Source organism: Rhodococcus sp. NPDC055024, assembly GCF_053608585.1.
The window spans coordinates 1-88,587 of the sequence record NZ_JBSGVT010000021.1; the positions used below are offsets into that span (position 1 = coordinate 1).

Here is an 88,587-nt window from a genome sequence, read left to right on the forward strand (position 1 = left end):
CCCCTTGTCTAACAAGGGGAGCGATACGTTCACGCGGGTCAGGTGAGGCGGAATTCGGCGGTCACCCCGGAGAAGGGCGTGATCGCGCCGCTACCCCGAGCCTTCGACGCGCCGAAGTGTTGGACTCGATACGTACCCGCCGCAGTATCGGCCGGAACATCCCACGTGATGCGAACGACGGAACCGTTGCTCCCGACCCGGCGCCAGTGCAGTTTGGTGGACCAGTCATTGTCGTCGGCCACCCGCGTCCAGGATCCACCGGTATTGCGCTGGATCTCGTAGAAGGTCCCGTTTCGGTGAGTGTCGTTCTTGGGGTGACCCGTGACGAACTCGACCGCAACCTGTCCGCCTGGTGAGCTGTCGCCAGGCTGAACGGTGGCATCGCCGAATTGTGTTCCCGGCAAAGGTTCGTCGAAGTCGACGCCAGGGCCGAAGCTGGGTTGGAACCCGGACAGGTTGGCGGGCGCAGGGCCTCGAGGAGGTTCGTTGCCGTCGCGCATCGCGGCCGCGAGGGTGGCATACCCCTGCTGATAGGCGGGCAGCGTGTAACGGCCGAACATCGTCGAACCGCCCTCGTACTGCTGCGAATCGTATTCCTGGGGCGTGGTGCAGTAGCTGGAGTACGAGTTCGCGTATCCCTGGAAGATGACGTTCTCGAGGGGTATACCGAGTTCTTCGGCGACGGTTCTGCGCACTCGTAGGCCCGCGACAATGGTGAATTCCGCAGGGCCGCCGACGATGTGGAACTGGCCGATCCGCAGAATCTGGATCTTCAGTACGTTCGGCACCCATCCGCCCGGTGGCAAAAGGCCGACCGGAACGACTACGAGTTTGGGGGCCTGTGCATCCTGAAGCCATTGAGGCACAGGAGCATCCATGCCGCCCAAGGCGTCGATCATGGGGTTTCGGGTGCCCTCGGGGAAGATCGGAATTGCCGGCCCGTCCTCGACGCTTCCGGCACTCATTGCCGCACCGATCGCGGCCGGTGCGGTGCGGTGCTCGCGTCCGTCCGGGGTGAATCTTCCACTCACCACCTGATTTGCCATGTCCAGGTACATGATCCGACTGTCCACGCCACCTGCGACGGTTTCGGAGGCCGAGTCGAAGGCAGTTTGAGCAGCCGCTACCTGGCGGAGCCCGATGATGCGCGCATTCTCGAATTCGTCGTCGGTCGGTCCGCGGCCGGGCTCGAGGAAGAGGTTGGGTGACATGTCGCCGCTGTTGGTCTGCGGAAAAGCAGCAATGAAGCTGGTGTCGCCGTCGAGGTAGCGCACACCCTCGTCATCGTGCTCCCAGAAGTACGCCGCGGCGCCCTTGTTGTCCCCGGAGATGAGATGGTTCTCGTTCGTGAGCGAGGCGCAGTGGGTGGCGAACCAATTGATCGCGCCGATGTCCGTGCTGCCCCGGCTGATTCGCATGACGCGCATGTGGTGGTCGTTGCCGCCGGGGTAGTAGGCCTTGTCCTCTTCAGGATTGAGGTCGAACGCCACTCGCGATCGGTTGACGCTGGCATCGGTGAGATCGGACCGCCCGAAACGGACGGTGCCAGGCGCCAGGTTCTCGTGCGCAGCGCTGATCGCCTCGACCATGCCGTTGACCTCGGCTTCGAACACCTGCAATTCGAATCCGAGAACCGCGAGGTTGTACGCGTAGTTGTGCGAGGCCCCACCACACGCCGCGTGTGAATGGATGGCCGTCAACATGACGTTGCGCTCGGTGTAGATGTCACCGAACCTCCCGGCCAGTCGGCGCAGGACCTCGTCGTGAACGGACTGGAAGATCATGCAGTTGTCGACGCAGACATAGACGACCCGCGACGCGCCGGACTCGAAGATGAAGGCGCGTGCGCGCATTCGCTGGTGCAGGCCTTCGGCGCGTTGATCGAAGCTCGAGTAGCCCATCATGCCGACTTCGGCGACCGGTCCGGTCACATCGGAAATTCCGACGCCCACCTGCAGTGACGCCGACGACTTGTCGGTGCGTGCGGGTGAAACGGAGCGTGCCGGCGAAGCTGCGACGGCCTGGCTCGTCGACAGAGCGGCGAGCGCAGGTGCGGCGGCAGCGCCTGCCAGTACGGTGCGTCGGGTGATCTGCACGAGTGTCCTTTCGGGCGGTCTGACGCGAGTTGGTCAACCGTCCAGGAGTGTAGCCCGAGTCACACGCGACCGAAAGGGGTGCCGTCGGCCGACACTCAGATCGTTGTGGCCTCCCCGAACGTCATCGCCAGGTTTTTGATGGTCGTGGTCATCAGTGCCCGGCGGGGGAGTCCCAGTTTCCGAAGCTCTGCCGCCATCGGGTGGCTCCCCAGCTGAACCTCGGCTCCACCAGGGCGCGATTTGACGCCGGTCGGCGCCATGTCCCACGACGTGCACCTGGTGGCGCCGTCGAGATGCGAGTACGCGGCCAATGACATGTTGGCTCCACCGCCCGGCACGCTGACGCCGGACTTCACACTCAACTGCGTGATGAGTTTGCCGTCGCGCGAGACGGATCCGCGCTTGACCGAGCCGACGTGCTCGGTGTCGAACTCGGCGAGCACCTTCGGGAATCCCCAAATCTCCCGGCCGGCGGCCTTGGTGAACTCGCCGTCCACCGGCAATTCGTGGATGAGCGCCCCCGCAGTCCCGGCAGCGAGCGAACGTAGATCTCCCAGCACCGAAGTGTCCGGGGGCGCAGTGTGGCTGCGCACCATATACGTCACTCCGAATTCGTTGTACGGACCCAGGTCCCCGTCGATGTAGTCGACAAAAACCAGCCCGCAGAGCGCCCGGCCGGGGCGGTACTGGAGCACGGTCAAGCCGGTGTAGTCGATGATCGACTGCGCGGTTGCGCTGGGTACCGAGTACAACGCCATGAAGGCCGATGCGGTGCGAACTTCGACGGGCATCTCGACCTTCTTGCCCAGAATCGTGTAGCTCATGGCGCGACCACCCCGCGGAGTCCGTCGGAGCCGTAGACGGGTTCGAGCATCGAGCGGAAATCCGGTCCGCGGCGCAGCATTTGGCCTCCGTCGACGTTGATGATCTGCCCGGTGATCCAGGTGGACTGCGGTCCCAGGAGAAAGACAGCGAGTCCGGCGACGTCTTCGACCTCGCCGACGCGTTCGAGCGGAGTGTTTGCCAGGTAGTCGTCCAGGATGGGGCCACCGTCGGTGATGAGCGCGACCAGATCCGTTCGGGTCAGCCCTGGCCGGATCGCATTGACACGAATGTTGCTGGCGCCCAGTTCGTCTGCCGCCAACTGCACCAGGTGGTCCACGCCGGATTTCGAGACGCCGTACGCGCCGAACCAGCGATGCGTGTTGCTGCTGGCGATCGACGAGATCGCGACGATGGATCCGCCGCCTCCTGCCACCAGCGCCCGAGCGCCGTGCTTGATCGTCAGCATGGTCCCCGTGACGTTGAGGTCGACGGTGCGACGCCACGCGTCGACGTCGAGTTGCGTGACCGGTGCGATGGTTTCGTTCCCACCGGCGCAGGCCACGACTCCGTCGAGCTTTCCTGTGGCGGACACCGCCGCGGCGACAGCGGCGACGACGTCCGTCTCGATCGTGACGTCGGCAGGGGAGACGCTGACCGATCCTTCCGGACTCGACTGCCGGATCGATTCGGCGGCAGCATCAAGTTTCTCCTTGTTTCGTCCGCAGATCGTGACGTGAGCGCCGGACGCAACCAGCGAACGCGCGATGCCCAGACCGATGCCACTACCGCCGCCGGTCACCAGTATCGATGTGCCGGCGAAAGTGGGTATGCCCGCTGAGGCGGTGTCGTCGTCCATGCGTGTCTCCTGGTCGTTGCTCCGGCGGGCTCGCGTGCTGCTTCTGGAGGTTTTCCGGTTCGGCTTCGGTGAAAACGCCCCACGCTATATAGGAACAGGTTCTACTTATTGAGGCAAGGGTTGTGCGAGAGGCGGAGTGATGGCTACCAGACCGACCTTCGATTTGATCGACGGGCGCTTCTACAGCGGAGACCTCGGGAATGTGCGCGACGCGTACGCGTGGATGCGCGATCACGAGCCCGTGTATCGAGACGACGCCAACGGCATCACCGCGGCCGCAAGCTACGACGCCGTCGTTGCAGCCGAGCGGGATCCCGAACTGTTCTCCAACGCCGGTGGCATCCGCCCCGAAACCGGTCCGTTGCCGCAGATGATCGACATGGACGACCCGCAGCACCTCACACGTCGACGCTTGGTCAACGCGGGTTTCACACGTAAGAAGGTCGAAGCCAAGGCCGGCCGTATCCGGGAGATCAGCGATCAACTGATCGACGCCGTCTGTGAAAAGGGAGAAGCCGACTTCGTCGCAGACCTGGCAGGACCGCTACCCATGGCCGTCATCGGCGACATGTTGGGTGTTCGCCTCGAGGAACGCGCGATGTTTCTGCGGTGGTCGGACGATCTGGTGAAGGCATTGGGAAGCAACGCTTCCCAGGAGCAACTGCAGGCCATGATGGCTGCGTATGTCGATTTCACCGCGTACATGATGCGAACCATCGCCGAGCGGAGGAGCGACCCTGCCGACGATTTGGTGAGCACGTTGATTCACAGTGAGGTCGACGGCGAGGCCCTCTCCGATCAGGAAATCGTCAACGAATCCCTGCTGATCCTGATCGGCGGTGACGAGACCACACGGCACGTGCTCAGCGGCGGCATGGAACAGTTGCTGCGCCATCCGGACCAGCATCGAGCACTGGTCGACGATCCCGATGCCATTCCGTTGGCGATGGAGGAGATGCTGCGGTGGTCCTCGCCCATCAAGAACATGGCTCGAACCCTGACCCGTGACACCGATTTCTTCGGTGCGCAGCTGAAGGCCGGAGAGAAGATGCTGCTGCTCTTCGAATCGGCAAATTTCGACGAGTCTGTGTTCCTGAACGCCGAACAATTCGATATCGGCCGCACGCCGAACCCACACGTGGCCTTCGGCTTCGGAACTCACTTCTGTCTGGGCAATCAGCTGGCCAGGTTGGAGGGACGGATCATGTTCGAGCAACTGTTCGCCAGGCTGGCGGACATGGCACTTGCCACCGACGCACCGTTGCAGCGGCGCGCCGCAAACTTCGTGTCCGGACTCGAATCGATGCCGGTGCGGTTTACGGCTTCGGCGCCGTCAGCCGGGTAGTTGGCAGTTGGGAGGCGCAGCGTCTTCGGAGAGGGGGCTCCCCGCCGGATTGACGTAAATGACCTCGAGAACCAGTGGTGTTGTCTGAGAGTTGTTTCCGATGTGCACATGATCAGAACCGCTGGGTTCGATCAATGTATTTCCGGCGCTGTAGATCCCGTCGACGGAGCAATCGGATCGGTAGTGGCTCAGCGTGCCCTGCGCGATCAGTGCGTAGAGCGTCCCGTCGTGGAAGTGCCAACCGGTGGAACCGCCTGGGTCGATGGTGATCTGGCGCAGGATGTAATCCTTGCCGTCGAAAGTCACCTGCCCGAGGATTTCACCGTGCACCCCCGTGCTCGGTGTTGCCGACGCATTGATCGGCGTCAGAGACAGCCCGATCGCTGCGGACACTGCAAGCAGAACCTGATGACGTTTACGCATGAGCGGCCCTCCCAGACGGATGTGCTCCTGAGTGTCCTCCGTCGATGCCCGGTTTATCCCAGTTTTCGTGGATCCAGCACTGCGAAGGCAGAGGTATGCCCTGGAGAGGCGGTTACGCTCGTGCCATGCAGCAAGTCGCGACGAGGCGCCGGAGCCAGCCGCCGCCTGCGCGCTTCATGTTCGAGGCATTGATCGATCCGTACCGCCAGCCCGCCCGGCACTGGCTGGAACTTCTCGAGAGCGAGATCGCACCGGAGATCGTCAGGGCTGAAGAACCGGAGCTGGTGATCTGGTCGTCGATCTGGCCGGACCGACCCGACGCCGTCATCCGATTCGACATCGAGGCGGTCGGAAACAGCACGATGCTGCGTTGGACGCTTTTCCTCGAAGATCCGATACCGTCGGAGGCGGAGGTCGTGCGGATGCGAAAGCGGCTCAACACCTTGATAAATGCGAATCTCAGGTTCAACTTCGGCCAGTGAGTTGATCACTGCCGCATTACTTGGTGTCGACTCGGCCGATCGGGTCGGCGTTGTCGCTGAATGCGGCCCGGGCCGCTGGCCAGCTGGTCTCATCGACGCGCAACGCGGTCCGAAGGTAGGCAGTACTCATCCGTTGGATGGCGGCGACCCGCTCGGGGTTTTCGTCAGTGGTCTCGGCGACTTCGTATCCGACGATTCCGCCGAGTGCGTGCTCGGCACCGTAGAAGGTCAGGAGGTCGGTAGCTCCGGGGCTGTGCGTGTAGGCGTCGGTGAACCAGTCAGGTCCGCGGCTGGACATCTTGGACTGGTCGTGGTCGCCCGCGACGACGAGTGTCGGCGTCGTCAGTTCCTGGAACGAGGGGCGCATGAACGGGAAGTTCGCCTGCGCGAACGGATGCAGGTTCGCGCCGCCGAGACCGGTTGCTGCGAACAGGATTCCCGCGGTGACGCGACTGTCGGACATGTCCTGGCCGACCTGGCCGGCCTCGTCGAAGATCCGTGCTCCGAGGAGCGACTGAGCGGTTTGCCCACCCCAGGAGTGACCCGTGGCGGCAACTCGACTCCGGTCGATGCGGCCGGCAAGTCCGGGCACGGCAAATTCGATGGTGTCGAGCTGATCAAGGATGCGTGTGAGATCCGCGATCCTCTCGGTCCAGATCGTCGGGAACACCGGATGGTCGAACCCGAAACCGTTCCGGCGCGAGTCCAGATGTGTCGGCTGGATCACCATGAATCCGTGGGAGGCCCAGAATGCCGTGAGCGGCGAGTATCCATCGAGGTTCCACCCGTTGCCGTGGGAGAACACCACAACGGGGAGGTTCGTGCCTGCTGCCGGAGCAGACACACGTACTTCCAGCGGGACTGGTCGATCGGGGGCGAACAACTCGACGGGGGCAACGGAGACGACCGGGGTGCCGGCGCCGATGATGCCGTTCAGCATGTCGATCATTGATGAGGTCATGGCAAGTTCCTTGCTGAGGCTGCACCCTGCGATACTGGTTATCGGAGCGTCGCTCCGCAACATTACGGAGCGTTGTTCCGTAATGCAAACATATGTCGTGAGTCAGCGAGGAGTGCACATGGCTGATGCGCAGGACGAGCAGTCGCGCGTCGCGTCTCCCAAGCAAGTCGGTCGCCCACGTCGGAGCGAGCAGGCGCTGCTCGACGCGGCGGCAGCAGTGTTCGTAGAGTCCGGGGTCGACGCTCCGGTGCGGGAGATTGCGGCGAAGGCCGGCGTCGGCATGGGGACGATCTACCGCCACTTCCCGACGCGCCCCGAGTTGGTGGTCGCCGTATACCGACACCAAGTCGAGGCGTGTGCGGACGCGGGCCCACAGATGCTCGCGGAGAGTGCAACGCCCGAGGCGGCTTTGCGGGCATGGGTGGCTTTGTTCGTGGAGTTCCTGGTCACCAAGCATGGGCTCGCCGGCGCACTGCAAGGAGACAGCGCCGGGTCCGACGCTCTGCACACCTACTTCGTCGACCGCCTCGTCCCGGTATGTGACGCCCTCCTCGAGGCGGCGCTCGAGTCCGTTGGCACTGCTTCGCGGGTCGATGCGTACAACGTGCTCAAAGGCATCGGGAACCTTTGTATTGGTGCTGGGTCCGATGCCCGGTACAAGGCCGAGGTCCTTGTACAACTATTCATCTCGGGCGTACTCGCGCGAGAGATTCGCTCAGCTCAGTCAGATCAACTCCGGATTCTCGGCGTACACCTCCTCGAGGATTGACATGTCGAACAGTTGGTCCGCCGTAATCTCCAGCCCCGCTTTCGACAGTGCCGCGATGTTCTGCTCGATCAGTTGTGGTGTCATCGTGAACAACCCGTTGGCTTTGGTATCTGCCGACACCACCAGATCGTTCTGTGCGGTGGCTTCCTTGATTTGCTCTTCGAGTTCGAGGTTCTGGTCCTTGCCGTAGACCTCGACGGCAAGCCGTGCCGACTCTGCCGGATCAGCGACCGCGTCCTTCCATCCCTGGATCTCGGCCTTGAGAAATGCCTTGAGTTTGTCCCTCTCGTTGTCGATGGTGGACTGGAGAACCGTGAACGATTCGGCGACCAACGGCAGGTTGTAGTCCGCGAAGAGGAAGTGGGCGTTGGGGAAACCTTTGGCGGCCAGTGTGATCGGCTCGTTGGTCACGTAGGAGACCCAGCCGTCCACCTCGCCGTTCGCCAAGGGGCTCGGATCGAACTGCGCGGGCACGATCGTCATCTGGCTTTCGGTCAGGCCGTTTGCTGCCAGGAGAGCTCCGAAGACGAGCTGATTGGAATCCTGGACGCCGATCTTCTTGCCGATCATGTCCTGTGGTGAGTTGATCGGTGCCGCAGCGGAACTGACAATCGCAAACGGGTTCTTCTGGAATGTCGCCCCGACGATCTTTGCCTCCAGTCCGTCGAGTACGGCGGGGGCCGTGAGCTGCGGTGCGGACATTCCGATCCACACCTTGCCGGTGTCCAAGCCGGCTTCGACGCCCGTGCCGGCTGCGCCGCCTGCCACCAGGTCGACATTTCCGAAGCCTGCATCCTTGTAGTAGCCCTTGTCGAGAGCGAAGTACTCGCCCGCGAACTCGATGTTCTTGATCCAGGACAACTGCACTGCAACTGTTCCGAATTCGGAACCGTCGTCCGTGGTTCCGCCACTCGAACTGCTGGAGTCATTGCTGCACGCGAGCAATGATGCACTACCGGCGACTGCGATGCCGGTCAGCGCGGAGTAGCGGAAGAAGGCCCTGCGGTCCAGCTGTCGGACGGGCTTGAATGGCGTCATGAATCGGAACACTAGGGCCAGTCGGTTTCGTTCAGTTTGCTTGGGAGAGAGAGTTTGTTGAGGTCGTGTTAACAGATGTCACGACTTGCCCGCCGAGGGGCCGAAACGAGACAGAGCGATGCTTTCGAAGATCCCGACCACGGCGTAGAGGATGATCGACACCACGGTGATCACCACGATCGATGCCCACAGTTCGTTGTACTGATAGCGCGGAATGGCTTTGATCATGCTCGAACCTAAACCTTGGCCGCTACCGAGCCATTCGCCGATCAGCGCTCCGATCAAGGCGCCGGGTACGGACACCCTAGCGGCGGCGAACACCGCCGGAAGTGCGGACGGTACGGACACCATTCGCAGTGCCGTCCAACGACTCCCGCCGTACGCGGCAATGAGGTCTTGTGCCTGAGCCGGAGCGGCGCGCAGACCGACCATGATCATGACGAGGGCTGGAAAGAACACCACAATCGCAACCATGACCGTCACACCCACGATTCCGCGCCCGAATATCAGGACGATGATCGGGGTCATCGCAACGAGAGGAACAGATCGTAGAAGCATCGCAACGGGCATGAAAGTCTGTTCGACAGTACGCGAAACGACAAAAATGGATGCGACCACGAGCGCAGCAGTCATTCCGACGGCAAAGCCGACACCGGCGTCGCGCAGAGTGATGAACAGGTTGTCGACGATGCCCGAACGCGCATCGGCAGATTTCGGCCCGGAGAACAGATACTCCCAGACGTCGGCCGGCGTCTTTCCTACACGCGGCCCCACCTGGGGGAAGGCGTTGAGAAAGACCACCCAGATGACAAGCAACAGCGCCGAGGCAATGGCAATGGGAGCGAGGAATCTCAATGTTCCTCGTAGCGCGGTCATTTCTGTGCTCCCGGAGCGCTGGTCCATGGCGTGACGAGCCGGGCGATCGCTGCGACGACGGCGTACCCCAGACCGGCGAGCAAGGCGGCGGCGATAGCCATTCCCCACGTTCGCGGGACGTTGTACGACGTCTGAGCGGCCGTGAGTGCGACGCCGATCCCGCTGTCCACCCCGCCGAGATACTCACCGAGAATTGCACCCAGTACGGCCGAAGGTGCAGCAATCTTGAGGGCAGCAAAGGTGCTCGGAAGTGCGCTCACAAGTTGAACTTTGGTGAACTTTTGCCAACGCCCACCGCCGTAGGCGGCGACGAGATCGAGGCTCGTCTTGTCTGCCGATCTCAGGCCCGCAAGCGTGCCGACCATCGTGGTGAAGAAGCAGTACATCGCTGCGAGAAAGATCGTGGGGGTCCGGCCGCCGAAGACCACCAGGATGATCGGGCCGAGCGCCAACAACGGTGTGCAGTAGCTCAGGATTGCCAATTGCGTGGCCAACCCCTCGATGGGTGGAATGAGAACGACAAGCACGGCAAGCGTGATCGCCAGCAGGTTTCCCCAGAGAAAGCCCTGTAGCGCACCGGACGCCGTGACGGTGAAATTGGGTCCGTACAGCGACCAGCCGTCGTCGAACATTGTCGAGACAACCACCCACGGCGTCGGAATCGTGCCTCCCGCAACACCGGCGGCGGCGAGAATCCACCAGAGAGCGATCAGTCCGCAGATGCCGACTGCACCGCCGAACCATGTCGGACGCTTCAATCGGATCCGGCGCGGTGCTGATGGCTGCGCCGCTGCGGCCGCGACGTTCTCGATATCGGTGATGGTCATGCGACGCCTGCTTTTCCGAAGAGCAGTCCGGAGAGGTAGTCGTGGATCTCGTGGAACTCGGGTGTCCGCATCATCTCGGGCGTCCGCGGGCGCGGCAGGTCGATTGGAACAACTTCGAGGACGCGTCCGGGCCGCGGCGTCATTACAGCGACGACGTCCGAGAGGAACACAGCCTCGGCGATACCGTGCGTCACCATCAACGTGGTGGCCGGCTTCTCGGTCCAGATCCTGAGCAATTCGATGTTGAGCCGTTGTCTGGTCATGTCGTCGAGCGCGCCGAACGGCTCGTCGAGTAGTAGGACGCTCGGCTTGACGACGAGTGATCGTGCGATCGACACACGCTGACGCATACCGCCGGACAATTGAGCGGGCTTGGCCTTCTCGAATCCTTCCAGGCCGACGAGAGCGATCAGGTCGGCGATCTGGTCGGGGTCGGGATCGATGCCGGCAACCTGAAGCGGCAGTTTGATGTTGGAGGTCACCGTCCGCCACGGCAGCAAAGCCGAATCCTGGAACGCGATTCCGAGTTCGCGACGCTTGCGCAACTCGGCGGGGGACTGCCCGTTGACAAGGGCCGTTCCCGACGTCGGAGTATCGAGGCCCGCGAGAATGCGGAGAACGGTGGACTTCCCGCAACCGGACGGCCCGAGCAGAGACAGAAACGAGCCTTCGCTGGTTTGAAGGGACACGTCGGTCAGCGCGGTCACCGACCGACGACCCATCTCGAAGGTCTTGCCGAGGCCGGTGATGTCGAGACCGGTTCCAGCGGGGCGAGGTGTGGCGGTGGGACTGGTCATTCCCGCACAGTACGAACGTCCGGTTGCGGTCATGTTGCCTGCGCGTCACCGCTGCGTGAGGCTGGTTCGGCACGTCATGTCACAGCACCGTGGTGAGATGGACCTCTGGACGGAGTGACGGGAGCGAAGATTGCTGAAGTTGTACCGGGCCGAGCGTTCGGACACCTTGGTCTCGGCGTTGGCCACGCTCCTCCGTACCCCGCTGTCGGATCCATTCGCCCGGGAAACTGTGGCGGTGCCGGCCAAGGGCGTCGAGCGTTGGCTCAATCAGCGGCTGTCCTCCCAGCTAGGCACGTCCGGACCGTCAGCAGTGGACGGAATTTCTGCGAACATCGCGTTTCCTTCACCCGCGCGCCTGGTCGCGGAGTCCGTGGCCGCGGTCAGTGGAATCACGGCTGACGACGACCCATGGTCGCCGACGCGATTGGTGTGGACGGTTCTCGAAGTGATCGACGAGTCCCTTGGCGAGCCCTGGTGCGGAGTCCTGGCGAAACATCTCGAAGGCCATCGTGAAGGTCGACGGTTTGCCTCCGCCACACATGTCACCGAACTCTTCCGCAGTTATGCCGCGCAACGCCCGCAGATGCTGATCGACTGGGCCGCCGGGCGGTTGACCGACGGACACGGATTGGCGCTGTCGGAGGATTTCGAGTGGCAGGCACGTCTGTGGTGCATCGTCGCGGACAGGATCGACCTCCCGGGACCTGCAGAGCGATTGGGGCAGGTAAGCCGCGCTCTTGTCGAGGATCCGGCCTTGGTCGACCTACCGGAACGCCTGTCGGTCTTCGGGCCGACACGTCTGCCGGTCGATCAGCGAATGATCTTGAGCGCCCTGAGCGCGCATCGGGACGTGCACGTCTGGCTCCCGCATCCGAGCCCCGCCTTGTGGAACAAGATGAGCTCGCGCATGCAGCCTCGAAGTGAGAGTGCGATCCGTCGTGCGGAAGACGGGTCGGCCCTGATATCCGCCAATCCGTTGCTGTCGAGTCTTGCTCGCGACGTTCGTGAACTTCAGATCAGCCTCGGCGCCGCCGAGTTCGAGTCGGTGCATCTTCCCGAACCAGCCGGCCCGAAATCCCTCCTGGCGACGGTCCAAGCCGACGTCATCGCAGATCGTGCTCCTAGTGCTTCAGCGGAACCCGATGGGACAGTTCAGGTCCACGCTTGCCACGGGCCGGCACGGCAAGTCGAGGTGCTCCGCGAATGTCTGCTCCGATTGTTCGAGGACGACCCGACATTGCAGCCGCGCGACGTACTCGTGATGTGCCCGGACGTCGAAACTTACTCACCTTTGGTTCGTGCGGCATTCGGGCAGGGCGTCCATGGTCACCCCGGGCATCTTCTGCGAGTTCGTCTGGCAGACCGCGGATTACGTCAGACCAATCCGGTCCTTGCAGTTCTCGGCTCTCTGCTCGAATTGGCCGACGGCCGGGCCACCGCCAGTGAGATTCTCGACCTTGCTGCGACTCAGCCTGTCCGCACGCGTTTTTCGTGGGGTGACGACGAGTTGGAAAGATTGCGGGAGTGGACGACGGAAGCGGGTGCTCGCTGGGGAATCGGCAGTCGCCAGCGTGCCACGTTCGGTCTCGACGCGTTTCCGCAGAACACATTCAACACCGCCATGGACCGAATCTTGTTGGGGGTCAGCGCGGACGAGTCGGAAAACGCCTGGTTGGATCTCGCGCTGCCACTCGATGACGTGGACGGCACCGACATCGATCTGAGTGGACGTTTCGCAGAATTCGTCGATCGCCTGGCCGTCTCGCTTCGCGACCTTGCCGGCCCGCATTCGCCGGTCGAATGGCTTCGCGTGCTGATGCGGGCTCTGGATCTGCTGACCGACACAGTGCCCGCCGATTCCTGGCAGAGCGCGGGGGCTCACCGCGAGTTGGTAGCTGCTGTCGAATTCGGCGGAGAGACGGTGTTACGTCTGGCCGATGTTCGCGCGATGCTCTCGCGCAGCCTCGCGGGCAGACCTACGCGTGCCAATTTCCGAACCGGCGAACTGACGGTGTGCACGATGGTTCCGATGCGTTCGGTGCCGCATCGCGTCGTCGTGCTGATCGGGCTCGACGACGAGGTCTTCCCCCGAACCGGTGGAGTCGACGGTGACGACATCTTGTCCCGTGATCCCGTTGTGGGGGAGCGTGATCTGCGCAGTGAAGACAGGCAACTGCTTCTCGATGCCGTGATGTCTGCGGGTGAGCACCTGTTGCTGTTGTATACCGGTGCCGATCCGGTCACCGGTGTCGTCAGACCGCCGGCGATCCCCCTCAGTGGTCTCCTCGACGTACTCAGCGCGACGGTGGGCCCCGACGCGATGAACGGAGTGCTGACACGGCATCCGTTGCAGTCGTTCGACAATCGAAACTTCTCACCGGACAAGCCGTTCAGCTTTGATACGGCAGCCCTGGCCGGTGCGAGGGCTGCCGCCGGAACACCGATCGAATTGCCGACAGTCTTGTCGGCCGATCTACCCGAGGTGCATCCGAAGGAAGTGAACCTCGCCGACCTGGTGAACTTCCTCGTACACCCCGCCCGTGGTTTTCTGCGCCAACGCCTCGGCGTCCGGGTACCGGAACTCGACGACGACATCGCGGATTCGCTGGCAACCGAGCTCGATCCGCTGTCCACCTGGGCTCTGGGTGATCGAATGCTTCTCTCGCGCTTGGCTGGTCGCAGCTCCGCAGATTTCCGTGCAGCCGAGTGGCGCCGCGGTACTTTGCCTCCGTACAACCTGGGCGCCACGGTTCTGGGCAACGTCGAGTGGGTAGTAGACCAACTTGCCGGTCTTGCATTGCCGCACCTCGACGGCGACGCCGAGGCCGTCGACGTCGACATCGACCTCGGGGACGGGCGCCGACTCACCGGAACGGTGACCGGGGTGCACGGTAATTCCGTGGTTCGGGCGTCGTATTCCTCACTGGCGCCCAAACATCGGATGACGGCCTGGATCAACCTGCTCGCCCTGAAGGCTCACGGACGACCCGGTGTGCTTGATGCAGTGTCCATCGGAAGGGGTCGGGGAAAGATAGCAGCGGCGCGATCAGTGCTCGATGCGCCAGGTGACGCCGTCGAACTCCTGAAGCAGCTGGTGGACCTTCGCGAGCGGGGACTTCAGCGACCGTTGCCGATGTGGGCCGCCACGTCAGCCGAATACGCGCGCCGACGCTTCGGCGGCGAGTCGGTCGACGATGCGACAAACGGAGCGGACACCCAGTGGACCGGACAGTACGGCGAGATGATCGATCCAAGCAACGCTTACGTTTTCGGTGAAGCACGAACGCTTGCGGAGCTGGCGGCGGACCCGCCATCGGACGACGAGTTCGTCTGGGCCGAGGAACCGACTCGGTTCGGAGTTCTCGCCCGACGACTGTGGGATCCGTTGCTGACCAACGAAAGAGCGGAGTAACCCGTGGACTTCGATCTTTTGGGGCCACTGCCTACCGGTACCACGGTGTTGGAAGCGAGTGCCGGAACTGGCAAGACCTACGCGATCGTCGGACTCGCGACTCGTTGTGTTGCCGAAGGTCTCGCTGACATATCGCAAGTTCTGCTGGTGACATTCAGCAGGGCTGCCACTCAGGAACTTCGTGAGCGTGCCAGGGAGAGGTTTGCCGGAGTGTCCGCCGCTCTAGTCGACCCAGAGACGGCACGGCGGTCGGAAGATGATCTGGTGGCCTACCTCGCCACAGCTGACGACGAGGAGATCGGCGTTCGGCGTCGTCGACTCCTGCGTGCCCTCGCGGAGTTCGACGCCGGCACCATCACGACCACCCACAGTTTCTGCCAGCGGATGCTCGACGGTCTCGGCATCGCCGGGGAACGTGAGCCGGATACAACTTTTGTAGAGTCGGTCGACGACCTGATCAGTGAGGTCGTCTCGGATTTGTACCTCAGCCGCTACAGCCGGACGGACTCGTCTCCACCGTTCTCCACGAAGGATGCGCTCGCCATTGCGCGAAGCGCAGTCGGCGATGGTCAGGCAATTCTCGAACCCGATGGCGAGGAGGAGACCGCACCCGGCCAGCGCGTCCTGTTCGCGGCTGCTGCTCGTGTCGAGGTCGAACGACGTAAGCGGACCAAAGGAATTCGCGACTTCAACGATCTGCTGACGCTGTTGCACGGTGTATTGACGGATCCGGAATACGGCCCCGTCGCGTGCCGTCGGGTGCGCGAGAAGTTCAAGGTCGTGCTGATCGACGAGTTCCAGGACACCGATCCGTTGCAGTGGGACATTCTGCGGTTGGCCTTCCACGGACACACCACCCTGGTCCTGGTCGGTGATCCCAAACAAGCCATCTATGCGTTCCGCGGGGCAGAAGTCCTGAGTTATCTCGATGCGGTCGATCAGGCGGATGCGCACCAGGAGTTGACCACCAATTGGCGTAGCGACCCAGGGTTGTTGGCGGCACTCGAACACCTCTACGGCGGCGCCGCACTCGGTAACGAGGGCATCGTCGCGCATCCGGTGGAGGCTTCGCACAAGAAGTCTCGGTTGTCCGGGCCCGTGCCGATGCGTGTGCGCCATCTACCGCGAACCGGAGCCGGCCCGCTCAATCGTTCGGGATTTCCGGCAGTCGGCAGACTTCGCAGTCGTGTCGCAGACGACGTCGCAGCAGACGTGGTCGGTCTGCTGGGCAGCGATGCCCGATTGGCCGTCGACGGTGATCTACGCCCGGTCGAACCGGGAGACGTCGCGGTGTTGGTACGCACCCACAAGCACGTGGCGATGATTCGCGATGCGCTCGATGCCGTAGGTGTACCGTCCGTGCTGACCGGTGGGTCCAGTGTTTTCGCGACACCCAGTGCGACGCAGTGGCTGTGGCTGCTGCAGGCGATCGAGCAGCCCCATCGCTCCGATCGTGTCCGGTTGACGGCCCTCTCCCCGATTTTCGGGCGCACCTCCGAAGAACTGGACGCGGACGGCGACAACGTCGTCGCGGAACTCGCGGGTCAACTGCGCTCCTACTCCGGGTTGTTTGCGCGCGTCGGGTTCGCGGCTGTGTTCGAAAGGATCTCTGCCGAAACAAATCTGGAGAAGCGTGTACTCGCGGCCCCTTCTGGCGAACGAGATTTCACCGATCTGCGGCACGTCGCACAACTTCTCGGTCGCGTCGCCACCGAGGAAGCGTTCGGGTTGAGCGCACTGGTTCGCTGGCTTTCCGACCGGATCAAAGACCCGACGTCCGGGAGTGCCACCGACCGAAGCCGTCGCCTCGACAGTGACGCTGCCGCAGTGCAAATCGCGACGGTGCACGCCACCAAAGGGCTCGAGTTCCCGATCGTCTACGTCCCGTTCAGTTGGGAGAGCGTTGGCGGCTTCAACTCGCCGACGCAGCTGTTGCACGACCCGGAGGGACGCCGCATCCTCGACGTCGGTGGGCAGGAAGGCCCGGGATACAACGCCAGAAAGACTGTTGCGGAGGCCGAAGAAGCGGGCGAAGAACTGCGGCTGCTGTACGTGGCGCTGACCCGGGCGCAGTGCCAACTAGTGCTCTGGTGGGCGCCGAGCTACGGGACCTCGCGCTCGCCACTGCACCGGTTGATGCTCGGACGTACACCCGGCATCGCCGAACCTGCTCGGGTAGTGAAGGTGCTCGACGACGGTACAACCGCAGCACGTCTCGCAACCTGGCCGGCAGCAGCTTCCGACGTGATCTCGGTGGAACCTGTTGGTCCACATCCACCCTCGCCGGTCCAGTGGTCCAGAGCAGCCGCGGATGTGTCCGAACTGGCCGCGGCGAGTTTCGGTCGAGACCTGGACACTCTGTGGCGTCGTACGTCGTACTCGGCACTCACCGCCGGAGCTCACCACGCGGTCACGACCACCGACAGTGAAGTCGAGGATCCCGAAAAGGACGACGAGCCGGACGATTCCGTAGACATCGGGACTGTCGCCCCTTCCCCACTGGAGGCGTTGCCTTCACCAATGAACGGACTTCCTGCGGGCGCCGCATTCGGCACGCTGGTGCATGAAGTGCTCGAGGTGGTGGACACGGCTGCGGCAGATCTGAGGGCGGAACTCGGGAGGCGCTGCGCCGAGGCGGTCTCGATTCGGGCGGCCGAGGTGGACTCGGAGGCACTCGCGGATGCGCTGTATCTGGTGATGCAGACTCCCTTGGGATTCGGAACCTTGGCCACGATCGGGCCGAAAGATCGTCTTCCCGAACTCGATTTCGAACTCCCACTGGCCGGTGGCGACGATCCGGTGTCGATGAGTGTCACACTCCGCGGAGTGTCGGAACTGTTGAGGCGCCACCTTCCCGCCGAAGACATTCTGGCGTCGTACGCCGACTATCTGGACCGTGTCGAGACGTCCCCGATGCGCGGATTCCTGACGGGCAGTATCGACGCCGTATTGCGGATCCCGGGCCCGTCGTTCGTGATCGTCGATTACAAGACCAACCGGCTCGGCCGCGGTGATCTGACGGCTGCCAACTACACGCGCGAACTCATGGCGACGGAGATGATGCGCTCGCACTATCCGCTGCAAGCGCTGCTGTATTCGGTTGCATTGCATCGGTATCTGCGCTGGCGACTGCCCGACTACGATCCGCACCGTCATCTCGGCGGCGCTCAGTATCAATTCGTGCGCGGGATGCTCGGCCCGGACAGCCCGCCGGAATGCGGTGTCTTCGAATGGAAGCCGCCTGCTCAGTTGACGATCGAACTGTCGGATCTGTTGGCCGGTCTTGACGCGTCCCAGACAACAGGGGAGAAGATTCGATGACCGAGGCGCAATTGGCGCAGCGCGCCAAAGGGATCGTGCGGATCTTCAACGAAGCTGGGGTGCTGGTTGCCGCCGATGTTCATGTCGCGACGAGAGTGTGCAGCCTGGGCGGTGAAACGTCGGACGAGGTGATGCTGGCCGCAGCGTTGGCGGTCCGGGCCGTGCGATCAGGTTCGGTGTGCCTCGATCTGCGACGGATGCGTGATGTGAGCGTCGACAACGCGACGGAAGAAGAACTTACCTCGTTGCCGTGGCCCGAACCGTCGGAGATCGTTGCCGCCCTTCGGCTGAGCCCTCTGGTGATCGGCGGAAACGCCGGCCCGCTCAGGCCGCTCCGGTTGGTCGACACGGACGACGGTGAACTCCTCTACCTCGATCGATATTTTCTGCAGGAGCAGACGATTCGGCGAGTCCTCGGTGAGCGTGCGTCCACCTGGCCACCCGCCGACGTGAAAGCCGTCCGAGCGCGACTGGATTCGTTGTTCGCCGACGAGAACGGTCCGACCACCGCCCCTGATCGTCAACGGATAGCCGCTGCTCTCGCCGCGACACAGTGGACCACGGTCATCGCCGGTGGGCCCGGAACCGGCAAAACCCATACGGTCGCACGTATTCTCGCGCTTCTGTCGGCAGAGCTGGAATCGAACGCCCGCATCGGACTGGCCGCACCGACGGGTAAGGCCGCAGCACGGCTGCAGGAGTCCGTTCGTGAGCAGACGGCGAGCCTTGGCCTTCCCAAAGAACTCGCGGCCATGACGTTGCATCGGTTGCTCGGTTGGCAGCGGGGGAGTTCGAGTCGCTTCAAATACAATGCCACCAACAGTCTTCCCTACGACGTGGTCGTCGTCGACGAGACGTCGATGGTCTCCCTAACGTTGATGGCGCGCCTGCTCGAAGCCGTTCGCCCCGATGCCCGGCTACTGCTCGTCGGCGATCCCGATCAGTTGACCTCCGTCGACGCCGGCGCTGTTCTTGCTGACCTTGTCGCCCGCCCGGTAGAAGTCAGTAGAAATCCGGCGCTGACACAGTTGGTGGGTGACGATCTCACGGCCACTGGTTCCGAAGAGGCGCTGAGTGCGGATGAGCAGGATCGTCTGCGGGGCGGGATCATTCAACTCTCACGTGGGCGCCGCTTCGACGGAACCATTGCATCATTGGCCAGAGCAGTACGCGCTGGAGATTCCGCTGAGGTTCTGCGTATCCTGCGCAGCGGTGATCCCGCCGTGTCCTTCCATTCTCCCGAGGATGTTGACGCATTGCGCGCCGATATCGTTGCGGGTTCAGAGGTGGTGACGGCGTCGGCCGAGGAGGGTGATGCGATCGGCGCCCTGAAAGGCCTGGAATCGCACCGCCTTCTGTGCGCGCACCGTGACGGACCGTACGGAGTCGGGCGGTGGGCGCAGCAGGCGATGGAGTGGGTCGGCACGGCATCAGGGCAATTCCTGGACCCGACGAGGTGGTATCCGGGCCAACCCCTGTTGGTGACGGCCAACGACTACGAGGCCAAGATCTACAACGGGGACGCCGGGGTGATCGTGCAGCGTGAGGATGGCGTTCCCATTGCCGCCTTCCAGCGTGGTAGTGATGCGTTTCTGCTTCACCCGAGCCAACTCTCGTCGGTGCAGACCGTCTACGCGATGACGATTCACCGGAGCCAGGGCAGCCAGTACGACACGGTATCGGTGATGTTGCCGGCCGAGGCGTCGTCACTGCTGACCCGGGAGTTGCTGTACACGGCGATCACTCGCGCCAGAAACCATGTGAGAGTGATCGGCACCGAGGATTCCGTGAGGGCGGGAGTTCAGCGACAGGTGCTCAGGGCAAGTGGGCTGCGTCGTGAGATCCGTCCCTACGACGGGCCGTGAAAGTCGGATCTTGCTGATTCTCTTGGTCATACGTTGTATACGACGAACACCTTGCGCACGGTCTCGGTGACCGTCCACGTACCCTTCCATCCGATGGGGAAGATTGCACTCGTACCGGCAATGAGATGTACGGGATCGCCGTCGTCTTCCTCCACGGTCATGGCGCCGGAGACGATGGTGATGATCTCGCCGCGGGTGAGGAACTCCCACCGCGACTTTCCTGGTTCGCTCTCCCAGACTCCGGATTGAATGCGCCCGTCATCGCTGGTGAACTCGACGTCTGCACGGGTGATGATGTCTCCGCCGAGTGGCTCTGCACTGGGTTGGCCGAGCAGTGCTTGCTGAAAGATCCCGCTTCCGCTGTTCAGCTCTGCGGCTCGGAAGGTAACGGTCACAATTCGATCCTGACTTTCGAAACTCACGTGAATCATCGGACATGTCGATGATGTCGTGTGTCTGCTGAGCCGGGATACATTCACTTGTCGCATCTTTCGACAGTTCGCTCGTACAGATGTCGAAAGTGCGATCGACCACCATTCAACCGAGGTTCAAGGAACCATCTCGCGCCGAAACATGCCCGAGCCCATGGTGAAACGCCCCCGCGTCGGTGATCTCGAACGGGGTGATCGATTGTGTGTGAGGGGCTTACGTGGTGGACGCTGTCAACGAGGTGATGAAGCGCTCGGCTGCCGCGTCGACCTCGGCGTCGGGGGTGAGCAACCTCTGCAGCAACAGTCCTCGCAGGCATGCGGTTGCGATGATGCTCTGCTGCTGTGCATCCACCACTGTGAATCCTTCGCGAAGGGCTGCCGCTTCGAGGAGGTGCGCCAAATCGTCGAGGTCGGCGGCGAAATCTTGAAATGCTTTGTGCTCGTATACCGCAAGTCCGGCCAGGTGAAAAAAGGTGCGGCTTCGATCTTCGTGCTCGGCGTTCGAGTAGAAGCTCCAGATCGCCTTGCACAGGGCTGCGAACCCGAGATCTTTGCCCATCGCGGCGATGACGAGGTTGTCACGGCGGCGAGCTTCCGACAGCACGGCGCTGAGGAGGCCCGGTCGTGATCCGAAGTGATAGGTCAGCAGCGTGTGGTGCACTCCGAGGCGCTCCGCTACTTGGCGCATCGACAGCTTCGGACTTGGGCCGGTTTCACCGAACTCGTCGAACAGTGCCTGTAACAGTCGCTCGCGACCCTCCCCAACCGGCGATCTCACGCTACCTCCATTGACGGGTTCACCACTGTTGAGTACGGTACCGCATATCGAATTCACCAGTGTTTAGGAGAGTGGTTTCTAATGCTCGGGAGGTCCCTTTGACTGACGTTTGGTTTGCCGGCGGCATGGTCGCGGATGGATCGGGTACCGACCCGGTCGAAGTCGACGTGTGCGTGAGCGACGGCATTGTCACCGCGATCGGACAGGCGCCGTCGGGTTCGACCACAGTTGACTTGGACGGCATGCTTCTGACTCCGGGACTCATCGATGCCCATGTCCACCTAGGCATTTCGAGTCCGATCCGAAGGCAGTTCGGGTTCGAGCTCTCGGCAGCCGAACTGGCTGCTGGCATCTTCGCCACCGCGGGCCATGCCCTCGACGCGGGCTTTACCACGGTGCGAGACGTCGGTGGCATCGACGGCGGAGTAGTCGACGTTATTGCGAGCGGCAAGGTGCGTGGTCCGCGTGTCCTCTCGTGTGGTCCTGTGCAGTGCCAGACCGGTGGACACGGCTACTACGGGGCCGCGTGGGAGCCGACCGAGCTGTGGAACATGCACCACATTCCAGGGCTCTGCGCCCTGTCCTTGATGTCGGGTAATGCCGACGAACTACGACGCAATGTGCGCGAGTCGTTCTGCCGAGGCGCAACCTTCCTGAAACTGTGCGTCACCGGCGGTGTCGTCGGAGGCCATGACCACCTCACCGACACACAGTTCACCGTCGAGGAAATCTCCGTGGCAGTGGAAGAAGCAGCGTCGCGCGGCACCTACGTCACGGTGCACGCGCACAACAATGCGGGCATTCGCAACGCAGTGCGGGCCGGTGTCCGGTGCGTGGAACATGGCACCGACATCGACGAAGAGACTGCTCAGTTGATGCGCGAGCACGACGTGGCTCTGGTCCCCACCTTCGCCGTGGTCGAGCAGTTGACGGACACCGAGAGCATGGACCTGGACCCCGCAATACGAGACCGCGCCGCCGGAGTCCGTCAGCGCATGGCCTCGGCACTCGCGGTCTCTCGCGCAGCAGGCCTGAGGATCGGCCTGGGCTCGGACCTCATCGGGCCGCACCAGCAGCGCCGAGGCGAGGAGTTGCGCTTGCGGGCCGAGTTGGAGTCGCCGATGCATGCTCTCGTATCGGCCACCAGCGTCAACGCTGACATCCTCGGTATCGGGGAAACCGTCGGAACTATCCGCGTCGGAATGCAGGCGGACATGGTCGCCTGGCAGCAAGACCCGCTCCACGACGCCAAGGTGTTCGCCGATCCGGACATGGCTGTTCTCGTCGTGAAGTCCGGCCGCGTAGTGAAGGGAGAGGTTCGATGAGCGCAATGCTGCACGGATGTTTTGCAGACACGGAGTACTTCGAAATAACGGCGAAGTCGGGGCACAGCTACGGCGTCTGGGTGACAACACCTCCCGGCTACGCGGACTCCACGGATCCCTTACCGCTGATCTACGTGATGGACGGCAACTGGGCTGTAGGTCTTACCGCCCCGCTCATCGTCACGCAGGCAGACCCGTATCTGACGATCGCCCCGTACATCCAGGTCAGCGTCGGTTATGCCGGTGAGGAAGCCGCCAACTGGGCACGGCTACGCAACCGCGATCTCGTGCCGCCCGGGGAACCGGTAGGCGACGAAATGATGGCTACTCTTGCCGCTGCTCGCGACTCGGGTGCAATGACCCAGGAGTATGTGGACGCCTACCTCGAGGAGCTGGCAGACACCCACGCGGACGTCTTCCTCGACTTCCTGACCAACGAACTCCACCCTCGCCTGTACTCGTCGGAGCTACGTGTCAGCGAGTCCGGGCACGGACTCTTCGGGTATTCGTACGGAGGACTTTTCGCCCTCTATGCATGGCTGAGCGACGCGGCCCCCTTCGCGACCTTCGGTGCGGGTAGTCCCGGAGTTGTGAACGCTGACAGCCAGATCCACACAATGGTCGAGGCCCGGCCGGAGCGCGGCGTGGGCTCAGTTGTGCCGCAGCTGCACGTCACGCTGAACGAAGCCGAACTGACAGGGCCCATTCCGATCTATCGCGGACTGGCACGTAACGTTCTCGCTGTCGTGGAGCAGTTGCACGGCACGGGGTGGTCGCAGGATGTTTCGACCGCGTTGTTGCACGAGACGCATGTCACCGGGCTGCAGGCATCGTTCCTGAGCTACTTGAAAAAATGCCATGCACGGTAGCTGTTCGTCCCGGTGACGATGTGCACGCTGACACATTCGACGGGCGATTTTCCGTAGACGCCGTTGAAGGAGAAGTCGGCTGTGGGTGTCCACCAGGTGGTGGACACCCACAGCCGTGTCTATTCAGTTGTCGAGGCTATCGATTCTCCAAGCCTGACAACACTTCTAACCCATGACGGTCCCGGTCGACTCGGCATTGGGTGCCCGCAGGCGGGAGAAAGCGCCGAGGTCGATTTCGAGCCCGGTGTGCATCCCGACATAGGTCAGCGGATCAGCGTCGTGATCGTGTCCAGCTTCCACCTTGTCGATGATCCTGGACATGAGGCGCCCGGCGATGGGCGCATTCTTGAATTGGTTTCCGCTGGTGCCCATGGCGACGTAGAAACCTCGTTTATCTGTCTTGTCGTAGATCGGGGTCCAATCAGATGCTGCGTCGTACACGCCGGCAATACCTTTCGGTTGTGACGGGACTTCCAAGCTGGGGAAACGTCTGGCGGCGCGGAAAACTTGCGCTTCGAACCGGGCAACAGTGCGATTCGGGTTCGCGGTATCAGGATCGTCGATCCACTCGAGGGGATCGCAATCCGGTTCGGTCCCGCCGACAAGGAAACCGTTTCCAGGTTCGGCTCGCATGTAGGTTCCGAGATCCAAATCGGCGATCATCGGGCCGAGGACCTCGTCGTCGTTGTACCCAGTGGGTGCGGTGACGTGATGGACTTCCTGACGCAAGGGCCGAACCGAAACCTTGAAGTCGGACCCGACATTCGACAGCTTGTTGAACTCTCCCGACCAGGGGCCGGCAGCGTTGACGACAATCTTGGATTTCACACTTACCCCGTCGTGGAGCCCTAACTGCCAGATGCCGTCAGGCAACTGCTCGACTGCCACCACACGCGTGTTGTACGCGAAAACCGCACCGTGCGAACGTGCTGCCGCAGCAAGATTCGCGGCGGCCAGTTGCGGGTCGTCGACGAACCCCGCCTGAGGTGTGTACAGCGCTCCGAGCGTGGTTTCCGCATCTGCGAAGAAGGACTCCGAGTCGACTGGCTTGGGTGGATAGTATTTACCTGCGTCGATACCGGGAATCTTCTCGACGAGTGTCGTTGCGTCCCAGAGTTGGTAGTCGATTCCGATCTTCTCGAATAATCCAATCGTGCGCGCGTGGGGTGCGACGTCGACGTCGAGCAGTGCCATTCCGCATTGCCGAAACTTCGCAAGCGCGCCGTCGACCGTCGCGTTGAGATGCTCGTTCCAGTTTTGCCAGCAATGCAGCGACTCCCAAGCTGCAGCCATACCGTCGAATGTGGAGTAGTTGAACCGGATAACCGCACTGGATGCACTGGTCGAGCCGTAGCCCGGACCGCCAGACTTGTCGATGACCAGGACTTCGTAACCTCGGGCGGCCAGTTCGTAGGCGATGGAGCTGCCGATTACTCCAGCTCCGACGACAACTGCGTCGGTCTTGTTGTTAGGCACTTTCGGCCCCTCCTTCTTGTGGCTTCGCCAGATCGAAAGCGCATCTCTTCGACTGGTGAGCTTGGGTTCTTGGTAAGCCTGACGGCTTCGACCTCCTCTGGAGAGCCGCACCCCGACTTCTCGGAATGGGCTCTGCCTTGCCTGATTTCGCACCTGAAGGCCCAGAAGATCGTCATCCTCAACTCTCGCTCGGCGGCACGCGGAACGCTATCGACAGCTGCGCAAAAAATCGCAACCATGGCGCGCCCATTGTCAGAACTGTTTCGTCGAACTGCTCTGCGTGGCTGACCGGTCTTTCGTTTCCGGAATCCCTCGCCACAAAATGGGAAGCGCGATCAAAGCGATGGCGGTTGCGTAGAAGGCCGGGGACAGATTGCTTCCTGTGGCGTTGACCAACGATGCGCACACCAGAGGCGCAGTTCCTGCGAAGAGTGCATACGCGACGTTGTAAGGGATTGCCGTGCCGGTGAATCGCGCATGTGTCGGCATCATTTCGAGAATTACGAGCAAGGCGGAAGCAAGCAAGGAGAGCGCGACGACCAGAGCGGCCAGGGCAACGGCAATCGCGAAAGCATTCCCGGTGCCGATGAGCATGTAGCTGGGCACCGATACGAAAACTGACATCACCATACCGATTCTGACGAGTGGTCTCCGGCCGATTCGGTCGACTGTTGCGCCGAAGAAGATGAACAGCGGGACTGCGAGAACCAAAGCGCCGGTTGTCATCAGCAGTGCAACCGTGCTCGGAACATCGGCTGAGAGAACCAGAAATGTCGGCATGTAGCCGAGCAGCATATGAGTAACGACACCGAGCGAGGCGAAGTACACGAAGGACGTGAGCAGAGTCCGCCAGTGATTGCGGAACAGATCTGCCAGTGGGCGGGTTGGAAGGGAATCGTTTTCTTGCATTTCCTTGAACGCCGGAGTCTCCTCGACGGCAAGCCTCATGAACAGACCCACCATGGCGACAACGCCTCCGATGATGAACGGCCAACGCCATCCTCCGTCGGCGAAGTGCTCAGCGCCGACCGAGCTGAATGACAAGACTGTGACCGTGGCCAAGATGCTGCCGACGAACGACGAAGAACTGATTATCCCTGCGTACAAGCCTCGGCGGTGGGACGGCGCATGCTCGACGACGAAGGTGGCAGCTCCGGTGTATTCGCCCCCGGCCGAGAATCCTTGAACCAATCGGCACACCAGCAGCAACAGCGGTGCGGCAACACCGATCGAAGCGTACGTCGGTAGGAGACCGATAGCCGCCGTCGAGCAGCCCATGAGCGTAATTGCCAGGGACAATGATCTCCGTCGGCCGAGACGGTCACCCAGCCGTCCGAAGAAGATGCCGCCGGCTGGTCTGGCCAAGAATGCGACTCCGTAAAGAGCGAAGGTGGCAAGCAGTGCGCCACTGCCGAACTCCGGAGGGAAGAACACGGTCGCGAGAACTGCGGCAGTGAATCCGTAGATCGTGAAATCGAACCATTCGACGATGTTGCCTGTCGCGCCGGCAATCAGGGCCCTACGGCGCGCCGATCGACGTTCCGGTGAAGTCGCGGTCTCCTGCTCTACAGGAGCATTTGCTGTGCCGGTCATACTGATTCCTCTCGGGATATGCTGAATGGCAACGTTTTCGTGACGTCACAGTCGTCATTCGAGGTATTCGAAATTGAAAGAGGTCGGTGGGATCCGACATTGAACTGGTGAACGTAGGTCGTTGTCGATTTCGGGTCGGAGGCGACTTTGCCTGAGGGAGTTCGTGCCGGCGGGCCTCGGGCTCAACTTTGCAAATCACACGGCTGCAACAGATCTCGTCGCTGCTGAACGTCCGACCTCTCGATGCCACGTCTGCCGGGTCGCAGACCGAGTGAAGACGTTCCGGGTCTCGAGTGCTTCGGCATGAAGCGAGCTTATGGTGCGAAAGTTAGTTGCATCACTGGCATTTGTGCAAAATGCCGACGATAAATTTGGTCATTTGTTGCAAAAAGGAGAGCGCAACTCGTACAGTTCGACCATGGCCGGAGAACTACAGCATTTGGTGGACACCACCGGGCGCCGACTCGACCGTTCCGTTGCGATCGATGATGCACAGATCCGTCTACTCGCGTACAACTCCCATGACAGTGCCGTTGATCCCGTCAGAATGAATTCCGTTCTACAGCGGAATGTTTCACGTGAGATCGTAGACTTCATTTTCTCGAGCGGGGGCCGTGAAGCCCTTGATGTCTTCATTGTTCCCGTCAACGAGGAACTAGGACTGACCCTTGGCCGGGTCGGGATGCCGATCCGGTACCGCAATGCGCTGCTGGGCTTCGTCTGGCTGTTGACTTCGGAGGGCGACGTTGACGAGGATCAAGCCGAGGTCTTGAGGCGCACGGCTGACGCGGCAGCAACGATCCTTCACCGAGAACAGCTACTGGACGAGTTGTCTCGAAGTCGGGAGCGGGAACTTACTCGTGACGTACTTTCCGGCGAGCGGTCGCTGCGCGAGGACGCGGCAAACAGGTTGGCCGAGGAGGGCTTGTTGGCTGCGGGTCCAGCAGTCGTGGTCACTATGTTGCTCCGTCCTGTCGACCGGTCGACATTGACCGAAAGAGATCGTCTGAGTGTTGCCGTCGGCGTCGATCAGCTTCGGCGGAGGCTCCCGCGGAACAGTGCAATCCAACTCGACCGCCCCGACCACAGCCTGCTCATCGTATCGGTGGCCGAACGCTCGACGCATACCCATCTGGACTCGCTGATCGTTGCAGCCCAAAAGCGAATCTTGTCTGAAAGTGGGCGTCAGAACCTGGACTGTTGGGTTGGTATCGGTGAATCGCGAACCTCGGTTGCAGACGTGCGCGAATCCTACGAAGAGTCCAGGCGTTCCGCAGATGTGGCCCAGGTCGTCAAGGTGCTCGGAAATGTTGTGCGGTATCGGGATCTCGGTGTCTACGGCCTTCTGGCCGAACTGTCGGAGGATCGGCTCGAGAACAGTATTCATTCTGGGCTGCAGTCCTTGCTCAGCCATGAGGACACCAAGAGTGAGGCCCTACTCGCGACGCTGGAGAGCTTTTTGGACAATGCCGGTGACGTAAAGCGAACGTCCGAGGCGCTCTGTGTGCATCGGGGGAGCTTGTACTATCGGTTGCGGCGAATTCAGGAGATAACACGCGCAGACCTGGCAAACGGCGACGACCGGTTGGCCTTGCATTTGAGCCTGAAAGTCGCGCGACTGTTGGATCTCCGATGATCCTGATCCGAGAAGAGGGTTCTGCGGAATCATTCAGCGGCTCAACGTAGTTGGCGGATTTCGATCATCAAGCGGGATGGTTCAGGGGGTGGGAAAGGCAGCGCGTCGTTCATCGGCCGGGATGAGTCGGCTTGACCTGCTGAGATGTTCATACGTTTGATCGGGCATCTTGTATTTTCTTGTCGGCAGATGCGGCGGAGTGCAACTTTTTCGGGCATTGAAAGTGCAGAATCGTCGAGATGAGTGTCGAGCTGTGTGAAGAACGCGCGTTTTTGCAAACCGAAATGACGACGAATTTGGTCTGAGTCCGGTCCTCCAGTACGCAGATGTTTGCGCGCAATCTGGACTATTTTTTGCCGACTGCGAACAGAGGATTTCGCGTCCATTCCCGTTGGCTCCCTTTATGGTTGGAGTGGATCAGGCACCTTAGTCGGAGCGATGTGTACGCACCCCTTCACTGCAGGTCTGGTCTGATCCTTCCGAAGTTGGAGTCGCGGAGATATATGCAGTTGTCCGAGATCGTTCCCCCGATATTGAACAAATGCGCAAGATTGGATTGTGGACGTTGATTGCTGCACGTCTATCCACTTGCTTGTTGGTGAGTAGGCTGGTCAGTTACGACACGGTATCGGTGATGTTGCCGGCCTATCGCCAAACGGTGAAATGGTTCTGCCAGGAGAACGACACGTTTTTGCCGGCATTCGAGACGACAACTCCGCGCGGATCGACCTCTGGCGGAAGGGGAACCGACCACATCATCTTTCCGTCGCGAGCCCGGATTGCGTGCATACCGGTGTAGTCGCTGAAGACGAAGTGGTCGCCATCGGTCGCTCCGTTTCGAACCCAGTACGCGTCTTGCCAGGGTGTCTGCCACAGCTGTCGACCACTCTCGACGTCGAGACCCGAGATTGTGCGGGTCTCCGGTGAGGTGACCAGGATTGTCTTTCCTACCACTGCGGCAATGGCGCTTCCCGTCCCGGCCATCTCGGTATTGACGATTTGTGAACTGCGCCAAAGTTCGTCACCGGACTCCGGGTCGTAGGCGCCGTCGCCGAGAAACATCGGCACCGCTGTCGAGGGCTTACTCGGGTAGGACGAAGATGAGGAGGAGGGAATCGGTATCGCATGAATCGTGGATCCGTCGGAAGCCAAAAGGTTTTGGGTTCCTACATAGCCTGATCTGCCGCCGACACTGGTGAGGAACAATCCGTTCCCGGCAGGGACGAGCGAATCACCCTCGAATCTGAATCGTTCTGCGCCGGAATCCAGATCGTAGATTCGATAGCGGTACTGTGGGTCCCCGCCATCGCCCTGTTCCATCGCAATGACCGTGTTGGTGCTCGGGATCGTGTAGACCGATCCGAACCTTTCACTTGGTTCGAAGGTGCGAACGAAGTTGGCCGTCACATTGGTGGTGTTGCCACTGGCAAGAATTCGTGTGCGAACGGTTCCGTCCACTCTCTCGCCGGACGTGTACACAGTGTCTCCGGTGATGGCGGCACCACTGAGATCGAAGTCGGTTCCGAGGTCGGACAACAGAGTTCCGGTCGCGGTATCGACAAAGGTCATTCGTCGATCGCCCCAGCACGCGATGATCGTGGACTCGTTCTGTTGGCTGCACTGGCCGATGACTCCGCCGATTCGTGTTTTCCACAGCGGACTTCCGTCGTCGGGATTCACACCGACCAGTGAGACGTCACCGACTCCCTGGCCCGACGAAGACTCGTCGGTCTTGGGCAGGGGATAAGCCGTCGCGGCCACCAGCACGTCACCGACCTGGTACGTGTTTCCGTAGCCGTAGTAGCGATCGAGGCCGGAAGGCATCGACAACAACACGTCGCCGGAGTTATCCGTGAGCGTACGGACATCGAGTTCCCAGGCTTGTTGCGGAGGATCGGAGAGGTCCACGTCGACAACGCCCTGCTCGACGATCGGACCGCCTGACTTCTGCTTCGGCGAGGCCGCCTCACTGGAGTCGGAGAGTGCCGATACGACGATGAACGCGATCGCCACGATCAACGCCAGTCCGAGCGCGACCAGTTTCCAGTGTTCCTTCAACCGAAGCTGCATCGAAAGACCGTAACCGATCGAGCAAACTGAACGGTTCGTTTCGCTGCCCGCCGGGCTTGATCCTGGCCGCGAGATCGCTCCCACGGCCTACCTCGTGTCAGTGCCGGGTAGCGTCTGGTCTCCGACCCAAGAGACTGAGGACCGACTGCTGCGCATGGTGAAAGCTCGGGGGAAAGTGCGGATCGTGGGTCGTCATCGCTACCCGTTCCGCCACCCCGGGGACGCTACGGGCCGCACCGACCAAGTATCACCGTGACATCTTCGAACCCGCCCGGTGATCGCGCCACACCGGGCCCGGACCTGCACGGCCCGCGCGTGGCGGAGGTCTTCGCTCAGCTCTTCGACGCCCATGCCGCAGATCTTCGCCGGTACGTGTGCGCTCGAGCCGGCGAACATCACGCCGACGACCTCGTCGCTGAGGCTTTTGCCGTCGCAATCGATCGTCGATTCACCTACGACGCTGGTCGGGCTCCCGTTCGAGCTTGGTTGTTCGGCATTACCCACACCCTGCTCCGGGCGCACTTTCGTTCCCAGCATCGCGCCGAACGCGCATTCGCGCGGGTACATGGCGAACGCGTCGTGTCCGAGACTGCGCCGGAAGACCTTGTCACGGCTCGGGTGGACGCGTCCCGTCGCCTCGAGGTGATCGCGTCGGCCCTCGCCGAGCTGACCGAGGACGAACGCGACGTGCTCCTCCTCTCATCCTGGGCCCATCTCGAACCGGCAGAGATCGCGGAGATCCTGTCCGTGCCGGCCAGCACTGTCCGGTCCAGGCTGCACCGCACGCGTACTCGCCTGCGGACTTTGCTGCTCGACTCCGAAAACCTCCAACAAGCCTCGGGAGAGAACTGATGGCGAATCCTCGGACCGATCCCCTGGACGACACGTTGCTCGAACTCCGCGATGCGCTCGACAAGCCGGACGTCGACGCGTTGGCAGCGATCCGGAATCGGGTCCTCGCCGACGCGGAAGCGGCGGAAAGTTCTCCGCCGGTACCCAGTCGCAGGTTTGCTCTGCGACGCGTGCCCGCTTCGGTCTACGCCGGTGCCGCGGTGCTCATGGCCGTCTGCCTGGCTGCGGTGCTGGTGCAGTTCACACCTGCAGAGCAGACAGGCACTACGGGTGGTGTGTCGTTGCCGGTGCCTTCCATCGAACTCGCCTCCGCCGAACACGTACTACAACAAGCCGCGCGGTCGCTCGAATCGATCGAGATGATCTCCGCTCGACAGGGACCGTTTCGACTCGTCGAGGAGCACGCGTGGGTCCAACAGGGGATGGAGTACGGATCTCCCTACGAAGCAGGTCCCGACGCTCCACGCAACGGCTACACCTACCTGCTCGAAACCCGTTCGCAGCTATGGATTCCGGCAGACGAAACACAAGAATGGCTCGAGCGGCGGTCAACTGGCCAGTCGCGGTGGCTCGGCGGCACGACGCCGGAGAGTGAATCAGCTCTGTACATCGACGAAACCCGAAACGGGGAATGGCGTGCCCGCTGCGGCAGATTCTTCGACGACAATCGCGACAACATCAACTGCGTTCCGGACGACTGGGACGACCCCAACTTCTATCGGTCGCTGCCCGCTGACCCCGAGGGGTTGCTTCGATGGCTGCGCGACTACACGGCGCCGCGCGGTTCGACACCGGAAGCGATGTTCCACATCGCGATTGAAATACTGAGAGCCGGCATGATGTCGCCAGATGTCAAAGCGCAGTGGTATCGCGCGATCGCCGGAATCGATGGTGTGGAGACCGTGGAACAGACCACGCTCGACGGTCGGGTCGGAATCGCACTCGGGCTCAACGGCGTTCACGAGCGTCGCGACTTGATCATCGATCCGGGTACCGGCGAGTTCATCGGCGAACGACGGGTCGCGGGCGCGGCTCCGGAAGATCCTTGGATAGCCCCCGGCACCGTGTTGGGGACAAGTTCGATCACTGTCCGGTCCGTCGACGAACTGGGATACGAATAGAGAACGTGCTCGGTGTGACGAAGTGTGGTGGCCTCGTACACACGAGACCACCACACCGGCGGCGTCAGACGTAGGGCGAGTACGCCGGGAGATCCAACTGACCGTTGCCCGAAAGGCCGATAACGATCACCTCGGGTTCGGTGACGGCACGAGCGTGAGCGATGGCGCCGGCAACCGCGTGGGTTGATTCCGGAGCCGGGATGATTCCTTCGGCGCGGGCGAAGATCAGACCGGCCTGGAGTGCGTCGTCCTGATCGACGGCAATCGCATCCATGAGGCCGAGGTTGACCGCATGCGAGACCATCGGCGACATGCCGTGGTAGCGAAGGCCACCGGCGTGGATGGCCGGCGGAACGAAGTCCTTACCGAGAGTGTGCATCTTGAGCAGCGGCGTCAGACCGGCGACGTCACCGAAGTCGTAGCGGTACTCGCCCTGGGTGAGGGACGGGCATGCCGAAGGCTCGCAGGCGACCAGACGAGTCTTGGTGCCTTCGCGAAGGTTTCGTCCCAGGAACGGGAAGGTGAGTCCGGCGAGGTTGGAACCGCCACCGGCGCAACCGAACACGGTGTCGGGGATGGCGTCGCCGGCTTCTTCGAGCTGGACCATTGCTTCCTGACCGATCACGGTCTGGTGCAGCATGACGTGGTTCAGCACGCTGCCGAGTGAGTAGTGCGTGTTCGGATCCTGCGCAGCGACCTCGACGGCCTCACTGATGGCCATGCCAAGTGAGCCGGTGGTGTCTGGATGCGACTTCAGCAGTGCGCGTCCGGCTTCCGTGAGATCGGAAGGCGACGGGTGACAGATTCCGCCGTACGCCTCCATCTGGATGCGGCGGTACGGCTTCGAATCGAAGGACGAGCGAACCTGCCATACCTCGACCTCGAGTCCGAGCAGCGCGCCCGCGAACGACAGCGACGCACCCCACTGGCCCGCACCGGTTTCGGTGGTGAGCTTGGTGGTTCCCTCGATTGCGTTGTAGTAAGCCTGCGCGACAGCAGTATTCGGCTTGTGTGAACCGACCGGGCTCACGCCTTCGTACTTGTAGTAGATGCGGGCGGGTGTGCCCAGAGCGCGCTCGAGTCGGTGTGCACGGAACAGGGGAGAGGGCCTCCACATGCCGTAGATCTCGCGAACTGTCTCCGGGATCTCGATGTAGCGCTCGGTTGCGACTTCCTGCGCGATGAGGTTCATCGGGAACAGCGGCGCCAAGTCCTCGGGGCCGAGCGGCTCACGCGTGCCCGGATGCAGGTGCGGGGGAACAGGCTCGGGGAGGTCAGCCGCCAGGTTGTACCAGTGCGTCGGCACTTTCGACGGGATGGAGACGCCCAAAGGCTCGAGCGAACGGTTGAGTGGGGTGGTGGTCAACTAACTCTCCTTCGTGGATTCGGTACCTGATCTTGGCGGTCGTAGCGACGACGCGTACGGCATTTGCCGGATCGGGGATCCTGAGAGGAGCCTGCTGGACCACCCGATATCGGTCCGGGCAGCACGCAGTTGCGGCTGACCGTCAGCGGTCGGGCCACCAGAGGTGCGCAGTGAGCAGGGTCACGAGCCGATCGTACATCGGCACTCGCGCCCTGCTCACGTCGGGCTTAGCGAAAGATCATGCACGTCGTGGTTCCATGCGCCACCAACTTGCCGTCCTTGTCGAGTACCTTGCCCTCTGCCGTCGCGGTACGCCCACCCACGTGAATGACACTGCCGTGTGCGGTCAGTTCATCGCCGTCGAGAGGCACGGTGCGGATGTAGTTGAGCTTGAGTTCGAGGGTCGTATATCCGACGCCGGCCGGAAGCATGGTGTGCACAGCGCAGCCCATGACCGAGTCGAGCAGCGTTGCGCAGATGCCGCCGTGGACCGTGCCGAGGGGATTGCTGAAATCAGCGCGCGGCGTCAGAGCGAAGCTCACGGATCCTTCGTTGACCTCGCGCATCTCCATTCCGAGGAGGCGCCCGATGCTCGGGCGATCGCTGACCTGTGTCCCCATCCAGCGGAGAAGCTCGAGGCCTGTCATCTGCGCCGGATCGACGGTCGCTGTTGTCTCGTCACTCATTGTTTCATCCCATCACTATGTAGGTCGTCATACATAACGTAGCGTATGAGTCGACAGGTGTACCGACGGCCGAAGGATCTGTGACATGGCAGAGCTGAGCTCACGTGATCGCATGATTCGCAGTGCGGTTGAACTGATCAGCCGCAACGGTGTCGACGCGACGTCCTTCAGCGACGTCATCAAGCACAGCGGCGCACCCCGTGGGTCGATCTACCACCACTTTCCTGGCGGTAAGACCGAGTTGATGGTCGAAGCCGTGCGCGCGGCCGGTGCGATCATCACCAGACGGATCAGCTCGGCTGCGGCTAACGGTTCCACTGCCGACGTGATCGAAGCGGTCGGAGACATCTGGCGACTCAATCTCACGCGCTCGGACTTCGCGATCGGCTGCCCGGTGATTGCCGGCGGGTTGGCGCGTGCCAGTGAGCCAGAAGTCGCGGAAGTGTCGGCTGAGGTCATGCTGGGATGGCAGAAGTTGATCGAATCGCAACTTGAAACTGCGGGTTATCCTGCAGTGCAAGCAAAATCGATGGCAAATTTGACGATCACGTCGGTCGAAGGTGCCGTGGCTGTATGCCAGACGACTCGAAGTATCGAACCGCTCGAACAGGTCATCGCTTCGCTGCAGGGGCTTTCGCGTTCGCAAGCGTGGTCGAGCTGAGCGCTCGGGGGTTGACTTCGGTCGTCGAGTATCCGTAACTTCATGTAACGGCTAATTGGGCAGGAGCGGGCGATGACACATTGGTTCGACCTCGAACCGGTCGGTGTCGATTTCTTCGACACGGCACCGCATATCTTCACGTACTCGATCGATCTCGCCGCCGAACCGGATGACGTCTGGGCCGGTCTGACTGCGGATGAACCGTTGTCGTGGTGCCGGCTGCTCACGAAAGTTCACTACACCTCGCCTCGCCCGTACGGTGTCGGCACACGGCGAATCGCGGAGGTGGGCGGTGGTGCGATGCAGATGCGCGAAAAGTTCATCACCTGGGACGACGAAACACGTCGGCACTCGTTCTACGTCGAGCAGTCGAATGTTCCACTGTTCCAATCCTTTGCCGAGGACTACCGCGTCGACGAACTTGCAGTGGGCTCGAGACTGCAGTGGACCTTTGCATTCTCGCCGCGTCCGAAGCTGTCGCTCGCGGTACGCGGCGGTCTGCCGGTCAACTCACTGATCTTCTCGAGCTTCGTGCGCGATACCAAGCGGCACTTCGGTTCTGCGCCCCACCGTTGACCTTCTTCCCCCATTCACGCGAGAGGTATTCATGACCACGCTCGGAGAATCGCTGACTTTGCCCTGTGGGCAGATACTGCGAAATCGGACCATGAAAGCTGCGCTCAGCGAGGCTCTGGGGGACCGGACACATGGACCGTCCGCCCGACTGGAAACTCTGTACGGTCGTTGGGGCAGCGGCGGGTTCGGGTTGCTGATCACCGGCAATGTCATGGTCGATCGATCTCAGATCGCCGAACCGGGCAACGTCGTGGTCGACGACGATCGAGACGCCGAAGCACTGACGGCTTGGGCCAAGACTGCCAAGAACGGCGGCGCCGAGATCTGGATGCAGCTGAACCACCCAGGGCGACAATCCAACCCGATTGCCAGCAGGGGCCGCCCGGTCGGCCCGAGTCCGATCGCGCTGAAGATCCCGGGAATGGCTGCGCCGCGAGAACTCTCGACCGCCGAGATCGAAGACATCATCAACAGGTTCGCGGAAACCGCTCGCGTCGCCGAGTCCTCGGGATTCGGAGGCGTACAGATCCACGCAGCGCACGGTTATCTTGTTGCGCAGTTCCTTTCGCCGTTGTCCAATCAGCGCACGGACGAGTGGGGTGGAGATCCCGAGCGTCGCCGACGCTTTCTGATCGAGATCGTTCGGCGCATACGTTCGGCGGTCGCGCCCGGATTCGCGGTCTCGGTCAAACTCAACTCGGCTGATTTTCAGCGCGGTGGGTTCTCCGAAGACGAGTCGCGAGAAGTAGTGCGCGCGTTGACCGAAGAGTCGGTGGATCTCATCGAGATCAGCGGTGGCAGCTACGAGTCGCCGGCCATGATGGGTAAAGCGCAGAAGCAGAGCACTCGTGACCGAGAAGCATATTTTCTCGAATATGCCGAGACTGTCCGGGCGATCGCCGGCGACATTCCGTTGGCAGTCACGGGCGGCTTCCGCTCGCGATCGGCGATGGTCGAGGCACTCGCTTCCGGCGCGTGCGACGTGATCGGCCTCGGCCGGCCGACGATCACCATTCCCGACGCGGCAACCGTTCTTCTGGAATCGAATCGGGAACGATTGAACGTCCCGACTGTCGAGTTCGGAGCGCGGAAATTGTTGGGGAAGGTTGCCGACATCTCGATGCTCGACGGTGCACTCGACTTGCAGTGGCACACCGATCAGTTGCACAGAATGGGTGACGGCAACGAGCCGGATCCAGCTCGTCCGTGGTGGAAGACCCTCGGAACCATGGTGAGGCGAAACGGAATCGATGCGCTTCGCCCCACCAAACGAGCGGCTTGATCAGCTCGGCGCACCGATGTTGAGTTCATCGGGATGCGCGCCGACGCGCGTGCCGTCGTCGAGAGTGTCGATTTCGCTCAGATCGAGATCAGTGAGTTCGAAGTCGAATACGTCGATGTTCTGAGCGATCCGAGCGTCGTGCACTGATTTCGGGATGACGATCAGGCCGTTCTGAAGGTGCCAGCGGATGAGGACCTGTGCGGCAGTCTTGCTGTGGCGGTCACCGATTCGAGTGATGATCGGATCGGTGAGCAGCGTGTTGGGCTTCGAAGCCTTACCCCAACCTGCGTTGCTGGTGCCGCCGAGTGGGCTCCACGATTCGACCTTGATCCCGTGCTCGGCTGCCTTGTCCCGGATCGCGTGCTGCGTGAGGTGCGGATGCAGTTCCACCTGATCGACGGCGGGCAGCATTCCGCCGCGATCGACAAGAAGCTGCAGATGGTGCGGCTCGAAGTTGCACACCCCGATTGCCTTGGCACGGCCCGATTCCGCGATCTTTTCGAGCGCCTCCCAAGTGCGGAGAAGGCGGTCGTTGTCCTGCAGCGGCCAGTGGATCAGGTAGAGATCGACGTAGTCGACGCCAAGCTTGTCGATACTGGTGTCGAAAGCCTTCAACGCCGGCTCGTAGCCCTGGTCCGCGTTCCACAGCTTCGTGGTGAGGAAGATGTCCTCTCGCGCGACGGACGAGTTGGCGATACCTCGTCCGACGCCCTCTTCGTTTCCGTACGCGGCTGCAGTGTCGATGTGCCGGTAGCCGGCCTCGTCGAGTGCGAACCGCACTGCATGCTCGGTTTCGTCGTTGATGGCCTGCCAGACTCCGAGGCCGAGTTGCGGGATCGTGGTTCCGGAATTCAGCGTGATGTCAGGATTGCTCATGGATCAAGGCTAGCGATCTCCAGCCTTCCTCGCCGGGGTCAGGGCGTGGCAGCCGAGTACCCATGTGCTGCTGCAACACTGTCCGACAAGAGCAGACCGTCGTGTGTACTCAGTCCCGATTCCAGACCGGGAACTGTCGCGACGGCGTCCTTCCACCCCTTGTCGGCCAAGGCGACGACGTACGGAAGTGTCGCGTTGGTGAGCGCGTAAGTCGATGTGCGGGGAACGGCGCCGGGCATGTTCGCAACGCAGTAGAAGACCGAACCGTGAACCTGGTACGTCGGATCGGCGTGGGTGGTCGCTCGCGAGTCCTCGAAGCAGCCGCCCTGGTCGATGGCGATGTCGACCAGTACCGAACCCGGCTTCATGCGCGCGACCAGGCTGTTGGACACGAGAGTGGGAGCCTTCGCCCCTGGGACCAGCACTGCGCCGATGACGAGATCGGCGTCGAGAACTGCCTGTTCCAGTTCGAGGCTGTTGGACGTGATGGTCTTGACCTGGCCGTGGTACAGCTCGTCGATTTCCCTCAGACGCGCGATCGACAGATCGAGAACGGTGACGTCGGCCTGCATGCCGTAGGCCACGGCGATGGCGTTCTTGCCGGAGACTCCCGCACCGATCACCACGACCTTGGCAGGACGTACTCCCGGCACGCCGCCCATCAGCACTCCGCGTCCGCCGCCGTGACGCATCAAGTGGTAGGCGCCGGCCTGCGGTGCAAGGCGTCCGGCTACTTCGCTCATCGGGGCGAGTAGGGGCAGTGAACCGTCGGAACCGACAACGGTTTCGTAGGCGATGGAGGTGGTCTTCGACGCCAGGAGTGCGTCGGTGCATTCCTTCGACGCCGCCAGGTGAAGGTAGGTGAAGAGCACCTGATCCTTACGGAGCCGCGAATACTCCTCTGCAATAGGTTCTTTGACCTTGAGGAGCAGATCTGCGTCCGCCCAGACCTGATCCGCGGACCCGAGGATCTGTGCGCCCGCAGCCTTGAAATCCTCGTCACTGAACGAGGAGCCGACGCCTGCACCCGTTTCGATGACGACCTCGTGCCCTCGGCCGACCAGTTCGTGCACGCCTGCTGGGCTGATGGCCACGCGGTACTCGTGGTTTTTGATTTCGCGGGGGATTCCGACCTTCATGACACGGCTCCGAACTGAGTCTGTTGTTTCTTCGAATGGCAGGTGCCAAGCATGAAGTTTCGTCACCAGATAGTGAAGAGAAGTGAAGATAATTCTCTATGCTGTATTCATGGTGCGCGAAAGTTCAAAAATCGGTATCCAGACGGCTGCCTCGCCGAAGCATGTTCGGGCAGCTATGAAGTTGGACGAGGTCGACCGGGTTCTGCTCGAAGAGCTGGCGAAAGACGCGAGGATTCCGAACAACGCGCTGGCCGCGATCGCAGGAATTGCGCCGTCGACGTGCCTCGGCCGTGTGCGTGCCTTGGTGGACAACGGCGTGATCAGGGGATTCCACGCGGACATCGACCCCGCCGCTCTCGGAATGGATCTGCAGGCGATGATCGCAGTTCGACTGCAGGCCAACGCGAGGTCGCACCTCAACCGACTCGGTGACGACTTCGCCAAGCTGGACTCCGTGCTCAACGTGTATTTCGTTGCCGGTGTCGACGACTACATGTTGCACGTCGCAACGACGGATTCGGCGCAGTTGCGGGACTTCGTCGTCAACAATCTCTCGGCGCATCCGGCGGTTGCTGCGACCGAGACGATTCTGATCTTCGAACATGTCAGGCCGCGAGGCGGTACTGCCTGATTCGTTCTCACCTGATGGCGGGGCGACGCCCGGACCAGGCGTTCTCGAGGAGTTCGCTCAGGCCCGGCGCGGTGATCTCACGCGGATTCGGATAGGCGGCGGAGGTCGCGAGTTCGACTGCCCGGCCGATCTGATCGTGACTCATTCCCACCTCTCGCAGAGAGGTCGGTCCGCCGCTCGCGGTGACGAGGCCGAATACGCCGCTGGCGGCATCGGATACACCCAGAGCGGTTGCTATTCGCGACATCACTTCCGGGACGGCAGGCGCGTTGAACGCCATTGCATGGGGGAGGACAACGGTGTGGGTGGGGGCGTGCGGCAAACCGAAGCTGCCGCCGAGGGTGTGGCACAACTTGTGATGAAGTCCCATGCCGACTGTGCCCAAGCAGGTTCCGGCCAACCAGGCAGATTGCAGCAGGTCGGCCCGGCCTTCCACATTTCTCCGATCATCGACGACGATCGGCAAAGCACGGGCGATCCCGGAGAGTGCCTCGATTGCCATCGAGTCGGTGATCGGATTGGATTCGGCGGAATACAACGCTTCAACCGCGTGAGCCATCGCGTTGACGGCGCTGGTGACGGTGGTGTCCAGCGGCAGATCGAGAGTGAGGTCGACGTCGTAGATGACGGTTTCGGGTCTGATGTGAGGTGACGAGCGAGTTGTCTTGCGTCCGTTCTCGGTTTCACCCAACACCGGAGTGACTTCTGATCCCGCATACGTCGTCGGAACGATGATCTGATCGAACCCCGCTCGCAGTGCGAGTGCTTTGGACAACCCGGTTGCCGAGCCGCCGCCGATCGCGACGACGGTGTCGACGTGATGGTGCTGGGCAAGTTTCAGCGCGGCTGTCGTGACTTCGATCGGAGTGTGCATCACTGCGCCGTCGAAGCGCACGACGGCCATGTCGCCGAGAGATTCGGTGACGTCGGCGGCTAGCGCGTTCAGTCGACGGCTTGCCAGCACCATCACTCGGCTACGGCCGAGCCGTCTCACTTCTTCGGTGATCGAGCCGATCGTCCCTTGGCCGAAGACAATTCGAGCCTGTGAAGCGTCGTACGAGAAGGACTTCATGTCATCCCTGCGAAACGGTGGCGTGCATTTCCCAGACGATGACCTCGGCGCCGGAATCGGAACTGACCTGCTGGCCTCCGCCGCCGGACACTCGTACCGCGTCACCTTGTTCGAGCACTCCGACGCCTTCCATGGCCGCCTGACCGTCGGCGACAAAAACATGCAGGAACGGTGCGTCCGGCAGGGTCACGGGCTGTCCGGGTTGCAGACGCGCGACGTGCATCGCGGCGTACTTGTTCTTGATCCGGATTGCCGAGTGATCGGCGTACGCGTCCATTCCCGAGGCGACGGGAACCAGTCCACCGGCAAGCAATTCGGCGTCGATCTCCAACTGCTCGTAGCCGGGGGTGATTCCGGCTTCGTCGGGGATGACCCACATCTGGATGAAGTGAACCGGGTCGCTGTGCTTGTCGGAGTGGCTGCCGGCCACGTCACCGAGTCGCCACGAGTCGTTCTTCTCGGAATGCAGGATGCCAGTTCCGGCGCTCATCCGCTGGGCGAGTCCGGGGTAGATGACCCCCGAATGACCCATCGAATCCTGATGTACGAGAGAACCTCTCAGTACCCAGGTGACGATCTCCATGTCCTGGTGCGGGTGGGTGTCGAATCCCATTCCCGGCGTGACGATGTCGTCGTTGTTGACCAGGAGAAGGCCGTGGTGAGTGTTCTTCGGGTCGTAGTGATTGCTGAACGAGAAGGAGTGCTTCGAGTCCAGCCAGCCCGCATTGGACTTGAAGCGATCGCCCGATCGGCGGACGTCGAAGTTCGGTAGCGACAAGGTGGAGGTCATGGGGTGCCTTCCGAATGGTGTGGGGGAGAGCAAGTTTTCAGAGGACGTGATTGCCGTACATCTCGCCGAGGGGATCTGCGATCAGTTCGAGTCGAGCGCCGTCGGGATCGCGGAAGTACAACGAAACCTCGCTGTGCTCGATCAATTCGACGCCCGCCTCGGTCAGTCTGGTGCGCAACTTCGCCCACTTGGCCGGCTCGACGCTGATCGCGATGTGGTGGAGGCCGCCGAGTACCTCTTGGTACGGGCCCACATCGAGGCCCGGGAAGTCGAAGAAGGCCAGGAGGTTGCCGTTGCCGATGTCGAAGAAGAAGTGCGAAGAACCGGGATAGTCACGGTTCTCGATCAGTTCGGTGAGAGGGAAGCCGAGGAGATCCTGATAGAACTTCACGGTTCGGTCGACGTCACTGCTGATCAGGGCCGTATGGTGCAGACCGCGTGCCATCGACGACGGTCGTTTGTCGGCAGGGATCAGATGCCGATCCCTTATCTCGGCACGGCGTTCCTCGAACTGCACTGCGTTGTCGGCCTGCATTGCTTTGTCGACCTGCACTGCGTTGTCGTCGCTCATGGCGCCCGCCTCTCGGTTGAATCTTCTCTTCGAACAAGTAGTTGACTGATCAACTACATTGAGAATAGCTCATTTGATTTCGTTGTCAACTACTTCGGATATGCTGGCGTGATGGAATCAACGCGATGGTTGACCGACTCGGAGCAAACGGCCTGGCGGGCGTACCTGGATTCGACCCGCCTGCTTCAGCGCGTCCTCGATCAACAGTTGGTGCACGACTCCGATATTTCCTTCACGGATTTCGAACTGCTGGTCGCGCTGGCCGAGGCGCCCGGGCGACAATTGCGCATGAGTGAGCTCGCTGACGCCGTGATGGCGACCCGCAGTGGCGTGACCAGGGCGGTCAATCGACTGGTCGGCGTCGGTTGGGTGCGCAGGGTCGAGTGTGTCGACGACAAGCGTGGCGCCAATGCGGAGCTGACCGACCAGGGCGCCGAGAAATTGGCGTCGGCAAGCCCGGCACACGTCGCCGCAGTACGGGAGAACATGTTCGATCTGCTGAGCCCGCGAGATGTCGAGCGTCTCGGTGTGGTGTTCGGTGAGATGCGCCGCCACCTGCTCGAGGGCCAGTCAGGTAATTGACAGAGCAACGGCCAATGCCATGTAGTTGGTGAGGACTGCGAACGGACTGCCATCATGGTCTGGTGACCCGCATTCGTATGTTCGCGACCGACCTCGACGGCACCCTGCTGCGCTCCGACCGAACGATTTCGACGCGCACCGCGCAAGCCATGGAGAACGCGCGGCTGGCGGGTATCGAAGTTGTGTGGGCGACGGCCCGCGCTCGACATTCGGTACATACGTTGGCGAGCTCGTGCGGATTTCGCGGTAAAGCTGTGTGTGCCAACGGAGCTGTCATCCTCGACCTCGCTGATGGTACTCCGGAGATCGTCAACACCGTTTCGATCGAAATGTCCTTGGCGGCAACGGCTATGGAGCAAGTTCGCGCACTGGTCCCAGGCGTCGTGTTCGCGAACGTCGGACCCACTCAGTTCTTTGCCGAGCCGGAGTATGCCGCTCTGTGTGAGTTCGCGGACCATCACCGGCACCTGCACGAGATGGTGCTGGCCGACACCTTGCCGCTCGATGTCGAGCCGATGGTCAAGATCGTGGCTCGGCATGCGGAAGTTCCCAGCGCCGACCTGTACCGAACTGCGGTCGCTGCGGGCATCGAGGGTGTGGAGTTGACCCACTCCGGCGCTCCGTACATGGAAATGGCTGCGGCGGGCGTCTCGAAGGCCAGCGCTCTCGCGCAGTTGTGCGCAATCGACGGCATCGACGCGTCGGAAGTTGTGGCAGCAGGTGACGCGTTCAACGACGTTGCCATGCTGACCTGGGCCGGAACGGCTCTGGCGCCGGCCAACGCCCGAGCTGAGGTCATCGAACTTGCCGACCGAATTCTGCCCACGAACGACGAGGACGGAGTGGCAAGCTACCTCGAAGAGTTGGTTGCGGGGAGTTAGTTCAGCTGCTGACGGCCTTGGGCCCGGTGCCGATACCGACGCCGCAGTCCGTCATGAATTCGGAGAAGACACGGTCGAAGCGATCCGGGTAGTCCAGGTGGGGGAAGTGTCCGGCGCGCTTGAAGATCTCGACCCGCCCGAGCGGTAGCTCGGCGCGAGCGTTCTCGGTGTGGGCGTTGGGGATGATGGTGTCTTCCTCGCCCCACACCAATAGTGCCTGCAAGTTCTTGAAGTTGGCGAAATGCGGAGTGGCATTGACGGTTTGGCCGTTGTAGTTGATGACCGATCGCGCGGTCGCCAGAAATGCCTGACGTGTCGACGCGTCCGATACCGAAGCAAAGCTCTTACGAGCCTCACTCGCGCTGGCGCCGAGCTTGAACAGGCCGATCTTGTTGAAAAGTCCGAGCGCTTTGTCGGTCACGTCGGTCAGCGTCCGGGACGCGAGGACGGGAAGCACCAGTTCGCTGCCGGGCAGAGTCGCCGCACGCAGGAGAGGGCTGACCTCGGGGCCGAGCCCGCCGCTGGCCACCAGGCACAGCCGTTCCACGCGGTCGGGGAACAGATACAGCGTCTGCATCGCGATCCCGCCACCGAGTGAGTGACCGACCAGGGTGGCTGACGGAATGTCGAGGGCTTCGAGAAGATCGCGCACAGTGGCTGCGTGAGCGCTGAGTGAGTAGTCGCCGGCAGGCTTATCCGACGCACCGTGTCCGAAGAGATCAGGAGCGATGACGCGGTAGTGGCGTGAGAGCGTCTCGATCTGCGGCTCCCAGTTGGAGTGCGCGCCCAGCAGGCCGTGAATGAGCACCACAACGGGGCCACTGCCTTGGTCGACGTATTTGAGCTGGTCGCCGTGCAATACAACCGTCTGTAATTGGTCGGTTGCCATGATTGAACCTTTCGGAGCCGCCAGTGTCTGTGGCTGCTCGCGTGTTGTCGGACCGCACCCGCCCCGACGCGGATCCACGGGTATTTGTGACCGGGAGTAACCCCAGTTCCCTCAGTATGCCCACCGAGGGGCCCGATGTCGTCGCCATTGGGCGTGTTGTGACGAACCGTGAGCCGTCGGTTGAGGGGAGACGTACAACTCACCGCCGCTTGTCGGGGCGGTTGATCAGGCGAAATCAACCAGTTTGCCGAAGGTGAGGTTGATGTCCCACGGTGTGACGCCCCAGGTCTCGATAGCTGATACTGCGAAGATTCCGGCGGCCTCGATGGTGTCTTGCGAGGCTGGCGCCGAGACCGAAACACCGGTTTGGCCGTTCGGAACCTCCGGCCAGACGCCTGTGCCCACGGGTGCGGGGGTGGCCTCCATGACTGCATTGGCCAGGCCCGATTCGTCGACGGTCGTGAAGAGGCAATTCGGCTCGTGGGGAGAATCCCACCCGCCGAGTTCCGCGAGCCAGAATTCGCCGCGTCCAGCAGCGGAGATCGCGATCGAGGCGAGTGTCGACTCGAGATCTTCCCAAGCGTCGGCGGTCGGGGCCGACGCCTCGGTGAGCTTGAACGGTGCGGCGAGGGCAGTGCTGTCCGGGGAAGCGAAGCGCGGCTGCACAGTGAGGGTCTGCGTCTGGTCGTCGAAAAATACAACTTCTCGGAACTTGTTGTCCGGCAGAGCAGTACGGGAAACAGCTCCGCGTCCAAGCAGCGCGCCGAGCGCCTCGGGTTCGTCGACACTCCACAAGCGGGTCTCGTCCTCGGACCACGTGCGAATCATTCCGCCGACGACGGGACTGATCAGCACGGGCTCGAGGTTCGTACTGCCTGTTGACTCGCTCACCGCTGGCTCCCACCGCACGTCGTACCGCCGGACCGGTTCCGAGCGACCAGACAAGTATGCCGCCTCGCTGCTGTGCGCCTTTATTAACCGCGGGCGGTTAATAAAGGCGCACAGCAAGTAGTCACATATGCGTGCCGCCGTCGATGCGGATTTCCGTTCCGGTGACAAAGGAGCCGTCCTCGGAAGCGAGCATCGCGATCACGCCGGCGACCGCAGACGGGGGAGCGAAACCCTCCCCGATCGCCGGGGCCAACTTGCCGAGCAGCGTGAAGTCGATATCGGCTGGGAATCCGGGATCGGACGTCATGCCCGAAGCGATGCTGCCGGGTGCGACGGCCACGGCGCGGAGGCCCTGCTTGCTGTACTCGAGAGCGAGTGCGTGCGTGAAGGATTGGATTCCACCCTTCGACGCTGCGTACGCCGTCATGTAGGGGTGGGCGAATGTCGCCGAAGTGGAACTGAAGTTGACCACAACGCCTGCTCCACTTTCGAGCAGCGCCGGCAGGGACTCCCTCGTCATGAGGAACGTTCCGGTGAGGTTGACCCCGATGACGGTGTTCCAGAAATCGAGTGTCATCTCGTGGGTGTGCGCGGAGCGCAGAATGCCCGCCGCGTTGACCAACACGTCGAGACCGCCCAGAGCCTTGATCGCAGCGCCGACCTGTTCGCGAACGGACTTTTCGCTGGAGATGTCGACCTTCACCGTGGTCAGGCGATCGGAATGGCCTGCGTCCTTCGCTGCGTTCAGCGTTTGTTCGAGGCCGGTCTCGGAAATGTCGGCGGCGACGACGGTGCCACCTTCTGCCAGGATGCGGGCAACGGTGGCCTGGCCGATTCCGGATCCTGCGCCGCTGATGAGGACGCGCTTGTCGTCGAATCGATTCACGAGAAAACTCCGGTCTGTGGGATGGACAGCTGTCTGGTTTCGATTCTGCGTGATCCAGAGCTATTAATCTGCCGGGCATTCCACTGACTGGGCAGCGTCAGTGCTTGTTCGCTCGCAATCCCGAGCGAACTAGCACCGACGTGTCCTACAAACCCGCTGCCTGCGCGAGGCTCGGCAGGTAGGTGCTCGGCTGGCCGAAGAGCTGAGCGCTGCCGTGTGCACGCTTGAAGTACAGCTGAGCGTCGTGCTCCCAGGTGATCGCGATTCCGCCGTGCAACTGAACCGCTTCGGAGGTGATCTGCTGCAACGCTTCCGAGCAGTAGACCTTCGCCACCGCCGCGTCGTCGGCCGACTGCGTCGCCACGGCGGCGTACGTCATCGACCGCGCCGTCTCGACCAACGTGTACATGTCGGCCATCCGGTGCTTGAGTGCCTGGAAAGAACCGATCGCGCGACCGAACTGCTTGCGCGACTTGGTGTATTCGACGGTCTGTTCGACGATCGCTGCGGCTGCGCCGACCTGCTCTGCAGACAACGCGATCAGGACGACGGTTCGGATTCGATCGACCAGATCTTCGGACCACTGCAGTGGTCGACCGCGAACACCGGAGAACGTGACCTCTGCCAGCGTTCGCGTCGGATCCATGGTGGGGACGCGTCGGCGGGAGACGCCCTCGGCCGCGGGATCCACTTCGTAGAACCCGTCGGCAGTCAGAACTAGCAGGGTGTCTGCGACGTGCCCGTCGAGGACGTACGACGCCGTGCCGGTCAACGCATCCTCGGTTGCCTCGACGCCGAAGGTGCTCCAACCAGCGGCACCCGCCCAGCACAGGGCGAGCGTGCTCTCACCGGCCGCGACACCGGGCAGCAGTCGCGAGCATGCGTCGTTGTCACCGGAAAGCAGCAGTGCCTGTGCGGCAAGAATTGCGGAACCCAACATCGGTGAGGGTGTCAGCGTGCGGCCCAGTTCCTCCTGGACCACGTGTACCTCGCCCAAACCTGCTCCGACGCCGTCGAACTCCTCGGGAATCGCCAGCGCGGCGACGCCGATCTGCTCGCACAGCTTGCTCCACAACGCGGCGTCGTAGCCGATCTCGGTGGTGATGGCGGCGCGGACGGCAGCGGAGTCGGAATGCTTGCTCAGGAGATCGCGTACCGACGCGCGCAATGCTGCCTGGTCTTCGGTGTCGATGCTCATGATGCAACCAGTGCTTCGACGACGCGCGCACGATGCTCGGACGGTGTGCCCCAAGCGGTGAGTAGCGCCCGCACCTTGGTGAGCCACAGGGAGAGATCATGTTCCATCGTGTAGCCGATGGCGCCGTGAACCTGGAGTCCGACGCGGGCGGCCTTGTAGGCGGCATCGCCACACGCGACCTTGGCGGCTGAAATGTCACGCGAGGCGTCGGCCGACTGATCGCGAACCGACAGTGCGGCACCGTGCAGCAGGGGGTGAGCCATCTCAAGGGAGACGGCAACCTCGGCCAGGTGGTGCTTCATGGCCTGGAACTGTCCGATGACCTTGCCGAACTGCTTGCGTTGCTTAGCGTATTCGGTGGTGACCTCGAGTAGTGTCTGGCCGAGACCCTGCAACTGCGCAGCAGTGGCAAGAGCGCCCATGTCGAAGGCTGCCGAGAAGTCGGCAGAGCCCAGCGATTCGCCGGCGGAAACCTCGTAGAGCTTGCGGGAGAGATCCACCGACGCCTTGGCCTCGCCGGGGATGCCCACGGAGACCGCGCCGTCCTGTGCAAGTAGCACCAGGTCCACTGCATCGGCGTCGAGCGCAAACGGTGTGTGCGGGGGAGCGGCGACGGTTGCGAGCGCACCCTCAGCGAGAGCAGAGAGACGTTCCGGTGCAACGGAAGCCAAGAGCGTCGGCGCCACGGCGATCGTTTCGACGACCGGTCCGGGTACTGCGTGGCGACCGAGCTGTTCGAGCGCAACGACCAGATCGACAGCGTCGGCGCCGAGCCCGTCGTGCTCTTCGGAGATGACGAGGCCGTTGACGCCGGTCTCGGCAAGGCGCTGCCAGAGCTTCTTGCCCGGCTCGGTGTCACCGTCGTTCCACGAACGGATGACGGCGGGCATGTCGGACTTGGTCAGCAGCGCATCGATGCTTGCAGCGAAGTCCTGGTGGGAGGAGTCGAGCGCGAATCTCATCGGTCCGCCTTCGGTAGGCCGAGCAGACGCTCAGCGATGACGTTTTTCTGAATCTCGTTGGTGCCTGCATAGATCGGGCCGGACAGGGAGAACAGGTATCCGTCCATCCAGTTGTCGGCCAGCTCGGCTTCAGGGCCCTGAAGTTCGAGAGCAGTCTCGTGGGTGGCGATGTCCCACTCGGACCAGAAGACCTTGTTGATCGAGGACTCGGCGCCGAGCTGTCCACCGTCGGCCAGACGGGTGACGGTGCCGAATGTGTTGAGTTGGTAAGCGCGAGCGCCGATCCAGGCGTCGGCGACCTGGTTGCGCAGAGCGCTGTCGTCAGTGCGTCCGCTGGACTTGTACAGCTCGAGCAGGCGGTCGACTGTCGCGAGGAAGCGGCCGGGGCTGCGCAGCGAGAGACCACGCTCGTTGCTTGCGGTGCTCATCGCGACGCGCCAACCTTCGTTGACGTTTCCGATCACACCCGACTCGCCGGGGTTGGACGGGTCGTCCGGAACGAAGACGTCCTCGAGGAAGATCTCGGCGAAGCCGGGCTCACCGTCGAGCTGATCGATCGGGCGAACGGTGACACCCTTCGAGCGGAGGTCGAACATGAAATACGTGATGCCCTTGTGGCGCTGCGCATCCGGATCGGAGCGGAACAAGCCGAAGCCCCAGTCTGCGTAGCTGGCGCGCGAACTCCACGTCTTCTGGCCGTTGAGCAGCCAGCCGCCGTCGACCTTCTTGGCGCTCGAACGCAGGCTCGCGAGGTCGGAACCGGACTCGGGCTCGGACCAAGCCTGCGCCCAGATGTCGTCGGCACGAGCCATACGCGGCATGATGCGAGCCAACTGCTCGGCATTTGCATGCTCGAACAGTGTGGGAGCCAACAGGAAGATGCCGTTCTGGCTCACGCGACCGGGCGCACCCGAGCGGTAGTACTCCTCCTCGAAGACGACCCATTCGAGCAGGGACGCGTCGCGGCCACCGAGTTCCTTGGGCCAGGAGACGACGGCGTAACCGGCGTCGGCGAGGGTGTGTTCCCACTGCCGGTGTTCTTCGAAGCCCTCGGCGGTGTCCATGGACTTGAGCGGAGTGGCGGGGACGTTCGCCTCCAGGAACGAGCGGACCTCGTCACGGAATGCGGTTGTGGCGTCGTCGAATACGAGATCCACTAGTTTGTTCCTTCCTGCGGTGTGCGAGCACTGGCAGCCATAGCTTTGGCGTCGAGACCACCAAGCGAGTCTTTGCCTACCTCGGCGTTGTGAGCGTGAGCGAAGTGATGCAGACCGAAGACGGAATCGATGCCGTTGCGCATCCCCATCTGGTCCTCGCACTGATTGACGGCTTTCTTGGTCAAAGCCAGTCCGAAGCGCGGCATCTCGGCGATACGTCCGGCGAGCTCGAACGTCTCCTTCTCGAGGTGCTTGCGGGCGACGACGCGGTTCACCATGCCGATTTCGTAGGCACGTTGCGCGGTGAACCGATCGCCGGTGAAGAGCATTTCCTTGGCGAATCGTGAACCGACCATCCACGGATGCGCGAAGTATTCGACGCCGGGGATACCCATGCGGACAACGGGATCGGAGAAGAAGGCGTCGTCGGACGCGACGATCATGTCGCAGACCCAGGCGAGCATGAGTCCGCCGGCAATGCAGGCGCCTTGCACCATCGCGATGGTGGGTTTGGGGATCTCCCGCCAGCGACGGCACATGCCCAGGTAGACCTCCATCTCGCGGGCGAAACGCTGGTCACCGCCTGGCTTGTCGACGTGATCCCACCACATGGTGGCCTTGTTCTCGTACTCGACGTGATGGTCGCGTCCCGGGGTCCCCAGGTCGTGACCGGCACTGAAGTGAGGTCCGTTGCCTGCCAGGACGATCACCTTCACGTCGTCGTCTTCGACGGCGCGCTGGAATGCCGCGTCGAGGGCATACGTCACGACCGAGTTCTGGGCGTTGCGGTAATCGGGACGATTCAAGGTCACGACGGCGACCGAGTCGCGAACCTCGTAGATCACGACGTCGGCTTCGAAAGGAACGGTCATGACTGTTCCTCGCGCAGAACTGTTTTGAGGACCTTGCCCGAGGGATTTCGGGGCAGGTGATCGACGAAGCGCACCTCGCGGGGCACCTTGAAGCCGGCGATCTTCTCCTTGAGGAAGGCGATCACCGATTCTTCGGTGAGGCCGGCGCCGTCGAGTTGGGCGATGTAGACGCGGCCCACCTCGCCCATCCGGTGATCGGGGATGCCGATGGCAGCCGATTCGTGGACACCGGGCAGGCGAGCCAACATGCCCTCGATCTCGGCGGGGTAGACGTTGAATCCGCCGCTGACGTACATGTCCTTGAGACGGTCGGTGATGTCGAGATATCCACGCTCGTCGAGGGTTCCGATGTCTCCGGTGTGCAGCCAGCCGTCGGCGTCGATTGCCTTGGTGGTGGATTCCGGGTCGTCGAGGTACCCGAGCATGACGTTCGGTCCACGAAGCAGGATCTCGCCCTGGTCGCCGATCTTGACCTCGAAATCGGCTGTCGCGCGGCCGGAACTGGTGGAGACGGTGACCGGATCGTCGTCGGTGCGGCACATCGTCGCAACGACCGCCTCGGTCAGGCCGTATGCCGTGAGGACGGCGTCGAAAAGCTCTGCCTGCATGCGCTCGACGAGAGCAACCGGTACGGGTGCGGCGCCGGTGATCGCGATGCGCAGCGAGGACAGGTCGTACTCGCTGCGGCGGGGGTGGTCGAGGATGGTCTGGTAGATCGTCGGGGCGCCAGGCAGGATGCTGATCTTCTCGCTGTTGACCAGCGCGAGGGTGTCGTCGATGTTGAAGACGGACACCGGCACGATCGTCGCACCGTTCAACAGACAGACCAGGATTCCGGCCTTGTACCCGAAGGTGTGGAAGAACGGGCTGATGATGAGGAAGTTGTCGTCAGCGGTGACCTCGGCGCATTCGCCCCACGACTTGGCAACGGCGATGGACTGACGATGCGCGGTGATCGCGCCCTTGCTGCGTCCGGTGGTGCCGGAGGTGAAGAGGATGTCGCTGACGTCGTCGGGCTGCACCTTCGCAGCGCGGGCGTCGGCCTCGGTGCGGGCGGCGTCGGTGGCGAGCGCGAGGAAGTCCTCGAACTCGATGACGCCGTCACGGTCGTCGTTTCCGTCGATCGGTACCTGGATGACGGTGGGGATCGACAGGCTCGGGTTGGCGTCGAGCAACTGCTGGTACCGATCGGCCTTGAGGAACGTGCCGACGATGACCAGAGCCGCGGCGTCGACGCGCTCGATGATGTCGAGAGCTTCGGTGCCGGTGTATCGAGTGTTGATCGGAATGATGGCTGCGCCGGCGTACTGAGCGCCGAGCAGGGCGATCACCCAGTGGTACGTGTTGGGCGCCCAGATGACGACGCGGTCGCCTGCCTTCACCCCACGGTTGATCAGAGCGCCGGCGAAATCGCGGACACGCTGGTGTAGCTGTGCGAAGGTCAGTCGGGTGTCGCCATCGGCGATAGCCGTGCGCTCACCGAACTCCTCGGCGGCCCGGATGAGGGCTGATGGGATGGTTCTCGGTTGTTCGGTCACTGGACTCCTACCTGACACGCTACCTAGCAAGTGCTTGGTAGGTTATCTTACATATGTGGACCAGAGCGAGAGCCCGGACGGGCAGATGACGGACGACGAGTTTGCGACCACGGTCGCGCAGTGGTTGGCCGAGAACTTGACGGGCAAATTCGCCCAGCTCAAGGGTAAGGGTGGCCCCGGCAGCGAGCACGAGTTCTTCGAGCAACGACTCGAGTGGGACAAGCACCTCGCAGCCGCAGGATGGACGTGCCTCGGGTGGCCGAAGGAATTCGGCGGACGGGGAGCAAGCATCGCTCAGCAGGTCATCTTCCATCAGGAGTACGCAAAGGCGGGTGCGCCCGCTCGCGTCAGCCACATCGGTGAAGAGCTGCTCGGCCCGACGCTGATCGCGTACGGCACCGATGAGCAGAAGCGTCGATTCCTTCCGGGCATCAACACGGTCAGTGAACTGTGGTCGCAGGGCTACTCCGAGCCCGGCGCAGGTTCCGACCTCGCGAACGTCTCCACCACCGCACGCCTCGAAAACGGCAAGTGGATCATCAACGGCCAGAAGGTGTGGACCTCGCTGGCCCACGTCGCGCAATGGTGCTTCGTGGTCTGCCGCACCGAAGTGGGCTCCAAGCGTCATCAGGGCTTGAGCTTCCTGCTGGTCCCGTTGGATCAACCCGGTGTGACAGTTCGGCCCATCCAGCAGCTCACCGGTACGTCGGAGTTCAACGAGGTTTTCTTCGACGACGCCGTGACCGACGCCGACCTGGTGGTCGGCGAACCTGGCGAGGGCTGGAAGATCGCGATGGGGCTGCTCACCTTCGAGCGCGGTGTATCCACGCTCGGACAGCAGATCGGATTTGCCCGCGAGCTCCAAGGCGTCGTCGACCTGGCGAAAGCCAATGGCAGTGACCAGGATCCGCACATCCGCGAAAAGATCGCGCGCGCCTGGGTCGGTCTGCGCGTGATGCGCGCCCACGCGATGCGTACTCTCGACGCGGTCGACGCCGGAACCGGTGGCGGAGAAGCGTCCGTCGCAAAACTGTTGTGGGCCAACTGGCATCGTGATCTGGGACAGCTGGCGATGGACGTGCAAGGTGCGTCGTCGTTGGTTGCGCCTTGGGCGGATTCCGAGGGCAATGCCTCGGACATCACCGACCCCGAACATCTCGAGCTCGACGAGTGGCAACGCCTCTTCCTCTTCACCCGCGCCGACACGATTTACGGCGGCTCCAACGAAATTCAGCGCAACATCATTTCCGAGCGCGTGCTCGGTCTTCCCCGAGAGGCTCGTTAATGTCTGACACCAAAGCCGCGTCCCCGCTTTCCGTTGCGCCCGAGGAAACGCCGGGTCACGGACTGCTCGCGGGCAAGAAGGCAATCATCACTGCCGCGGCCGGAACCGGCATCGGTTTCTCTACTGCGCGCCGCGTGCTTCTCGAAGGCGGCGACGTTCTCGTCTCCGACTTCCACGAGCGTCGTCTTGGTGAGACGGTGGAGAAGCTGAAGGCCGAATTCCCCGGTCAGCAGGTCGAATCGATCATCTGCGACGTGTCGAGCACTGAGCAGGTCGACGCGCTGTTCGTCGGCGCCGCCGAGAAGTTGGGGCGCATCGACATCGTCGTCAACAACGCAGGCCTGGGCGGCGAGACTCCCGTCGTCGACATGACGGACGATCAGTGGGATCGCGTTCTCGACATCACCCTCAACAGCACCTTCCGTTCGACGCGCGCCGCGCTGCGGTACTTCAAGAGCGTTCCCCACGGCGGTGTACTGGTGAACAACGCGTCCGTTCTCGGTTGGCGGGCGCAGCATTCCCAGGCGCACTACGCCGCAGCCAAGGCCGGCGTCATGGCGCTGACTCGGTGCAGCGCAATCGAAGCAGCGGAGTACGGAGTCCGTATCAACGCGGTCTCGCCCTCCATTGCGCGTCACGCGTTCCTGGCGAAGGTCACCAGTGAGGAACTGCTCGACCAGTTGGCTTCCGGCGAGGCCTACGGCCGCGCCGCGGAGGTCTGGGAGATCGCAACGGTCATCGCGATGCTTGCCAGCGATTACTCCACCTACATGACCGGTGAGATCGTCTCCGTTTCTTCACAGAGGGCTTGACCCCCGTGCGCGGTTGAGGAGTCCCTGGACTCGCTGACCGCGCACAGGGGAGGGCCCTGGATAGGATTGAATACATGACGCCACCTCGAAATTCCGACGAATCCAACGGCAAGTCCGGGCGCCGCGACGAGCTGCTCGAGATCGCGGCGGGGCTGTTCGCCGATCGAGGAGTACGCGCGACGACCGTCCGCGACATCGCCGACGCCGCCGGGATCCTCTCCGGGAGTCTGTATCACCATTTCGATTCCAAGGAGTCGATGGTCGACGAGATCCTGCACCAGTTCCTCGACGAACTCTTCGGGAAATACCGCGAGATCGTTGCGGCGGGGTTGGACAGTCGCGCGACGCTCGAAGCGCTGGTCGTGACGTCGTACGAGGCCATCGACGCCTCGCACTCGGCCGTTGCGATCTACCAGGACGAGGTCAAGCACCTCGTCGGGAACGAGCGCTTCGCGTACCTGGCCGAGCGCAACACCGAGTTTCGGGACCTGTGGGTCGGCGTCCTCGAAGCCGGCGTCGCGGACGGTACCTTTCGTTCCGACATCGACGTCGAATTGGTCTTCCGATTCATGCGCGACACCGTGTGGGTCGCGGTTCGCTGGTACCGCCCGGGTGGATCCCTCTCGGCTCACGCCGTCGCGGCTCAATATCTCGCGATCGTGCTCGACGGGCTCTCCGATCCGGCAACTGTTGAAAAAACTTCAAGAATTATTGCTGCACAACGAAACTAGGAGCTAACGCTATGTCCGAGGTTTACATCGTCGACGCCATTCGCACACCGATCGGCAAGAGAGGCGGCGCGCTGTCCGGCGTGCACCCCATCGATCTCGGTGCGCACGTCGTCAAGGCACTGGTCGAGCGCACCGGTATCGACCCCAGTGACGTCGACGACGTGATCTTCGGTTGCGTCGACGCCATCGGCGGCCAGGCCGGAAACATCGCCCGTATGTCCTGGCTTGCAGCGGGATTCCCCGAGCACGTTCCCGGTGTGACCGTTGACCGTCAGTGCGGTTCGAGTCAGCAGGCAGTGCACTTCGGCGCTCAGGCCATCCTGTCGGGCACCGCGGATCTGATCGTTGCCGGCGGCGTTCAGAACATGAGCCAGATTCCGATCTCGGCAGCGATGATCGTCGGCCAGCAGTACGGATTCGACACGCCGACTTCGGGTTCGGTCGGTTGGACCGAGCGTTACGGTGACCAGGAAGTCTCCCAGTTCAAGGGCGCCGAGATGATCGCCGAGAAGTGGGACATCAGCCGCGAAGAGCTCGAGAAGTGGGCACTGCAGAGCCATGAGCGCGCCAAGGCTGCGATCGCCGCCGGTCGTTTCGACAACGAGATCGTCGCCATGGGTGACGCGACCGTCGACGAAGGACCCCGCGAGACCAGCCTCGAAAAGATGGCAACGCTCAAGGTTCTCGTCGAAGACGGCCGCATGACCGCAGCAGTGGCAAGCCAGATCTCCGACGGCGCGAGTGCGCTGCTGCTGGCGTCGGCGGAAGCGGTGGAGAAGTACAACCTCAAGCCCCGCGCCCGGATTCATCACCTCAGCGCACGCGGCGACGACCCGATCTTCATGCTCAGCGCGCCGATCCCTGCCACGAAGCATGCTCTCGCGAAGGCCGGTCTGAGCATCGAGGACATCGACATCGTCGAGATCAACGAAGCTTTCGCCCCGGTGGTCCTGGCCTGGATCAAGGAAATCGGTGCAGATCCGGCCAAGGTCAACGTCAACGGCGGCGCGATCGCACTCGGCCACCCGCTCGGCGCCACCGGCACCAAGTTGATGGCAACCCTGCTCAACGAACTCGAGCGCACTGGCGGCCGTTACGGCCTGCTGACCATCTGTGAAGGTGGCGGCACCGCAAACGCGACGATTATCGAGCGTCTCTGACTCCTTGCTGTGCGCCTTTATTAACCGCCGGCGGTTAATAAAGGCGCACAGCAGTTAGTTGTTCGGCACATCCGCAACCTTGATGTCGAAGTTGGCGCTTTCACCGTCAACGCTGGTCACGGTAGCAGTGACGTCGTATTCGGTGCCCTGCTCGGTCAGGATGCACGTGATCGATGCGCCGACTTCGGCGTCGAGGTTCTCCGGACACGTCACGTCGTCGGGTGGCTCGCCGATCTTCTCCGCGAGTTGAGTGGAGATCTGACTCGCGATTTCGGACTTGTCCACTTGCGGCGTCCCGACGCTCGCCGAGCACGCTCCCGTGGCCAATGCCACCGAGAGTAAGACGATTCCCACTGCAGGCCTCTTTGTCATGTGAACTCCCAGGGTGCGCCGGTGCTCGCTGCTGCCAGCTCTGGGATTACCGCATTTGGGACTGTTCAACCGACTTACTCGACGAGTTTTTCGAGGTCACCGTCGGCGGACCGTCAAGTTGAAGCCTTCGGGCATGAGGGTGAGCCGTTCGGCCACCTTCAGTTCGTAATCCGGATCGGCCTCGATCGTGTATTTCTGCAAGATGGTGCCCAACACGAGGACCGCTTCGTGAATGGCGAATTGTCTTCCGATGCAGGCGCGTTCACCCGTTCCGAACGGCTTGTACACGTGCGCCGGCCTGGCTTTGATGTTGGCAGGCAGGAAGCGATCCGGATCGAAAGCCTCGGGATCGTTGCCCCACACCGGATCACGATGAAGTGAGGGGATGAGCACGAGCATCCAATCGCCCTTCTTCATCGGATACTTGCCGACGAGCGTCGTGTCTTCGAGCGCCGCGCGGCCGTAGGCGGGAGCCGTCGGCCACAGACGCAATGATTCGTCGAGGACGCGTCGTACGTATCGAAGTTTCGCGATCTTCTCGAAGGCGGGCTCCTCGCCTTCCCACACCTTGTCGACCTCGGCTTGCGCTTTGGCCAGTACGTCAGGGTTTTGCGAGAGGTAATACAGTGCGAACGACAAAGCGCCGGAGGTTGTTTCGTGCCCGGCGACGAGGAACGTCACGACCTGATGGCGGATGTTCAGTTCGTCGATACGGTTGGGATCGTTTTCGCGAGCCGCCCGCAGCATCAGTTCGAGGAGATCTTCGGGCCCCGGTTCGGTACTTGTGCGCCGGGCACGGATCACCTCGTCCACAACCTCGGCCATGAACGCCTTGCGGACCTCGTCACGTTGATCGGCGCGACGTGCGAGCACTCGCCCGAGGGCGGTCGACTTCAGGAATGTCGTGCGCTGTGAATGGGAGAGCGCTCCGACCATTGCCTTGACGAACGGATGCTGCTCTTCACGTTCGAAAGAGTCGAACGAGTAGCTGAATCCAGTGCGTCCGATGGTCTCCAGCGTCAGCTTGGTCATGTCTGCGGAGACGTCGATGGGGGAGTCACTTTCACGACTGTCCCAATGGTCGACCAACTCGCCGGCCACGTCGAGCATGGTGCGGTGGTACGAGCGCATCGCAGTCTGGCTGAACGCCGGTGCCAGGAGATTGTGTGCCTTGCCCCAGTTGGGCTCGTGGTTGTAGGCAGTGAACAATCCGTCGCCGCCGATTCCGCGTAGCGCCTTCACTCCTGGTGCAAGGTGTTTTGCGAACCGGGACTCGTCGGACAGTTCTGCCACCATGTCTGCGCCCGAGGCGAAGACAAAGCGATTTCCCAGGACGTTTCTTTCGAAGATCGGGCCGAGTTCGCGGCCGATGCTCACGGAGTTCTGCAGTGGCGTCCGAATGTTGATCCCGAGGACGTCGCCTAGGACTGGCAGGCGCCATGCCGGATGCGGGATCCGAGCATCGGTCGTCGCCTCTGGAGTGGTGTCGACGCTCATGATGTGTCCCCCGGGTGAGATCGCTTACTGAATTGGTGTCTAGTACGCAAAGTACGCCTTACTGAATTGGTGTCAAGTAGTAATCTGACTTGCCTATGGTTGCACCACGAAAACGCCTGGACCGAGAGCAGCGGCGCACGCAGTTGCTCGACATCGGCGCGCAACTTTTTGCCGATCGCTCGTACGAGGACGTCTGGATCGAAGAGGTTGCCGAGATCGCAGGCGTCTCGCGAGGGTTGATGTACCACTATTTCCCGACCAAACGAGACTTCTTCGCGGCAATCGTCGAGCGCGAATCGCAGCACTTACTCGAGGTGACCGCACCGGACGCGACGCTACCGGTGCGCGAACAGGTGGCAGCCGGGTTGGATGCCTATTTCGCGTACGTGAAATCGCACAGTAGGGGAGTGCGCGCCATCAACGTCGGGACGCTCTCGGCTGAGGCAGGTATCCGAGCAATCGTCGAACGGGAACTCGAACAACAACAGATTCGGATCCTCGACGCACTCGGATTCGAGGGCGAACAAAGACAGATCGCTGCAGTCGCGGTACGGGGATGGATCGCATTCGTCCGGGCCGTGTGTCTCGACTGGCTCGATCAACCTTCCATACCGCACGAGGAGTTGAGGGTGATCTGTCTGCGAACCCTCTCCGGAGCGTTGGGCATCGACCTCGAAACGTGAAAATGCCGACCGCGTGGGAGCGGTCGGCATTTCCATGGACAAGTCCGACTAGTCGAGCGTCGAATAAAGTTCGTCCCAGCCCTTGGCGACGTACATGTTGGTGTAGATGGACCCGTAGTACGTACTTCCTTGCAGAACGGTGACGTTCCCGGCCTGCACAGCCGGAAGTCGTTGCCACAACTTGTTGTCCGAGAGTTGATCGAAGGTGGTGTCGCTGCTGTCGGTGACGGAAACCATGAACGCGTCGCAGTGTTGCAGACGATCCATCTCCTCGATGCTCAGTCGCCCCTGATTATCGAAACCGGTTGTGTTCAATGTTCTTCCGCCGATATCGGCGAGCGTCATGTCGGTGGGTTGACGATTCTTCTTTCCCGTTTCCTCCGACACGGGCAGGCTGTCGATGTAGATCGTGGCTTTGTCCGGACTGTAGGACAAGCTTGCGACGGTTTTGCCCGCGATCGCGGAAGCGTGTCGAGTGCGAATGTCGGTGATCAGAGCGTCGTAATCGGTGATCAGGCGATCCATGGTGGGTGTTCGTCCCAGCCAATCGGAGAGCCGGGTCAGGTTCTCCCGCCACGTCTGCTTCGATTCGGTCGTCAGGACAGGAGCGATGGCTTGGAGCTTTGCAGCGGGCCAGTACTCGTTGTCGGCGTTGGCGCAGATGATGAGATCGGGTGCGAGTCCGAGTATCTGCTCCAGATTGGGCTTGTCGCTGAGGTATTCGGCCGAGCCGTCGACAGGCACCCACTCGGTGGCGGGTGAGATGTTGTATCCGAAGACCGGTAGTTCCAAGGCAATGGCGAGCTCGAGGTCGGTTCGGGCGTCGACGGCCAAGACCCGCTTGGGGTTGGTAGGGATGTCATAGGTCCCCAACGGCGTGGTGACGGTGCGCATTTGAGCGTCATCAGCGGTGCCTGAACCGTCGCTGGAACTGCAGGACGACAGAATAGTTGCTACTGCTGCCATCCCGGCTCCGATGCCGAATTGGCGACGGGTAAGTGCGTCGACTAGCTCTTGCCAGACGCGTTCGTCTGGCACGGTAGGTGTATTGGTCAGCATTTTTTCGATACCCTTCGGTCTGAGTCCGTATCGATCGTAGGGTTGGCGATACCAGATCACCTATATCGAAAACCGCCTGATATTAGTCGATTTCGGCCATCGTCCGTGACTTGCGGGTGATGGTGGCGCCGAAGGCAGCGGCGAGCGGGAACATGAGAACGCCGTACACCGCGGCCGGTACTGCCAATTGCACGTTGTCGAGAAGACTGACGGCGATGGTGATCGCCAACGTGCTGTTGTGGATGCCGATTTCCATGGAACTGGCGATGGCCTGACGGTCCTCGATGCCGAAGATTCGGGGAACGATGTAGCCGATCGAGAGGCTCAGCAGGCAGAACAATGCAGCGACGACGCCGATGTCGACGAGGTAGTCCGCGATGTTGTCGCGCTCGGATACAACCGTTCCGACGATCACCAGCGCGAGAACAATCGCGGATCCGATGCGGACGGGCTTGTCCATGCGCTCGGCAAAGGCGCTCGAGCGCAACCGAACCCACATTCCGAGGGCGACCGGAATCAGGACGACGGCAAAGACCTGGAGGACCTTCGTGAACTGAAGCCCGAGGGTGCCGTCCGCGTCCTCGGGTTCGAAGTAACCCAACGCGAAGTTGGTGATCAGGGGGAGAGTGACCACCGCTATCACCGAATTGACCGCAGTCAGTGTCACATTGAGGGCAACGTCGCCGCGGAACAGGTGACTGAACAGGTTTGCCGTGGTGCCACCCGGTGACGCGGCGAGGAGCATCATGCCGACGGCGAGTAGTGGGTCGAGGTCGAACAAGGTGACCAAGCCGAAGGCTGCGGCCGGCAGCAACAGCAATTGACAGATCAGAGCGATCGAGACGGCCTTGGGCGCTTTTGCCACGCGGGCAAAATCTCCGACTGTCAGGGAAAGCCCGAGGCCGAACATGATGATGGCGAGTGCGGCGGGGAGACCGACCGAGGTGAGTGCTGAGTCCATGAGTTAGTGGCTACTTCCAGTCACTGGGGGAATTTCACTGAAACTACCGTGATGCCCGGATCTGCGTGGCAGTTTGGATACATTGATGTATCGAACCGTGACGGCGTCGGTGAGCAGGGTTATCGTCGAATTATGTGCCGAAACATCACTGAACTTCGTGGACTCGAGCCCGCAGCTACGCCGGAGGAAATCGAGGCAGCCTCCCGCCAATACGTACGTAAGGTGAGCGGAATAGCCAAGGTGTCCGACGCCAACCGAGATGCCTTCGAACAGGCGGTGCGTGAGGTAACCGAAACGACGACGCGCCTGCTCAGCGCCTTGCCGCCTCGTAGGCAGCCACCTCAGACGGTCCCGCCGTTGCGTCGTCCGGAAGTACAGGCTCGGATCGCAGCTCGCTCGTCCTGACTCGAGTGGATCTCACAGATATCGACGTATGGGACGTCGAAGCTTTGGATCAGCTGTCCGCTGGGCTCGAAGGCGTTCTGGTCGCTCATCGCGTCCGCGACATCCGTCGACGGCTGAATACGCTGCGCAAAGAAGCCGTCGCCGACGACTTGCATATTCGCCAGGACGGAACCGTCTCTGCGGTTGCGCCCATCGCGGACGGCCACCCGCTCCACGTGCACGCCCAACTGCTCGAGGTTGCCGTTCGAGAACTGATCGGGGAGGCACTGCTGGTCAGCGCGGATCTTCATCATGCGTTGTCGCTTCGGTCCCAGGTCGGCACCGACCTCCGTGACAAGGCTGTGCGCGTGGGAGAGGAGTGGCGAGCATTCAGCCCTGATCGGCAGCGTCAGATGTTGCGCCATGCACCCAGTCTGATTGCCAACCTCGACGGCATTCCCGCAGCGGTGCGAAGTCCCGCCAATCTCGATCGGATTCAATCAGAACGAGCACGGCTGCAAGATGATTCAGTGCGAATCTCGCAAGAACTTCACCGGGAGTTCTTCGGCGGCAGGCTGAGTAACACCGGGGCGGGCCAGTGGTATGCCGAACGTAAACTCGAGGATTTGGACGCGCTCGACGAGTTGTTTCACGCCGAACCTTGTCGACGGTTACTGCTCATGGACATGCGCTCGGGTGAACGAGGATTTGCCGCGATTGCGATCGGTGATCCGGACACAGCGGATCACATCTCCGTGACGATTCCCGGATTGAACACCAACGTCAAGGACTCGATGCGCGGAATGGTCGGCGAGGCAACACGATTGCGAGCCGAGGCGATGCGCCAACTCGACCTGGCCGGTCGAAAGGAAAGCGTGGCAACGATCGCCTGGATCGGATACGACGCGCCACAGGTCATCGGGCCGGGAAAGTTCGACATCGGTCGCGCCAGCTTCGACGTCAGTCGATCGTCCAAGGCAGGCATAGCCGCCGACGCATTGGGCAGCTTCTTTCACGGTCTTCGTTCTGCGTCGGTCAAAGAACGCGTCCATATCACCGCGTTGGGCCACTCTTACGGATCGCTTGCGACTTCTCTTGCGTTGCAACGTGGTGCCAGCGCCGCAGTCGACGACGTGGTCTTCTACGGTTCACCCGGAGTGCGGGCCAAGGTGGAGTCAGATCTCGGTATCGCCGACCGTCATGTCTACGTCATGAAAGCGGAAGGCGACAGTATCGCGGGGTTCGGCCGTTTCGGCGGCGATCCGACGCGCACCGAGTTCCATCGGTTGTCCACGGCCGAAGGGATCACCCCGGACGGAGTGAAGCACGAGCGGGCGTTCGGGCATGCGGAGTACGCGAGGACCGGAGACAACGGAGAACTGCGGATGTCGGGTTACAACCTCGCGGTTGTGGTTGCAGGGTTGCCGGAGCTTGCCGTCATCGCCTGACCTGCTGCCTTACAGTGGCACTCATGCGTCTGCGGCACTCGGCCAGGGGGTTGGACGTTGACGGCCAGTCCCGTCTTCTGCTCTACCGATTCATCGCGCCCGTGCATGGGCTGACGGTCTGGTGTCCTCCAGGCGGCGGCTTGGAAGGAGACGAAACCCCGCCCGAGGCGCTCGCGCGCGAATTGGACGAGGAGATCGGATTGTGCGACTACGGCGCCGCCACACACGTGTGGCATGAGGAGATCCGTGATCCGACGATATTGCCGGGTTGGGACGGGGCGGTCAATGACTATTTCCTCGTGCCGGTACCGGTCGCATTCGATCCTTGTGGATCGTTGGGGCGCGAAGCGCTAGCCGCGGAGTTGGTCGAGCACTTCGAGTGGTGGAGCGTTGACCGCCTTCTGTCACACTGCGGTCGAGAAGTATTCGACCACGCGATTTACCCGACCGATTCGCACGCCTGGTCAAGGATGGGCCGCCGAGTTCGCCGGATCGATTTGTTCGGACACTGTGAGGGCTACGAGGCATTCTCTTAATCGAGCATTTCGGCGTCGAAAGGCGGCTAAGCTGGGCTTATGGAGCACTACGTGCGCAAGGAACCCATCCCGTACGCGTCTACGGCAGCACCGGTCAGTTCTCGCGGCCGGTTCAGAAGGATGCTCCAAAGGTTGTCGATGATTCTTCGCGGGATGATGGGGGATCGGAAGGCGAGTCGATATACCTCGCTCGCTCCACGTCATCCCGACGGATCACGCACCGCCGTAACATCTTTCAACAGCAGTGGCGGTGGGAAGTAGGTACCGGTGTACAACACTGCCCGGTAGCCGTCGAATCTCCGACGAGCACCGGGCAGTGACGCACTAATCGAGCTGAGATCAGCGGAGGTACTGTCCGCAAACCGGCCACGCGCCGACGCCCTGACCTGCAAGGACGTTCTCCGCGACGCGGACCTGTTCTGCCTGGCTGGCGTTGGCTGCGGTGCCCGCTCCGCCGTAGGCCGCCCACGTGCTCTGGCTGAACTGGAGGCCGCCGTAGTAGCCGTTTCCGGTGTTCGCAGCCCAGTTGCCCGAGGATTCGCACTCAGCGACACCCGACCAGTCGTGGGTGGCTGCGGATGCGGTGCCGGCGCTCAGTCCAATGGCTCCGGCTGCGAGGGCTCCGGCTGCGGCGACAGAAGCAAGTGCGCGGGTAACGGTGGTCTTGGTCATTTGGGTAAATCCTCTCGAGTCACGCCGGCGGAGGACGGTGACCGTCTCAGCTCCGCTCCCACCACTAGGAATGTTGTCGAATCCGAACCGCGGGGTGGGACTGGCGGTGGCGATTCGGTAATGCCCGGTTGATCGGGCTGTCACCAACCATAGGAGATGATTACGGATTGGTCACGGGTCGGCGTGTCGACACAGGTTCGTGCAACAGAAATGCATCAAAGAGTGTTTTCCCAGGTCGCGCTGCGATATGCCAACGCTCTCGGCGTTACATAATCGAGATAAAGTGTGATACAAGTCACCAATAAGGCGCCGTAAAAGCGTCGATATGCAGCGAATGTGCCGCCCGATTGGCTCGTTTTGCCGACTTTTCGACCCCAGTTTTTGTCGCGCCGAAGCTCAAATCGAGGCTTGATGTGTTGTCGACCGACCGCCCCGATTTACCTGTGGGGCAGCAGAATTGATACGAGTATCGAGTTTCCGGCTCTACGATCAGACGAGATTCTTGCTCGCCTTGATCCGGCGACGGATGTCGCGCATCTGAATGGTGTTTCCGGCCTGACGGATGGAGCGTGGGATGAACCTGTTGACGAACGACACGAAGATGAAGAGGTGCTCGAATCGACGGCGGTCGTCTTCGGTCCACTCGAGGTCGAGTTGGTCGCGGTAGATCGGCGGAAGGAATCCGACCGTCAGGAACCGCAACAAGTTTCGGAACACCAGGCGTATCGGCCACGCGATCATCTGTAGATTGACCAGGTCGATCAGATATTGCTTGGTGCGTTCGTCTATGACGACGCGTTCGCAACCGAGATTCCAGTAGCGCTCGAAGTCTGCGCGGGTGGCCGGCCACATCTCTTCGGTGACCTGCAGTGTCGTTCCCAAAGTTGACGCGGACTGATAAAACGATTCCGCCTGCTCTTCGGACATCTTGCCGTGCAACAACTGATGGCTGTCTTCGAAGCCGATGAACAGGCAAGCGGCAACCCATAATTGGAGTTCGCGATTGAAGGCGTTGTACTTGACCGGGCTGTTCGCATCGGACTTCACGTGCCGGTGCACCGAGTTCACGGCCTCGCGGTAGGCCTTTCGCTCTTCCTCGTTGCCCAGGATTGCGACCGTCAGGTACTGCGTTGTGGTCCGTGCGCGCTTCCATGGATGCGCGGTCAGGGCACCCGATTCGACTTTGCTTTCCATGACGCCGTACGCCACCTCGGGCCAACCGAGTTGCAGGACGACGTTGGCGGCGGCCCCTGCGAATGACCAGAAATCGAGTGCGTCGGTGATGTGTGCGGGTTTGCGGGCCCACCGCTTACGCTCGGCCGTGATGGTGATGCGTGTCTGATCGGTTCGAAGAGACGACTCGGACTTTCCCGAATCCAGGTAGTGAGTGGGCATCGATCCTCCTCCGTGCGCGGTGAATTACTTGGTCTCGACGTTGCTCACGAGCCAGCGGTCGTCCGAACGAACCAGGGACACGACCATCCGGTACTTCTGTGTATTGCCCTCTGGTGCAGCAATGTTCTTGGCCTGCTGGTCGACGAAGACAAGCACCTTTGCCGACGAATCTTCCAGTGACGTGATGCCGACGTCTGTTGCCGTCGCACTCGCCTGACCTTGGCCTCCAGCGACAACCTCGCGCAGTGAATCCACCATCGTTCGGTAGGTGCCGGCAAACTCGTCGGTCGACATCGACGCGATGGTGTCCTTGTTGGCGTCCAAGTTCTGATAGTCGAAGGAGGACATGATGATCGAGTAATCCCGCGCGGTGTCCAGCGCTTCCTGTCGCAACGTGTCCTCCTCATTCACCGAATACAGGTGAAATCCGAGCACCACCAATGCTGCGACCAGTGCTACCGCCAACAGCGAGATCAGTGCGTTGCGAGGCTCTTTCAGCCGACGAAAGAACGACGGGGGAGTCGGATGTTCGGTCACCTCGGTTTCTGCTTCGTCGAGGAGTGCGCTCTCACCGTGTGCCATTTCCCAGTCCTTCCAACATCAATCTCCAGTAGTTCAAGGCGTCGACTCCGGTCGGAATCAGAATCGGATCCGCGACGACCGGCGGTCCGATCGGAGTGCCGGGGACAGTCGAGTTCTGCAATCCGAGGTCGTTCGGCCGCGGAGCATTCTGTGCTCCGCGTTGGACCAGGTCGTCCGCGGGTGGGCAGTACATCGCCAGACTCGGACTGGTGGGGGAGAGATCGCCTACCTCTCGTCTGGGGGTGTCGTAGTTGCACACCGGCCCCTGCGTGGCCACCAAGGCGAAATCAGCTCGATCGCCTTTGACGATGGATGCCAGCTTGGCGAGACCGTCGGGGATCGTGACGAGTCCGGTTTCCAGGGCATCCGTGCGGTCGGAGATGATCGGAGCGACCGTGACGAGATTGGCCAGCACCGCTCCGAAAGTGTTGTGGTACTTGTCGAACAACTGCTGGGCGCTATTGAGAGCGGCGGGTGAATGGTCGGTGAGATAAATCAGTACGGGGGCGTTGGACTCGAGTTGTTCGGTGAAGTTCTTCGCTGCCGCCATTCCTCGGACGAACGAATCCGATTGTGTCGCCATGGAGTCCATCAGCGTGGAGGTCCGCGACAGCAGCGCGGCGAGTTCGGCCGACTGGTCGTTCAACTGCGCCGACATGGTCCCGCCGTTGTCGATCATGGTCGCCAAGCTCGGACCGAGCCCGTTGAACGAATTCCCCAGTTCGGTCCCGATGTCGCTGATAGCTTGCGGATCAATCCCTTCCAGGACGCCGGACGCCTGAAGCATCAACTGGCTCATCTGAACTGGCTGCTGATCTGCGGGCATGGCGATCTCGTCGCCGTCCCGAAGATACGGGCCGTGATCGGTGTTGGGGTAGATGTCGACATTCTGGATTCCCGCGGCAGTTCCCATCGTCACCTTGGCGACGCTGTCGGTGGGTATTTCGGTTTTGTCGTTGAGTGAGAGTTCCACGCGAGCGGATCGGGTGCTCGAATCGAGGACAACTTCACCGACTTTGCCGACCTGCACTCCGCGGTACGTGACGACCGTGCCCTTGGTCAATCCGAAGGCGTCGGACATGCTGGCGTGCAATCTGATCTGACCACCGAAACCTTGAGGGCCCACCACGTACACGATTCCGAAAGGGATGACGACAGCGGCGATCAGAGCGAACAGGCCAAGTTGAACAAGCGCAAGGCGACTCAACGTGGACCTCCCTGAAGTAGATCGGTGAGAGTTCCCGCCGGCGCGATCGATTGTCCGGCCATGCCACCGGTCCAGAGTTTGTCGATCGTTCCCGGAATATCGAGGGCGCCGTCAAAAACGAGGTAGTCACCTTGGACTGCGCCGGTGAAGTTTTCGAGCAGCCCGTTCATGTTCGCCAGCGTCTGACCGATCTCCGAGTTGAACGAATCCAGAGTCCCCACAATGGTCGACGCATCGTGCAGCATCGTGTCGAGCCCGTTGGGTGAGGAGTCGAGAATGGTGTTTGCGTTGGTGGCGAGCTGAACGGTCGAGTTCAAGAGGCTCGCGATCTGATCCTTCTGCCCCACGAGAATCGCCACCACCTGTGGAACGGAATCGAGGTAGTTGTCGACGACTTCTTGTTGCCCGGCCAACTGCGAGGAGACCCGGGCAGCGAGGTCGACGGCCTCGTCGAACTCGCTTCGGTGACTGCTTGCCTCTGCCATGAGCGAGGTCAGGGTGTCGGTCAGAGAACGAACTTCACCTGAGCGCCCGGAAAACGCGGTGTTCAGTTCGCGTACGACGGTATCGAGTTGATCGATGCCGCTGCCGGTCAGAACCGTACCGAGGGTGGCAAGTGCACTTTCGACCTGCGGACCGATCTCGGTGCGAGACTCCGGAATTGTATCGCCGCCGCTCAGCGTGGAACCGGACGGATTCTCCGGCAGCAGCAGTCGAATGAACGGGTTTCCCAGTGCGGACGGGAGTTCGACGGAGGCCCCGACGTTGTCCGGCAACTGCGTCGTTGCGTCCAGACTCAGTGTCACGTCGGCTCCGACGACGTCGGCTGACAGTGCGGATACTCGACCGATGACTTTCTGGCCGCTGCGGACGTCTGCTCCCAACACCAGGCCGTCAGCGCCGGCCAGTTGTAGCGACACGGTGTACGCGTCACCGTCGGCCGAACGACCCAGTGGAAGGTCCTGAATGCCTGCGCTGCAGCCGCCGAAGGCGAACACAGCCGCACAACCCATACCGATGATCGCGACGCCGGCGACTATCCGAACCGATTGCCTCGTCAATTGCCACCTCCGGGGACGGCGCCGCCGGAAATCGCGGAGGCGATGCCGAGCGGATCAGAAGTGCTCAGGGGGAAGGAAATCGGATTCGTGAATCCGGCACCGGTGCAGATCGGCAACTTGTACGCGTCGCACAGTGGCTTGGCGACGGCGAACTGAGTCAATGCAGTCGAGACATTGAGCCGAATGCGTCCGCGCTGATCTGGGCCGATAGTTTGGGAGAGGTTCTGCATCATCAACGGCACCAGGTCCATGAACTCGGCGAGGCCAGGTTGTTCGGCAGCCAGAGTGTCACCGAGAACTCTCACGTTGTCGGCTATGTCACCGACATCGTCGCCGTGAGTTGTCATGAAGCTGTTCAGTTGATCGAAGACGACCTGCAGATCCTGCAGCGGTTGGGAGATGTCCATGTTCTGGCTCGCCCACTGATCGCCCAATTCGCCGAGGTCACCGACAAGTTCGTCCAAGCTGACCTGCCGAGTGTCCAACGCATTCATCAAGGTATTGAGATTGTCGACGAGTGCACCGATGTCTTCCGACCGAGCGCCGACAACTCCGGTGGCCGTGCTGAGGTTGCGAATGGCGGTGTTGAATTGATCGCCCTGACCCTGCCACCCGGCGGCGCCGCGGCTCACGAGATCGCCGAGATTGCCACCGTCCCCGGCAAATGCGTCGGCCAAGGTGCTGACGCTTCCCATCAACCCGTCGAAATCTATGGGGGAGTGGGCACGTTCGATCGGAATCTCGTCGCCGTCTTCGAGCGTCTCTCCACCGGTGTACGCCGGACCGAGTTCGATGTGGCGATCGCTGATCACCGACGGATTGAGAACATAGGCCGAAGCGTCGGCGGGCAGATCGACGGAGTTGGGCATCGACATCGCTACTCGAACAGAAGTTCCGCGAGGTTCCACCGACGTGACCGTCCCGACGCCGACCCCGAGGACGGTGACCTTACTTCCCTCGTAAATCCCACCGACGTAACTGAAATCGGCGTACACAGTCTTGGACTGATCGGTTCGTCCAAAGATGTACCAACCGGGCAGGGCGATCGCCAGGGTCACGACCAGCATGGCGGTGACGGCTTTTCGTGTATTCACTTGCAGCCCTCCATGATGCCGAGCGCACAGAGCAGATTGTCCGGGATCACGGCTGCCGGGGCGTTGACATCGGTCCAATTGCCGGTGCCGGTGGAGTCGGTGACCGAACGCAGAGCGGACGGAAGACGAGTCAACAGCAGGTCGATCTGATCGGCGTTGTACTTCAGCGTGGCGGTGACTGCGACGAGGTTGTCGGTCATTGCCCCGAACTCGTCCTGACGGTCTGTGAACGTCGTCGAGAGCTTCGAGATGATGATTGTCAGGTTGTCGACCAACTGAGTCAGCGCGTCCTTGCGGACGGCCAGAGTACGCACGATCGTCTGAGCGTTTGCGGCGGTGCCGACAATCGAATCGGTTTGTGCCACCGCCATGTCGGACAGCTCGCGGGACATCGTGAGGATCTGGTCGATCTGTTCACCATTCTGCGCGAAAGCCGCCGAGGCTCCACTGATTCCGGCCAGAGCCCGCCCGACTTGATCGTAATCCGTCGGAATCACCTGCGAAAGGGTGTTCATCATGGACTCCATCGCCTGTAGGTCGACGCCGGTGGCCGCGTTGGTGGCATCACTGCTGACTTCATCGAGGCTGTACGGCACCGTAGTGCGGGAAAGCGGAATGACCCGCCCATCGGAGTCGTCGACCACTCCGGCCGGCACGATCTCGAGGTAGCGCTTGCCCAAGACTGTCTTGAGCCTGACCGTCGCCGTGCTCTGGTTTCCCAAGGGCTGATCCTTGTCCAGGCGGAAGTTGACGACCACGTGGTCGCCGGCAAGGTCGATCGAATCCACGCGGCCCGCGGGAACTCCGGCCACGTAGACGGGATCGGTATCGGAAAGCCCGCTGGCATTGGCGAACTCGGCTGTGTACGCCGACGTGCGGGCGTTGTACCAGAGTTTCGGAATACCCAGTGCTGCGGCGAGTCCCACCACCAGAACGAAGATTCCGAGACTACCCAGAGCGAGAGCAGTGCCGCTACCGCTGCGTCGGCGATCCCCTTTGAACAGGAAGAGCATGATGCCGACGAACACGTCGATCAGCTTGACCAGAAACATCATGAGCACACCGGCGAATGCGTCGGACCGAAGATGTTGGCTTCCATGTCGCCTGCCTTCAGAGTGAAATTACACAGATACAGGCTGATGAAACTTCCGTAACTTCCGATACGGTTGGCGGCGTCGGCGAACTGGGGAAGGTTGGCGAGAAGTCTGTTGAACTCGTCGGTGCTCGCAATCCAACTACCGGTGACACTTTCGAGTTGTTGCACGGTCTGACCGAATGCGCCGTTCGACCCGGCCATGATCTGAGCCAGCGACGAGACAGTGCGGTTTCCCTGATCCAACAGCGAGACCAGTTGATCGTTCTGCCCGACGACGGAGGTGCTCAGGCTGTTCAAACCGTCCAGCAGACCTACCAATTCGGGTTGACGCTCGTCGACGGCAGTGAGAAGAGTGTTCATGTTCGTGAGTAGTTGCGCGAAGACGTCCTGACGGTCGACCAGGCCGGAGCTCATGGTCGCGATCTGGTCGAGCAGGGTGGTCATTGCCTGGCCCTGGCCGTTGAAGGTTTCGACAAAACTTCGTGTCAGAGTGTTCACCTGCTCGGGTTGCAGTGCGGCGAACAACGGTTTGAAGCCGTTCATCAGTGCGGTCAAGTTGATCGGCGGTGTTGTCTGCGCCAGCGGTATCGTGCTACCAGGTTCGAGCCGTTGTGCGGATACCGTTGCCTCGCTGTCATCCTGGGTCAGTGCCAGATATCGAGCACCGAGCATGTCGCCGTAGCGCACGGCAGCACGGACGTCCGACTCGAGCGAATATTGCGACTCGATGTCGACGTCGACGATCGCCTTGCTCGTGCCGCCGCCGTTGTCGGCAAACGCAACCGAGTCCACGCGGCCGATACGCACACCCGACATCGTTACCGGATTACCAGGGTTGAGTCCTTCGACGTCGGTGAACTCGAACGAGTACGAATCAGTGCTTCCGCGCACCGGGACCGACAGCGTGTTCGCCACGAACGACGCACAGGCGACGCCGGTGATGCAGAAGAGTGATAACCGAATGACCTGGCCAGGACGAACCTTCACGGGACGGTCACCTCGTTACCTCTGATCATCGGCCCCAACATCAGTGTTGTTGCCGGGTTGGGGGCGTCCGACTGCTCCGGCGAGCTGCCGAGTAGTTGATCTTCGAGGAAACGCAGGGTGGCGGCTTCGGCTTCGCCACCAACGATTGGGGCACTGGCGGGTTGTGCAGGCGTGAGGTTGGAGCCGGAACACTGTGCCCCGCGCGAGTTCCCGTACTGCGGGCAATCATCGCCTGTGTACGGGAGCGGTTCGGCGAACGTGGCAACTGCTGTGATGTCGAACTTTCCGGTGGCGAAGACTCGCGCACCGGAGGCGCCGAACGTACTGGCATTGGCGAGGGTGGAACGCAGTCCTCCGGGATTGGCCGCGGTGGTTGCGAGTATCTCTCCGGCGGAATCGATCACGGTGATGATGTTGCTGTTGTTCTCTGCGACAAAATCGTCGACGGTAGCGGCGAAGACTGCGGCCGCGCCGATCGAGGTCTCGAGATTCGCTCTGTTGGCGACCATGCTGTTCGAGACGTTTGTGGCGGCTGCCAAGGTATCGAGAATGTCGGGGGTTGCGCGGTCCAACGCGTCGACGACCGACTTGAATTCGGGTGTCGATTCGAGGAATTGGTGTGCCGCGGGTGTCAATATGCCGGACGCTGCACTGAGATTGTCTATCGTGGTACCGATCTCGGCTCCGTTTCCGTCGAGTGCCTGGCCCAGCGCAGTCAGGGCTGTCTGCAACTTCTCGGGCTGCATCGCGGTGAGGACTCCCACCAATTTGGTGTACACGTCGTAGAGCGCAACGGCTTCGGGTCCGTCGTCCATGCGGATCTCGTCTCCGTCCGCGAGAGTTGTTCGGCCGTGCGGCGCCGGGTTGTCCACGAGCTGCATGTAGATGTCACCGAAGAACGTGCGTGGAACAACGCGAGCCATCACGTCGGCGGGAATCTTCGATGCGTCCTCAGTCTGTATCTGTAGTTGCACCACGGATTCTGTGGTACCTGATTCGATTTCGCCGATTCGGCCGATGTTGACCCCGTGGTACCGGACCGGTGCCTCGCCGCTGATCAGGCCCGCCGTGGCTGGAACAGCCACGAACACGTCGGTGCTCTGCTCGAGGTTTCCGGATCCACGCAGCACCATCGTTACTGCCGCTACGACGGCCACCACGACGGCGATCGCGCCACGTAAGGCGTAAACGATCTTCGTGCGTGTAGTGAGTCTGTCCACGGCTCAGATCCCCATTCCCGGGATCTGGGGGACGAGGCCCCGCAGGCCGAAAGTCATCAGCACGTCCAGGATTCCGATCGCAAGGATGGCCGTCCGTAGTGCGCGGCCAGCAGCCTGCCCGACGCCCGCCGGTCCGCCCGAGGCGTAATAGCCGTACGCGCAGTGCACGAGCGCGACGACGGCGGCGAAGACCACTGCCTTCAGGCCCGAGTACAGGAGGTCCTGCGGCGAGATCGCCAGATGGAAGAAGTAGTCGTAGGTACCTGCCGATGCACCGTTGAAGAACACGACGACCAGTCGGGTCGAGAGGTAGCTGGCCAGCAGTCCGATCATGTAGATCGGGATGACGCAGATCATGGCAGCGATGACCCGCGTACCCGCGAGGAAGGGAATCGATCTGATTGCCATCGAGTCCAGTGCGTCGATCTCGTCGGAGATACGCATTGCGCCGATCTGGGCGGTGAAACCCGTCCCGACCTTGGCGGCCAACGCGATAGCGACGACAACAGGGGCAAGTTCGCGTGTGTTGGCAACTGCGGAAAGCATGCCGGAGAGTGAGGTCATCCCGACAAGTTCGAGTCCGCGATGCGTCTCCACGCCCAGCATCATCGCGGCTGCAAGAGACATCGCGAACACGATGCCGATAGTGCCGCCGCCGGACAACAGCGAGTTCGTTCCGAAGCTGACTTCGCTGATCTGGCCGAGTACATGTTTGCGGTACTTGGTGAGAGCAAAGGGGATCGAGGCGATAGTGCGGATGTAAAAGGTGACATGCTGACCGAGCGACACCAAGCCGTCGCCTGCGGTCCGCAACGGTCTGCCGGCCTGCCGCGCTCGGATCCGGAGATCGACGAGCGACATCAGAATTCACCGACTGCCGGCACGATCACGGTATACAGCGCGGACAACACCGTGTTCACGATGAAGACGAGGGCGAAAGCGATGACGACTGCTTCGTTGACTGCGTCGGCAACGCCGCGTGGGCCGCCTTTTGCATGGAGACCTTTGAAGGTGGCGACCAAAGTCGAAGCGAGACCGAAGATCGCGGCTTTCACCAAAGCCATGACGAAGTCGGAAGATCGTCCGTACTGACTGAACGTTGCCATGAACGTTCCGGCCGGAAGGTGCTGGACGTAGATGTGGTACAGGTAGCACGCGATCACACCGCCGAAGGTGACCATCGAACAGAGTGCAAGGGAGACGATCACTGCTGCAACCAATCTCGGTGCGACCAGGCGCTCGATCACGTCGATGCCCATCACTTCCATCGCGTCGATCTCTTCCCGGATCTTTCGTGAACCCAGATCCGTGCAGATCGCCGATCCTGCGACACCGGCCATCATCAACGCGCACACCAGCGCCGCAGCCTGACCGACGATGATGAAAGCCACGACAGCTCCGGAGTATCCGCCGGCACCGATCCGGCCGGCCAGTTCACCGACTGACACGGCGATGAAAACACCGATCGGAATCATGAGAAGCAACGACGGGCCGGTGCTGACACGACCGATGAACAGGGTCTGAGTAATAGTCTCGTGCAACGAGAGTCGCCTGCGGAGGATTGCCGTGAACAGGCCGAAGAGTGCCTGAACCGAGAATCCGATCAGATAGCCCCCCTGTAACGCTACGTCTCGCACCGGGCCCTTCGCGGCTGGTAGCTCGTAGGTCATCTAATTGAATTCCTTTGCAGATCAACAGTGTTCGGCACGGAGTTCGAACTGTTCGAGCGCTGGCGGTCGAGCGAACTGCCTGTGAAGCATCTCACACATATATGTGTCCAAGCAAGCATTATGTGAACCGAGATTCTCGCTGCGTGTCTAGCGGTGTTGGTTGAGTTCGCGCAATTGACGTGCCAGTATTGGAACTGTTCGAATCCATACCCGGTGTATGTTTACGAATATTCCGGATCTGTCAGCCTGGTTGAGTCGCGGTTGTGTAGCGGATGCTTCGAGCGGTGACCCTACCCATCATCGGCGCCCTCAGGCAACGTTTTGTTAACGCAAATTCTGGTCAGGGATCATGACGATCAACGCCGAGGGGCGGTTTCTTCTTGCGATCGATAGGCTCTTGAACTGCCACGATTGTGCTGCAGGCGGGCGAAGTGATGAAAAAAGTGTATGAATTCCCGGGATCATGCTTATGCTGATTCTCGTTTGATGGACAGGCGGATAGAGGTGCGTCGAGCGTGTGGGCTGGAGAGTGGGGTACATGGTGAGCCTGGGCGATCAGTTCGTCGACGCGCAGACGTCGAATGGGATTGTTCGGCAGGTGAGGTCCGACTCCGTCAAGAGGCGCCCGAAGGATCGCAAGGCTCAGATCGCGGCAGCTGCGGCAATCGCGTTCAGTGAGCGCGGATATCCTGCTGTCAGTGTCGATGACATCGCGTCGGCGGTGGGTATTTCGGGTTCGGCGCTGTATCGGCACTTTCCGAACAAGTACGCGATGTTCCGTCACGCGGCACTGGAGTTGACCGAAGCGCTCGGTAGTGCGCTCGACGACGTCTCGGTTGCCCCAGCAGCGACCGATGCGGACCGATTGCGCGAAGATCTGATTGCAGTGATACGAACGACAATTCGCAATCGGCGCACGGCCGGAATCTATCGTTGGGAGAGCCGGTTTCTCGATGCTGCCGATCGGAAATCCGTTCGAGCACAGGCCGACGCGGTCAATAGTCGAGTGGCCCGGAATCTTTCGCGCTCCGATCCGGCGATGACGGCGCGGGACGAGACCCTTTTCGTGGTAGCGATGTTCAGCGTGATCGGCAGCATCACCGTCCATAATCTGTTGCTGCCTCAGCGGGCGATGGAACAGGTTCTGCTCGACGCGTGCCTGGCGATAGATCAAGGTGAGGGTGCAACCACCGCAAGCCGCTTGGAGCAGTCCTCGCTGCCTAGGACCGTGACCACGAACAACCGTGAACGTCTCTTGCAGGAAGCGGTGCGGCTCTTCGACTCTCGCGGATATCACGACGTCAGCATCGAAGAGATCGCCGCGGCCGCCGGCTTGAATGCTTCCGGTATGTACCGCTACTTTCCCAGCAAGGCCGAGCTTCTCGGCGCCGTGTTCTATCGAGCTGCAGATCGCTTGGACTTGGCGACGGCAGCGGTCTTCGATTCCGCGACGTCGCACGAAGAAGTACTCCGGGCACTGGCGGCGATGTACGTGGAGTTGTCGTTTGCACAGCACGAATTGATGTCGGTCTACTTTTCCGAGATGAGCAACCTTCTGCCGAGTCATCGAAGCGATCTGAAGAATCGCCAGAAGCTTTACGTGGTCGAATGGGCGCGAGTTCTCCGCGAAATCCGTCCGGAGCTTTCGGCGGTAGAGGCGAAGTTCGTTGTTCATGCTGCGCTCAACCTGGTTCCGGATGTCGGACGCATGGTGAAGTTCGACGGGGCCGCAGAAAATGCGACCAGACTGCAGATGTTCATGTCGGCAGTTCTGTTCGGCTGTCACACTTCGCCCTCCTGAAACGTGTCGGAGGGTGTGCGTACTCTGACCCGCTATGAGCGAAGTCGTGTCTCCGGCAGCTGCCCGTCGCATAGCGCTTGCCGCTCAAGGATTCGGCAGATCGCACCCCACAACGGTGACGCGTCGCAATCTGGTCAGCGTGATGGACCGGCTGCAGGTGCTGCAGATCGACTCGGTCAATGTCTTCGAACGCAGCCACTACCTGCCGGTTTACGCTCGGCTGGGCGCGTACGACAAATCCAGGCTCGATCAGCTCGCCTTCGCCCCCGGCTCGGGGTACCTCGAATACTGGGGCCACGAGGCTACGTTCCTACCGGTGGACATGTGGCCGCTGTTCCGCTGGCGGATGGACCAGTTTCGCGCCAAGGCGTTGAGCGACAAGGGAGGATGGGCTTCCGATCGAAGTGTCTTCCTCGATTGGTTGCGGCAGGAGTTGCGCGACAACGGTCCGATGGCGGCGAGCGAGATCGAACACGAAGCGAACACACGACGGGGTCCGTGGTGGGGGTGGTCCGACGTGAAAGTCGGCCTCGAGACGCTGTTCCGTTGGGGCGAGGTGGTGTCGGCAGGTCGAGCCGGCTTCGAGCGTCGTTACGGCCTGGCCGAGCAGATGCTTGCACCCGAGATACTCGACGCACGGGTCGAGCGGTCGGAGGCGATACGCGAGCTGGTGGTGCGGGGAGTGCGGGCGCATGGTCTTGGCACACTCGACGACATCGCCGACTACTTTCGTCTGCCCAGCGCAGAAGCACGAACGGCATTGCAGGAACTCGAAGATGCCGGCAGTGTGCGCCGGGTGTCCGTCGACGGCTGGGAGCGTCGAGGCAAGGCAAGGGAGGTGTGGATCGATCCGCAAGCGAAGCGTCCCAGGTCCATCCGTGCGGAAGCGTTGTTGTCACCCTTCGATCCGGTAGTGTGGGCACGCGATCGAGCGTTGCGGCTCTTCGACTTTCACTACCGGATCGAGATCTACACTCCGGCGCACAAGCGCGTTCACGGATACTACGTGCTCCCGGTCCTGATCGACGACAAAATCTGCGCCCGAGTCGATCTCAAGAACGACCGTCAGAACGCTCGGCTGCTTGTCCGCGCGGCTTGGGCAGAACCCACCGCGGACGCGGAGACTGCGCCGCGGTTGGCGGAACTCCTTCGCAGAACTGCGCGCTGGCAGGGCTGCAACACCGTTGAGGTGGAGAACAAAGGCACGTTGTCTCAGGAGCTGTCCGCCGCCATGACGTGAGCCTTCAGAGCCGCGAGGGCGATTGTCATTCGGGAACGGTTATGCGTCCGTCGGTCGCTGCCTGATTGATGGAATTTCTCAATGCGGAACAACTTCCGGATCGAATTCTCGGCGATGCAGCGTCGTCGCGGTACTCCAAACATGCGGTGCGCGACTCTGATCGCCACTGGGTCGACGTGTGATGCCAGCTGTTCTTCTCCACGAGGACGTACGTTCCACACCGCTCGCAGTCCAGCGGTTCCATGGTCATTGCGGCGCTCCGGCGGCGGCCTTGCGTGCAAGGTTGTCCGCAACTTCCTGCTTCCACGCCTCGATGGGTTTACTTGTGTCCATCTCGAATTCGAAGCGGTCGACCATCTCGGGCGTGACGTCGGCGACGTCCACGTAGAACTGCTCGTACCACCGCCTCAGTTGGTATACCGGACCGTCCTCGGTGCAGAGCAGTGGATTGTCGATACGGGTCTTGTTCTTCCAGATCTCGATGTCCTGCTCGAACCCGACACCGATGTATCCGATCATCGCGTCGACGGTTTGGTCCGCGATCCCGGCGGGAAGGTCGTCGGTCTTCTTGACGGTGATGCCGTACATCAGGACGAACTTGGTCGGGCTGACCGGGTAGTGGCAGTTGATCAAAACCGAATCCACTTTGAAGGTTTCGTACTGATAGATCAAGTCGTCGATCATGAACGACGGTCCGTGATAGGCGGCCACCGAGAGGTTGGATACCAACTTCGGCACGTCGAGGTCGGTCCAGGTCACGATGTCGTCGCGGTTGATGCCACTCTGCTCCTGGATGGCGACGTGACCTTCGAAGACGTTCTTGAAATAGGTGGGGAACGAGAAATGCACGTAGAAGAAATGCGCCATGTCAACGACGTTGTCGACGATTTCTCGACAGTTCGTATCGATGACTATCGACTTCCACACCCAATCGGTCCATTCGTGCTCCGCAGACTTGATGATCGGTATGGCGACGTCCGCAGGAGGCGGATTGCCTTCGGGGTCGTGCCAGACGAAGAGCAGTCCGTCCTGTTCGAGCGCAGTCCAAGCGCGGGTCTTGGCAAGCGGGGGGACACGTCGGGCATAGGGAATCGCGGTGCACTTACCGTTGCCTCCCCACCTCCAGTCGTGGAAGGGGCACGCGATCGAATCGCCCTTGACCGTGCCCTGACTCAGGTCGCCGCCCATGTGACGGCAGTACGCGTCGAGGATCTTCAAATCACCGTGGCTGTCGGCGAATACGACAAGCTTGGTGCCGAAGGCCTCGATCGAATGTGGATTTCCGTCGTGAAAATCGGTCACGAGTCCGAGGCAGTGCCAGCCGCGGGCAAAACGCTCAGGGGTAACGCCTTCCTCGATGATGCGGAATTCCTCGACTTCGCCCAGGTCCGCTGTGGTCATATCGTCTGTGGTCATATCGTCGTCCTCTGTTCAGGGGTCTGTCCGTGCCACTGTGGCGAGGCGTGGGCTCGGGCTCAACGAGTGCAACCGGTGATCGGTATAGATGCAGGTGGTAGTGACCGTGCAGGTTTGTCTCCCGCACGGTGGGAAATGCCCTGGCGGCGCGCGCCGCCTGAGCCCAGATTGATAGTCAGCAGCGAACACATCGCCCAGCGGTGCCCGCTCGACGGGACGGACCACCGGAACGGAGACATCCATGGCGGTCGGACCGATCACCGAAGAGTCCATCCCCATGTCAACTCTCGACAGACTGTCGGTGGTGGTGGACTGCTTTCGTGACGCGCCTCGGCTGACATTGGGGGAGGTGGCGCGCCGAACCGGGATTCCGCGATCGTCCGTGCACCGGATGCTACTGAAACTCGTGAGGATGAACTGGCTACGCCGCGAAGGACTCGAGTACGAAATCGGTGACAAGCTAGGAGATCTGGGCGCCCTCTCGCTGTATCGACACAAAGTGGAACGAGTGGTTACGCCCCTACTTCAGCAGCTGCACCTCGTGACTGGACATGCTGTGCACCTTGGGGTTTTGGAAGGGAACCAAGTGCGCTACATCCAGAAAATCGGGAGCCAGATGGTCCCCGACCTTCAGACTCGTGTCGGCTCACGCATCCCTGCGCAATCGTCGACCATCGGGAAATCACTGTTGAGCGCTGGGCGCAGACCGGTGGCGTCGCTGCAAAACACCAATGACGTTCGCCAACAAGCAGTTGCGTTCGGAATATGTAATTCCGGGATGGGTTGTATCGGTGCACGAATCGGGGTGTTCGACCACATGCAGGTGGGTCTCTCGATTTGTGGGCCTTTGATTCGCGGCACGATAGACAAAAGGAACGCCGCTGCCGTGCAGATGGCGGCTGTGGCGATCTCCCAGTATTTCGGAATGATCGACGGGTTCGGGCAGGAGAAGACGGGATAACCTGACAAACGCAATGAGTGCGCCTCCCCGACCACGCGTAAAGCGCAGTGGAGAGACGCACTCGGAGAAGGCTCTGTCAGCGAAGAGCCGTAAGCGCGTCGATACGCCCCACTGCATCTTCCATGATGCTCTCGATCAATTCCTTGCAGCTCGGCAGATCGTTGATCATGCCGACAACCTGACCTGAAGCAAGAACGCCGGCTTCCGTGTTGCCCTCGACCAGTCCTGCCTTCAGTAACATCGGGGTGTTGGCCGCCATGATGATCTGCATCAGCGTGCGGTCACCCGACCGCTTCATCGCGAGACCGTCCTTGGCGAGGGTCGACCACTTCATGCCCGTCATTGCCTTGAACTTCGTGGCATTCTTGGCCGCGGCGATCAAACCGGTTGCATAGCTGGAACCTTCGAGGCTGTTGACCAGGTCGGTGTTGAGCACACGATGAGGCATGCCGTCGACCTTGCGGGAGACTGTTGTATCCGTCAGTCCGCGCTTGAGGTACTCCTGCTTGACGGAATCGGGCACCGAAGAGTCGCTGGTGAGAAGGAATCGCGTTCCCATCGCGACACCGGCAGCGCCGTACGCCAGTGCGGCAGCCAGCCCGCGGCCGTCGAAGAATCCGCCACCGGCGATGACCGGAATATCGACCGCGTCGAGAACCGAGGGGAGAAGCAATGTTGTTGCCACACCGCCGGTGTGACCACCACCTTCGCCGCCCTGGACGATGACGGCGTCCGCGCCCCAGGATGCAACCTTGACCGCATGCTTCGCGGCGCCGATCGAGGGCACGACGACGATGCCGTGATCCTTGAGCTTGGTGATCAGTTCCTTCTTGGGAGCCAAGGCAAACGACGCGACCTTGACGCCCTCACGGATGAGCAGGTCGGCGCGTTGCGGCGCGTCGGTGGCGTCGGCACGCATGTTGACGCCGAACGGCTTGTCCGTGAGCTGCTTCGTCTTCTTGATCGCATGCTCGAGCTCGTCGTACGTCATCGTGGCCGAAGCCAGAATGCCGAGACCACCTGCGTTCGCCGTTGCCGACGTCAGAGCGGGACCGGAAACCCAGCCCATACCCGTCTGCACGATCGGGTAGTCCACGCCGACCAGTTCGGTCAGCGCGGTCTTCAGGGTGGGGGTCATGCCGAGACCTCACGGTCCCGGAGGTTACGCGGGTCGAGGGTCTCGCGGATGAGGTGGAGTTCTTCGGCGGTGGGGTCACGGGTGATACCGGCCTCGGCGAGTCCGGCAACCTCGAACGAGGTGTTCTCGGCAACCTCTTCCGCTGTGACGCCGGGGTGAAGACTCAACGCGCGGAACGTGTTTCCCGGACCACCGAAATCGAAGACACCGAGGTTGGTGACGACGCGGGGGATGTTCAGGTACTTGTATGCGGGGTTCTCGGGATCGATCTGGTCGTAGCCGACACCGCACACCACGTCGACCTTGTCGACGAACACTCGCTTGGAGTGCTTGGGGACGAAGTAGCTCGTCGCATGGTTGATGGTGTTACCCGGGGCGCCGCGCACACCGAACATCTGACGCGTCGGCTGCTGAAGCGGGCCGAAAGCGGAGAGGTTCTGGTTGCCGTGGCGGTCGAGCTGATTGGCACCCATCACAACGTGGCGACGACCGGAAGCGACGACGTCGAACACCTTGCGGAAAGGCATCCAACCTTCGACGGGGCCCTTCGTTCCGACTGCCGGAGTGTCCTCGAGGATGAGGGCTTCACCGTCGGTGATGAGCAGGTCGGGTTCGGTGGTGAGCCGAGCCAGGCGAGCGCCGATGGTGGACGACGTCGACATTGGGCTGGCCATGATTTCGCCTGCACCGGAGAAGATTTCAGCGCAAGCAAGAACTACGTACTCTGCGCGGGTGACGGTGGATTCGCTCATTTTGCCTGCTCCCCTGCCTTTGATGAATCTGCAAACTTCTTTACTGCGGCTTGGTAGTCCTCTTCGCTTCCGGAGAGGAAGGTGTCGACGAACGTCTGCCACGACTCGGGGGTCTTGGCGGCCTCGGCGTAGTGACGCTGGAACTTCTCGTCGCGGCCGTAGCTTTCGCCGGCCAACGTGAAGTGCGCACCGTTCGGTGCCTCGACGACGGCGTCGACCATCATGCGGTTGAGCAGAAGGTTCTGCAGTGGAACGGATTTGACCAGTTCCTCGGTCTCGACGATGCGCTCGACGGAGACGTAACGCTTCTCGGCGGCCATGCAGTACAGGTCGTCGAAGTACGGGTCGACGCCGTTGTAGGCGGCATTGCCGTGCTTGTCACCGAGATTGAGGTGGACGAACGACGCATCGAGGTTGAGCGCAGGCATCGCGATCAAGGTCTCGGAACGGCCGTCGGCCTCGGGGTACGGGGAGGTGACGGTCTTGAGTTCGTCGCCCCAGAAGTTGCGGACGTCCGAGCCCAGGCCTGCACGGATCGGCAGGAAGGGCAGACGAGCGGCAGCTGCTTCGAGGCCGCACTTGACCATGCCCTCGTCCATCTCGCGGACTTCGATCTCACCGGCGGTGCGTGCCTTGGCAAACCACGGGTCGTAGAACGGCGCGGAGTCGAGGGACACGAAACCGTAGTACGCCTTCTTGACCTTGCCTGCCGAGCACAGCAGTCCGAGATCCGGTCCGCCGTAGGTGACCACGGTCAGGTCCTTGATGTCCGAACGCAGAATCGCACGAACGAAGGCCATCGGCTTGCGGCGAGATCCCCAGCCGCCCAAGCCGATCGTCATTCCGCTGCGGAGTTCGCCGACTACCTCGTCGAGCGACTTCGTCTTGTCACGCTTGCTAGCCATGTTTTTCTCAGCCTTCCTTCTGGGTTGCGTTCTCGCGCGGCTTGCCGGTGGCGACGAACTCGTCGCGGTGCTCGTCAGACACACCGAGAAGGTTGAGTTCGAAGGTGTAGCCCTGCTCGAGGCGGTAGCTGCCCTTGACGTCGACCGGGTCGATGCCGTTGATGGCTTCCTTGGCGCACCGGATGATGCGGGTGTCCTTCGCGGCGATCTTCGCGGCGATCTCGCGAGCGCACTCGTCGAGCTTCTCGCGCGGGACCACGTCGTAGACGCTGCCGAACTGCTTGAGCGTGTGTGCGTCGACGCTCTGCGCCGTGTAGTACAGCGTGCGCATCATGTGCTGCGGCACCAGGCGTGAGAGGTGAGTCGCAGCGCCGAGGGCGCCGCGGTCGACCTCGGGGAGGGAGAAGATCGCGTCGTCGGAAGCGACGATGACGTCCGCGTTGCCGACCAGTCCGATGCCGCCGCCGACGCAGAATCCGTTGACCGCCACGACGACGGGGACAGCGCAGTCGTAGACGGCGGCGAAGGCTGCGGCACAACCGCGGTTGGCGGCGACCAGCGCGTCGAATCCCTCGGTGGCCTGCATCTCCTTGATGTCGACGCCGGCGTTGAATCCGCGTCCCTCGGCTCGCAGGATTACCACGTGCGTGTTGAGATCCTTGCCCGCGTCGAGGATGGCGTCGGCAAGCTCGAACCATCCCTTGGACGGGATTGCGTTGACCGGCGCGTAGTCGATGGTGACCGTGGTGATGCCGGTTCCGTCGGAAGAGGTGCTGATGCCCATATCGGGATTCCTTACGTCTGTGTACCAAACCAAGCGATTGCTTGGTAAGTTAGCACACAAGCGGAGCCGACAAGCCCGAGCAGAGTGCAATAGGAGACAAAAATGAGTGGATTGGTCGACGGACGCGTAGTCATCATCACCGGGGCAGGTCGAGGTATCGGACGTGCGCATGCATTGGCGTTTGCTGCTGAGGGCGCCAAGGTCGTCGTCAACGACATCGGTGCGGGTGCCGACGGTTCCGAGACCGGCGAAAGTCCGGCCGAGCAGGTTGTCGCGGAGATCATCGCTGCGGGTGGCCAGGCAGTGGTCAACGGAGACGACGTCGCCGACTGGGCGGGCGCTGAAAATCTGATCAAGACCGCGATCGACACCTTCGGCGGACTGGACGTACTCGTGAACAACGCAGGCTTCCTGCGTGACCGCATGCTCGTCGGCATGAGCGAAGGGGAGTGGGACGCGGTAATCCGTGTGCACCTCAAGGGGCACTTCGCGCCGCTGCGTCACGCTGCTGCCTACTGGCGCGGTGAAGCCAAGGCAGGCAAGACCGTCGACGCGCGCATCATCAACACCAGTTCGGGTGCAGGACTGCAGGGTTCGATCGGTCAGGGCAACTACGCCGCAGCGAAGGCCGGCATCGCCGAGATGACCATCCAGGCCGCCGCCGAGCTCAAGAATTACGGCGTCAGTGTCAATGCGATCGCGCCTGCTGCGCGCACGCGCATGACCGTCGGTGCGGGTGGGGCGATGGCCGAGTCGATGGCAGCTCCGGAAGAGGGCTTCGACGCCATGGCTCCCGAGAACATCTCGCCGCTGGTCGTCTGGCTCGGAAGCGCCGAGTCCAAGGACGTCACGGGCCGAGTATTCGAGGTAGAGGGCGGAAAGATCACCGTCGCGGAAGGCTGGCGTCACGGCCCGAGCGAGGACAAGGGTGACCGTTGGGACCCGAAGGAGATCGGGTCCGTCGTCGCGACCCTGTTGGAGAAGGCGGAGATTCCGACGCCGGTGTACGGGGCGTAGGGCCTTCGGCCCTGTGAGTGGTTAAGGAGTGCAGGGACTCCTCAACCACTCACAGGCGGCGTGCCGCCTACGCGGGTGCCCGAACCACCAAAACAGTGCCGGGGAACTCTGCTGCGAGCTCGCGCCGCGAATGCTTCACGCAGGCGGTGCCGTAGCCCTTCTTGCGGGACTCGGGTGCAATCCAGATCGCGACGTTGACCTCTTGGCCGTCGAGTTCGCCGAACACCAGGCCGACGCTCGTCGGGCTGTCGCCGGAGACGTCCTCGGCGACGAACCAGGCAGCGCTCTCGTCGTCGATGCGGCCGAGGCCACCTGTGCGCTCGGCTTCGATTCGATCCTCGCTCCACGGCTTGCCGTCTTCGCCGAGCTGCTCGCCCGAGCGAATCGTGAACAGCGACTTGTCTTCTGCGCTGTCGCTGAACGGACGCAGGCTGAAGTTCTGCCCACTGCTCGCGGGGCGATCAAGCGTCGTCCATTCGAGAGTTGCGTCGAGATTCTCCAGCTCGCCCTGGATGCGATCGCGTGCGGCCTTGGTGAGCGCACTGAACTTGAGGCTCAGAACTGCTTCGGCATTTGCTTCCGACGTGCCGAGGAGTTCCGCGACGGTGGTCAGTGCCTCCTGATGGTCCTTGCTGTCGACCACTGCATCCAGCACCTCGTGGCGACGCTCCAGCGCACGCACGAGTGCGGAAGTGATCTCGCGTCGGTCCAGGATTTGATCTTGAATATGCGTCGTCATATATGCGACTCCTTGCTGTGTTCGAGGCTCTGTCGAAACGCCGTGCGGACCGTACGAGTCAATAGTGCTCCAACTCGCCCGTTATGGCACGTGTTCAGCCTCCGGTGCGGCGAACGAGCCGTTCGTAGCGCTGGCGGGCGGCTTGAGTACTGCCGAGCCCGAGTCCGAAGGCAATGTCCTGCCAGGTCATGCCCCGTTCGCGGGCAATTCCGAGGAACAGTGCTTCCAGCTGTTCCATTTCGGCTCGGGCCTTGGGAATAAGAGTCAACGCAGCCATGACGTCGGCGTCGTCGACTTCGGGTTCGTTCACCTCGGGTGTGTCGGTGCCGCCGGCCAGACGAGCCACGACGCGAACCGCGCCGTAGGGCTCGAGCATCTCCGGATGAGATTGCCGCGCGCGCTGGCTTCGGGTCGCGCCGTGGCGCTCGCTGATCCGAAAGAGTCCGGCGTACTCGCGATGTGCGCGTTCGCGGCCGGAATCGATCGGTCTGAACTGGTCATCGGTCATGAATCCAGGGTGGCACTAACCCGGACCGATGTAAACGTTCTGTTGTAAACAAATTGTTCAGTTTGTCAGGGGTTCGCACACGATGACGGGAATGACGCGGTCCGTCCAGGCCTGATAGTTGTCGAAATCCGGATACATCGCCGTCAACTTCGGCCACAGCCGAGCGCGCTCGTCCTCGGTTGCGACGCGGGCTTTCATCGAGCGGATCCGAGACTTGATCTGCACCGTCACCACCGGATCCGCCTTGATGTTGAGGTACCACATCGGATTCTTCGGAAGACCGCCTTGCGACGCCACCAGAATCACGTCTTCGCCGTCCTCGAGGAACAGCAACGGGCTGATTCGCTCCTCACCGGATTTGCGACCGGTAGTGGTGAGCAGGCAGATCGGCAGCCCGCGTGGGAACGCGCTGCCGACCCGCCACTTGCTACCCAGCCTCCCGTCGGTGGCGCGATACATGGCGACGTTTGCCTTCGACATCCACTTGATGATCTTGACCGTCGCCGGAGCGTCGAGTCCCTTGGGTTTGGCTGGGGGAGTAGTCATCTCAGATACGCTCGATGATGGTTCCGGTGGCCAGCGCGCCGCCGGCGCACATCGTGATCAGAGCCGTCGAGCCGTTACGACGCTCCAGTTCGTGCAGTGCGGTGGTGATCAGTCGAGAGCCCGTGCTGCCGACCGGATGGCCCAGGGCGAGTGCGCCACCGTTGACGTTGACGTTGTCGAAGTCAGGTTCGTGGACCTGGGCCCAGGACAGAGCGACCGACGCGAATGCTTCGTTGATCTCGAAGAGGTCGAGGTCGCCGATCTTCATTCCGCTCTTCTCCAGAACACGGCTGGTTGCCTGTACCGGTCCGTCGAGGTGGAACTCCGGTTCCGAGCCGACCAGTGCCTGGGCGATGATGCGGGCGCGTGGCTTCAATCCGAGTGCGCGAGCCTTGTCCTCGTCCATGAGCAGGACTGCGGCCGCACCGTCGGAGATCTGGGAAGACGTTCCGGCAGTGTGAATCCCGCCTTCGAGAACGGGCTTCAACCGGGCAAGGGACTCGGCCGTCGTATCGCGCAGGCCCTGATCGCGATTGACGAGCTTGGTCTCGCCAGTGAGGTTTCCTTCCTTGTCGACCTGGGGCGCCGAGAGTTCGAGAACCTCTCGGTCGAAACGCCCTTCCTCCCAAGCCTGCTTGGCCAGCGCCTGCGAGCGGACACCGAGAGCTTCGACGTCGTCGCGGGTCAGTCCGCGTCGGCGGGCGATGCGTTCTGCAGCCTCGAACTGGTTGGGCATGTCGATGTCCCACGTCGCCGGCCGACGCGGTCCGGCCTGGTCACCGACGTTGGCGCCGAGGGGAACCTGGCTCATCGCTTCGATGCCGCAGGCGATGCCGGCATCGATGGCGCCGGTGGCGATCAGTCCGGCGATCAGATGGTTCGCCTGCTGGGCCGAACCGCACTGGCAGTCCACGGTCGTGGCGCCGGTCTGCCACGGCAGACCTGCATGCAACCAAGCAGTGCGCGTGATGTTGTTGGACTGAGCGCCGGCCTGGGTGACGCAGCCGCCGATCACCTGCTCGATCAGCAACGGGTCGATTCCCGACCGGTCGAGAACTCCCTTTTGTGCAGCTCCGAGGATCTCGGCGGCGTGCAGACCGGCGAGCCAACCTCCGCGCTTGCCGATCGGTGTACGGACAGCCTCGACGATTACTGGTGTGCCCACAGCGGGCTCCTTTCCTTGTAATGAAAAAGTAGAACAGGTTCTCTGCGGGAAGCAAGACCTGTCGACGTTTCCTTTCCTAGTAAGCAGGCTTGTGTTTCAATGAGAGTAGAACGTGTTACACATCACGGATCCCCATCACCCCTGTGATGAAAAGGCTTAGGGCAGGAGACATCAGTGGCACAGCCCGCATTCCCCGAGGGAATCGACTTCACGGACCCCGACATCTACGCGGAACGTATGCCGTTCGAGGAGTTCGCGGAACTCCGGAAGACGGCACCCGTGTGGTGGAATCCGCAGCCCCCGGAAATCGGCGGATTCCAGGACGAGGGCTTCTGGGTGGTCACCCGTCATGAAGAGGTCAAGGAGGTCTCGCAACGAAGCGACATCTTCTCGACCCACGAGAACACTGCGATTCCTCGCTTCGCCGACGACATCCCGCGCGAGAACGTCGAGATGCAGCGCTTCATCCTCATCAACAAGGACGCTCCGGAGCACACCAAGCTTCGCAAGCTGGTTTCGCGTGGATTCACCCCGCGAGCCATCAACAGCCTGCGCGAAGAACTGACCGAGCGCGCCGAAAAGATCGTCAAGACTGCGGCTGCCGGTGGTGCCGGAGACTTCGTGGTTCAGGTCGCGTCCGAACTTCCGCTGCAGGCAATCGCCGAGCTTCTCGGTGTGCCGCAGGAAGATCGAATGAAGCTCTTCGACTGGTCCAACCAGATGACGTCGTACGACGACCCCGAATTCGACATCGACCCGCAGGCAGCGTCGATGGAGATCCTGGGATATGCGTACCAGATGGCGGATCAGCGCAAGAAGTGTCCCGCCGATGACATCGTCACCAAGCTCATCGAAGCTGACATCGACGGAAATGAGCTCTCCCCAGAGGAATTCGGCTTCTTCGTGATCCTGCTTGCGGTCGCGGGTAACGAGACCACTCGCAATGCCATCACACACGGCATGGTTGCCTTCCTCGACAATCCCGACCAGTGGGAGCTGTACAAGAAGGAACGCCCGAAGACTGCGGCCGACGAGATCGTTCGTTGGGCCACCCCGGTGACGTCTTTCCAGCGCACCGCGCTCGAAGACACCGAACTCGGCGGACAGAAGATCAAGAAGGGCGATCGCGTCGTGATGATGTACGCGTCGGCCAACTTCGACGAAGACGTCTTCGAGAACCCCACGAAGTTCGACATCATGCGTGACCCCAATCCGCACCTCGGATTCGGCGGCACCGGTGCGCACTTCTGCATCGGCGCGAACTTGGCTCGTCTCGAAATCGATCTGATCTTCAACGCGATCGCCGATCACCTACCCGACATCACCAGGCTCGGCGATCCGCGTCGCCTGCGCTCGGGCTGGCTCAACGGCATCAAAGAGTTTCAGGTTGATTACAAGACATCGGGATGCCCGGTCAAACACTGATCCGGACATATACTTACCTGATAACCGGCGAGTAGGTTCTGTGTAGCTTTTCGGGAGTTGCCTCTGCAACCTCGAACACGCAGAACTACAGTAGACGTTCCGGGGGGCCACTAGCTGGCAACCTGGAACTGCGGCGGCGTCTGCGGGATCCCTCATCTCCCGTAGGCGCCGCCGTTTGTAGTTCAATCACCAATTCAGCCGCCGTATGGTTTGGTGATCGCTTCGAGGAAGTGGCCCGACGGGTCGAGGAAGTAGACCCCACGCCCACCGTCGTTGGTGTTGAAGCCGGTACTCGACTGGCGCGGATCGGCCCAGTGATCAAGCTTCAAGGCTTGTATGCGCTGGTAGATGCCGTCGAAGTCGTCTTCGGAGACGAGGAAGGCGTAGTGCTGAGACGCAACCTCGGCGCCGTCTTCCACCTGTGCGAAATCGAGCGTCACGCCGTGCTCGAGTTCGACGCCGAGAAAGTAGCCGGCTTCGACCGGGCCCGGTAGACCGAACATGTGAGTGAAGAACCACGCCGACTCTTGTCGGTCTTTTGCGGCGATGATGGTGTGATTGAACGAAATGGTCATGAGTGACCCCTTGCAGTACGACGCCTCCATGCCTGACGCAGTCCGTCATCGACACGCGACGTTGGGAACCAGGAAACCATTTCGAGGTTCGCGGTGCAAGTACGACAGGCTTGTTCGAATACGACGAGCGCGGCCCCGGTCGATGACCGGGGC

84 protein-coding genes and 1 pseudogene are annotated in these 88,587 nt (G+C 61.8%); 30 read left to right on the forward strand and 55 right to left on the reverse strand.

The annotated features are described in order from the left end of the window. Window positions 1-38 precede the first annotated feature (38 nt). From ACWF6P_RS29055 to ACWF6P_RS29065, 3 genes are all read right to left on the reverse strand, one after another. Entirely contained in the window at window positions 39-2,096 is a 2,058-nt protein-coding gene (locus ACWF6P_RS29055; protein ID WP_452623352.1) for a neutral/alkaline ceramidase, read from the reverse strand. Between the two features lie 95 nt (window positions 2,097-2,191). Beyond that, entirely contained in the window at window positions 2,192-2,920 is a 729-nt protein-coding gene (locus ACWF6P_RS29060) for an acetoacetate decarboxylase family protein (RefSeq protein WP_378535077.1), read from the reverse strand. After that, the gene (locus ACWF6P_RS29065) at window positions 2,917-3,777 is read right to left on the reverse strand and encodes an SDR family oxidoreductase (protein ID WP_452623353.1); all 861 of its coding nucleotides are present in this window, start codon (window positions 3,775-3,777) and stop codon (window positions 2,917-2,919) included. Before ACWF6P_RS29065 ends, ACWF6P_RS29060 begins: the two co-directional genes overlap by 4 nt. Before the next feature lie 139 nt (window positions 3,778-3,916). Between ACWF6P_RS29065 and ACWF6P_RS29070 the strand changes: the two genes are divergently transcribed. Then, window positions 3,917-5,122, forward strand: coding sequence for a cytochrome P450 (locus ACWF6P_RS29070; protein ID WP_452623354.1), 1,206 nt, complete (start codon window positions 3,917-3,919; stop codon window positions 5,120-5,122). On the opposite strand, the gene ACWF6P_RS29075 is transcribed toward ACWF6P_RS29070, so the two are convergent. Beyond that, a complete protein-coding gene (locus tag ACWF6P_RS29075) occupies window positions 5,111-5,545 on the reverse strand; it encodes a cupin domain-containing protein (protein WP_230814803.1) in 435 nt (144 codons plus the stop codon). The genes ACWF6P_RS29070 and ACWF6P_RS29075 overlap by 12 nt on opposite strands. Before the next feature lie 125 nt (window positions 5,546-5,670). Between ACWF6P_RS29075 and ACWF6P_RS29080 the strand changes: the two genes are divergently transcribed. Then, window positions 5,671-6,027, forward strand: coding sequence for a hypothetical protein (locus ACWF6P_RS29080; RefSeq protein WP_452623355.1), 357 nt, complete (start codon window positions 5,671-5,673; stop codon window positions 6,025-6,027). A gap of 16 nt (window positions 6,028-6,043) precedes the next feature. On the opposite strand, the gene ACWF6P_RS29085 is transcribed toward ACWF6P_RS29080, so the two are convergent. Next, entirely contained in the window at window positions 6,044-6,988 is a 945-nt protein-coding gene (locus ACWF6P_RS29085; RefSeq protein WP_452623356.1) for an alpha/beta hydrolase family protein, read from the reverse strand. 118 nt (window positions 6,989-7,106) lie between these two features. Here ACWF6P_RS29085 and ACWF6P_RS29090 point away from each other — a divergent pair, with 118 nt between their 5' ends. Further along, on the forward strand, window positions 7,107-7,757 hold the full coding sequence (locus ACWF6P_RS29090) for a TetR/AcrR family transcriptional regulator (RefSeq protein WP_452623357.1): 651 nt from the start codon (window positions 7,107-7,109) through the stop codon (window positions 7,755-7,757). Here ACWF6P_RS29090 and ACWF6P_RS29095 read toward each other — a convergent pair. The 4 genes from ACWF6P_RS29095 to ACWF6P_RS29110 all read right to left on the reverse strand — a co-directional run bounded on the left by ACWF6P_RS29095 (window position 7,713) and on the right by ACWF6P_RS29110 (window position 11,328). Then, entirely contained in the window at window positions 7,713-8,795 is a 1,083-nt protein-coding gene (locus ACWF6P_RS29095) for an ABC transporter substrate-binding protein (RefSeq protein ID WP_452623358.1), read from the reverse strand. The genes ACWF6P_RS29090 and ACWF6P_RS29095 overlap by 45 nt on opposite strands. Window positions 8,796-8,873: 78 nt before the next feature. Next, entirely contained in the window at window positions 8,874-9,671 is a 798-nt protein-coding gene (locus ACWF6P_RS29100) for an ABC transporter permease (RefSeq protein ID WP_378546509.1), read from the reverse strand. Beyond that, window positions 9,668-10,498, reverse strand: coding sequence for an ABC transporter permease (locus ACWF6P_RS29105; protein WP_378448887.1), 831 nt, complete (start codon window positions 10,496-10,498; stop codon window positions 9,668-9,670). Before ACWF6P_RS29105 ends, ACWF6P_RS29100 begins: the two co-directional genes overlap by 4 nt. Then, window positions 10,495-11,328 carry an ABC transporter ATP-binding protein gene (locus ACWF6P_RS29110; protein WP_452623359.1) on the reverse strand — a complete coding sequence of 278 codons (834 nt, stop codon included), beginning with the start codon at window positions 11,326-11,328 and terminating at the stop codon, window positions 10,495-10,497. The genes ACWF6P_RS29105 and ACWF6P_RS29110 overlap by 4 nt, the downstream gene beginning before the upstream one ends. A 97-nt stretch (window positions 11,329-11,425) precedes the next feature. Here ACWF6P_RS29110 and recC point away from each other — a divergent pair, with 97 nt between their 5' ends. From recC to recD, 3 genes are read left to right on the forward strand one after another with little or no spacing between them, the layout of a single operon-like run. Next, window positions 11,426-14,707, forward strand: a complete 3,282-nt coding sequence (gene recC, locus ACWF6P_RS29115; protein WP_452623360.1) for an exodeoxyribonuclease V subunit gamma — start codon at window positions 11,426-11,428, stop codon at window positions 14,705-14,707. A 3-nt stretch (window positions 14,708-14,710) separates the two neighbouring features. After that, window positions 14,711-18,028 (forward strand): UvrD-helicase domain-containing protein, encoded by a 3,318-nt coding sequence (locus tag ACWF6P_RS29120; protein WP_452623361.1) that lies wholly within the window; start codon window positions 14,711-14,713, stop codon window positions 18,026-18,028. Beyond that, window positions 18,025-19,893: an exodeoxyribonuclease V subunit alpha gene (gene recD, locus ACWF6P_RS29125; RefSeq protein ID WP_452623362.1), complete on the forward strand. Its 1,869-nt coding sequence runs from the start codon at window positions 18,025-18,027 to the stop codon at window positions 19,891-19,893. The genes ACWF6P_RS29120 and recD overlap by 4 nt, the downstream gene beginning before the upstream one ends. A gap of 26 nt (window positions 19,894-19,919) precedes the next feature. On the opposite strand, the gene ACWF6P_RS29130 is transcribed toward recD, so the two are convergent. After that, window positions 19,920-20,288 (reverse strand): cupin domain-containing protein, encoded by a 369-nt coding sequence (locus ACWF6P_RS29130; protein WP_452623363.1) that lies wholly within the window; start codon window positions 20,286-20,288, stop codon window positions 19,920-19,922. 250 nt (window positions 20,289-20,538) lie between these two features. Continuing rightward, the gene (locus tag ACWF6P_RS29135; RefSeq protein WP_378448893.1) at window positions 20,539-21,102 is read right to left on the reverse strand and encodes a TetR/AcrR family transcriptional regulator; all 564 of its coding nucleotides are present in this window, start codon (window positions 21,100-21,102) and stop codon (window positions 20,539-20,541) included. Between the two features lie 98 nt (window positions 21,103-21,200). Between ACWF6P_RS29135 and ACWF6P_RS29140 the strand changes: the two genes are divergently transcribed. Further along, window positions 21,201-22,427 (forward strand): amidohydrolase family protein, encoded by a 1,227-nt coding sequence (locus ACWF6P_RS29140; RefSeq protein WP_452623364.1) that lies wholly within the window; start codon window positions 21,201-21,203, stop codon window positions 22,425-22,427. Further along, window positions 22,424-23,296 carry an alpha/beta hydrolase gene (locus tag ACWF6P_RS29145; protein WP_452623365.1) on the forward strand — a complete coding sequence of 291 codons (873 nt, stop codon included), beginning with the start codon at window positions 22,424-22,426 and terminating at the stop codon, window positions 23,294-23,296. Before ACWF6P_RS29140 ends, ACWF6P_RS29145 begins: the two co-directional genes overlap by 4 nt. A gap of 165 nt (window positions 23,297-23,461) precedes the next feature. On the opposite strand, the gene ACWF6P_RS29150 is transcribed toward ACWF6P_RS29145, so the two are convergent. Further along, window positions 23,462-24,772, reverse strand: coding sequence for an NAD(P)/FAD-dependent oxidoreductase (locus ACWF6P_RS29150; protein WP_452623366.1), 1,311 nt, complete (start codon window positions 24,770-24,772; stop codon window positions 23,462-23,464). A 252-nt stretch (window positions 24,773-25,024) separates the two neighbouring features. Further along, window positions 25,025-26,365, reverse strand: coding sequence for an MFS transporter (locus tag ACWF6P_RS29155; protein WP_452623367.1), 1,341 nt, complete (start codon window positions 26,363-26,365; stop codon window positions 25,025-25,027). A gap of 418 nt (window positions 26,366-26,783) precedes the next feature. Here ACWF6P_RS29155 and ACWF6P_RS29160 point away from each other — a divergent pair, with 418 nt between their 5' ends. Further along, window positions 26,784-28,001, forward strand: coding sequence for a PucR family transcriptional regulator (locus tag ACWF6P_RS29160; RefSeq protein ID WP_452623368.1), 1,218 nt, complete (start codon window positions 26,784-26,786; stop codon window positions 27,999-28,001). A 41-nt stretch (window positions 28,002-28,042) separates the two neighbouring features. Here ACWF6P_RS29160 and ACWF6P_RS29165 read toward each other — a convergent pair whose 3' ends face one another. Together ACWF6P_RS29165 and ACWF6P_RS29170 are read right to left on the reverse strand one after the other, a co-directional pair. Beyond that, on the reverse strand, window positions 28,043-28,387 hold the full coding sequence (locus tag ACWF6P_RS29165; RefSeq protein WP_452623369.1) for a hypothetical protein: 345 nt from the start codon (window positions 28,385-28,387) through the stop codon (window positions 28,043-28,045). Window positions 28,388-28,646: 259 nt separating this feature from the next. Further along, the gene (locus ACWF6P_RS29170) at window positions 28,647-30,071 is read right to left on the reverse strand and encodes an outer membrane protein assembly factor BamB family protein (protein ID WP_452623370.1); all 1,425 of its coding nucleotides are present in this window, start codon (window positions 30,069-30,071) and stop codon (window positions 28,647-28,649) included. A gap of 252 nt (window positions 30,072-30,323) precedes the next feature. On the opposite strand from ACWF6P_RS29170, the gene ACWF6P_RS29175 reads away from it, so the two are divergent. Next, window positions 30,324-30,923: an RNA polymerase sigma factor gene (locus tag ACWF6P_RS29175; protein ID WP_452623371.1), complete on the forward strand. Its 600-nt coding sequence runs from the start codon at window positions 30,324-30,326 to the stop codon at window positions 30,921-30,923. Further along, the gene (locus ACWF6P_RS29180; protein ID WP_452623372.1) at window positions 30,923-32,044 is read left to right on the forward strand and encodes a CU044_5270 family protein; all 1,122 of its coding nucleotides are present in this window, start codon (window positions 30,923-30,925) and stop codon (window positions 32,042-32,044) included. The genes ACWF6P_RS29175 and ACWF6P_RS29180 overlap by 1 nt, the downstream gene beginning before the upstream one ends. A 64-nt stretch (window positions 32,045-32,108) precedes the next feature. Here the strand turns inward: ACWF6P_RS29180 and ACWF6P_RS29185 are convergent, their stop codons facing one another. Both ACWF6P_RS29185 and ACWF6P_RS29190 read right to left on the reverse strand, forming a co-directional pair. Further along, entirely contained in the window at window positions 32,109-33,410 is a 1,302-nt protein-coding gene (locus ACWF6P_RS29185) for a TrpB-like pyridoxal phosphate-dependent enzyme (RefSeq protein ID WP_452623373.1), read from the reverse strand. 227 nt (window positions 33,411-33,637) lie between these two features. Further along, on the reverse strand, window positions 33,638-34,096 hold the full coding sequence (locus tag ACWF6P_RS29190) for a PaaI family thioesterase (protein ID WP_452623374.1): 459 nt from the start codon (window positions 34,094-34,096) through the stop codon (window positions 33,638-33,640). Between the two features lie 85 nt (window positions 34,097-34,181). Between ACWF6P_RS29190 and ACWF6P_RS29195 the strand changes: the two genes are divergently transcribed. The 3 genes from ACWF6P_RS29195 (at window position 34,182) to ACWF6P_RS29205 (ending at window position 36,615) form a co-directional block, all read left to right on the forward strand. Then, window positions 34,182-34,757, forward strand: a complete 576-nt coding sequence (locus ACWF6P_RS29195; RefSeq protein WP_452623375.1) for a TetR/AcrR family transcriptional regulator — start codon at window positions 34,182-34,184, stop codon at window positions 34,755-34,757. Between the two features lie 72 nt (window positions 34,758-34,829). Beyond that, entirely contained in the window at window positions 34,830-35,333 is a 504-nt protein-coding gene (locus ACWF6P_RS29200; protein ID WP_452623376.1) for an SRPBCC family protein, read from the forward strand. 31 nt (window positions 35,334-35,364) lie between these two features. Next, entirely contained in the window at window positions 35,365-36,615 is a 1,251-nt protein-coding gene (locus ACWF6P_RS29205; RefSeq protein ID WP_452623377.1) for an NADH:flavin oxidoreductase/NADH oxidase family protein, read from the forward strand. Here the strand turns inward: ACWF6P_RS29205 and ACWF6P_RS29210 are convergent, their stop codons facing one another. Together ACWF6P_RS29210 and ald are read right to left on the reverse strand one after the other, a co-directional pair. After that, the gene (locus ACWF6P_RS29210; protein ID WP_452623378.1) at window positions 36,616-37,491 is read right to left on the reverse strand and encodes an aldo/keto reductase; all 876 of its coding nucleotides are present in this window, start codon (window positions 37,489-37,491) and stop codon (window positions 36,616-36,618) included. Window positions 37,492-37,529: 38 nt separating this feature from the next. Further along, window positions 37,530-38,630: an alanine dehydrogenase gene (gene ald / locus ACWF6P_RS29215; protein WP_452623379.1), complete on the reverse strand. Its 1,101-nt coding sequence runs from the start codon at window positions 38,628-38,630 to the stop codon at window positions 37,530-37,532. Between the two features lie 109 nt (window positions 38,631-38,739). Between ald and ACWF6P_RS29220 the strand changes: the two genes are divergently transcribed. Then, window positions 38,740-39,261 (forward strand): Lrp/AsnC family transcriptional regulator, encoded by a 522-nt coding sequence (locus tag ACWF6P_RS29220; protein ID WP_378448911.1) that lies wholly within the window; start codon window positions 38,740-38,742, stop codon window positions 39,259-39,261. A 7-nt stretch (window positions 39,262-39,268) separates the two neighbouring features. On the opposite strand, the gene ACWF6P_RS29225 is transcribed toward ACWF6P_RS29220, so the two are convergent. From ACWF6P_RS29225 to ACWF6P_RS29235, 3 genes are read right to left on the reverse strand one after another with little or no spacing between them, the layout of a single operon-like run. Continuing rightward, a complete protein-coding gene (locus ACWF6P_RS29225; protein WP_452623380.1) occupies window positions 39,269-40,333 on the reverse strand; it encodes a maleylacetate reductase in 1,065 nt (354 codons plus the stop codon). A gap of 1 nt (window position 40,334) precedes the next feature. Then, complete coding sequence (locus tag ACWF6P_RS29230; protein ID WP_452623381.1) at window positions 40,335-41,123, reverse strand: pirin family protein; 789 nt, start codon at window positions 41,121-41,123, stop codon at window positions 40,335-40,337. Between the two features lie 37 nt (window positions 41,124-41,160). Further along, entirely contained in the window at window positions 41,161-41,658 is a 498-nt protein-coding gene (locus tag ACWF6P_RS29235) for a VOC family protein (RefSeq protein WP_452623409.1), read from the reverse strand. A gap of 147 nt (window positions 41,659-41,805) precedes the next feature. On the opposite strand from ACWF6P_RS29235, the gene ACWF6P_RS29240 reads away from it, so the two are divergent. Both ACWF6P_RS29240 and ACWF6P_RS29245 read left to right on the forward strand, forming a co-directional pair. Next, complete coding sequence (locus tag ACWF6P_RS29240; RefSeq protein ID WP_452623382.1) at window positions 41,806-42,276, forward strand: MarR family winged helix-turn-helix transcriptional regulator; 471 nt, start codon at window positions 41,806-41,808, stop codon at window positions 42,274-42,276. A gap of 62 nt (window positions 42,277-42,338) precedes the next feature. Beyond that, entirely contained in the window at window positions 42,339-43,157 is an 819-nt protein-coding gene (locus tag ACWF6P_RS29245) for a Cof-type HAD-IIB family hydrolase (protein ID WP_452623383.1), read from the forward strand. A 1-nt stretch (window position 43,158) separates the two neighbouring features. Here the strand turns inward: ACWF6P_RS29245 and ACWF6P_RS29250 are convergent, their stop codons facing one another. The 8 genes from ACWF6P_RS29250 to ACWF6P_RS29285 form a co-directional block, all read right to left on the reverse strand. Beyond that, on the reverse strand, window positions 43,159-44,046 hold the full coding sequence (locus tag ACWF6P_RS29250) for an alpha/beta fold hydrolase (RefSeq protein ID WP_003945464.1): 888 nt from the start codon (window positions 44,044-44,046) through the stop codon (window positions 43,159-43,161). A 225-nt stretch (window positions 44,047-44,271) separates the two neighbouring features. Continuing rightward, window positions 44,272-44,937 carry a hypothetical protein gene (locus tag ACWF6P_RS29255; RefSeq protein ID WP_452623384.1) on the reverse strand — a complete coding sequence of 222 codons (666 nt, stop codon included), beginning with the start codon at window positions 44,935-44,937 and terminating at the stop codon, window positions 44,272-44,274. 121 nt (window positions 44,938-45,058) lie between these two features. Continuing rightward, on the reverse strand, window positions 45,059-45,823 hold the full coding sequence (locus ACWF6P_RS29260; RefSeq protein ID WP_452623385.1) for an SDR family NAD(P)-dependent oxidoreductase: 765 nt from the start codon (window positions 45,821-45,823) through the stop codon (window positions 45,059-45,061). 145 nt (window positions 45,824-45,968) lie between these two features. After that, on the reverse strand, window positions 45,969-47,021 hold the full coding sequence (locus ACWF6P_RS29265; protein ID WP_452623386.1) for an acyl-CoA dehydrogenase family protein: 1,053 nt from the start codon (window positions 47,019-47,021) through the stop codon (window positions 45,969-45,971). Continuing rightward, entirely contained in the window at window positions 47,018-47,983 is a 966-nt protein-coding gene (locus tag ACWF6P_RS29270; RefSeq protein ID WP_452623387.1) for an acyl-CoA dehydrogenase family protein, read from the reverse strand. Before ACWF6P_RS29270 ends, ACWF6P_RS29265 begins: the two co-directional genes overlap by 4 nt. Then, the gene (locus ACWF6P_RS29275) at window positions 47,980-49,140 is read right to left on the reverse strand and encodes an acyl-CoA dehydrogenase family protein (RefSeq protein WP_378448920.1); all 1,161 of its coding nucleotides are present in this window, start codon (window positions 49,138-49,140) and stop codon (window positions 47,980-47,982) included. Before ACWF6P_RS29275 ends, ACWF6P_RS29270 begins: the two co-directional genes overlap by 4 nt. Continuing rightward, window positions 49,140-50,012: an enoyl-CoA hydratase gene (locus ACWF6P_RS29280; RefSeq protein ID WP_452623388.1), complete on the reverse strand. Its 873-nt coding sequence runs from the start codon at window positions 50,010-50,012 to the stop codon at window positions 49,140-49,142. Before ACWF6P_RS29280 ends, ACWF6P_RS29275 begins: the two co-directional genes overlap by 1 nt. Continuing rightward, window positions 50,009-51,550, reverse strand: a complete 1,542-nt coding sequence (locus ACWF6P_RS29285) for a FadD3 family acyl-CoA ligase (RefSeq protein WP_452623389.1) — start codon at window positions 51,548-51,550, stop codon at window positions 50,009-50,011. The genes ACWF6P_RS29280 and ACWF6P_RS29285 overlap by 4 nt, the downstream gene beginning before the upstream one ends. Before the next feature lie 55 nt (window positions 51,551-51,605). On the opposite strand from ACWF6P_RS29285, the gene ACWF6P_RS29290 reads away from it, so the two are divergent. The 4 genes from ACWF6P_RS29290 (at window position 51,606) to ACWF6P_RS29305 (ending at window position 55,538) form a co-directional block, all read left to right on the forward strand. Further along, window positions 51,606-52,835: an acyl-CoA dehydrogenase family protein gene (locus ACWF6P_RS29290; protein WP_378546589.1), complete on the forward strand. Its 1,230-nt coding sequence runs from the start codon at window positions 51,606-51,608 to the stop codon at window positions 52,833-52,835. Then, the gene (locus tag ACWF6P_RS29295) at window positions 52,835-53,647 is read left to right on the forward strand and encodes an SDR family oxidoreductase (protein ID WP_003945582.1); all 813 of its coding nucleotides are present in this window, start codon (window positions 52,835-52,837) and stop codon (window positions 53,645-53,647) included. The genes ACWF6P_RS29290 and ACWF6P_RS29295 overlap by 1 nt, the downstream gene beginning before the upstream one ends. A gap of 74 nt (window positions 53,648-53,721) precedes the next feature. Further along, entirely contained in the window at window positions 53,722-54,378 is a 657-nt protein-coding gene (locus ACWF6P_RS29300) for a TetR/AcrR family transcriptional regulator (protein ID WP_378546595.1), read from the forward strand. Window positions 54,379-54,389: 11 nt separating this feature from the next. Then, window positions 54,390-55,538, forward strand: a complete 1,149-nt coding sequence (locus ACWF6P_RS29305; protein ID WP_003945727.1) for an acetyl-CoA C-acetyltransferase — start codon at window positions 54,390-54,392, stop codon at window positions 55,536-55,538. A 54-nt stretch (window positions 55,539-55,592) separates the two neighbouring features. Here ACWF6P_RS29305 and ACWF6P_RS29310 read toward each other — a convergent pair whose 3' ends face one another. Next, window positions 55,593-55,910, reverse strand: a complete 318-nt coding sequence (locus ACWF6P_RS29310) for a DUF4333 domain-containing protein (RefSeq protein WP_452623390.1) — start codon at window positions 55,908-55,910, stop codon at window positions 55,593-55,595. Between the two features lie 96 nt (window positions 55,911-56,006). Continuing rightward, window positions 56,007-57,407 (reverse strand): cytochrome P450, encoded by a 1,401-nt coding sequence (locus tag ACWF6P_RS29315; protein ID WP_452623391.1) that lies wholly within the window; start codon window positions 57,405-57,407, stop codon window positions 56,007-56,009. 95 nt (window positions 57,408-57,502) lie between these two features. Between ACWF6P_RS29315 and ACWF6P_RS29320 the strand changes: the two genes are divergently transcribed. Next, a complete protein-coding gene (locus ACWF6P_RS29320) occupies window positions 57,503-58,090 on the forward strand; it encodes a TetR/AcrR family transcriptional regulator (protein WP_452623392.1) in 588 nt (195 codons plus the stop codon). A 48-nt stretch (window positions 58,091-58,138) separates the two neighbouring features. Here the strand turns inward: ACWF6P_RS29320 and ACWF6P_RS29325 are convergent, their stop codons facing one another. Then, window positions 58,139-59,128, reverse strand: a complete 990-nt coding sequence (locus tag ACWF6P_RS29325) for an ABC transporter substrate-binding protein (protein WP_452623393.1) — start codon at window positions 59,126-59,128, stop codon at window positions 58,139-58,141. Window positions 59,129-59,231: 103 nt separating this feature from the next. Further along, complete coding sequence (locus ACWF6P_RS29330) at window positions 59,232-60,110, reverse strand: bile acid:sodium symporter family protein (protein WP_378448928.1); 879 nt, start codon at window positions 60,108-60,110, stop codon at window positions 59,232-59,234. Between the two features lie 132 nt (window positions 60,111-60,242). Between ACWF6P_RS29330 and ACWF6P_RS29335 the strand changes: the two genes are divergently transcribed. The 3 genes from ACWF6P_RS29335 to ACWF6P_RS29345 are packed head-to-tail and all read left to right on the forward strand — an operon-like array spanning window position 60,243 to window position 62,478. Then, window positions 60,243-60,515 (forward strand): DUF2277 domain-containing protein, encoded by a 273-nt coding sequence (locus ACWF6P_RS29335; RefSeq protein WP_003945457.1) that lies wholly within the window; start codon window positions 60,243-60,245, stop codon window positions 60,513-60,515. A 5-nt stretch (window positions 60,516-60,520) separates the two neighbouring features. Continuing rightward, window positions 60,521-61,942: an alpha/beta hydrolase gene (locus ACWF6P_RS29340; protein ID WP_452623394.1), complete on the forward strand. Its 1,422-nt coding sequence runs from the start codon at window positions 60,521-60,523 to the stop codon at window positions 61,940-61,942. A gap of 23 nt (window positions 61,943-61,965) precedes the next feature. After that, window positions 61,966-62,478, forward strand: coding sequence for an NUDIX domain-containing protein (locus tag ACWF6P_RS29345; RefSeq protein ID WP_452623395.1), 513 nt, complete (start codon window positions 61,966-61,968; stop codon window positions 62,476-62,478). A gap of 345 nt (window positions 62,479-62,823) precedes the next feature. Here the strand turns inward: ACWF6P_RS29345 and ACWF6P_RS29350 are convergent. From ACWF6P_RS29350 to ACWF6P_RS29400, 11 genes and pseudogenes are all read right to left on the reverse strand, one after another. Then, window positions 62,824-63,150: pseudogene (locus tag ACWF6P_RS29350) on the reverse strand (transglycosylase family protein); the annotation flags it as partial. 489 nt (window positions 63,151-63,639) lie between these two features. Continuing rightward, complete coding sequence (locus ACWF6P_RS29355) at window positions 63,640-64,545, reverse strand: oxygenase MpaB family protein (protein ID WP_378535160.1); 906 nt, start codon at window positions 64,543-64,545, stop codon at window positions 63,640-63,642. A gap of 24 nt (window positions 64,546-64,569) precedes the next feature. Further along, entirely contained in the window at window positions 64,570-65,127 is a 558-nt protein-coding gene (locus ACWF6P_RS29360) for a mce associated protein mas1a (RefSeq protein ID WP_452623396.1), read from the reverse strand. Further along, a complete protein-coding gene (locus tag ACWF6P_RS29365) occupies window positions 65,114-66,334 on the reverse strand; it encodes an MlaD family protein (protein ID WP_452623397.1) in 1,221 nt (406 codons plus the stop codon). The genes ACWF6P_RS29360 and ACWF6P_RS29365 overlap by 14 nt, the downstream gene beginning before the upstream one ends. Continuing rightward, a complete protein-coding gene (locus ACWF6P_RS29370) occupies window positions 66,331-67,395 on the reverse strand; it encodes an MCE family protein (RefSeq protein WP_452623398.1) in 1,065 nt (354 codons plus the stop codon). Before ACWF6P_RS29370 ends, ACWF6P_RS29365 begins: the two co-directional genes overlap by 4 nt. Next, window positions 67,392-68,489, reverse strand: coding sequence for an MCE family protein (locus ACWF6P_RS29375; RefSeq protein ID WP_452623399.1), 1,098 nt, complete (start codon window positions 68,487-68,489; stop codon window positions 67,392-67,394). Before ACWF6P_RS29375 ends, ACWF6P_RS29370 begins: the two co-directional genes overlap by 4 nt. After that, window positions 68,486-69,541: an MCE family protein gene (locus ACWF6P_RS29380; protein WP_452623410.1), complete on the reverse strand. Its 1,056-nt coding sequence runs from the start codon at window positions 69,539-69,541 to the stop codon at window positions 68,486-68,488. Before ACWF6P_RS29380 ends, ACWF6P_RS29375 begins: the two co-directional genes overlap by 4 nt. Further along, entirely contained in the window at window positions 69,541-70,572 is a 1,032-nt protein-coding gene (locus ACWF6P_RS29385; RefSeq protein WP_452623400.1) for an MCE family protein, read from the reverse strand. Before ACWF6P_RS29385 ends, ACWF6P_RS29380 begins: the two co-directional genes overlap by 1 nt. After that, window positions 70,569-71,792, reverse strand: a complete 1,224-nt coding sequence (locus ACWF6P_RS29390) for an MCE family protein (protein ID WP_452623401.1) — start codon at window positions 71,790-71,792, stop codon at window positions 70,569-70,571. Before ACWF6P_RS29390 ends, ACWF6P_RS29385 begins: the two co-directional genes overlap by 4 nt. 3 nt (window positions 71,793-71,795) lie before the next feature. Next, the gene (locus ACWF6P_RS29395) at window positions 71,796-72,653 is read right to left on the reverse strand and encodes an ABC transporter permease (RefSeq protein WP_452623402.1); all 858 of its coding nucleotides are present in this window, start codon (window positions 72,651-72,653) and stop codon (window positions 71,796-71,798) included. Then, the gene (locus ACWF6P_RS29400; RefSeq protein WP_230814857.1) at window positions 72,653-73,462 is read right to left on the reverse strand and encodes an MlaE family ABC transporter permease; all 810 of its coding nucleotides are present in this window, start codon (window positions 73,460-73,462) and stop codon (window positions 72,653-72,655) included. The genes ACWF6P_RS29395 and ACWF6P_RS29400 overlap by 1 nt, the downstream gene beginning before the upstream one ends. Window positions 73,463-74,000: 538 nt before the next feature. Here ACWF6P_RS29400 and ACWF6P_RS29405 point away from each other — a divergent pair. Both ACWF6P_RS29405 and ACWF6P_RS29410 read left to right on the forward strand, forming a co-directional pair. Beyond that, window positions 74,001-75,263, forward strand: coding sequence for a TetR/AcrR family transcriptional regulator (locus ACWF6P_RS29405; RefSeq protein ID WP_452623403.1), 1,263 nt, complete (start codon window positions 74,001-74,003; stop codon window positions 75,261-75,263). A gap of 34 nt (window positions 75,264-75,297) precedes the next feature. Then, a complete protein-coding gene (locus tag ACWF6P_RS29410) occupies window positions 75,298-76,503 on the forward strand; it encodes a winged helix-turn-helix domain-containing protein (protein ID WP_452623404.1) in 1,206 nt (401 codons plus the stop codon). Window positions 76,504-76,749: 246 nt separating this feature from the next. Here ACWF6P_RS29410 and ACWF6P_RS29415 read toward each other — a convergent pair whose 3' ends face one another. Further along, entirely contained in the window at window positions 76,750-77,904 is a 1,155-nt protein-coding gene (locus ACWF6P_RS29415; RefSeq protein WP_452623411.1) for a Rieske 2Fe-2S domain-containing protein, read from the reverse strand. 256 nt (window positions 77,905-78,160) lie between these two features. Between ACWF6P_RS29415 and ACWF6P_RS29420 the strand changes: the two genes are divergently transcribed. Further along, window positions 78,161-78,880 carry an IclR family transcriptional regulator gene (locus ACWF6P_RS29420; protein ID WP_452623405.1) on the forward strand — a complete coding sequence of 240 codons (720 nt, stop codon included), beginning with the start codon at window positions 78,161-78,163 and terminating at the stop codon, window positions 78,878-78,880. A gap of 76 nt (window positions 78,881-78,956) precedes the next feature. Here the strand turns inward: ACWF6P_RS29420 and ACWF6P_RS29425 are convergent, their stop codons facing one another. The 4 genes from ACWF6P_RS29425 to echA20 are packed head-to-tail and all read right to left on the reverse strand — an operon-like array spanning window position 78,957 to window position 82,459. After that, window positions 78,957-80,018 (reverse strand): NAD(P)H-dependent flavin oxidoreductase, encoded by a 1,062-nt coding sequence (locus ACWF6P_RS29425; RefSeq protein ID WP_452623406.1) that lies wholly within the window; start codon window positions 80,016-80,018, stop codon window positions 78,957-78,959. Further along, window positions 80,015-80,770 (reverse strand): CoA-transferase subunit beta, encoded by a 756-nt coding sequence (locus tag ACWF6P_RS29430; protein WP_003945796.1) that lies wholly within the window; start codon window positions 80,768-80,770, stop codon window positions 80,015-80,017. Before ACWF6P_RS29430 ends, ACWF6P_RS29425 begins: the two co-directional genes overlap by 4 nt. Then, window positions 80,767-81,675 carry a cholesterol ring-cleaving hydrolase subunit IpdA gene (ipdA, locus tag ACWF6P_RS29435; protein ID WP_019746969.1) on the reverse strand — a complete coding sequence of 303 codons (909 nt, stop codon included), beginning with the start codon at window positions 81,673-81,675 and terminating at the stop codon, window positions 80,767-80,769. The genes ACWF6P_RS29430 and ipdA overlap by 4 nt, the downstream gene beginning before the upstream one ends. Window positions 81,676-81,682: 7 nt before the next feature. Then, entirely contained in the window at window positions 81,683-82,459 is a 777-nt protein-coding gene (echA20, locus tag ACWF6P_RS29440) for a (7aS)-7a-methyl-1,5-dioxo-2,3,5,6,7,7a-hexahydro-1H-indene-carboxyl-CoA hydrolase (RefSeq protein WP_003945611.1), read from the reverse strand. 102 nt (window positions 82,460-82,561) lie between these two features. Between echA20 and ACWF6P_RS29445 the strand changes: the two genes are divergently transcribed. After that, window positions 82,562-83,476: an SDR family oxidoreductase gene (locus tag ACWF6P_RS29445; RefSeq protein ID WP_452623407.1), complete on the forward strand. Its 915-nt coding sequence runs from the start codon at window positions 82,562-82,564 to the stop codon at window positions 83,474-83,476. Window positions 83,477-83,543: 67 nt separating this feature from the next. Here ACWF6P_RS29445 and ACWF6P_RS29450 read toward each other — a convergent pair whose 3' ends face one another. The 4 genes from ACWF6P_RS29450 to ACWF6P_RS29465 form a co-directional block, all read right to left on the reverse strand. Continuing rightward, window positions 83,544-84,215, reverse strand: coding sequence for a GNAT family N-acetyltransferase (locus ACWF6P_RS29450; RefSeq protein WP_452623408.1), 672 nt, complete (start codon window positions 84,213-84,215; stop codon window positions 83,544-83,546). 94 nt (window positions 84,216-84,309) lie between these two features. After that, entirely contained in the window at window positions 84,310-84,723 is a 414-nt protein-coding gene (locus tag ACWF6P_RS29455) for a DNA-binding protein (RefSeq protein WP_378448949.1), read from the reverse strand. Between the two features lie 57 nt (window positions 84,724-84,780). Continuing rightward, a complete protein-coding gene (locus ACWF6P_RS29460) occupies window positions 84,781-85,269 on the reverse strand; it encodes a nitroreductase family deazaflavin-dependent oxidoreductase (RefSeq protein ID WP_378535198.1) in 489 nt (162 codons plus the stop codon). Window position 85,270: 1 nt separating this feature from the next. Continuing rightward, the gene (locus ACWF6P_RS29465) at window positions 85,271-86,434 is read right to left on the reverse strand and encodes a steroid 3-ketoacyl-CoA thiolase (RefSeq protein WP_095970996.1); all 1,164 of its coding nucleotides are present in this window, start codon (window positions 86,432-86,434) and stop codon (window positions 85,271-85,273) included. Window positions 86,435-86,608: 174 nt separating this feature from the next. Here ACWF6P_RS29465 and ACWF6P_RS29470 point away from each other — a divergent pair, with 174 nt between their 5' ends. Further along, a complete protein-coding gene (locus tag ACWF6P_RS29470; RefSeq protein WP_003945573.1) occupies window positions 86,609-87,859 on the forward strand; it encodes a cytochrome P450 in 1,251 nt (416 codons plus the stop codon). Window positions 87,860-88,053: 194 nt separating this feature from the next. Here the strand turns inward: ACWF6P_RS29470 and ACWF6P_RS29475 are convergent, their stop codons facing one another. Next, window positions 88,054-88,434 carry a VOC family protein gene (locus ACWF6P_RS29475; protein WP_378546667.1) on the reverse strand — a complete coding sequence of 127 codons (381 nt, stop codon included), beginning with the start codon at window positions 88,432-88,434 and terminating at the stop codon, window positions 88,054-88,056. Between the last annotated feature and the right edge of the window lie 153 nt (window positions 88,435-88,587).

What these genes read in the sequence shown, in the direction of transcription:
- ACWF6P_RS29250 (WP_003945464.1), bottom strand. Translation starts at nt 44,046, where the DNA reads ATGGCAACCGACCAATTACAGACGGTTGTATTGCACGGCGACCAGCTC.
- echA20 (WP_003945611.1), bottom strand. Translation starts at nt 82,459, where the DNA reads ATGGGCATCAGCACCTCTTCCGACGGAACCGGCATCACCACGGTCACC.
- ACWF6P_RS29475 (WP_378546667.1), bottom strand. Translation starts at nt 88,434, where the DNA reads ATGACCATTTCGTTCAATCACACCATCATCGCCGCAAAAGACCGACAA.
- ACWF6P_RS29070 (WP_452623354.1), top strand. Translation starts at nt 3,917, where the DNA reads ATGGCTACCAGACCGACCTTCGATTTGATCGACGGGCGCTTCTACAGC.
- ACWF6P_RS29305 (WP_003945727.1), top strand. Translation starts at nt 54,390, where the DNA reads ATGTCCGAGGTTTACATCGTCGACGCCATTCGCACACCGATCGGCAAG.
- ACWF6P_RS29310 (WP_452623390.1), bottom strand. Translation starts at nt 55,910, where the DNA reads ATGACAAAGAGGCCTGCAGTGGGAATCGTCTTACTCTCGGTGGCATTG.
- ACWF6P_RS29380 (WP_452623410.1), bottom strand. Translation starts at nt 69,541, where the DNA reads ATGTTTCTGGTCAAGCTGATCGACGTGTTCGTCGGCATCATGCTCTTC.
- ACWF6P_RS29190 (WP_452623374.1), bottom strand. Translation starts at nt 34,096, where the DNA reads ATGAGTGACGAGACAACAGCGACCGTCGATCCGGCGCAGATGACAGGC.
- ACWF6P_RS29165 (WP_452623369.1), bottom strand. Translation starts at nt 28,387, where the DNA reads ATGGACGCGAAATCCTCTGTTCGCAGTCGGCAAAAAATAGTCCAGATT.
- ACWF6P_RS29095 (WP_452623358.1), bottom strand. Translation starts at nt 8,795, where the DNA reads ATGACGCCATTCAAGCCCGTCCGACAGCTGGACCGCAGGGCCTTCTTC.
- ACWF6P_RS29090 (WP_452623357.1), top strand. Translation starts at nt 7,107, where the DNA reads ATGGCTGATGCGCAGGACGAGCAGTCGCGCGTCGCGTCTCCCAAGCAA.
- ACWF6P_RS29400 (WP_230814857.1), bottom strand. Translation starts at nt 73,462, where the DNA reads ATGACCTACGAGCTACCAGCCGCGAAGGGCCCGGTGCGAGACGTAGCG.
- ACWF6P_RS29425 (WP_452623406.1), bottom strand. Translation starts at nt 80,018, where the DNA reads ATGACCCCCACCCTGAAGACCGCGCTGACCGAACTGGTCGGCGTGGAC.
- ACWF6P_RS29315 (WP_452623391.1), bottom strand. Translation starts at nt 57,407, where the DNA reads ATGAGCGTCGACACCACTCCAGAGGCGACGACCGATGCTCGGATCCCG.
- ACWF6P_RS29180 (WP_452623372.1), top strand. Translation starts at nt 30,923, where the DNA reads ATGGCGAATCCTCGGACCGATCCCCTGGACGACACGTTGCTCGAACTC.
- ACWF6P_RS29195 (WP_452623375.1), top strand. Translation starts at nt 34,182, where the DNA reads ATGGCAGAGCTGAGCTCACGTGATCGCATGATTCGCAGTGCGGTTGAA.
- ACWF6P_RS29335 (WP_003945457.1), top strand. Translation starts at nt 60,243, where the DNA reads ATGTGCCGAAACATCACTGAACTTCGTGGACTCGAGCCCGCAGCTACG.
- ACWF6P_RS29455 (WP_378448949.1), bottom strand. Translation starts at nt 84,723, where the DNA reads ATGACCGATGACCAGTTCAGACCGATCGATTCCGGCCGCGAACGCGCA.
- ACWF6P_RS29210 (WP_452623378.1), bottom strand. Translation starts at nt 37,491, where the DNA reads ATGAGCAATCCTGACATCACGCTGAATTCCGGAACCACGATCCCGCAA.
- ACWF6P_RS29065 (WP_452623353.1), bottom strand. Translation starts at nt 3,777, where the DNA reads ATGGACGACGACACCGCCTCAGCGGGCATACCCACTTTCGCCGGCACA.
- ACWF6P_RS29110 (WP_452623359.1), bottom strand. Translation starts at nt 11,328, where the DNA reads ATGACCGCAACCGGACGTTCGTACTGTGCGGGAATGACCAGTCCCACC.
- ACWF6P_RS29360 (WP_452623396.1), bottom strand. Translation starts at nt 65,127, where the DNA reads ATGGCACACGGTGAGAGCGCACTCCTCGACGAAGCAGAAACCGAGGTG.
- ACWF6P_RS29080 (WP_452623355.1), top strand. Translation starts at nt 5,671, where the DNA reads ATGCAGCAAGTCGCGACGAGGCGCCGGAGCCAGCCGCCGCCTGCGCGC.
- ACWF6P_RS29355 (WP_378535160.1), bottom strand. Translation starts at nt 64,545, where the DNA reads ATGCCCACTCACTACCTGGATTCGGGAAAGTCCGAGTCGTCTCTTCGA.
- ACWF6P_RS29240 (WP_452623382.1), top strand. Translation starts at nt 41,806, where the DNA reads ATGGAATCAACGCGATGGTTGACCGACTCGGAGCAAACGGCCTGGCGG.
- ACWF6P_RS29450 (WP_452623408.1), bottom strand. Translation starts at nt 84,215, where the DNA reads ATGACGACGCATATTCAAGATCAAATCCTGGACCGACGCGAGATCACT.
- ACWF6P_RS29205 (WP_452623377.1), top strand. Translation starts at nt 35,365, where the DNA reads ATGACCACGCTCGGAGAATCGCTGACTTTGCCCTGTGGGCAGATACTG.
- ACWF6P_RS29270 (WP_452623387.1), bottom strand. Translation starts at nt 47,983, where the DNA reads ATGAGATTCGCGCTCGACTCCTCCCACCAGGACTTCGCTGCAAGCATC.
- ACWF6P_RS29155 (WP_452623367.1), bottom strand. Translation starts at nt 26,365, where the DNA reads ATGACCGGCACAGCAAATGCTCCTGTAGAGCAGGAGACCGCGACTTCA.
- recD (WP_452623362.1), top strand. Translation starts at nt 18,025, where the DNA reads ATGACCGAGGCGCAATTGGCGCAGCGCGCCAAAGGGATCGTGCGGATC.
- ACWF6P_RS29415 (WP_452623411.1), bottom strand. Translation starts at nt 77,904, where the DNA reads ATGACCACAGCGGACCTGGGCGAAGTCGAGGAATTCCGCATCATCGAG.
- ACWF6P_RS29220 (WP_378448911.1), top strand. Translation starts at nt 38,740, where the DNA reads ATGGTGCGCGAAAGTTCAAAAATCGGTATCCAGACGGCTGCCTCGCCG.
- ACWF6P_RS29230 (WP_452623381.1), bottom strand. Translation starts at nt 41,123, where the DNA reads ATGACCTCCACCTTGTCGCTACCGAACTTCGACGTCCGCCGATCGGGC.
- ACWF6P_RS29075 (WP_230814803.1), bottom strand. Translation starts at nt 5,545, where the DNA reads ATGCGTAAACGTCATCAGGTTCTGCTTGCAGTGTCCGCAGCGATCGGG.
- ACWF6P_RS29160 (WP_452623368.1), top strand. Translation starts at nt 26,784, where the DNA reads ATGGCCGGAGAACTACAGCATTTGGTGGACACCACCGGGCGCCGACTC.
- ACWF6P_RS29105 (WP_378448887.1), bottom strand. Translation starts at nt 10,498, where the DNA reads ATGACCATCACCGATATCGAGAACGTCGCGGCCGCAGCGGCGCAGCCA.
- ACWF6P_RS29280 (WP_452623388.1), bottom strand. Translation starts at nt 50,012, where the DNA reads ATGACCGTTCCTTTCGAAGCCGACGTCGTGATCTACGAGGTTCGCGAC.
- ACWF6P_RS29145 (WP_452623365.1), top strand. Translation starts at nt 22,424, where the DNA reads ATGAGCGCAATGCTGCACGGATGTTTTGCAGACACGGAGTACTTCGAA.
- ACWF6P_RS29420 (WP_452623405.1), top strand. Translation starts at nt 78,161, where the DNA reads ATGGCGGTCGGACCGATCACCGAAGAGTCCATCCCCATGTCAACTCTC.
- ACWF6P_RS29300 (WP_378546595.1), top strand. Translation starts at nt 53,722, where the DNA reads ATGACGCCACCTCGAAATTCCGACGAATCCAACGGCAAGTCCGGGCGC.
- ipdA (WP_019746969.1), bottom strand. Translation starts at nt 81,675, where the DNA reads ATGGCTAGCAAGCGTGACAAGACGAAGTCGCTCGACGAGGTAGTCGGC.
- ACWF6P_RS29100 (WP_378546509.1), bottom strand. Translation starts at nt 9,671, where the DNA reads ATGACCGCGCTACGAGGAACATTGAGATTCCTCGCTCCCATTGCCATT.
- ACWF6P_RS29445 (WP_452623407.1), top strand. Translation starts at nt 82,562, where the DNA reads ATGAGTGGATTGGTCGACGGACGCGTAGTCATCATCACCGGGGCAGGT.
- ACWF6P_RS29060 (WP_378535077.1), bottom strand. Translation starts at nt 2,920, where the DNA reads ATGAGCTACACGATTCTGGGCAAGAAGGTCGAGATGCCCGTCGAAGTT.
- ACWF6P_RS29320 (WP_452623392.1), top strand. Translation starts at nt 57,503, where the DNA reads ATGGTTGCACCACGAAAACGCCTGGACCGAGAGCAGCGGCGCACGCAG.
- ACWF6P_RS29460 (WP_378535198.1), bottom strand. Translation starts at nt 85,269, where the DNA reads ATGACTACTCCCCCAGCCAAACCCAAGGGACTCGACGCTCCGGCGACG.
- ACWF6P_RS29235 (WP_452623409.1), bottom strand. Translation starts at nt 41,658, where the DNA reads ATGCAGGCCGACAACGCAGTGCAGTTCGAGGAACGCCGTGCCGAGATA.
- ACWF6P_RS29330 (WP_378448928.1), bottom strand. Translation starts at nt 60,110, where the DNA reads ATGGACTCAGCACTCACCTCGGTCGGTCTCCCCGCCGCACTCGCCATC.
- ACWF6P_RS29410 (WP_452623404.1), top strand. Translation starts at nt 75,298, where the DNA reads ATGAGCGAAGTCGTGTCTCCGGCAGCTGCCCGTCGCATAGCGCTTGCC.
- ACWF6P_RS29405 (WP_452623403.1), top strand. Translation starts at nt 74,001, where the DNA reads ATGGTGAGCCTGGGCGATCAGTTCGTCGACGCGCAGACGTCGAATGGG.
- ACWF6P_RS29265 (WP_452623386.1), bottom strand. Translation starts at nt 47,021, where the DNA reads ATGAGCATCGACACCGAAGACCAGGCAGCATTGCGCGCGTCGGTACGC.
- ACWF6P_RS29170 (WP_452623370.1), bottom strand. Translation starts at nt 30,071, where the DNA reads ATGCAGCTTCGGTTGAAGGAACACTGGAAACTGGTCGCGCTCGGACTG.
- ACWF6P_RS29430 (WP_003945796.1), bottom strand. Translation starts at nt 80,770, where the DNA reads ATGAGCGAATCCACCGTCACCCGCGCAGAGTACGTAGTTCTTGCTTGC.
- ACWF6P_RS29295 (WP_003945582.1), top strand. Translation starts at nt 52,835, where the DNA reads ATGTCTGACACCAAAGCCGCGTCCCCGCTTTCCGTTGCGCCCGAGGAA.
- ACWF6P_RS29225 (WP_452623380.1), bottom strand. Translation starts at nt 40,333, where the DNA reads ATGAAGTCCTTCTCGTACGACGCTTCACAGGCTCGAATTGTCTTCGGC.
- ACWF6P_RS29345 (WP_452623395.1), top strand. Translation starts at nt 61,966, where the DNA reads ATGCGTCTGCGGCACTCGGCCAGGGGGTTGGACGTTGACGGCCAGTCC.
- ACWF6P_RS29395 (WP_452623402.1), bottom strand. Translation starts at nt 72,653, where the DNA reads ATGTCGCTCGTCGATCTCCGGATCCGAGCGCGGCAGGCCGGCAGACCG.
- ald (WP_452623379.1), bottom strand. Translation starts at nt 38,630, where the DNA reads ATGAAGGTCGGAATCCCCCGCGAAATCAAAAACCACGAGTACCGCGTG.
- ACWF6P_RS29200 (WP_452623376.1), top strand. Translation starts at nt 34,830, where the DNA reads ATGACACATTGGTTCGACCTCGAACCGGTCGGTGTCGATTTCTTCGAC.
- ACWF6P_RS29085 (WP_452623356.1), bottom strand. Translation starts at nt 6,988, where the DNA reads ATGACCTCATCAATGATCGACATGCTGAACGGCATCATCGGCGCCGGC.